This is a genomic window from Flagellimonas sp. (genome assembly GCF_965215805.1).
Lineage (GTDB): Bacteria > Bacteroidota > Bacteroidia > Flavobacteriales > Flavobacteriaceae > Flagellimonas.
The window spans coordinates 1,449,161-1,564,503 of sequence record NZ_OZ244124.1 but is presented as its reverse complement, the minus strand read 5'-3'; the positions used below and the strand labels follow the sequence as shown (position 1 = coordinate 1,564,503).

104 protein-coding genes and 2 tRNA genes (2 of these 106 running past the window's edge) are annotated in these 115,343 nt (G+C 42.0%); 36 read left to right on the top strand and 70 right to left on the bottom strand.

All coding sequences use genetic code 11. The features are described 5' to 3' along the window. From ACOOE0_RS07125 to ACOOE0_RS07105, 5 genes are all read left to right on the top strand, one after another. Positions 1-717 carry the 3' portion of a histone deacetylase gene (locus ACOOE0_RS07125; protein WP_420401778.1) on the top strand. Its footprint begins 186 nt before the window's first position, so the window shows 717 of its 903 coding nt (coding positions 187-903); the start codon falls outside the window, past its left edge; its stop codon occupies positions 715-717. Between the two features lie 53 nt (positions 718-770). Next, positions 771-2,237 (top strand): hypothetical protein, encoded by a 1,467-nt coding sequence (locus ACOOE0_RS07120; RefSeq protein ID WP_420401777.1) that lies wholly within the window; start codon positions 771-773, stop codon positions 2,235-2,237. A gap of 133 nt (positions 2,238-2,370) precedes the next feature. After that, positions 2,371-4,500, top strand: coding sequence for a Tex family protein (locus ACOOE0_RS07115; protein WP_420401776.1), 2,130 nt, complete (start codon positions 2,371-2,373; stop codon positions 4,498-4,500). 65 nt (positions 4,501-4,565) lie between these two features. Beyond that, on the top strand, positions 4,566-5,405 hold the full coding sequence (locus ACOOE0_RS07110) for a phosphatase PAP2 family protein (RefSeq protein ID WP_420401775.1): 840 nt from the start codon (positions 4,566-4,568) through the stop codon (positions 5,403-5,405). A 50-nt stretch (positions 5,406-5,455) separates the two neighbouring features. After that, positions 5,456-5,977 carry a ferritin gene (locus ACOOE0_RS07105; protein WP_420401774.1) on the top strand — a complete coding sequence of 174 codons (522 nt, stop codon included), beginning with the start codon at positions 5,456-5,458 and terminating at the stop codon, positions 5,975-5,977. 251 nt (positions 5,978-6,228) lie between these two features. On the opposite strand, the gene ACOOE0_RS07100 is transcribed toward ACOOE0_RS07105, so the two are convergent. From ACOOE0_RS07100 to ACOOE0_RS07075, 6 genes are all read right to left on the bottom strand, one after another. After that, positions 6,229-6,651: a hypothetical protein gene (locus ACOOE0_RS07100; RefSeq protein WP_420401773.1), complete on the bottom strand. Its 423-nt coding sequence runs from the start codon at positions 6,649-6,651 to the stop codon at positions 6,229-6,231. Between the two features lie 138 nt (positions 6,652-6,789). Further along, positions 6,790-7,122 carry a single-stranded DNA-binding protein gene (locus ACOOE0_RS07095; protein WP_420401772.1) on the bottom strand — a complete coding sequence of 111 codons (333 nt, stop codon included), beginning with the start codon at positions 7,120-7,122 and terminating at the stop codon, positions 6,790-6,792. Positions 7,123-7,821: 699 nt separating this feature from the next. Beyond that, a complete protein-coding gene (locus ACOOE0_RS07090; protein ID WP_420401771.1) occupies positions 7,822-8,124 on the bottom strand; it encodes a hypothetical protein in 303 nt (100 codons plus the stop codon). 85 nt (positions 8,125-8,209) lie between these two features. Beyond that, positions 8,210-10,402, bottom strand: a complete 2,193-nt coding sequence (locus ACOOE0_RS07085; protein ID WP_420401770.1) for a molybdopterin cofactor-binding domain-containing protein — start codon at positions 10,400-10,402, stop codon at positions 8,210-8,212. Beyond that, positions 10,399-11,859, bottom strand: a complete 1,461-nt coding sequence (locus ACOOE0_RS07080; RefSeq protein ID WP_420401769.1) for a CRTAC1 family protein — start codon at positions 11,857-11,859, stop codon at positions 10,399-10,401. Before ACOOE0_RS07080 ends, ACOOE0_RS07085 begins: the two co-directional genes overlap by 4 nt. A 175-nt stretch (positions 11,860-12,034) precedes the next feature. Continuing rightward, complete coding sequence (locus tag ACOOE0_RS07075) at positions 12,035-12,790, bottom strand: LytTR family DNA-binding domain-containing protein (RefSeq protein ID WP_420401768.1); 756 nt, start codon at positions 12,788-12,790, stop codon at positions 12,035-12,037. Between the two features lie 184 nt (positions 12,791-12,974). On the opposite strand from ACOOE0_RS07075, the gene ACOOE0_RS07070 reads away from it, so the two are divergent. From ACOOE0_RS07070 to ACOOE0_RS07050, 5 genes are all read left to right on the top strand, one after another. Further along, positions 12,975-13,814 (top strand): bifunctional helix-turn-helix domain-containing protein/methylated-DNA--[protein]-cysteine S-methyltransferase, encoded by an 840-nt coding sequence (locus ACOOE0_RS07070; RefSeq protein WP_420401767.1) that lies wholly within the window; start codon positions 12,975-12,977, stop codon positions 13,812-13,814. Between the two features lie 14 nt (positions 13,815-13,828). Continuing rightward, positions 13,829-14,524, top strand: a complete 696-nt coding sequence (locus ACOOE0_RS07065; protein WP_420401766.1) for a 2OG-Fe(II) oxygenase — start codon at positions 13,829-13,831, stop codon at positions 14,522-14,524. Further along, positions 14,524-14,778 (top strand): Ada metal-binding domain-containing protein, encoded by a 255-nt coding sequence (locus ACOOE0_RS07060; protein ID WP_420401765.1) that lies wholly within the window; start codon positions 14,524-14,526, stop codon positions 14,776-14,778. Before ACOOE0_RS07065 ends, ACOOE0_RS07060 begins: the two co-directional genes overlap by 1 nt. A gap of 114 nt (positions 14,779-14,892) precedes the next feature. Next, complete coding sequence (locus tag ACOOE0_RS07055) at positions 14,893-17,070, top strand: DUF5916 domain-containing protein (protein WP_420401764.1); 2,178 nt, start codon at positions 14,893-14,895, stop codon at positions 17,068-17,070. Positions 17,071-17,152: 82 nt separating this feature from the next. Next, complete coding sequence (locus ACOOE0_RS07050) at positions 17,153-17,749, top strand: GNAT family N-acetyltransferase (protein WP_420401763.1); 597 nt, start codon at positions 17,153-17,155, stop codon at positions 17,747-17,749. Between the two features lie 76 nt (positions 17,750-17,825). Here ACOOE0_RS07050 and ACOOE0_RS07045 read toward each other — a convergent pair whose 3' ends face one another. Then, positions 17,826-18,956 carry a glycerate kinase gene (locus tag ACOOE0_RS07045; protein ID WP_420401762.1) on the bottom strand — a complete coding sequence of 377 codons (1,131 nt, stop codon included), beginning with the start codon at positions 18,954-18,956 and terminating at the stop codon, positions 17,826-17,828. A gap of 167 nt (positions 18,957-19,123) precedes the next feature. On the opposite strand from ACOOE0_RS07045, the gene ACOOE0_RS07040 reads away from it, so the two are divergent. Further along, the gene (locus ACOOE0_RS07040) at positions 19,124-19,822 is read left to right on the top strand and encodes an SIMPL domain-containing protein (protein ID WP_420401761.1); all 699 of its coding nucleotides are present in this window, start codon (positions 19,124-19,126) and stop codon (positions 19,820-19,822) included. Positions 19,823-19,856: 34 nt separating this feature from the next. After that, positions 19,857-20,348 (top strand): DUF6265 family protein, encoded by a 492-nt coding sequence (locus ACOOE0_RS07035; RefSeq protein WP_420401760.1) that lies wholly within the window; start codon positions 19,857-19,859, stop codon positions 20,346-20,348. On the opposite strand, the gene ACOOE0_RS07030 is transcribed toward ACOOE0_RS07035, so the two are convergent. Further along, positions 20,342-20,926, bottom strand: a complete 585-nt coding sequence (locus tag ACOOE0_RS07030) for a TetR/AcrR family transcriptional regulator (RefSeq protein ID WP_420401759.1) — start codon at positions 20,924-20,926, stop codon at positions 20,342-20,344. The genes ACOOE0_RS07035 and ACOOE0_RS07030 overlap by 7 nt on opposite strands. Positions 20,927-20,962: 36 nt before the next feature. After that, positions 20,963-21,712: an SDR family NAD(P)-dependent oxidoreductase gene (locus ACOOE0_RS07025; RefSeq protein ID WP_420401758.1), complete on the bottom strand. Its 750-nt coding sequence runs from the start codon at positions 21,710-21,712 to the stop codon at positions 20,963-20,965. A 134-nt stretch (positions 21,713-21,846) separates the two neighbouring features. Between ACOOE0_RS07025 and ACOOE0_RS07020 the strand changes: the two genes are divergently transcribed. After that, on the top strand, positions 21,847-22,419 hold the full coding sequence (locus ACOOE0_RS07020; protein WP_420401757.1) for a pentapeptide repeat-containing protein: 573 nt from the start codon (positions 21,847-21,849) through the stop codon (positions 22,417-22,419). 11 nt (positions 22,420-22,430) lie between these two features. Next, the gene (locus ACOOE0_RS07015; protein ID WP_420401756.1) at positions 22,431-22,784 is read left to right on the top strand and encodes a hypothetical protein; all 354 of its coding nucleotides are present in this window, start codon (positions 22,431-22,433) and stop codon (positions 22,782-22,784) included. 6 nt (positions 22,785-22,790) lie between these two features. On the opposite strand, the gene ACOOE0_RS07010 is transcribed toward ACOOE0_RS07015, so the two are convergent. Continuing rightward, on the bottom strand, positions 22,791-23,264 hold the full coding sequence (locus tag ACOOE0_RS07010; RefSeq protein WP_138836249.1) for a CBS domain-containing protein: 474 nt from the start codon (positions 23,262-23,264) through the stop codon (positions 22,791-22,793). 122 nt (positions 23,265-23,386) lie between these two features. Between ACOOE0_RS07010 and ACOOE0_RS07005 the strand changes: the two genes are divergently transcribed. From ACOOE0_RS07005 to ACOOE0_RS06990, 4 genes are all read left to right on the top strand, one after another. Continuing rightward, on the top strand, positions 23,387-25,666 hold the full coding sequence (locus ACOOE0_RS07005) for a M28 family peptidase (protein ID WP_420401755.1): 2,280 nt from the start codon (positions 23,387-23,389) through the stop codon (positions 25,664-25,666). Next, on the top strand, positions 25,659-26,468 hold the full coding sequence (locus tag ACOOE0_RS07000; protein WP_420401754.1) for an SDR family oxidoreductase: 810 nt from the start codon (positions 25,659-25,661) through the stop codon (positions 26,466-26,468). The genes ACOOE0_RS07005 and ACOOE0_RS07000 overlap by 8 nt, the downstream gene beginning before the upstream one ends. A gap of 122 nt (positions 26,469-26,590) precedes the next feature. Beyond that, positions 26,591-26,965: a hypothetical protein gene (locus ACOOE0_RS06995; RefSeq protein ID WP_138836255.1), complete on the top strand. Its 375-nt coding sequence runs from the start codon at positions 26,591-26,593 to the stop codon at positions 26,963-26,965. 124 nt (positions 26,966-27,089) lie between these two features. After that, positions 27,090-27,785, top strand: coding sequence for a hypothetical protein (locus ACOOE0_RS06990; RefSeq protein WP_420401753.1), 696 nt, complete (start codon positions 27,090-27,092; stop codon positions 27,783-27,785). Positions 27,786-27,788: 3 nt separating this feature from the next. Here ACOOE0_RS06990 and ACOOE0_RS06985 read toward each other — a convergent pair whose 3' ends face one another. Both ACOOE0_RS06985 and ACOOE0_RS06980 read right to left on the bottom strand, forming a co-directional pair. Further along, the gene (locus ACOOE0_RS06985) at positions 27,789-28,286 is read right to left on the bottom strand and encodes a nuclear transport factor 2 family protein (protein WP_420401752.1); all 498 of its coding nucleotides are present in this window, start codon (positions 28,284-28,286) and stop codon (positions 27,789-27,791) included. Further along, positions 28,276-28,779, bottom strand: a complete 504-nt coding sequence (locus ACOOE0_RS06980; RefSeq protein WP_420401751.1) for a hypothetical protein — start codon at positions 28,777-28,779, stop codon at positions 28,276-28,278. Before ACOOE0_RS06980 ends, ACOOE0_RS06985 begins: the two co-directional genes overlap by 11 nt. A 64-nt stretch (positions 28,780-28,843) precedes the next feature. Here ACOOE0_RS06980 and ACOOE0_RS06975 point away from each other — a divergent pair, with 64 nt between their 5' ends. Then, complete coding sequence (locus ACOOE0_RS06975) at positions 28,844-29,788, top strand: NAD-dependent epimerase/dehydratase family protein (RefSeq protein WP_420401750.1); 945 nt, start codon at positions 28,844-28,846, stop codon at positions 29,786-29,788. Between the two features lie 3 nt (positions 29,789-29,791). Here ACOOE0_RS06975 and ACOOE0_RS06970 read toward each other — a convergent pair whose 3' ends face one another. The 13 genes from ACOOE0_RS06970 to ACOOE0_RS06910 form a co-directional block, all read right to left on the bottom strand. Then, positions 29,792-30,082, bottom strand: a complete 291-nt coding sequence (locus ACOOE0_RS06970) for a hypothetical protein (RefSeq protein ID WP_420401749.1) — start codon at positions 30,080-30,082, stop codon at positions 29,792-29,794. A gap of 42 nt (positions 30,083-30,124) precedes the next feature. Further along, positions 30,125-30,553, bottom strand: a complete 429-nt coding sequence (moaC, locus tag ACOOE0_RS06965) for a cyclic pyranopterin monophosphate synthase MoaC (protein WP_420401748.1) — start codon at positions 30,551-30,553, stop codon at positions 30,125-30,127. Between the two features lie 4 nt (positions 30,554-30,557). After that, entirely contained in the window at positions 30,558-30,998 is a 441-nt protein-coding gene (locus ACOOE0_RS06960; RefSeq protein ID WP_420401747.1) for a molybdenum cofactor biosynthesis protein MoaE, read from the bottom strand. A 150-nt stretch (positions 30,999-31,148) separates the two neighbouring features. After that, positions 31,149-31,220, bottom strand: a tRNA-Arg gene (locus tag ACOOE0_RS06955). A gap of 47 nt (positions 31,221-31,267) precedes the next feature. Next, positions 31,268-31,681: a DUF6691 family protein gene (locus ACOOE0_RS06950; RefSeq protein ID WP_420401746.1), complete on the bottom strand. Its 414-nt coding sequence runs from the start codon at positions 31,679-31,681 to the stop codon at positions 31,268-31,270. Then, positions 31,678-32,241: a YeeE/YedE family protein gene (locus ACOOE0_RS06945; RefSeq protein ID WP_420401745.1), complete on the bottom strand. Its 564-nt coding sequence runs from the start codon at positions 32,239-32,241 to the stop codon at positions 31,678-31,680. Before ACOOE0_RS06945 ends, ACOOE0_RS06950 begins: the two co-directional genes overlap by 4 nt. Before the next feature lie 111 nt (positions 32,242-32,352). After that, positions 32,353-32,928, bottom strand: a complete 576-nt coding sequence (locus ACOOE0_RS06940; RefSeq protein WP_420401744.1) for a RidA family protein — start codon at positions 32,926-32,928, stop codon at positions 32,353-32,355. A 36-nt stretch (positions 32,929-32,964) separates the two neighbouring features. Beyond that, a complete protein-coding gene (locus tag ACOOE0_RS06935) occupies positions 32,965-34,179 on the bottom strand; it encodes an aminotransferase class V-fold PLP-dependent enzyme (protein ID WP_420401743.1) in 1,215 nt (404 codons plus the stop codon). A 16-nt stretch (positions 34,180-34,195) separates the two neighbouring features. Then, positions 34,196-34,666 (bottom strand): RidA family protein, encoded by a 471-nt coding sequence (locus ACOOE0_RS06930; RefSeq protein ID WP_420401742.1) that lies wholly within the window; start codon positions 34,664-34,666, stop codon positions 34,196-34,198. Positions 34,667-34,699: 33 nt separating this feature from the next. Further along, entirely contained in the window at positions 34,700-35,638 is a 939-nt protein-coding gene (locus tag ACOOE0_RS06925) for an RraA family protein (RefSeq protein WP_420401741.1), read from the bottom strand. Between the two features lie 10 nt (positions 35,639-35,648). Further along, the gene (locus tag ACOOE0_RS06920; RefSeq protein ID WP_420401740.1) at positions 35,649-36,746 is read right to left on the bottom strand and encodes a bile acid:sodium symporter family protein; all 1,098 of its coding nucleotides are present in this window, start codon (positions 36,744-36,746) and stop codon (positions 35,649-35,651) included. Between the two features lie 10 nt (positions 36,747-36,756). Continuing rightward, the gene (locus ACOOE0_RS06915; protein ID WP_420401739.1) at positions 36,757-38,010 is read right to left on the bottom strand and encodes an amidohydrolase/deacetylase family metallohydrolase; all 1,254 of its coding nucleotides are present in this window, start codon (positions 38,008-38,010) and stop codon (positions 36,757-36,759) included. A 12-nt stretch (positions 38,011-38,022) separates the two neighbouring features. Further along, complete coding sequence (locus ACOOE0_RS06910) at positions 38,023-39,795, bottom strand: PQQ-dependent sugar dehydrogenase (RefSeq protein WP_420401738.1); 1,773 nt, start codon at positions 39,793-39,795, stop codon at positions 38,023-38,025. Between the two features lie 278 nt (positions 39,796-40,073). Here ACOOE0_RS06910 and ACOOE0_RS06905 point away from each other — a divergent pair, with 278 nt between their 5' ends. The 3 genes from ACOOE0_RS06905 to ACOOE0_RS06895 are packed head-to-tail and all read left to right on the top strand — an operon-like array spanning position 40,074 to position 42,638. Further along, positions 40,074-41,294, top strand: coding sequence for a sulfite oxidase (locus ACOOE0_RS06905; RefSeq protein WP_420401737.1), 1,221 nt, complete (start codon positions 40,074-40,076; stop codon positions 41,292-41,294). Position 41,295: 1 nt separating this feature from the next. After that, positions 41,296-41,748 (top strand): monoheme cytochrome C, encoded by a 453-nt coding sequence (locus ACOOE0_RS06900; RefSeq protein ID WP_420401736.1) that lies wholly within the window; start codon positions 41,296-41,298, stop codon positions 41,746-41,748. A gap of 8 nt (positions 41,749-41,756) precedes the next feature. Beyond that, entirely contained in the window at positions 41,757-42,638 is an 882-nt protein-coding gene (locus ACOOE0_RS06895; protein WP_420401735.1) for a sterol desaturase family protein, read from the top strand. Here ACOOE0_RS06895 and ACOOE0_RS06890 read toward each other — a convergent pair. The 18 genes from ACOOE0_RS06890 to ACOOE0_RS06805 form a co-directional block, all read right to left on the bottom strand. Beyond that, positions 42,635-42,904 (bottom strand): heavy-metal-associated domain-containing protein, encoded by a 270-nt coding sequence (locus ACOOE0_RS06890; protein WP_420401734.1) that lies wholly within the window; start codon positions 42,902-42,904, stop codon positions 42,635-42,637. The genes ACOOE0_RS06895 and ACOOE0_RS06890 overlap by 4 nt on opposite strands. Positions 42,905-42,937: 33 nt before the next feature. Next, positions 42,938-43,318 (bottom strand): rhodanese-like domain-containing protein, encoded by a 381-nt coding sequence (locus tag ACOOE0_RS06885; RefSeq protein ID WP_420401733.1) that lies wholly within the window; start codon positions 43,316-43,318, stop codon positions 42,938-42,940. A gap of 6 nt (positions 43,319-43,324) precedes the next feature. Then, positions 43,325-44,734 carry an MBL fold metallo-hydrolase gene (locus ACOOE0_RS06880; RefSeq protein ID WP_420401732.1) on the bottom strand — a complete coding sequence of 470 codons (1,410 nt, stop codon included), beginning with the start codon at positions 44,732-44,734 and terminating at the stop codon, positions 43,325-43,327. 66 nt (positions 44,735-44,800) lie between these two features. Then, on the bottom strand, positions 44,801-46,525 hold the full coding sequence (locus ACOOE0_RS06875; protein WP_420401731.1) for a SulP family inorganic anion transporter: 1,725 nt from the start codon (positions 46,523-46,525) through the stop codon (positions 44,801-44,803). A 62-nt stretch (positions 46,526-46,587) separates the two neighbouring features. Then, positions 46,588-47,220, bottom strand: a complete 633-nt coding sequence (locus tag ACOOE0_RS06870; protein WP_420401730.1) for a Crp/Fnr family transcriptional regulator — start codon at positions 47,218-47,220, stop codon at positions 46,588-46,590. A 51-nt stretch (positions 47,221-47,271) separates the two neighbouring features. Continuing rightward, complete coding sequence (locus tag ACOOE0_RS06865) at positions 47,272-47,685, bottom strand: GNAT family N-acetyltransferase (RefSeq protein ID WP_420401729.1); 414 nt, start codon at positions 47,683-47,685, stop codon at positions 47,272-47,274. Between the two features lie 45 nt (positions 47,686-47,730). Then, on the bottom strand, positions 47,731-48,882 hold the full coding sequence (locus ACOOE0_RS06860; protein ID WP_420401728.1) for a phosphatidylserine decarboxylase: 1,152 nt from the start codon (positions 48,880-48,882) through the stop codon (positions 47,731-47,733). A 40-nt stretch (positions 48,883-48,922) separates the two neighbouring features. Continuing rightward, positions 48,923-49,480, bottom strand: a complete 558-nt coding sequence (locus ACOOE0_RS06855; protein ID WP_420401727.1) for a DinB family protein — start codon at positions 49,478-49,480, stop codon at positions 48,923-48,925. Between the two features lie 6 nt (positions 49,481-49,486). Next, entirely contained in the window at positions 49,487-49,813 is a 327-nt protein-coding gene (locus ACOOE0_RS06850; protein WP_420401726.1) for a winged helix-turn-helix transcriptional regulator, read from the bottom strand. A gap of 91 nt (positions 49,814-49,904) precedes the next feature. Next, positions 49,905-50,579: a hypothetical protein gene (locus ACOOE0_RS06845; RefSeq protein ID WP_420401725.1), complete on the bottom strand. Its 675-nt coding sequence runs from the start codon at positions 50,577-50,579 to the stop codon at positions 49,905-49,907. Continuing rightward, positions 50,576-53,221: a T9SS type A sorting domain-containing protein gene (locus ACOOE0_RS06840; RefSeq protein ID WP_420401724.1), complete on the bottom strand. Its 2,646-nt coding sequence runs from the start codon at positions 53,219-53,221 to the stop codon at positions 50,576-50,578. Before ACOOE0_RS06840 ends, ACOOE0_RS06845 begins: the two co-directional genes overlap by 4 nt. A gap of 126 nt (positions 53,222-53,347) precedes the next feature. Further along, positions 53,348-54,433: a phosphoglyceromutase gene (locus tag ACOOE0_RS06835; RefSeq protein WP_420401723.1), complete on the bottom strand. Its 1,086-nt coding sequence runs from the start codon at positions 54,431-54,433 to the stop codon at positions 53,348-53,350. Positions 54,434-54,534: 101 nt separating this feature from the next. Next, the gene (locus tag ACOOE0_RS06830) at positions 54,535-55,716 is read right to left on the bottom strand and encodes a Gfo/Idh/MocA family protein (protein ID WP_420401722.1); all 1,182 of its coding nucleotides are present in this window, start codon (positions 55,714-55,716) and stop codon (positions 54,535-54,537) included. A 15-nt stretch (positions 55,717-55,731) separates the two neighbouring features. Further along, on the bottom strand, positions 55,732-57,060 hold the full coding sequence (locus ACOOE0_RS06825) for a Gfo/Idh/MocA family oxidoreductase (protein WP_420401721.1): 1,329 nt from the start codon (positions 57,058-57,060) through the stop codon (positions 55,732-55,734). 4 nt (positions 57,061-57,064) lie between these two features. Then, complete coding sequence (locus ACOOE0_RS06820; protein WP_420401720.1) at positions 57,065-58,447, bottom strand: 3-keto-disaccharide hydrolase; 1,383 nt, start codon at positions 58,445-58,447, stop codon at positions 57,065-57,067. Between the two features lie 59 nt (positions 58,448-58,506). Then, the gene (uxaC, locus tag ACOOE0_RS06815; protein WP_420401719.1) at positions 58,507-59,931 is read right to left on the bottom strand and encodes a glucuronate isomerase; all 1,425 of its coding nucleotides are present in this window, start codon (positions 59,929-59,931) and stop codon (positions 58,507-58,509) included. Further along, entirely contained in the window at positions 59,928-61,133 is a 1,206-nt protein-coding gene (gene uxuA / locus ACOOE0_RS06810) for a mannonate dehydratase (protein WP_420401718.1), read from the bottom strand. Before uxuA ends, uxaC begins: the two co-directional genes overlap by 4 nt. 12 nt (positions 61,134-61,145) lie before the next feature. Beyond that, complete coding sequence (locus ACOOE0_RS06805; RefSeq protein ID WP_420401717.1) at positions 61,146-61,997, bottom strand: SDR family oxidoreductase; 852 nt, start codon at positions 61,995-61,997, stop codon at positions 61,146-61,148. Positions 61,998-62,088: 91 nt separating this feature from the next. Between ACOOE0_RS06805 and ACOOE0_RS06800 the strand changes: the two genes are divergently transcribed. The 3 genes from ACOOE0_RS06800 to ACOOE0_RS06790 all read left to right on the top strand — a co-directional run bounded on the left by ACOOE0_RS06800 (position 62,089) and on the right by ACOOE0_RS06790 (position 63,615). Then, positions 62,089-62,763, top strand: coding sequence for an NUDIX hydrolase (locus tag ACOOE0_RS06800; protein ID WP_420401716.1), 675 nt, complete (start codon positions 62,089-62,091; stop codon positions 62,761-62,763). A gap of 109 nt (positions 62,764-62,872) precedes the next feature. Next, on the top strand, positions 62,873-63,085 hold the full coding sequence (locus tag ACOOE0_RS06795) for a hypothetical protein (protein ID WP_420401715.1): 213 nt from the start codon (positions 62,873-62,875) through the stop codon (positions 63,083-63,085). A gap of 62 nt (positions 63,086-63,147) precedes the next feature. Beyond that, a complete protein-coding gene (locus ACOOE0_RS06790; protein ID WP_420401714.1) occupies positions 63,148-63,615 on the top strand; it encodes a GNAT family N-acetyltransferase in 468 nt (155 codons plus the stop codon). Between the two features lie 149 nt (positions 63,616-63,764). Here ACOOE0_RS06790 and ACOOE0_RS06785 read toward each other — a convergent pair whose 3' ends face one another. Further along, positions 63,765-66,011, bottom strand: coding sequence for a DUF5916 domain-containing protein (locus tag ACOOE0_RS06785; protein WP_420401713.1), 2,247 nt, complete (start codon positions 66,009-66,011; stop codon positions 63,765-63,767). Positions 66,012-66,125: 114 nt separating this feature from the next. On the opposite strand from ACOOE0_RS06785, the gene ACOOE0_RS06780 reads away from it, so the two are divergent. After that, a complete protein-coding gene (locus ACOOE0_RS06780) occupies positions 66,126-67,013 on the top strand; it encodes a helix-turn-helix domain-containing protein (RefSeq protein WP_420401712.1) in 888 nt (295 codons plus the stop codon). A gap of 23 nt (positions 67,014-67,036) precedes the next feature. Here the strand turns inward: ACOOE0_RS06780 and ACOOE0_RS06775 are convergent, their stop codons facing one another. The 11 genes from ACOOE0_RS06775 to ACOOE0_RS06725 form a co-directional block, all read right to left on the bottom strand. Then, positions 67,037-68,059 carry a LacI family DNA-binding transcriptional regulator gene (locus ACOOE0_RS06775; protein WP_420401711.1) on the bottom strand — a complete coding sequence of 341 codons (1,023 nt, stop codon included), beginning with the start codon at positions 68,057-68,059 and terminating at the stop codon, positions 67,037-67,039. 6 nt (positions 68,060-68,065) lie between these two features. Next, positions 68,066-69,052, bottom strand: a complete 987-nt coding sequence (locus ACOOE0_RS06770; protein ID WP_420401710.1) for a Gfo/Idh/MocA family protein — start codon at positions 69,050-69,052, stop codon at positions 68,066-68,068. Between the two features lie 9 nt (positions 69,053-69,061). Then, on the bottom strand, positions 69,062-69,763 hold the full coding sequence (locus ACOOE0_RS06765) for a phytanoyl-CoA dioxygenase family protein (RefSeq protein WP_420401709.1): 702 nt from the start codon (positions 69,761-69,763) through the stop codon (positions 69,062-69,064). Positions 69,764-69,773: 10 nt separating this feature from the next. Beyond that, positions 69,774-70,901 carry a glycoside hydrolase family 26 protein gene (locus tag ACOOE0_RS06760; protein ID WP_420401708.1) on the bottom strand — a complete coding sequence of 376 codons (1,128 nt, stop codon included), beginning with the start codon at positions 70,899-70,901 and terminating at the stop codon, positions 69,774-69,776. Beyond that, positions 70,898-72,793: a right-handed parallel beta-helix repeat-containing protein gene (locus ACOOE0_RS06755; RefSeq protein WP_420401707.1), complete on the bottom strand. Its 1,896-nt coding sequence runs from the start codon at positions 72,791-72,793 to the stop codon at positions 70,898-70,900. Before ACOOE0_RS06755 ends, ACOOE0_RS06760 begins: the two co-directional genes overlap by 4 nt. A 2-nt stretch (positions 72,794-72,795) precedes the next feature. After that, a complete protein-coding gene (locus tag ACOOE0_RS06750) occupies positions 72,796-74,388 on the bottom strand; it encodes a glycoside hydrolase family 43 protein (protein WP_420401706.1) in 1,593 nt (530 codons plus the stop codon). Next, the gene (locus ACOOE0_RS06745; RefSeq protein ID WP_420401705.1) at positions 74,385-75,938 is read right to left on the bottom strand and encodes a sugar porter family MFS transporter; all 1,554 of its coding nucleotides are present in this window, start codon (positions 75,936-75,938) and stop codon (positions 74,385-74,387) included. The genes ACOOE0_RS06750 and ACOOE0_RS06745 overlap by 4 nt, the downstream gene beginning before the upstream one ends. Positions 75,939-75,958: 20 nt before the next feature. Then, entirely contained in the window at positions 75,959-76,906 is a 948-nt protein-coding gene (locus ACOOE0_RS06740; protein ID WP_420401704.1) for a glycoside hydrolase family 16 protein, read from the bottom strand. A 136-nt stretch (positions 76,907-77,042) separates the two neighbouring features. Then, positions 77,043-78,506, bottom strand: coding sequence for a hypothetical protein (locus tag ACOOE0_RS06735; RefSeq protein ID WP_420401703.1), 1,464 nt, complete (start codon positions 78,504-78,506; stop codon positions 77,043-77,045). 19 nt (positions 78,507-78,525) lie between these two features. Continuing rightward, a complete protein-coding gene (locus ACOOE0_RS06730; RefSeq protein ID WP_420401702.1) occupies positions 78,526-80,082 on the bottom strand; it encodes a RagB/SusD family nutrient uptake outer membrane protein in 1,557 nt (518 codons plus the stop codon). 12 nt (positions 80,083-80,094) lie between these two features. Beyond that, positions 80,095-83,151 carry a SusC/RagA family TonB-linked outer membrane protein gene (locus ACOOE0_RS06725; protein WP_420401701.1) on the bottom strand — a complete coding sequence of 1,019 codons (3,057 nt, stop codon included), beginning with the start codon at positions 83,149-83,151 and terminating at the stop codon, positions 80,095-80,097. A gap of 539 nt (positions 83,152-83,690) precedes the next feature. Here ACOOE0_RS06725 and ACOOE0_RS06720 point away from each other — a divergent pair. The 4 genes from ACOOE0_RS06720 to ACOOE0_RS06705 all read left to right on the top strand — a co-directional run bounded on the left by ACOOE0_RS06720 (position 83,691) and on the right by ACOOE0_RS06705 (position 87,562). Beyond that, positions 83,691-84,566: an alpha/beta hydrolase family protein gene (locus ACOOE0_RS06720; protein WP_420401700.1), complete on the top strand. Its 876-nt coding sequence runs from the start codon at positions 83,691-83,693 to the stop codon at positions 84,564-84,566. A gap of 2 nt (positions 84,567-84,568) precedes the next feature. Then, the gene (locus ACOOE0_RS06715; protein ID WP_420401699.1) at positions 84,569-85,057 is read left to right on the top strand and encodes an SRPBCC family protein; all 489 of its coding nucleotides are present in this window, start codon (positions 84,569-84,571) and stop codon (positions 85,055-85,057) included. 4 nt (positions 85,058-85,061) lie between these two features. Next, positions 85,062-85,970, top strand: a complete 909-nt coding sequence (locus ACOOE0_RS06710; protein ID WP_420401698.1) for a helix-turn-helix domain-containing protein — start codon at positions 85,062-85,064, stop codon at positions 85,968-85,970. 407 nt (positions 85,971-86,377) lie between these two features. Further along, positions 86,378-87,562 carry a site-specific integrase gene (locus ACOOE0_RS06705; RefSeq protein WP_420401697.1) on the top strand — a complete coding sequence of 395 codons (1,185 nt, stop codon included), beginning with the start codon at positions 86,378-86,380 and terminating at the stop codon, positions 87,560-87,562. A 112-nt stretch (positions 87,563-87,674) separates the two neighbouring features. On the opposite strand, the gene ACOOE0_RS06700 is transcribed toward ACOOE0_RS06705, so the two are convergent. The 3 genes from ACOOE0_RS06700 to ACOOE0_RS06690 form a co-directional block, all read right to left on the bottom strand. Further along, positions 87,675-90,296: a S41 family peptidase gene (locus ACOOE0_RS06700; protein WP_420401696.1), complete on the bottom strand. Its 2,622-nt coding sequence runs from the start codon at positions 90,294-90,296 to the stop codon at positions 87,675-87,677. A gap of 240 nt (positions 90,297-90,536) precedes the next feature. After that, a complete protein-coding gene (locus ACOOE0_RS06695) occupies positions 90,537-92,903 on the bottom strand; it encodes an ABC transporter permease (protein ID WP_420401695.1) in 2,367 nt (788 codons plus the stop codon). A gap of 621 nt (positions 92,904-93,524) precedes the next feature. Continuing rightward, complete coding sequence (locus ACOOE0_RS06690) at positions 93,525-97,922, bottom strand: BspA family leucine-rich repeat surface protein (protein ID WP_420401694.1); 4,398 nt, start codon at positions 97,920-97,922, stop codon at positions 93,525-93,527. A 619-nt stretch (positions 97,923-98,541) separates the two neighbouring features. Between ACOOE0_RS06690 and ACOOE0_RS06685 the strand changes: the two genes are divergently transcribed. Continuing rightward, a complete protein-coding gene (locus ACOOE0_RS06685) occupies positions 98,542-99,669 on the top strand; it encodes a family 10 glycosylhydrolase (protein WP_420401693.1) in 1,128 nt (375 codons plus the stop codon). Between the two features lie 210 nt (positions 99,670-99,879). Here the strand turns inward: ACOOE0_RS06685 and ACOOE0_RS06680 are convergent, their stop codons facing one another. The 6 genes from ACOOE0_RS06680 to ACOOE0_RS06655 form a co-directional block, all read right to left on the bottom strand. Further along, the gene (locus ACOOE0_RS06680; RefSeq protein WP_420401692.1) at positions 99,880-100,449 is read right to left on the bottom strand and encodes a helix-turn-helix domain-containing protein; all 570 of its coding nucleotides are present in this window, start codon (positions 100,447-100,449) and stop codon (positions 99,880-99,882) included. A gap of 274 nt (positions 100,450-100,723) precedes the next feature. Continuing rightward, a complete protein-coding gene (locus ACOOE0_RS06675; RefSeq protein ID WP_420401691.1) occupies positions 100,724-101,488 on the bottom strand; it encodes a hypothetical protein in 765 nt (254 codons plus the stop codon). A 194-nt stretch (positions 101,489-101,682) separates the two neighbouring features. Next, complete coding sequence (locus ACOOE0_RS06670) at positions 101,683-103,320, bottom strand: S41 family peptidase (RefSeq protein ID WP_420401690.1); 1,638 nt, start codon at positions 103,318-103,320, stop codon at positions 101,683-101,685. A gap of 394 nt (positions 103,321-103,714) precedes the next feature. After that, a complete protein-coding gene (locus tag ACOOE0_RS06665) occupies positions 103,715-105,088 on the bottom strand; it encodes a TlpA family protein disulfide reductase (protein ID WP_420401689.1) in 1,374 nt (457 codons plus the stop codon). A gap of 196 nt (positions 105,089-105,284) precedes the next feature. Beyond that, positions 105,285-106,217 (bottom strand): alpha/beta hydrolase family protein, encoded by a 933-nt coding sequence (locus ACOOE0_RS06660; RefSeq protein WP_420401688.1) that lies wholly within the window; start codon positions 106,215-106,217, stop codon positions 105,285-105,287. A 167-nt stretch (positions 106,218-106,384) separates the two neighbouring features. Then, positions 106,385-107,608, bottom strand: a complete 1,224-nt coding sequence (locus ACOOE0_RS06655) for a helix-turn-helix domain-containing protein (protein WP_420401687.1) — start codon at positions 107,606-107,608, stop codon at positions 106,385-106,387. A gap of 328 nt (positions 107,609-107,936) precedes the next feature. On the opposite strand from ACOOE0_RS06655, the gene ACOOE0_RS06650 reads away from it, so the two are divergent. From ACOOE0_RS06650 to ACOOE0_RS06635, 4 genes are all read left to right on the top strand, one after another. After that, positions 107,937-108,806: a type II CAAX prenyl endopeptidase Rce1 family protein gene (locus tag ACOOE0_RS06650; protein WP_420401686.1), complete on the top strand. Its 870-nt coding sequence runs from the start codon at positions 107,937-107,939 to the stop codon at positions 108,804-108,806. Between the two features lie 24 nt (positions 108,807-108,830). Beyond that, positions 108,831-109,448, top strand: coding sequence for a DUF2975 domain-containing protein (locus ACOOE0_RS06645; protein WP_420401685.1), 618 nt, complete (start codon positions 108,831-108,833; stop codon positions 109,446-109,448). 3 nt (positions 109,449-109,451) lie between these two features. Beyond that, entirely contained in the window at positions 109,452-109,664 is a 213-nt protein-coding gene (locus tag ACOOE0_RS06640) for a helix-turn-helix domain-containing protein (RefSeq protein ID WP_420401684.1), read from the top strand. A 103-nt stretch (positions 109,665-109,767) separates the two neighbouring features. Then, positions 109,768-110,289: a recombinase family protein gene (locus ACOOE0_RS06635; protein ID WP_420401683.1), complete on the top strand. Its 522-nt coding sequence runs from the start codon at positions 109,768-109,770 to the stop codon at positions 110,287-110,289. A 37-nt stretch (positions 110,290-110,326) separates the two neighbouring features. Here the strand turns inward: ACOOE0_RS06635 and ACOOE0_RS06630 are convergent, their stop codons facing one another. The 6 genes from ACOOE0_RS06630 to rseP form a co-directional block, all read right to left on the bottom strand. Further along, positions 110,327-110,734 carry a hypothetical protein gene (locus tag ACOOE0_RS06630; protein ID WP_420401682.1) on the bottom strand — a complete coding sequence of 136 codons (408 nt, stop codon included), beginning with the start codon at positions 110,732-110,734 and terminating at the stop codon, positions 110,327-110,329. Next, positions 110,731-111,315: an RNA polymerase sigma factor gene (locus tag ACOOE0_RS06625; RefSeq protein WP_420401681.1), complete on the bottom strand. Its 585-nt coding sequence runs from the start codon at positions 111,313-111,315 to the stop codon at positions 110,731-110,733. The genes ACOOE0_RS06630 and ACOOE0_RS06625 overlap by 4 nt, the downstream gene beginning before the upstream one ends. A gap of 18 nt (positions 111,316-111,333) precedes the next feature. Further along, complete coding sequence (locus ACOOE0_RS06620; protein ID WP_420401680.1) at positions 111,334-111,699, bottom strand: DUF6249 domain-containing protein; 366 nt, start codon at positions 111,697-111,699, stop codon at positions 111,334-111,336. Between the two features lie 95 nt (positions 111,700-111,794). Continuing rightward, positions 111,795-112,616, bottom strand: a complete 822-nt coding sequence (locus ACOOE0_RS06615) for a trypsin-like serine protease (protein WP_420401679.1) — start codon at positions 112,614-112,616, stop codon at positions 111,795-111,797. A gap of 1,028 nt (positions 112,617-113,644) precedes the next feature. Further along, positions 113,645-113,718, bottom strand: a tRNA-Asn gene (locus tag ACOOE0_RS06610). A 64-nt stretch (positions 113,719-113,782) separates the two neighbouring features. After that, a complete protein-coding gene (rseP, locus tag ACOOE0_RS06605; RefSeq protein ID WP_420401678.1) occupies positions 113,783-115,117 on the bottom strand; it encodes an RIP metalloprotease RseP in 1,335 nt (444 codons plus the stop codon). 152 nt (positions 115,118-115,269) lie between these two features. Between rseP and ACOOE0_RS06600 the strand changes: the two genes are divergently transcribed. Beyond that, positions 115,270-115,343, top strand: partial view of an SCO family protein gene (locus tag ACOOE0_RS06600; protein ID WP_420401677.1) — the beginning only. Its footprint extends 601 nt past the window's final position; only the first 74 of its 675 coding nucleotides appear in the window; its start codon is at positions 115,270-115,272; the stop codon falls past the right edge of the window.

Genomic DNA, 115,343 nt, shown 5'->3' with positions numbered 1-115,343 from the left:
TACCATAATCTGGTCAACCTCAGGTTAAAGCCCAGTGAAATTAGAAAAATTGGGTTTCCATTGAGTAAGGAATTGGTAGAACGGGAACAAATCATAGCCCAAGGAACCATCCAAGGTTGTCGGTTTGCGATGAAATATGGAATTGCCATGAACATTGCCGGGGGCACACATCACGCATACACTGGCCATGGGGAAGCTTTTTGCATGCTCAATGATCAAGCCATAGGGGCGAGATATCTTCTGGACAAAGGTTTGGCAACAAAAATCCTGATTGTGGATTTGGACGTGCATCAAGGTAATGGGACCGCAGAAATTTTTAAGGATGAGGATCAAGTTTTTACTTTTTCCATGCACGGTCAGGGCAACTATCCCTTCAAAAAGGAAGTTTCAGATTTGGATATCCCTTTGGAAAAGGGCATCAAGGACAAGGAATATTTGGACATACTTAATAGAACATTGCCCGAGCTGATGCAACAGCTACAGCCCGATTTCATTTTTTATCTTAGCGGAGTGGATATTTTGGAATCAGATAAGTTGGGCACCTTGGGAATGACCCAGGAAGGTTGTAGGGAAAGGGACCGTTTTGTTTTGCAATCCTGTTTTGATGCAAAAATCCCCGTTCAATGTAGTATGGGAGGCGGGTATACCCCAAATATTAAGACTATAGTGGAATCGCATGCCAACACCTATCGCTTAGCCCAAGAAATCTACTTTTAATCTTTGCTTGATTATTATACACTCTTATGCATGAAACGAATAACCCCTTATCAATGAAGCATATATTCTTTTTAGTTTTTCTTGCATTCTATACCAGTCTTTTTTCCCAGGTCAACTTAGTTGAGACCCATATTCCCAATAATTTAAAGGGAAATCAAATTCTGCCTATAGAGAATGAAAAAACAAATCAACTGGGGGTTTTCTCCTTGCTATCCCAAAGAAGTGTCTGTTATCTATATGATGAAAATTTAGTTTTAAAAGATTCGGTTCAAACTGCCGAGATTCCTTCTAAATATAAATCTTTACTAGGCGCTCAAGTTGGCAAAAATGGTACATATCAGTTGTTTCTCTCTTCAAAAGGGCAACAATCCGTTTTGGGAGTCGCTCCTCGCATTAAATATGGTTTTGCAAAATTTGACTTTAGCACAAAAAAAACGAGCTGGAACGAACTTGAGTTAGACTTGAAGAAAGAATACGTCATTGAATCTTTCAATCTAAATAGCAGGTTTGTATTAATGACCATCAATGCCAAATCCAGTGTGCTGAATTTTTATCGTTTTGATGACAACGGTATTTCGGAAAAAATAGTTGTTGATTGTAGCGATATTCTGTTTAGAGATTGGGATGGTTCAAAGGTGTTGCTCTCTAAATTGTTAATCACGAAAACATCTCTCGGCAATTCTTATTTGGAACATTTGGTGCGGGTAAATCTGGAAACTCAAAATTCAATAAGATTAACGGTAAATTCTAATAAGTTATACCTCGAAAAAGGCAGGTTGCTTATTTCTCTGGATATTAACAAGAACTTTACTCAAATATTGTCAATCGATACAGCTGATTGGTCAAAAAAGCTAATGGGTTTTGTCAAGCCAACAGTGATGTCTTCTGCCACTGGTTATTCTACAAAATCCAATAGTCTAATTTATGATGGGAAGTACTTTGGAATCAAATTGTTTGGGAATAAATTAAAGCTGGAGGTTACAGATTTCAATACAAAAGAGGCAATCAAAACATATTTGATAGAAAATAACAAGCCCATTTCTTTGAAAAATTCGCCGATAATAATCAAAGACGGTCAGTTCGTTAAACATAGGGAAGTTGAAAAAACTAGCCAGTTTTTCAAGAAACTCAGAGATGGAAATATTGCATTAAGCATTACAAAAGATAAAAATGAAAATTATGAGATTACTGTTGGTGCTTCAATTCCCATTCAATATGTAACAACCACAAATTCTACTTTTTCAAACACCCATTTCCCTGTTCACTCCAATGGTTTAAATCCAGTTCATTTTTCTTACACTGGTTTTATTGGTGGTAGGACGGTCTATATTAAATGCTTGGTAGACAAAAATTTTGACAACCTTGATGGCAATATTAGAGCTAATGTTTTTGAGAAAATTCGAAAGTTTGTTGACCAAGAAAATGTGAACTATAAAACCGTTTTCAAATTTGACGACAAGGTAGTTTTATGTTTTTACGACGATAGCAACAAAGTCTTTTTTCAATCTTTCGAGAAATAGAACTTAACTTTCTTCCCTCTATAAGATTGTATAATCGACATGTAATTCAAACAAAAGCATACAAGTCCATTTAATCTGTCGTTAAACACCACAATGTTTGGAACTTAATCGTTTTCTAAATCCTGAACCTGAGATGCAACTCATCCCTTATATCCTCAAATACACTCAACTTTCAGAAAAAAGCGTGGCCAATACCATTGCGCTTTTAAATGAAGACTGCACCATTCCCTTTATAGCACGATATCGCAAAGAGCGTACTGGAAATCTGGACGAAGTCCAGATTGGCTCCATAGTGCAGTACAAAACGGCCTTTGAGGCTTTGGAAAAAAGAAAAGCTGCCATTATAAAGGCAGTTGAGGAGCAGGGATTACTTTCCCAAGAACTCGAATCCAGGTTTCAGCATTGCGCTGAACTTACCAGTTTGGAGGATCTATATCTTCCATTCAAAAAGAGCAAAAAGACCAAAGCAGAGACCGCCCGTAAAAATGGATTGGAGCCTTTGGCCAAAATCATCATGGTGCAACGCAGCGATGAAATCGAATACATTGCCTCCCAATACGTCAGCGATCAAGTGCAAATCGAAGATGAGGCTTTGGAAGGTGCTCGTCATATCATAGCCGAGTGGATCAATGAACGCACCGATGTTCGTAACCAATTGCGAAACCAATTGGAACGCCATGCCTTGATCACCACTAAAGTGGTAAAAGCCAAAAAAGAGGATGAAAAGGCACAAAAGTTTCGGGATTATTTTGATTGGAGCGAATCTTTGTCCCGTTGCCCCTCCCATCGTTTTCTGGCCATCCAAAGAGCTGAAAAGGAAGGTTTTATCCGTATTAAAATTGAAATTGATGACGAAAGGGCGATACAAAACATGGAGCGTAGGATCATCAAATCCCACAACGCTTGCTCAACCCAGATTGAAATGGCCATTGCGGACGCCTACAAACGATTGCTCTTCCCCTCCCTCAGCAATGAATTGCTAAAGCATGCCAAGGACAAAGCGGATGAAGCGGCCATCAAAGTATTTTCCAAAAATCTAAAGCAACTGCTCTTGGGGGCTCCTTTGGGAGAAAAACGGATATTGGCCATTGACCCAGGATTCCTAACAGGTTGCAAAGTAGTCTGCTTGGATGCCAGGGGTGAATTGAAACACAACGAGACCATTTATCCCCACGCTCCTCAAAATGATAGTTCGGGGGCTATAAAAAAAATCAGCTCACTGGTGGATGCCTATAAAATTGAAGCCATAGCCATTGGCAATGGAACTGCATCAAGGGAAACGGAGCGTTTGGTAAAACGGATTTCCTTCAAGAACCCAATAGAAGTCTTTGTGGTCAGCGAAGCAGGAGCTTCCATCTATTCAGCCTCTAAAATAGCAAGGGAGGAATTCCCCAATTATGACGTAACGGTACGCGGGGCCGTATCCATCGGTAGGCGATTGGCCGATCCCTTGGCTGAATTGGTAAAAATTGATGCAAAGTCCATTGGGGTTGGCCAGTATCAACATGATGTGGATCAAACCAAACTTAAATCCTCCTTGGACGCCGTTGTGGAAAGCTGTGTAAACGCGGTTGGAGTGAACATCAATACAGCTAGTGTTTCGCTGCTGGGTTATGTTTCGGGAATAGGACCCAAACTTGCAGAAAACATTGTGGCCTATCGCAATGATCATGGTGGATTCAAAAGCCGAAAAGAGATTAAAAAGGTTCCTCGCCTTGGCGGAAAGGCCTTTGAACAAGGAGCAGGATTCCTTCGCGTTAAAGAAGGTGATAATCCTTTGGACGACTCTGCAGTCCATCCGGAAAGCTATCCTATTGTTGAGCAAATGGCACAAGATCATGGCGTAGCTCTACAGGAGATCGTAAGTAACACTTCCATATTGCAACAAATAGATCTTCAACGCTATTGCACTGAAACTATAGGAATGCCCACTTTGGAAGATATTCTTCAGGAACTGGAAAAACCTGGATTGGACCGACGGGAAAAGGCCAAGGTGTTCACTTTTGATCAAAATATTAAGCAAATCACGGATTTGCGCAAAGACCAATTGCTTCCGGGCATTGTCAATAACATCACCAATTTTGGCTGCTTTGTAGACATCGGAATCAAAGAAAGTGGCCTAATCCATATTTCCAACTTGGCAGATACCTTTGTCAAGGATGTAAACGAACATGTGAGTCTCCATCAACAAGTAGTGGTGAGAGTACTGGAGGTTGATGAGGTCCGTAAGCGCATTCAGCTAGCATTGCACAAGTCCCAATAAATTGAAAAAAAACCTTTTCGGAAATATTAGTTAACTTTTAGTCCCTAACCTCAACCCTTATCCCTATGAAACGCATCTTTTTTTGTTTTCTGCTACTAGTTGGCAGCCACTATCAATCCTTGGGGCAGATCCAATCCCAAAAAGAAAATAATTGGAAAAACTTCACCTATGATATGGGCAATGTGTTCGGTGGAATCGGTTATTCCTATTCGCGACCATTTCACTGGGAAGGAGATGACTGGGCCAACTTTGGCTATTTGGCAGCAGGAACGGCAGCTTTGTTTTTGGTTGACGATGAGCTAAACAACTGGACCAATGGCTTTAGTGAGGATGTACCCGGGTTTATAACGGATTACGGCCATCAGTATGGCAACCCCAATAACAACTATATGCTCACTGGAGGAGTCTATTTGGCAGGCCTTTTCACCAAAAACGAAAAACTGAGACGTACCGGGGTACTTCTAATTTCAACAGCCACGGCGGGTGGGTTCTTGCAACAGGTGAGCAAGCGTATCGTGGGTCGGGCCAGACCCCGAAGTGGAGCTAGTTCCGGCACCTATGATCCTTTGCACCTGGACAGGGTCTTCAATTACGATTCCTTCCCATCTGGCCACGCCATGCTGGCATTTTCCAACGCCTATGCCATCGCCAAACAATTTAAAAGCCCCTGGATCAAGGCCGGACTGTATACTGTTGGTTTTATTCCGGGATTTGTACGTATCATGGATGATTTCCATTGGGTTTCGGATGTGGCATTTAGTACCGTCCTCAGTATTTTTATCGTGGAATCCATAGATCGTTACTTGGATTCCAAATACAATGAGAAGTACAATGCACAAGCCAAAAAAATAAGCTGGAACCTAAACTTTGGTCCTGGCACCATGGGTGTATCCGCACGCTTCTGACAGAAAACCCGCTTGGTTTTGTACTTTTATATTCGATAAAATAAAGACATATGCTATCCAAAAAATTAGAAAAAGCACTAAATGAGCAAATACGTATAGAAGCTGAATCTTCCCAGGTCTATTTATCCATGGCCTGCTGGGCCGAGGTACAAGGCATGGAGGGTGTTGCAGGATTCATGTACGGACACTCGGATGAAGAGCGTATGCACATGCTCAAACTGGTCAAATACGTAAATGAACGCGGGGGGCATGCCCATGTTTCTGCCCTAAAAGCACCAAAAACCGAATTTGGCACGCTACAGGAAATGTTCCAAGAACTATACGATCACGAAATTTTTGTCTCCAAGAGTATCAATGAACTGGTACATGTTACCCTAGAAGAAAAAGACTATGCTACCCATAACTTTTTGCAGTGGTATGTTGCAGAACAATTGGAGGAAGAAGCTTTGGCAAGGACCGTCTTGGACAAGATAAACCTAATTGGAAACGACAAGGGCGGTCTATATCTTTTTGATAGGGATATACAGCAGCTCACGGTGGAAAGTGCCGCCTCGGACACTGCTGGGGAATAATTGTTGATAATTTCTTTATTTAGATTAATTTAAAATAGTTATTTTTGGCCCATCTATTCCATGTGATGGGAAAAAAGAAGAAGGAATTAACTAAAAAGCACAAGGCCAGGTTACGGGAACTCCCGGTAACCAATTGCAAGACCAAGTGCTGTAAAAAGTATAAAAAGGGAGAAAACAAACGCTGTAAGCGTTGCCCATGTTTTGACCTACTAAAAAAAGTAGCATAAAAAAACCGCCTATTGGCGGTTTTTTTATTTTAATTTCTTTTTCTTGGGTTGATTGTGCACCATTTCTTCCCTTTTCATTCCTTTCCAAAAATCATCATCTGATAACGACAAATAATCCTTGGCTTTTTGGAAGAACAGTTCACTGTTTTCACATTGGGTGTCACACTCGGCCAAATGTGTTTGATAGGCTTCCTTCTTTCCTTTCATATAGGCCAAGTAAGCTGGAAAATTGACTTTGCCCAATTGTCTTTCAAAGTTTCCTTGATCTATCCAATAGTCCATCTGATCTTGACTATCCAATGAATAAAGTGCAATTTCATACTTCGTATCCCGTTGTGCCAACTGCTCATAAAACCGCAGTCCTTGCACGCGCGCATCCACTTGAGCCCAAGCCGGAAAGGCCAAGACACAAGCAAAAATCACCATTAAGAATCTGACAGTTTTCATAGCTCCTTCATCTGTTGTATTAGACGTACAACCACCCCCATTGTTACGCAGTCTATTATTAAGTTATAGTTAAAAATGGGCAAAAACAAAGAAAGGGGGCAATCGCCCCCTTTTCTCGATTATCTGTATTCTGGCCAATTATTTGCCAAGCATTAGCAGCTCATTACACTTTACCTCCGTGATATAGCGTTTTTCGCCCTCTTTGGTCTCATAGCTGCGGTGTACCAGCTTGCCCTCAATCATTACCTCCTTGCCTTTTTCCAAATAGCTCTCGGCGATTTCCGCGGTCTTGCCCCAGGCCACAATATTGTGCCATTGCGTATCTGTGACTTTTTCGCCCTCTGAATTTTTGTAGGTCTCATTGGTAGCCAAGGAAAATTTGGCCAATTTGCTCCCACTTTCCATCAATACGATTTCAGGGTCGTTTCCTAAGTTTCCAATCAACTGTACTTTGTTTTTTAGTGAATTCATGATTTAAATTTTACGTGTTAAACAGTTAATACTATCGAGCTGTTCGGCATCGACAGGGCAAACTTAGGGGTGAAAAAAAACAAGAAACGGTTATTAATCGTTTGTTTTCGTTTGTAAACGGATGTAGTCGGTTACAAGTAATTGGATTAAGGGCATTTAAAAGTCAACCCCTAGATTCTTTTTCAGGTTCAGGAGGGTTTTTTATCTTCGAAGTAATGAACCCAAAGGACTTGATTATAGGCGTGATCATTGGAGTAGGTGCTGCAATATGGTTGCGGCTTTTGATAAAATCCAATAGAGAAAACAAAGATTACAGCCATTCTCTGCTGTCGTATGACATTAAAATTGTCTTCGGTTTGGTCGTCATCATTATTATAGGACTTCTTTTAATACTCAGAGGGGTAGGCATCCATGTAATTTGAACCGATACTATACCAACCAAGATTAACCAGTAATATACAATCTCTTCAAATCCGTTTGTCCCATATTGTATATAGGTGCCAAAGTGGTTGTAAGTAAGGGGCTTAATCGGACTAATCCTCAATCCTTTTTTTAGATTGGTAACGTCTGTACAACCAAATTGCCACCAAACTCAAAGCGGTCAAAATTGCACTTGTAAGTACTGCAGTGATTTCGTTTTGGGCTTCCATAGTAGGGTTTTATAGGCTATAAGTTAGCACATTTATTACAACCCTGTTGTTATTCCTTGACAATCACGATGTTCCCAGATTTCTTATTCACTGAAAATGGCAAGTGAATCTGTTGTACCCTGTTTTGCCAATAAGTCATTTCATATTGGCCTGGTTCCATTTTTTTAGCAAAGGGAAATTCCACCCGTTCCATGGTAAATTCTGTAGGTCCAGAGACCTCAAACTTATTATTGATCTTGCAACTTTCACACTTGAACGTGACCAGAATCAAATCTTGTTCTCTCAAATTATCGGGCTCAAATTGAGGAATCAACAAAAGAAACAATATGAGTAGGCCTCCAATAATTTTCATGACGTTTTAAGTTTTATGGGATTCGCTTTCATTATAATAGACGACTCAACCAAGGAAATGGTTGTCTAAAATATTTGGGCTCACATCATACCTTAAAACTCCTGGACAATGGCAACTTCCTTATTCGCTTCCCTGTTGCAGCAAATATGGCGTTGGCCAAAGCGGGAATGGCTGGTGGCAATGGGGGCTCACCCAAGCCTCTAGGTGGCAAATCGTTTTGAATGAACTCCACATGGATTTCAGGCACATCCCGCATCCGAATCCAAGGATAATCATGAAAATTGGACTGCTCCGTTTCTCCTCCCTTAAAGGTTACTGCGCCGTACATGGCCGCCGAGAGCCCTTCCAATATCCCACCTTCCACCTGTGCTTCCGCTCCCGAAGGATTCACCACAATACCACAATCCACCACGGCATGCACTTCCAATATCTTGATGCTATCTTCCACTGCTTCTACCGTAATCACTTCGGCAATAAAGGATCCTGCACCTTTTCGAGCCGCAAAGCCCCTTCCTTGCCCTTTGGGCAGTGGACTATCCCAATTGCTGTTCTGTCGTACCTTTTCAATCACATGGATAAAACGTCCATTATCAAATTCATACTCGCCTACCACGGGCACCATTCGGGCAGGGCCCAAAAATTTTAGAAAGTAATCAATGGGGTCCATCCCATTTTCAAAGGCCAACTCATCCAAAAAACAGCAAATACTAAAAGCATTGGCAGAGGCGGATACTGCACGCCATTGCCCCAAGGGAATATCGCTCAGTACATGTCCATATTCCAATTGTAAATTGGGAACGAAACCCGCCGGAAACTCATATTCGTCTATTTCCGTACCGGCCACCCTTCCTTCCCGCCCCAATGAAGTCATGCGGGATGCATTGGCCAACACATGTCGCCAAGCCTTTACCATTCCATCTTTGTCCAAGGCAGCAGACAATTTTTGAATGCTTCCAGGTCTATACCAATCGTGTTTCACATCTTCTTCCCGGGTCCAGGTCAACTTAACCGGTAGTCCCATTTTCTGGGAAAGGATGGCAGCATCCATGGCATAATCCACATAATACCTTCTTCCAAAGGCTCCTCCAATCCTCGGAATATGAATTTTGATCTGCTCAGCTTCCAAGCCAAACAACTTGATCAAGCCATTTTGTAGTGCCTCTGGATTTTGGGTAGGCGCCCAGACCTCACAGACATCATCCCGAAAATCTACAGTACAATTCATGGGCTCCATGGGCACATGCGCCCAAAAGGGGAGTTCATAAATGGCTTCATAGACCTTTGCCGCATTTCCCTTAGCCTTGTCCACGTCCCCATCCTTTCGCTCTATGGTCGTATTGGAAAGTTGGTCATGGAAACGCTGAAACAGTTCTTCAGAGTTCTCCAACCTACAGCCTGAATTATCCCATTCCACTTTCAATTTTTCTGCACCTTTAAAAGCTGCCCAAGTGGAATTGGCCACCACCGCAACTCCATTCACGAAATTAGGACTGTTGGAACCTAAAAGTCGCCCCCCATAATCTTTGTTGTTGAGCTCATGTACAGCAATCACCCCTTGGATAGCTTTGGTTTCCGAAGCATCAAAACTAGATACACCACCTTCGTGGACGGGGCTTTTCCGAACGGTGGCATATACCATATGGGGCAATTTTATGTCTATCCCAAAGGTGCTAGACCCTGTGATCATCTCGTCCAAATCGGTTTGAGGCGTGTTTTTCTTGACAATGTTATAGGCTTCCAAAGGTTTATACTCCACTTCTTCAGGAAGTGCCACCTCTGAAGCTTCTTGCAGTAAAACTTCGAAAGGCAGGGAATTGCCAGATTCCTGATGGATTACCTTGTTGTCTTTAGTCATTAGTTCTTCTATCGGCAACTGCATTTGCTTGGATGCCGCAGTTTGCAATGCATACCGCACCTGGGCACCAGCTTTGCGCATCAAATCCCAATTGAGGATGATGGCATAACTGCCCCCAGCCCATTGTTCATCGTACTTTTTATCAAAATCGGCCTGCTCAATCTTGACTTTGTTCCAATCGGCACCCAATTCCTCGGCCAAAATCATGGGTAAGGCCGTCTTTACACCCTGACCTATTTCTGGATTTTTGGCCATCAGGGTCACCCATCGATCCGTACCAATTTTAATCAGCGGCGAAAATTGGTGGGTAATGACAGGTGATTTTTCCGTTAGACAGGATTGCAGTTGTACTCCAACCACCAATGCGCCACTGGCCGTGGCCGTAAGTTTGATAAAATTCCTGCGGTCTATAGTGTTCTTCATTTTTCTATGGGTTTGATTTCCTTTCCCTCAATGGCTATATACTCGGTGTTTACGGAAATGTTTGTGCTGGATTGTTGTATTCCTGATGGCCATTCAATGTTAATTTTTTCGATTTGATTTTCGGATGGTATTCCAAAGTGGACTTCCGGGGCATTTTCACTGCCGTAGCCTGTTTCGCGAATAAAATAGCGGGTCAATTGGGTACCATTGCTGAGCGTAAGGGTAACCCAACTTCCAACTCCATAACTATTGGATTCGGCACCTTGAAGTCTCAACTTTAGCCATTGCCCAGATGTGTTTTGATTGAGATATAGATCATCGGCCTCCGCCTCCCCACCCCAATTGCACACATAGAGATCCAAATCCCCATCATTGTCCAAATCCCCTGAAGCGGTACCTGCCGAAATATGCCCTTGATTGGCAGGAAGGGAATTGTAAACTCGCTTGAAACTACCATCTTGTTTTCCAGAAAAGAGAAAATTCTGGATTTCGGGATATCCTTCCGTACCATTGGCCACATACAGATCTAAAAAACCATCCGTATTGAAATCACCCCAAGTCTGACCTTTTGAAGGTCTTCTTGCTTCGTAAGCAGCTCCACTTTCCGATAACTTTTGGAACTTACCATTACCTATGTTCTCATAGAGGGCATTTTCATCCGAACGGGCCACATTGGTCACATAGATGTCCAAGTCCTTATCGTAGTCAAAGTCAATAAAGGTGAGGCCGTAGGTGGCTTGTAATTCTTCCACCAGAACACCCTCCTTTTGCTCTGTAAAACCAACATCAGAAGTGCTCAGATAAAGATAGTTTCTATGCTTCCCAGTGACTTTTCCATCCTGTTTTACCACAAAATTGGCCACAAATAAGTCTGGTTTGCCGTTCCCATTCAAATCACCCCATCCGCAGGATCTGCCGTCTCCTTTGTTCCCAATCCATGGGCCATTTTTTGCCCTATTAAAAGTTCCTTTTCCGTCATTCACATATAAGATATCGTCCTCTCCATCCCTATTCACCACAAAAACATCCATATCCCCATCCAAATCAAAATCGCACCAACAAGCTCCAGGGGAATTGGTCAAATCGGTGGTTAGATCTCCTGCATGGGTCGGGTTGAAATTGCCCTTGCCATCATTTTCAAAGAGTAGATTGGGGACACCAAATTGGGTAGTAAAAAAGATATCCAGGTCATGATCGTTATCTACATCCACTGTGTGTACCGATTCGCTCCAGGCTTCCAACTTGTTATTTGCAATAGCCTTTTGATTGAATCCTTCGCCGTTATTGAAAAGAATCCTATTACCAAGCTTTAACAAGGAATCCACCTGATTGGCGACTACAATGTCCAAATATCCATTCCCGTCCAAATCGGCAATGGAAACCCCTCTTGAACCCTGAGGTTTAACATTAAGATCCAATCGTGTAAACTCCCATTCCTGGGCACTAAGTTGTAGCATTGGCAGTATAAGCAATACCCAGAATTGTGGAAGACGACATATACAATTGGAACCCATAGCGAAGATTTGATTGATGATTGAATGCTTGGCTTGGTCGGTTCCTTAAACTTACCCAATAGCATGGCAGCGGCAACCATGTTGCAGTAAAATGACTGAATTTTGATAGCGAACGGTCTTAATAGGTTCGCTCCCTAAACAATTGTGTGATTTCCTTAACGAAGCTTTTGCTTACCCTTCTTCGAGTACCGTCCTTCATGATCACTTCCAGGGTGCTTCCATTGCCGCGGGCAAGTTCCGAGACGTAATCAAGGTTGATGATGGTAGATCGGTGAATTTTTCGAAATGTATCCATGGGCAAAACTTCCAAAAATGTTTTTAATGGCCTACGCATCACAAAAACTCCTTGGGTGGTAAACAATTTGGTATAATAATTCTCTGCAGCCAACAACTGAATCTGGGAGGGTTCGCAAAAATAGGTGCTGCCACCTCGGGTAAGTTCCAGCTTTATGGAAGGTTCGGTTTCTTGGGGTTTTGGATTCCGCAACTTGTCAACAACAAACCAAACCAGGCCAATATCTATCAGCGTCCAAAAAATAAAGAAGTATCGATATACCCCAAATTTGGATCCTTCCAAATCCAAATAGGGGCTAACCGTTGAACTAAGTCCAAAAAACCAACCAAAGTGAAGGCAAATCAATAGCAATCCTCCTGCCAAGAGCAAGGGAAGGCCCCATTTTGTATTTCTGCCGCGCTTTTCAATTTTGTCCAAAGCTAAAAACCCAAGAATCCAAGGAATCCAAATGCCAAGTTGCCAAAGCAACACTTGAATCAGGGTTACCTGATCTCTTGTTGCATATTCGCGCCAATATATCAGCGCACCCAGCAAGAGCGCTATCGAAAAAATAAGAATTGTGAAGTTTTTAAGTTTCATTTGTGCTATCCAAGCTATTGGGAATTCATAAAGTTACTAAACCCTAAGCAGCTGTACCCAACCAAAATTATTTCATTTTAGGAAACCCTTGCTAAATTTATGGGTGCAAAGACAAGTCCGCAAGAAACGGGTTTTCAACCCTCTTTAACCGCTTTACTTTTGGGTCAAACAAAATGCGAATATCATGAGTGAACAGGAAAATTTGAACTACGACCGAATAGCTAAAGCGATTCAGCACATTAGCAGCAACTTTAAGGAGCAACCCAGTTTGGATGAAATTGCAGAACAAGTGCACCTGAGTCCATACCATTTTCAGCGAATTTTTAAGGAATGGGCAGGTGTTACCCCCAAACAATTCCTAAAATATACAAGCGTACAACATGCAAAGACACTGTTGAAAGAAGGAGGAGCCACCTTGTTTGATACCGCCATGGAAACCGGACTTTCGGGTACCAGCAGGCTACATGATCTTTTTGTCTCTTTGGAAGGTATGACTCCCGGGGAATACAAAAACGACGGAGAAAACCTCGTCATAAATTATAGTTACGCCCAAAGTCCATTCGGCTTGGTGACCATAGCCTCTACCCAAAAAGGGCTGTGCCATGTGGCTTTTATTGAAGATGAAGAAAAGGGCCTTTATGAACTAAAACAGCAATTTCCGAAAGCGACCTATCACCAACGCGTGGATCAAACCCAGGTGAATGCCTTGATGATCTTCGCCAACGACTGGAGTCAGATATCCGAAATAAAACTCCATCTCAAGGGCACCGATTTTCAGCTCAAAGTATGGGAATCCCTATTAAAAATCCCAAAGGGAAGACTGGCTACCTATGGCAGTATTGCGGAGGACATTGGAAAGCCCAAAGCTTCAAGAGCGGTAGGTTCGGCCATTGGCAGTAATCCCATCGCCTATTTGATTCCATGCCATCGAGTAATACAATCCTCCGGGCAATTAGGGGGTTACCGATGGACCCCTACCAGAAAAACGGCCATCATTGGCTGGGAAGCAGCACAAGTTCAATAGTAAATCATAGAACCATGCAATTGAAAATCAATAGGGGTTTCGTTCAAAACGAAATCTCCCAAAAAGGCTATGCCGTCATCGAAGAAGTTCTAAATGATGAGGAATGCCAACAGCTCATTTCCAATTTTGAAACAGCCCATTTGTATCGAAAGACCGTGGACATGGAACGCTACCGATTTGGAGCTGGCACCTACAAGTACTTTAAATATCCTCTTCCCGACATCATCCAAAGACTTCGGGAATTGGTGTATCCCGAATTGGTTCCCATTGCCAATGAATGGATGTCCCAATTAAAACTGGATATGGTCTATCCGCAAGATTTGTGGAAACTTCATCAACACTGTGCCAATCAAGGGCAACATTTGGCCACTCCCTTGATTCTTAAGTATCAAGAAGGTGGCTTTAACACGCTCCATCAGGATTTATATGGTGAAGTATACTTCCCCATGCAGGCCGTGCTGTTTCTAAACGATTATGGCGCCGATTATTCTGGAGGGGAATTTGTGCTCACGCAGCAGGTTCCCAGAGCGCAGTCAAAAGCCATGGTTTTGCATCCCAAAAAAGGATCTATGCTCATTTTTTCCACCAATTTTAGGCCAGTCCAAGGAAAAAAAGGTTTTTACCGAGTGACCATGAAACATGGGGTGAGCGAAGTGCATTCTGGGGAACGGTACACCTTGGGCATCATCTTTCACGATGCGGCGCAATAATGAAAAAGCACGATAAACTCTCCAAATCGGAGCTCTTTCATGCACTAAGGCATCAAAGGCTCCAATGGGCGGGAAACCGCAGGCTTAAAATTTATGGCACTTTCCACTGCAAATCCGGAATGCGGATGAAAGCGGAAAACCGAGTCTTTTTCCACACGGAACAAGAAGCCAAGGAAGCGGGATATCGCCCTTGCGGGCATTGCATGCAACATGCCTACAAGGTTTGGAAAAGCAAGACAACAGACCTCCCGTAACACCTCAATTTACTAGAAAACAATACTACTCCATTTACCTGAAAGTAGCAAGAATCGGGTTTTGTACGGCAGTGGTGTGGGCTTCATTTGTATCAAAATTTAAACCAAAATCCAATGAAAAAAGTGATTCTATCCTGCCTGTTGTTATCAGGATTATCCATAAAGGCCCAAACTGAATTTGCCCCAGCCAAGGACAAACTGCAGGTCCCTGCCAAGTCCATTGCAACGTATCTCAACATAGATGGCAATCTTGATGAAACCGAGTGGGCAAGCGTCCCAGTACTCACTGATTTTATACAAGTAGAACCCAATCAAGGGGAGCCATCCAAGTTTAAGACCACGGTACGGGTGCTATACAATGAAAAGTACCTTTATGTTGGGGCGTTTTGCCAAGATCCGGACGGGAAAAAAGGAATTCGTGTTCCCGACTTGGCCCGGGACTTTTCCTTTCTATCCAATGATACCTTTGCCGTGGGGATTGATGGTTTTCTTGATGAGCGTAACAGCGTCACCCTCGCGGTCAATCCTTATGGGTCCCAAAAAGACTACCTTTCTTTTGACGACACTTTTTTTGATGCCAAATGGAACGGGTTATGGACCGTTCGTACCAAAATCACCACAGAGGGTTGGTTCGCGGAATTCCAAATCCCTTGGAAGACTTTGCGTTACGGAACCACCCAAGGCGCTGACTCCCAATGGGGCATCAACTTTGTAAGACAACGAAGGAAAAGCAACGAGATTTCGGCTTGGTCCCCCTATCCAAGAGCATATGGATTTAACCGATCTGAGTATTTTGGGCTGCTCACCCAAATTAAACCCCCGAAGCCCACAACCAACTTTCGGATAAATCCCTACATACTATCAAAGTACACGGAATCTGGCTCCAATGGAAACACCCAAGCATCCGAAACCGAATATATAATGGGTGGCGAAATTAAGTGGGCCCTTTCCACCAATACCCTTCTGGATATAACTGCCAACACGGACTTTGCTCAGGCAGAAGCGGATAGACAGGTGAACAACATCAGTAGATTTTCAGTTTTTTTCCCTGAAAGAAGGCAGTTTTTTCTTGAGAATGCATCCTTATTCGGGGCCGGATTGTACAGTGATACTGGAGGGTCTGGAAACCTGAGCATAATTCCATTCTTTAGTCGCAGGGTTGGGTTGGATGAAAATGGCACACCTAAAACCATAGAAGCAGGTCTTAGACTTGTACTTCAATCGCCAAAGGAGAGTTTTGGGGTTATGGGCATAAAGGAACAGGATGCCTATAATCTTGTTGGACGATATGTCAAGAATTTTGGAAAACAGAACCGCCTTGGTGCCATTGCAACAACAAAAATTCAGGACAGCAACAACAATGCAGTTACCGGGGTTGATGGTTTTTTCAGAATGGGCAATGCACATAGTCTAGGATTCATGGCGCTTTCTTCTGTGGATATGGATGGGGATAATGCCCATTTTGGCGGCTACTTGCAATACCGATACGATACCAATAAAGTAAATGCATGGTGGACCCAGTCCTATCTAGGCAAAAACTTTAATCCTGAACTCGGTTTTATTTCGCGTTCCGATGTCATCGCTACATCTCCTGGAATCATTGCCAATATTAGAGGGCCAAAATTGCCTTTTAAAAAGTTGTTACGGGCCTATAGACCAAGAATCATTGGCAATCTCTATCATCAAGCATCCACGGGAGCATTTCTGGAAAGGGAATTGACCATTAGTCCATTTTGGTTGGAAGCCCAGAACGGAGGATACCTCAGTTTCAGCACCGCATTTGTGGAACAAAAACTGAACGCACCCCTGCAACTGTTGAATGTGGCAGTTACCTCTGATTCCAACTCTTACAACAGATATAGTTTAGCGTTGGGCACCGACCCTTCCAGTAAATTTTCGACAGAATTGCGTCATACCTTTGGCAAATTTTACGATGGAGAGTTGCGGACCTGGAACGCTTCTCTGACAGCAATTCCAATTCCACATATATTTCTCAAGGGAAGTATCAACAGTGATAAGTTTACCGGTTTGGGCTCAACATCCGCTTCAGGCACAGTAGACCTGCTCACTTTGGAGAGTAGGGTTTATATCAATCCAAGATTAAGTTTGTCCGGCCTGTATCAAAGAAATACGCAAAACAACTCGGATTTTTATAATATCCGCTTCGCTTGGGAATACAACCCTCTATCCTATGTTTATATCGTTTTTAATTCCAATCAAAACAAGCTTGAAAGCGATACTATCTTTGAACGACAAGCCATAATCAAGCTTAGTTTTTTAAAGCAGTTTTAAGGCGTATTTGGACTTGCCGCTTTTGTTAAGTGGAACGTAAAACCCCAAGTTAACCCTATATTTGAGCGATAAAAACGAATCCATGGCAAACTGGTTACAACCAACTACCCTTGAAGGCAAGAGGGCCAAATTGATACCGCTTCAAAAATCCCATAAAGCTGAACTTTTGCAAGCGGCTTCGGACGGTAAATTATGGGAGCTATGGTTTACATCAGTTCCTTCGGAAAAAAACATTGACTCCTACATTGAAACCGCACTACAAAATCAGGAGGAAGGGACGGCCTTGCCTTTTACCATAATTGACAAAATAACCAATCAAATTGTAGGGTCTACCCGATACCTTAATGTTGAGGCCGAGCATAGACGCCTTGAAATTGGCGCCACCTGGTATGCCAAAAGCAACCAACGAAGCGGTCTAAATATAGAATGCAAACATTTATTGCTGCAACATGCCTTTGAGCAATTGAAGTGCATTGCCGTGGAATTCCGAACGCATTACCACAATCTTGCTTCCAGGACAGCTATCTCCAAGCTTGGGGCCAAACAGGAAGGAATCTTACGCAATCACCGTATTGACCCCCAAGGAAATTATAGGGATACCGTAGTGTTTTCCATTTTGGAAAGTGAGTGGGCCACCGTGAAATACGGATTGGAACACAGGATGAATAAAACGTATTGAAATTTCTTGGTGTCTTAGGTCTCGACAGCTCTTTCGACTGCGTTCAAGATTACAGCTCGACCTGACATGAGTATTGCTATCCTACTTCTAGTAGCTTCGCAAAATTGAAACTGGCTTGTTCCAAATTGGAAAAACTGTTGGCCTTGGCGTCCTCCAAACTCCCCACTTGGTTAAGCACGGAAACAGCATAGTCCAAGCCCATTTCCTGAATTTGTTGAATAGAAGCATTAACGGATCCGCATAAAGCCGCCACTGGAATTTGGCGGGTCTTTGCCATCTTGACCACTCCAGCTATGGTCTTTCCTGCAGCAGTCTGATTATCCAATTGTCCTTCTCCGGTAATCACCCAATCTGCATCTTCTAAGGCCAAATCAAAATCTGCCATTTCCAAGACCAAATCCACTCCCGAGACCAATTGGGCATTTAAAAAAGTCATGGCTCCTGCGCCCATTCCCCCGGCGGCACCCGCGCCTGGCACATCCCGAACATCTTTACCAAAATGGGATTGCAGCACATTGGCAAAATTCTCAAGGCCTTGATCCAGTATTTCAATTTCTTCAGGCGAAGCTCCCTTTTGTGCTGCATAAACATGGGCGGCCCCATTTTTCCCATACAACGGATTGTTTACATCACAAGCCACCTTAACTTGAATTTTCTTCAACAACCCTGAAGTTTCATCATCCACAATCTTATTTGCATGGACCAAATTCTTGCCCACAGGTTGCAACCGATTTCCATTGGCATCCAAAAACGCATAGCCCATGGCCGATGCCATTCCCATTCCGCAATCATTGGTAGCACTCCCCCCAATGCCTAAAACAATATGCTGCGCTCCTTTTTGCATGGCATCCAACAGCAATTGCCCTGTTCCCAAAGTGGTGGTATGCATGCAGTTCATTTCCTCTTTCCGTAGCAGTTTGTAGCCAGAGGCTTCAGACATTTCTATGTAGGCGGTTTGTTTGTCTTGGGATAATAAATAACCCGCTTCGATATCCCTAAACAAGGGGTCTTTAACCTTGATTGTTTCCAAAGATGCCTTTAGGTAGTCTTGAACCACCTCCAAAGTACCATCTCCGCCATCTGCCAAGGGTTTTTTAAGTATTTGCGATTGGGGAAACACCCTTTGGATCCCTTTTTCAACAGCCTCACAAAACTGTGACCCTGTCAAGGAACCTTTGTATTTATCGGGTGCTATCACAAACTTCATAGGAAATTCTTAACTGAACAAGCGGGGCAATCCCATGCTCAATATTACGATGAAAGGGCTTAAAACCCAAAGGAATCCATCATAAGCGCGCAACTTTATATAGTGCGTATACATATTAAGTTTACTTTTGGAACAGAAGTTGCATATCCCCCACTAAAATCAGTATCATGAAAAAATTTATAACACTATCCTTATTTATTGCCTTAACCATGACCACGTATTCACAGACCAAAAACTTTTTGGATATTCCATATTTAGAAACCTCAGCCAGGGTGGACACCTTGGTTACACCGGACAAAATTTTCCTGAATATTACCATTCAAGAAAAAGATTCCAAGGGACGCAAATCCGTGGAAGAGCAGGAAAACAAGATGGCCAACAGCCTTAGGGCGTTGGGCATTGATTTGGAAAAACAATTGGTGATCAAAGATTTGAGCAGTAATTTCAAAAAGTACTTTTTACGACAAAAAGAAGTTTTAAAAAGCAAGCAATATTCCCTTTTGGTCCACTCTGGAAAGAAAGCTGCCGAAGCCTTGATGGCCTTGGAAAAATTAGGCATCGCCAATACCTATTTGGAAAAAACCGAGTACTCCAAAATGGAGGAACTGGAGTTGGAGCTCAAGTCCAAAGCGGTGGCAAAGGCCAAGAAAAAAGCTGAGGCGTTAACTGCTCCCCTTGGACAAAAAGTAGGAGCTGCCATTCATATCATGGACACCTCTACTCCCTATTATCCAAGATATAACCAACCCAGAATGGAGATGAAAACCATGTCCATGGATGCGAGCGAAGCCCAACCGCTTGACATCGATTTTGAAAAAATCAAAGTGGAAACTTCTGTGAACATCAAGTTTGAATTGTCCAAATAAACGCGCCTCATTCGTCCTTTAAAAAAAGGACATCATGAGACTTTTAATACCGCTTTTACTTTTGAATTGGGGTTTGACCCATGCTCAAAACACTCTGCAATTGGAAGAAGGGGAATCTTCCCCAAATGCCACTTTGGATGGGGTCGCCTGGATAGAGGGATCATGGCAGGGTGAAGCTTTGGGGGGAAAGGTCGAGGAAATTTGGAGTCCCCCTTTGGGAGGATCCATGATGTTTTCGTTTAAGCTGATTTATGAGGGTAAAATTTCCTTTTACGAGTTTGGGCATATCCAAGAAAAGGACAATACCCTTGTACTGCAACTCAAACATTTTAATGGGGATCTGACCGGCTGGGAAACCCAAAAGGAGACAGTTGATTTTAAGCTGGTAAAACTGGAAAAAGACAAGGTCTATTTTGAAGGTCTTACCATGGAAAAACTGGATGAGGACGAAATGCGGGTATCTGTGGTGATAGGAGAAGAAGGAAAAACGAAAGAGCTGGTTTTCAATTACCGAAAGTACTACTGATCTAAAATGAAAAGCCCCGTATCCAACATCTTTTTAAGCCTGATCGGGTCGGGGTCTACCTTGGCCACTACACGCATGCCACTGTAGAGGGTATAGAGCATTGCGGCCACACTTTCTGCGTCCATATCCTTATGGAATTCCCCTTCTGCAATTCCTTTTTGGATGCATTGGGCAAAAAAATGTTCCATATTGGACTTGTTCTCATTCAAAATTTGAAGCAATTCCCCATCTCCCGGGATAAGTTCTGTAGTGGTATTGACCACAAAACATCCTTTTCGGAATGGATCTTCCATGGATTCCCTAATGGACATATCAAAAAGTTGTTGAAACCCTCCTTTGACACTTGGTGCCTTTTCAAACAGGCTGCGGAGCATATCACTGGTAGCATTCCTATAACGGGAAAATGCCCTGTTGAACAATTCCTCCTTTCCACCAAAAGTGTCATAGAGACTTGCTCGGTTAATACCCAAACGCGAAACCAAATCTTGCATTGATGTGGCATGGAACCCCTTTTCCCAAAAGAGTTCCATGGCCTTGATCAATATTTCCTCTTCATTGAATTGTTTCGTTCTTGGCATATATTTTGGAATATATGTTCCAAATTTATTCAAAAACTAAACCTGCGCCAAACCGCCATCCACCGGGATTTCAGCACCGGTAATATAGCTGCTGTCTTCAGAAGCCAAAAACAAAGCTGTTGTTGCAACTTCTGATGACGTGCCAAACCTTCCAAGCGAGACCATGGACGGTAGACTGGAAGCCATTTGATCCACATTTTCTTGAGGCACATTATGTTTTCCGTAAAGTGGCGTATCAATGGGGCCAGGAGCAATTGCATTGACTCGGATACCCTTAGGTCCAAATTCGGCAGCCAATGTCCTGGTCAAGGACCGAAGTGCTGCCTTACTTGATGCATAAGCAGCCATTCCCGCAAAACCCTTGACATTGACTATGGAGGTGTTGAATATAATGCTGGCTCCCTCATTCAAATGCTCATAGGCGGTCTTCACGGTAAACAAAGGTCCTTTGACATTTATGTCATAAACCTCATCATAAATATCCTCAGTCAGTTCATTGATTCCCTCTAGACGAAATACGCCTGCATTTAGGAACAGAATGTCAATATTTCCATATGTTTCAATGGTTTTTTCAATCAGCCGCTGGCTGTCCGCAGTGCTGGAGGCCTCTGCTCTTACCAAAAGATATTCTCCGGAAAGCTCTGTTTTGAGCGCTTCCAGTTTTTCCTGATTTCTTCCGGTCAACACTACCTTAGCGCCTTGTTCCAGATACTTTTTGGCGGTTGCCAAACCTATTCCGCTTGTGGCTCCTGTTACTACGGCCACCTTGTTTTCGAGTTTTCCCATTTTAAAGTAATTTTTGATTTATATTTTATTTTGGAACGTTCATTCCAATACAAACATATACATTTTGGAATGATTGTTCCAAAATAAATCCAAGCTTTAACATTTATTTATCTTTATACTTCAATTCAAAACCCATGAACCTTCCCTTTATCGCTGACAAGACTTTTAAAAATCAAGATTTTTCCCAAACCCGATTGGATAAGGGAGAATATGAAAATTGCGTTTTTGAAGGTTGTAATTTTTCAGAGGGCTATCTGGACAACCAAAACTTTATGGAATGCCAATTTGTGGATTGCGATATGACCAATGCGAACATAAAGCACACCATTTTTAAGGAAACCGAATTCCATGGCTGTAAGTTGGTAGGGCTACGTTTTGAAGATTGCAATGATCTTTTGTTCAGTGTCCGGTTCCATGGTTGCAATCTAACCTTAAGTTCCTTTTATGGCTTAACCCTGAAGGCCACACCTTTTTTGGATTGTATCCTTGGCGGTGCTGACTTTACGGAGGCCGACCTTAGTCAGGCTGTTTTTTCCCAATGTAATTTGGAAAATGCCATTTTTGAGCTTACCAATCTGAACGGAGCCGACCTGTCCTCTTCTTTCAACTTGAATATAGCTCCAGAACGGAATCAGCTTAAAAAAACAAGATTCAGCAAGGACAATCTGATCGGTTTATTGAAAAAATACGATATTGTTGTGGAGTAAATGCAGTAGATATGTCCGAGAAGAAGTGTTTGGAATGTGGTGATGTGCTCGTTGGGCGAATTGATAAAAAGTACTGTTCCGATCATTGCCGAAATGCCTATAACAACAGGCTAAACAAGGACAGCAAAAACCTGGTCCGAAACATCAACAATCGGTTACGTAAAAACTACCGCATCCTGGATAGTTTTCCTTTAAAAGAAGGAAAAACCAGGACAACAAAAATGCGTCTGATGGACAAAGGTTTCGATTTTGAATACATCACAAACCTTTACACCACCAAAAAAGGAAGCACCTATTATTTTGTGTACGATCTAGGTTATTTGCCATTGGACAATGACAATTACATCATTGTAAAACGGGAGTAGCCAGAATTACTTTTTCCAATTCTGGGCACTAAGCTTCAGCGCTGCGATCACAATATCCTTTCTACTGATCTGTCCCACCAGAATATCATTCTTCATCACAGGAAGCCTGCGGCGATTGTGCTTATCAAAAACACCAGCAGCGTCAAAAATGCTCATATCGTGCGGGATGGTCTGCACATTTTTAGTCATGAATCGCTCCACGCTCTTATCCAAAATGGGTTGATTGAAGTATCGACTTTCGGAAATTTGCTTCATGCAATCCGCCTCGGAAATAATTCCTACCAAAAACCCATTTTTATCCATCACCGGACCACCGGAGATATGATATTTGGCAAACGCCTCCATCACTTCCAAAATAGACTGTTCCGGTGAAAACGTGACCAATTTTTTGGTCATATAGTCCTCCACAAGAATTGGCGCATCATATTCCTTCTTTGAAGCATCTTTAGATCGAACACCTTGAAAACTCTTGATTGCCATATCATTTACTTTTAGGGTTGATTAATAAATATAGGCTTTTTTAACGAATTATTTAAATTATTGGCAATGAACGTGCTAAGGTTTAAGAATTTCATATTTTTGGGAGCCAACTTAATCGAACTATGAAATTTTCTAAAAATCTTGCACTACTTCTGCTGGTTTTCTCTGTGTATTGGAGCTATCGGGCCCTAATGCCGCAATACAGAGGTGATGTTGACAAGGCACCTCAAACTTTCGCTACAGATAGGGCTTTGGAACATGTGAAAAACATATCCAAAGAGCCTCATGGAGTCGGTTTTCCAGGACATGAAAATGTCAAAACCTACATTATCTCCCAACTTAACAAATTAGGGTTGCAAACCACTACCCAAGAGGGGTATACTGCGGGGGATTGGGCCAGTCTTTGCAGGGTGACCAATATTCTGGCCAAAATAGAAGGTTCAGGGAACGGGAAAGCTTTGCTTTTACTCACCCATTACGATAGCAGTCCCCACTCCTCGTTAGGGGCTAGTGATGCGGGCAGTGGTGTGGCCACCATTTTGGAAGGAGTACGGGCCTTTTTATCTGAAAACAAAACGCCCAAAAACGATATTATCATTCTTTTTTCAGATGCAGAGGAATTGGGACTTAATGGTGCCGACCTGTTTGTAAACAAACACCCTTGGGCCAAGGATGTGGGACTTGTCCTAAACTTTGAGGCAAGAGGTAGTGGCGGCCCCAGTTACATGCTCATTGAGACCAATCGGGGCAATGCTAGATTGATTGAGGAATTTACCAAGGCCAGCCCAAAATACCCAGTGGCCAATTCTTTGGCCTATAGCATCTATAAAATGTTGCCGAATGATACGGATCTCACGGTTTTTAGGGAAGATGGGGACATTCAAGGCTTTAATTTTGCCTTTATTGATGACCATTATGATTATCATACTGCCTTGGACACCTACGAACGCCTTGATAGAAATACACTTGCACATCAAGGCAGTTATTTAATGCCTTTATTGGCCCACTTTAGTGAAGCTGATCTTGATCAGCTAAAAGCTGAGAGTGATTATATCTATTTCAATCTTCCATTTTTTAGATTGATTTCCTATCCTTTTTCTTGGATATGGCCTATGCTAATCGCAGCAGTTCTCATTTTTCTATTCCTTTTGGGCTATGGTCTAAAACATCAAAAACTCAACTTCATAGATATAGGGAAAGGATTTGTTCCAGCATTGGTTTCACTTATAATCAATGGAATCCTGGGTTACTTTGCTTGGTCCATGATCACTTGGTGGTACGGGGAATTCAATGATATGCTTCATGGATTCACCTATAACGGGCATCTCTACATTGTGGTTTATGCCATGTTTTCAATAGCTGTTTGTTTTTGGGTATACCATAAATTCCGAAAAATAAAAACGGCCAACCTTTTGGTCGCACCCATTTTTCTATGGCTGATTATTTGCATATTGGTTGGGATGTACCTTAAGGGAGCCAGTTTTTTTATAGTTCCCTTGTTTGGAACCTTAGCGGCCCTAATGGTCCTTATCAATCAAGATAAACCAAATCCATTGTTGCTGGTTTTCCTAGCCTTGCCCGCTATCTTTATCCATGCTCCCTTCATTAAAATGTTTCCTGTTGGACTCGGTCTTAAAATGATGGTAGCGGCAACAGTATTTACCACCTTGTTGTTCTTTTTGGCACTCCCATTTCTAGGTCAACTCAAAAACAAAGAGCGGTTTGCCTATGTATTCCTTTTCCTGTTCTTTGCTTTTGGTATATCAGCCCATATAAATTCCAAATTCTCCGCAGAAAAGCCCAAGCCTAGTAGCTTACTCTATGTGTACAATGCGGATAACGACTCCGCAGTTTGGGCAACCTATGATAAAAGCCTGATTGATTGGAACGCACAGTTTTTGGGAGAGGGAAAAAGGAAAGTAGATTCTGGGGATTACAATGCACTAGCAAGTAAATATGGTACAGGGTTCAGATTGGTCAAAGAGGCTCCCAAAAAGGACATCCCTACCCCTTGGATAGACACACTCCTGGATACCATTATTGGGAACGAGCGCATTCTAGAGCTTTGTGTTACCCCTAAAAGAAAGGTCAACCGATTGGAAGTATTTACCAATGACATCCAACTTAATGCGGTCAAGGTAAATGGGATTATCCTTTCTGATAGTTTTCTCGCCAATCGAAAACAAAGACTCATTACACATTATATCAGTAACAATGACTATACGGAATTGGAGTTGAGTTTTCCGAAAGACAAAAAGTTGGAGTTGACGTTTTATGAGTCCTCCAATGATCTCCTTTCCCATAAAGATTTCACCATTCCGCCACGACCCGACTACAGCATTCCAATGCCCTTTGTTTTGAACGATGCGATCTTGGTAACAAAAACCTTGCGATTTGACTGAAAAAATTGGGATTTTAGGGTGTGGGTGGCTTGGCTTTCCATTGGCCAAGTCGCTAATACAGAAAAATTACGAGGTGCATGGGACCACCACATCTTTGGATAAGTTGGAATTACTTAAAAATGCTGGCATTAATCCATATGTGGTCTCCTTATCAGCGTCTAAAATAGACGGGGAAATCCAAGATTTTTTATCTCAAATTGATACACTCATCATCAACGTTCCGCCAAGATTAAGAGGGACAAACCAAGAGAGTTTTATTGCCAAGATGCAATTGCTTCATAAGGAAATTAAAGGCTCGTCGGTATCAGGGATTATCTTCATCAGTAGTACAGCGGTTTATGGGGATGTAAGTGGTGAGGTCACTGAAGCAACACCTACCATGCCCAATACTGAATCTGGCAAGCAACTGGTACAGGCGGAAAAACTCTTCCAGACCGATGAAGCCATCAGAACCACAGTTATACGTTTTGGAGGACTCATAGGACCAAAAAGAAATCCCGTGACCATGCTATCTGGAAGAACAGGTCTCCGTAATGGGCATGACCCCATAAACCTCATTCACTTGGAAGATTGCATCCATATGATCATTACCATCTTGGAAAAAGGGTACTGGGGAGAGCTGTTCAATGGGGTTTACCCCCATCATCCTGCTAAACAGGATTTTTATACGGAACAGGCCCAAAAACTGGGCATTCCTGCACCCATCTACCTCGAGGATTCCAATAAAAACCCAGGGAAAACTGTCGTTAGTAAGAATTTTCTTGATAAACCCCATATGTTCAATACCTCTATAGCTTTGTAGTTGACCACACAGACAACACATTTCACAACAATTAAGATAAATTTAAGTTAATTAAACTCTTGGTTTCTAATATGTTACGACTGACAGCGTTAACTTTATATAAGCATTAAGTTATACATGTCATGGGAAATTCAAGATTAACAACAAGAATCTTGATGGAGATGGAGAATTTGATTACAAAAAGTAGTACAAGAGAAAACATAACCTCAAGATTTCAAGAATTACATCAGTCCATTTTGAGAAAGCATTACAATGCGGCCGATGTGGAAATTGACTATCACAATCACCGCATAAAAATGGATGTGGTCCTTGATGATGGTGAATATGATCCAAAAACCATCAATATGGTGGTATCTACAATGCCGGTAAATCTCTTTTATAAAAATCTATGCGATTTTCTAAAATCCTGTCTTTCAAAGGATGTTAAGAGTTTGGCATTTTATGCCAGTTTATTAAAACAATACACGGATAAGGACATTGCCATGATGGCTCTGTAAATCAAAAAACTTGCTAGTGAAAAAGATGTCCACAGGGCATCTTTTTGTTTTTGATTCATATAGTATTCTTTAACAGCATCATACCAATAATTTTTTTAGTTTTGGCGCACCTAAACGTGAACAAATGAAAAAGTTAGTTGTGTTGTTGCTCTTGTTCGTAGGCTTCAACGGAATTTCCCAGACACAAAGTGAGCTATTAAAACACTACCAAGACTACTATCAGGAGATGCGCTTGCAAGGTGACATCAATGGAGTTATAGGGGCACTTACCCACTTGAATGTTTTATCCCCTTCCAAACAACGAAAAGATACTTTGGCCTTTGTGTACATGAACAACGGTCAACACATGCAAGCCTTAAATACCATTGGCATAGAAAAAAATGGTGATGACTCTGATTTGGCCGTACAGGTAAAAGCTGTTTCCCTAAAGGCCCTGAATCAACCTAAGCGTGCCTTGGAGCATTTCGAGATTCTTTTTACGAGAACTCCTTCTGCTTATCTCGCCTACGAATTGGCTGATCTAAAAATTCTGACTGGTGATGTAGAGGGTGCAACCGCTAATATTGAGTATGGTATTACCAACGCCCAAGATGATATGAAATATGCCTTTTATGAAAGGCAACAACCCTACGAAGTTCCTTTAAAGGCTGCCTTTTATCACCTACAAGGGTTGGTTATTTACAACAAGGACAAAAGCAAGATAGACGACGCCATTGCCTCTATAGATGAAGCGCTTAAAATAGATGCCAACTTTAACCTGGCAAGTTTGAGCAAACAAGCTTTGGAATCCAGAAAAGAAAAACCGGAAGGAGAAAATTAAGATCTATTGCTTGCGTAGCTCTAGCAAAAGCAAACTGTCTTTTTCTTTTTTGAGCTCGATCAATTCCGACACGTTTTCGTTGGGAACGGCTATGGACAACACATAATGGGCAATCTTCCATTGCCCATTTTCTTTTTTTAGGGCTCCAGAGCCCCTACATAGTTTCATCTGGGTATCCAACAACTCATCAAACCAAGCAAAATCTTTGGACTCGTTGATATAAATATTTCGCTCCACAGCGGTAAAACTCCATGCCTTTCCGCGATCAAAATAGGGTTTGGAAAACTCCCTAAATTCCTTGTTTTGCCAATTTTCAGTGGCATCTGTTCCCAAAAACACCCCATCATCCGTCATTCTGGAAAAATAACCTTCAAAATCGGCATTGGAAGCCGCCAAATGCCATGCATCCAGCAGTTGATCTATCTGTTGCTTATCATCAGTTTGGGCTTGTAAGGATACAGCGCAAATCATCCAAATCAGCATCAAGAAACTACTCTTCATCCAAAATCAGTTTTTTGTCCAATTGACTATTAACAACAACATTGAGTTGCGCCCGCATGGCGTTATAGGCCTTGATCATCTCAATGGTAGGCTCCGTTGTCTCACTATTATTAAGCACGTGGGATTTGGCTTTGAACAAATAGGTCTTTACCACCCTTAACCGACTCTTGATCTCAAAGGCGTCAAACATTGCTGGATACTGCGATTTCTCCAACAGGCTTTGTTTATCGATCAAATCATCCAGTGCCAAAGCAAGATCTTCGTTGTTCCTGGCCTTGTACAAGACATCAAAACTTGAGTTGAATGCCCTAAATTCAGGCCAGTCTTCCAACAGCTCGTTAGCCTTGGTATTCAAAACCGTTCGTTGTGGCATCTTTTGATAGTTGAAAACAAGTTCTTCAAAAGTGGACTCCTCCTGGCTTGCATTCTTATCCTTGCATCCCAATCCCATTAGAACAATTCCTGCTGCCAATAACCCTAACAATTTTCGCATGGACGAATGTACAAATTTTAATAAAGGCTATCTTTACGGGCTAACTCAATTAACTTCATTTTAAATGCAAAAACCAATTCTTATTCTTGGAGCATGCGGTCAAATTGGCACGGAGCTAACCATGGAATTGCGCGCCAAATATGGGAAGGACACCGTAATAGCAAGCGACATTAGGGAGGGAAGTGAATCCCTTATGGATTCAGGTCCCTTTGAGCTTTTGGACGCTACCAATTATGAGGCTATTGAAGATGTGGTGATGCATTATGAGATTGATGAGGTATACCTCATGGCAGCCATGTTGAGCGCCACAGCTGAAAAATTCCCCATGCGGGCCTGGAACCTTAACATGAACTCTTTGTTCAATGTTCTCAACTTGGCAAAAGACAGGAAAATCAGTAAAATCTTTTGGCCCAGCAGCATTGCCGTTTTTGGACCAAATACACCTAAAGAGAACACCCCCCAAAGTACAGTTATGGAACCTAGCACGGTATATGGCATTAGCAAGCAATCTGGGGAACGCTGGTGCGAATATTACTTCAACAAGTTTGGGATTGATGTCCGTAGTGTTCGTTATCCAGGACTTATAAGTTGGAAGACCATGCCGGGCGGTGGTACCACAGATTATGCGGTTGAGATCTATCACAAAGCTTTGGAAACGGGGCAATACAACTGTTTTCTTAGGGAAGACACTAAGCTCCCCATGATGTATATGGATGATGCCATCAGTGCAACCTTGAATTTGATGGAGGCAGATACCGCAAAAATCACTGTGAGATCATCCTATAATTTGGGAAGCATGAGCTTTAGCCCAAATGAAATTGCCCAAAGCATCAAAGAGCATATTCCGGAATTCCAGATGGATTATCAACCTGATTTTAGACAGCAGATTGCTGATTCCTGGCCTTGCAGTATTGATGACAGTTTTGCCAAAAGGGATTGGGGTTGGCAACCCAAATTTGATTTGGACAGCACCACTACTGAAATGTTGCGCAATTTAGGTCAGAAGTGAGAGCTATTCTTCCTCCGAGCTAAATCCATGCGCTGATGAATTGTCCATTCCAAGAACTGTGGCATCCGCTTCATCAAAATTGATGATAGTGCGTTGAAGTTTTGAACTGATTTTGACCAAAAAAATAGTATCAATGGTGGTCACTTCAACCGCTTCAATAGCCTCTCCTTTGATATTCTTAAACTTAATGATATCCCTGTCCCCATATCCATCAGGATACTTTTGAACTAAAAGTTGAAGTACCCCAGGGGTAAGCTTTTTATAATCGATAATGACTCTCTTAGGATTGGACATCGGAGCGAGTTTATCATCAATTGCCTCTTAAAATTATAAAAATTATCCGTTGTGGATATCCGATTTGCCCCCGGTCTTCTTTAAAAGCTTGATGTGATGTATTTCCACACCTTTATCAATAGGCTTGAGCATGTCGTACATATTCAGTGCCACAACGCTTGCTCCGTGCATGGCCTCCACTTCCACTCCTGTTTTATAAAAGGTCTGCACCATCACTTCAACGGCAATTTCCAAACCGTCAATAGTGTAATCAATTGCGCAGTGTTCCACTGGGAGTGGATGGCAATCCGGAAGTAAGTCTGCGGTTTTTTTAACCCCTAAAAATCCTGCGGCCTTGCTCATGGAAAAAACATCGCCCTTGGGAACCGTACCATTTTGAATGGCCATTATGGTTTCTTGTCTGCTAACCTTGACCACTGCTTGTGCAATGGCAGTCCTATGGGTGGATTGTTTTTGGGTAATATCTACCATAGGTTTAAGTGTTTACCTTCCATTGATAGGAATCATCCTCAAAAATCTCTTTTCCAAAAACGGGAACCTGCGCTTTTATCTCCTCCACAACATAACGAATGGCGTCAAAAGCAGTCTTTCGATGCGGGGACGATACAAATACAAACAGACAAAGTTCTCCCACCGGAACTTTGCCCAAACTGTGGTAAATATGCATGCAGGTAAGGTCGTATTGGTCAAACGCGCTTTCCCTGATCAGATGGAACTTTTGGTTGGCCATTTCCTCATAAGCTGTGTACTCTATGGCCTCCACAGTTTTGCCGTCAATTTTATCGGCCCTAACCTGCCCCAAAAAAATATCATGTGCCCCAATCTGGGTCTTATGTTGATGATGCGCTATGGATTCCGCAATAAATGAGGGGTTTATGGCTCCCTCAACAAACACGTTTTTAACCTTCTTTTCCATTTAGGAACTGTTTTTTGCTAAGGTAACCAAGAAATGGGAAAGCTGAAGAAAATTTGTAGCCCCAGCAAGAATTGCCGCAACCAAGTACGGCATAAACATCGATTCCAAAGCCTTGCTTTGGGTGCTGAACACCTTTGCGTGTCTACTTTGTAGCCCCGGCAAGAATCGAACTTGCATCTAAAGTTTAGGAAACTTCTATTCTATCCATTGAACTACGGGGCCATTCCCATAAACGGATAGCAAAAATATGTTTTTTTGGGAATCAAATACTAATGCGGCAGTTTGCTTTTTAGAAGACCGTAGGTAAAAGTGCCCAGTAAAGCTCCAAAAAGGACAATCAGAATGGGAACGAATCCCGCTCCAACCAGCGTATACATGGGTCCAGGACAGGCGCCAGCCAATGCCCAACCCAAACCAAAAAGAACACCCCCAACAGCATTGGCAACGAAGTTCCTTTTCTTATCGGCTATAACAATTTCATTCCCCTGAAATGATTTGGCTTTGGAACGTTTCACCCATTGTACAAACAATACCCCCAAACCTACCGCGGACCCAATAATCCCATACATATGGAAAGCATCGAACTGGAACATCTCGTAGATTCGGAACCAAGAAGCTGCCTCGGATTTGTAGAGCACAATCCCAAAAAAGGTACCGACTATTAAAAAAGCTACATTTCTCATGGACTAAAAATTAAGGGAAACAAGAAGTGGATCATGATAAGGCCGCCAAGGAAAAAGCCCAATACCGCTACCAAGGAGGGAAGTTGAAGATTGCTCAAACCTGAAATAGCATGTCCCGAAGTGCATCCACCCGCATAACGGGCACCGAAGCCTACCAAGAACCCCGCTACTATTAAAATAATCCAAGTGAAAGGACTGGATAGGCTTTCCACTGAAAAAAGCTCTGAAGGTAAGTAAGCACTTCCTGCACTTGAAAAGCCAAGTTCATTCAAAGACGTAATTGAAGATTCAGAAATGGCCACACCCGCTTCGGAAGATAGCAGATTTGCGCCTAAAAAACCTCCAATGACCACCCCAACAACCACCATCAAGCTCCAATTTTTGGATTTAATGTCGGTTTTAAAATAGTCCGCAATTCGACCCGCACCACCTATGGAGCACATCGTTTCCAAATTGGTTGACATGCCAAAACGCTTGCCCATTAATACCAATAGCGCCATAACAAGGACAATCAAGGGTCCAGAAACGTACCACGGCCAGGGTTGTAATATTAGGTCCACCTAGAATAAAATTTTTCCAAAGTAAAACACTTGACCTGAAACCTCAGGTAACCAAAGTTACACAAGGGATTTCCCGGTAGCATAGGAAATAGATTGGTAACCAAAAATTTCTTAGTCCTCTACCTCTACGATCATTTCAATCTCCACGGCAATGTTACGTGGAAGTGAGCCCATTCCAACCGCGGCTCTGGCATGCTTCCCACGGTCACCGAAGACTTCAACCATCAAATCGGAAAAGCCGTTGATGACCTCTGGGTGATCGCCAAATTCGGGTACGGCATTTACCATCCCCAATACTTTTACCACACGTTTTACCTTGTTCAAATTACCCAATTCCGCTTTAAGAACTGTAAGTTGGTTAATTCCGGTAACCCGCGCTGCTTCGTATCCTTGTTCCACAGTCAAGTCACCACCCACTTTCCCGGTAATCAATTCCCCGTTGGCTTGGGTTGGCCCTTTTCCAGCCAAAAACAGCAGGTTGCCCGTCCGCACCACGTTCACATAGTTTGCAACTGGGGAGGAAGGTGTACCAAGAGTTATGTTTAGATCAGCCAATTTGGCTTCTGGATCGTAATCACTTACAGCAACAGGATCAGCTTCAACCGGCTTTTGTTCCTCTTGGGCTTGAGGTGATTCTTTACATGATATAAAGGCAATGGTCAAAACAAATAGAAAGTACTTTTTCATTTTAGTCTGGTTTAAACGTTTTGGTGTTTCCCAAAGTTACGCATTGGCCAGAATTTCCTTAAGTCTCTCTGCAACAATCCTTTCCTGACCAGGGACCATCATCCATGTGGTAATCCCTATGGTTTCCTTATTGCCCACGGTAGCAATGGAAGGATGTCCTTCCTTAAGCTTTTTACGGGCTTCCTCAGGGGTAATCTTGACTTTGTTTTGATCCCATTTTATCCGTAGCGATGGTACATGATTGGCATGGGGTGGTACATGAATCTCAGATTCTACCCCATCAACCGAAGTTGCGCTATCGCTGATCAGTTGAATCTGATTTTCCCACATTTCCCATTCCTTTTTGTGGTCTTTGTTCAGATAAAGTTCAAGGGCTACCAACATCCCAAAAACCTCTTCTTTGTTCACCTTCATTCCTCTTGCAATGGTGGTGCCTCTTGGTGGGGTATGCAATCGTGCCGCTTTAATCAAATCCTTTCTGCCCAGCAATAGTCCAGCACTTTGTGGCCCTCTTATCCCTTTACCTCCTGAAAATGCAACAAGATCAAAACCTAGTTTGGTGAACTTAAATAGATTTTCCACAGGAGGAACATCAGCGGCACAATCTATAAAAGTTGGTATGCCGTGCTTTTTTCCAATGGCCACAAATTCCTCATAGTCCACTTCCCCTTGATCCGTATTGGCATTCAAAAACCAGAGCATCGCCGTTTTATCATTGATTTTCTTCTCCAGTTCTTTGGCGGTTTTGACCTTTACCAATTTGGCGCCTGTATTTAACAGGGCATGGGTATATCCAATATCGTGGGCTTCTTGAAGAATCACTTCATTTTTAAGTCCTGAAGTATCGGGCAATTGGGAAACCTTTTTTTGATCCATCCCGCAAATCACACCTGCCAAACCTATAGTCATGGCACCAAAAGCTCCGGAAGATACGGTGGCATATTCACAGTCCAAAAGTTCCGCAATACGTTCGCCAACCTTGTCGTGTAATTGGTCTAGATCCACATACTCGGTTGTTCCAAATTTGATGGCTTCCACCACCTCTTTGGGCATCATGGAGCCTGTCATGGAAGTGTATGTTCCAGCGGCATTGATAAAAGTCCTTAAGCCCAGTTCTTTAAATAAATTCCTGCCTACAGGTTTAGCCATATTGGCCCCAATAGTTTGAGGGGTCAACAATCCTGCTCCAGCCAAACCTCCAATTACGGGAAGGCTGGACAATGTTTTTAATAATTTTCTTCTGCTGATCATGATTCTGTTCTTAGTGTTAATCCAATGCGGCAATACAGTCTATTTCTACCAGTGAATTTCCTGGCACACCGCCATAGGTTGCCACGGTAGTTCTCACAGGTGGGTTTTTGCCAAATCGACCTCTATATACCTCGTTCATTTTATGATAATCGGCCAAATCTGCGAGGTAAACATTCACTTTCAAAACCTTGTCCATTGAGGTTCCGTTTTTGACCAATTCTTTCTCTACTTCATTAAGCACATGATCTGTATGAGCTTTGATATCCCCATCAAAATGAGCTCCTTTTCCTGCTACATAAAGGGTGTTGCCATGTCTTACCGACCCTGAAAACAAGGGCACATCCTGGTCGTTAACAACATCCCCTACAACTTCCTTTACAGCCTTTTTCTCCTTTGCTAGCGCAGATACAGTGCCCGCTCCAAAAAAAGCGGCCACACCCAATCCTATGCGCTTCAACGATGATCTTCTATTTGTTACTTTTTTCATTTTGTATGCTTTTGATTTTAGTTATTTACTGATTTACCACATGCGTTTTTTGAGCAACTCCTGAATCTGCTCTTTGGGAACGGGAAGCTCATCGATATGATCTTTAAGCCATCCTGAAAAATCCTTTTCAATTTCATCGGTCCATTTATTATCGATTTGCCCAGGAGTGTACTTGCCCTCTTTCAATCGGGAAATACCGAACAAATCACGGAGTCTTACCACTTCGGAGGTAACCACCACTTTTTCAGCTAAATGCGAAGGGACGAAAACTACGCCTTCTTTTTTTGCCAAAACCACATCTCCCGGCAATACGGTTGCAGCTCCCATTCGAATAGGCTGATTGATGCCCAGTAGCATCACCTCGGTCAAAAATGACGGGTGCCAACCACGCACAAAAGCGTTAAAGCCCTCTATTTCCGAGAGTCCTTCCATATCCCTACTGGAAGCATTGAAAACTACCCCGGTCTTAGATTTTGCATAGATGGAATTTCCCAAATTATCACCGATCAAGGTTCCGTCCACTATTTTTCCAAAGGCGTCGGCAACATAGACGTCCCCCTCAGACAACATGTCTATGGGCCAGGAATTGGTATTTCCAATCCTTCCCTGTTTGGTTCCGTTTTCTTTGATCACGGTCGCCACATCCGGGCGATTGGGCATGTATTGAACCGTAAGTGCTCTTCCTACCACCACTACGTCATCATGTAAGGGCTGCCAGCCACCTTCAAACTGGTTGTAATATCCTTCATTTCTCAAAACACCCCAGGCTTCTTCTATGGTTACCTTTTTCATTCGCTCCAAAACGTCATCCGCCACTTTAGGCCGTCCATCATCAAAGCGTTCTCCCTGCCACTGTGGTGTCAGGAAAAGGATTTGTTCCTTGGATGTGGTCTGTCCTTGAACAGAAGCTTGGACAAGAATAAAGGCTACTAAACAGACTGTTTTACAATACTTGAATAGGGTTGGTTTCATTTTTAAATTTTTATTTTTCTTCTTGATTCTCGTTTTTAAAAGGGCTTTTTTCGCGCCACCAGGTGGCCAAAGAGGAACCTGAAATGTTCATCCATGGGCCAAAAATGGCCGGTGCCAATCCAATGGTGGCCACCTTGCCCATTTCCAGGGCAATTCCAGAAGCCAATCCCGCATTTTGCATTCCCACTTCCAAGGCAATGGTCCTGCAATCCTGTTCTTTCATCTTCAAAATCCTGCAGCCCCAATAACCCATAAAATAGCCCGCCATATTGTGCAAGATGGCAGCAACAACCAGGAATAATCCAATAGATAATAGGCTATCCCTACCAGCAGCTGTAATGATTACAATAATAAAGGCGATCCCTGCCATGGAAACAATGGGCATGGCCTTATCCAACCATTTTGCCTTTCCGTGAAAAAAGTGGTTGAACAATAGTCCTACCGCCACAGGCAGAATCACAATTCTTACAATACTCAACATCATGCTCCAGAAATCAATGGGTACAAATTCGCCCGCAAATACCTCCATCAATAATGGGGTCATTAGGGGAGCCAATAAGGTAGAAACCGCCGTTAGGGTAACCGAAAGGGCCAAATTGGCCTTGGCCAAATACGCCATTACGTTGGATGCCAGACCACTTGGTGAAGATCCCACTAAAACTATTCCAGCCGCAATCTCAGGCGGAAAAGCAAACAGGGTGGCTATGCCAAATCCCAAAACCGGCATTATGGTGAACTGACATACCAATCCCACCAATACGCCCTTGGGCATTTTTACCACACCCATAAAATCCTTAAAACTCATGGCCGTCCCCATTCCGAACATGATGATCTGCAACAGCGGCACAATCAAGGTCTTGAACTCAAATCCACCAGCTTCCTGAAAATAGGATGGATAGTACATGGCCAAAGTGACCGCCGCAAAAATTAAAATGGTGTAGGAGAACCCTTTTAAAAAGGAATGCCCTCTTAAGGCCAAGGCCAATAAGAGGAAAAAGAGGACCAAGGCAGGTCCTGAAAGTTGGGTGTTCCCTGTTACCAAAAATGCAATTCCAGCGGCAAGACAGACGAGTCCAATCGCAAGCAGGATCTTATGTTGTTTTTTCATAAATATGTAGTTAGTTAGCTTTCCATTCTTCTTTGGATATTCCATTCATGTCCCAGACCACTTTCCCTTCCCTAAGGGTAAGTTCGCATTCAATACGCTCGGAACCTGTAATCTTTTTTCCTCGGACATCCACAAACCCAAATTCCCCCTTTCTTACACTGATCAGGGTAACATCGGCTACAGCGCCTTCACTAAGATGTCCCAAATCGGGTCTTTTAATAATGGTGGCCGGGTGATGGGTAACGGCATGCACCACTTCCTTTAAGGACATCCCCATCGCCAAAAATTTGGACATGATGTTGCTCAAATCCTTCATACCAGCGTTCATACTGCCCGTATGCAAGTCCGTACTGATCGAATTGGGTTTGAACCCCTGTTCCAAGGCTGGAATAGCTTGATCAAAAAGAAAACTTCCCCCACCGTGGCCCACATCGAAAATTATTCCTTTTTTTCGAGCTTCAAAAACGTAATCTCGCACCTTTCCGTTATCATCAACAATAGCAGTACGGCCCCTTACGTTGGCATAAGCATGGGTAAAGATATCTCCTGTCCTTAGCTTCTCAAGAAAGAGTATGTTCAACGGAAGTTCAGGATCACTTCCACCAAAATCAATCATTACCGGTATATCTGCCAAGGTACCAGCTTCAACGGTACGCTCGGTAGGAAGCCAGTTATATCCACTATAGTGCGCCAATTTTACCCCTACGACATCGTTGGGGTATTGCTTAGCCACCATTGAGGTCAATTTTGGGTCCATATCCGCAAGGTTTTGCTCTACCGCGCCTCCTTTCATTCCCGAACCTATAATGTTCAAAAATGCCAATACTCGGGTTTTGGATCGGTCTATTACCTGTTCCTTGAATACTTTAAAATTTCGCCAGCCTGCCCCTCCTGCATCAGCAACGGTGGTTACTCCGCTCCGAAACGTAAACCCATCTGGAGGCAAGGCCGAAAAGCTATTGCTTAGATAGCCCATGGGTACGGTACCATAAAAATTATGGCTATGGATATCCAGAAATCCAGGGGATACAATCAATCCTTTGGCATCCACAACATTTTTTGCGCTTTTCTTGGGAATGTTTGAGGCCACCTTGGCAATCTTTCCATCGCTTATGGCCACATCCATGGTTTGATCAATGTTGTTTTTTGCATCGATGACATGACCGTTCTTAATCAGAATGTCATAGTCCTGAGCGTGCGTCTGCAATGTGGTAACAGCAAACGCGCAACATAGCAATAGGCTGAGGATTGGATTTGCTTTCATAATATGTTCTATTTAATGGGTATGGTTATTCTCGTCTTCTTCTTCCTGCGTATCCAATTTTGCTCGTACCGCTTGAACCTCTTCTTCGGAAATGGCACTTGCATCATTGCCAAAGTTCGATCGGATGTAGGTAAGGACCTCCGCTATATCTTCATCACTTAAAAAACTGTGCTGGGGCATTACACCGTTATAAACAGTTCCATTGATCTCAATGCTACCGTCCATTCCTTCCAAGGTAACTCCGATAAGACGTTCCTTATCCCCTGTAACCCAATCGGTGTCCACCAGTGGTGGGAACCTTCCTGTAGCACCTTGACCATCTCTTTGATGGCAGGCACTGCAATAGGTATAATAGGTTTGTGCTCCCCCTGAAATGATTTCATCCTTGGTCAGGTCATCTTCAATTTCGTCAGGGGTACGAATATGGGACAACTCCTTTCTTGCTTCCATTGCGGCCAAGTCAGTTTCACCAAAAGTTGCCTTGTCGCCTTCAAAAACAATTTTCCAAATCTTTCCTTTTACGGAATCTGATAAAAACATAGACCCATCAGGGCCAAATGCAATTCCCATCGGTCTGAATTTTGCATCCCTAACACTAACAATGGGGTCTACTTTGGCAAAACCATCCGCAAAAACCTCCCATTCTCCAGAAGGCTCTCCATTCTTAAAAGGTACAAAACCTACAAAATATCCAGATTGCGGATAGGGCGCCCTATTTGTGGATCCGTGGAAAGCAATAAAAGCCCCGTTCTTATAGCGTTCGGGAAATTGATCACCTTGATAAAAAACCAAATCGTTGGGAGCCCAGTGGCCTGGAAAGCCAATTATGGGGTCATCGCACTCCTCGCATCTACCCACTATTTTGCCATCCCCACCATATTCAGGGGCCAGGACCTTTTTCTCTTGTAGTTGATCATAGTAGCAATAGGGCCATCCAAAATCAGAACCTTCCTCAACCCTTATAAATTCTTCAGATGGAAGCAAGGCACTCTGCCAGCCATCGAATTTATTTGGAAACAATCGCAACAAATCATCCCGCCCATGGACAACCACATAGAGGTTCTTATCATCCGGATTCCAATCCATAGCCACTACGCTACGAATCCCAGTCGCAAATTTTTGCCCATCTTCCTGGGTCTGGTTCAGTTTATTGGCATCAAATTTCCAAATGCCTCCATGTTTCTCCAAATCCGGACATGGATCCTGCCCTGGAGCTCCTGGGGTTCTTTTTGGACTCTGGCAGGCATTGGATGGAGCACCAAAGGGCACATACATATTCCCTTGATCATCAAAAGCCAAAGGCTTGCCAATATGCTCATGCTTACCGTGTTCATGGTCATCTGTAAGAACCACTTCCACATCTCCTTCTGGAATCAGGCTTCCAGGAGTTAATTTATAGCGATAAACCACCAGCTCGGAGCTAAAATAAAGGTAGCCGTTATACACATGCATAGCGGTTGCATAGCTCCATTTTTGCTTTTTTCGGTAACCTCCAAACTTGAGGACTTCTTCGGCTTTGCCGTCATTATTTGGATCGTGCAGAACAGCAATAGCCGAATTTTCATTTGAATTGCGCAATTTGGCATACACTTGACCTTCCGGTGCCACTGCCAAATGCCTTACCCGTTCATCTATGCTATCCACCATGACGGTGGCCTTAAATCCTTCAGGTAAGAACAACCCTCCGTTGGGTTCACCTGTATCTTTTTCACATCCTGATGCCATTATACCGAATGCTACACCAAACAGTATAACCTTTAACTGTAGACGAATGCCTTTCCCCATGTTTTTGCTGTAATAATGGTTGATTATTGAGCGAGGTTCTTCAAGAACCTTTTTAAGGTATAACTATATTCCGTACGTAACCAAAAAAGTAGACGAAGGACGTTGTTGCACCTCTTTACGCCGATATTCTACTGATAATATGCATTTTACCCATATTTGACCAAACCAACCCTTTAGAATGTGATGCTCCCACGGCATAAATTGATTCGTTTTTAAGCTTGTCCCTACTGCTATAATCCGTATCTTTTGATGCTTGGATTTGGTAGCTAATTTTGACTATGGACAGAAGAAATTTCTTGGGCAAAAGCATATTGGGAACCCTTGCTGGGACTTTTGGTTTTGAGATTGTTTTTGCCAACAAACTTCCCTCCAATTACCTTCCTCTTTTCTTGCAGGACCAAGACCCGTTCAAGCTTTTTGGCAAGGACAAGGAGATGGTGGTACTCAACAACAAACCTTGGAACATGGAGGCCCAAGCCCATCTTTTGAATGACCGGGTCACTCCAAACCAATACATGTTCATCCGAAACAATGGTATCATCCCCACAAACATAGATGCCTCGCAATGGATCCTGACCATTGATGGGGAATCCGTGCAATCCCAAAAGCAATTTTCGTTACAAGATTTAAAAAGCAAGTTTGGGCAATATACCTACCAATTAACCCTTGAGTGTGGTGGCAACGGGCGTAGTGAGTTTGATCCTCCTGCCAAAGGAAACCAATGGACGATAGGGGCAGTTTCTTCTGCCCAATGGACGGGTGTTCGCTTACGCGATGTTTTGGAATCCGTGGGACTCAAGTCAGATGCAGTTTATGTTGGATACCATGCTGCGGATACCCATTTGAGTGGTGACCCAAACAAGGAACCTATTTCCAGAGGTGTCCCTATTTCCAAGGCATTACAAGATGAGACCTTGCTTGCTTTTCAAATGAACGGGGAGGACATTCCTTTGGCCCATGGTTACCCTTTGCGATTGGTTTGTGGAGGATGGCCTGCTTCGGCCTCTGGAAAATGGATCAACCGCATCAGTGTTCGAAACAAAGTACATGACGGAGCCAAAATGGGAGGTAGTTCGTACAGAGTTCCTTGTGAAACTGTATCCCCAGGGACCAAGGTTGAGGATGAGGATATGTGCATTATAGAATCCATGCCCGTAAAATCCTTGATTACCTACCCCAAAAGTGGAGCCCTGATCAAAGCCGACAGAAAGTTGAATATCAATGGCCATGCGTGGGCAGGTGAGCTTCAAGTGACCCAAGTGGAGTACTCCATTGATTTTGGAAGTACGTGGCTAAAATGCAAGTTGGAGCAGCCTGTCAATAGGTTGGCTTGGCAACATTTTTCAGCCACTATCAGCTTTCCCAAAAAAGGATATTATGAAGTTTGGGCCAAAGCCACAGACCAAAATGGAAAAAGTCAGCCCATGGTATTACCAGGTTGGAATCCCAAGGGTTATTTAAACAATGCCTGTCACCGAATTGCCATTAAAGTAGTATAGCATGAATGGGGATTTTAACCATCAAGTGAAGCAGCTATCGAGACTTCTCTTTTCATTTTTACTCTTATTTATAGTATTGTTTGTCGGCTTGTTCTATTGGGTCAATCGACCACCAAAACCAGCATTAGAGACTGATGAAATTATACCCGTTGTTGCTGTGGATGATAGCATAGAAAATGGTATTCATCTGGCAACGGGATTTGTCGACGATGAGGGCATGCAGGCGACCATTCAAAATTGCACCAATTGCCATTCGGCCAAATTGGTGACGCAGAACCGCATGAGCAGGGAAGGTTGGGAAGCTACCATTCGCTGGATGCAAGAAACCCAAAACTTATGGGATTTAGGGAATAATGAAGACCTTATCCTAACTTATTTGGCCAAAAACTATGCCCCAGTTTCCAAGGGCAGACGGCAAAACATTGACCAAACTGTGTGGTACGAACTTGAGTAGATTTAGTCATGGAATATATTGAAGCTTTTACGAACAGCTTTTTGGGCACCGCACAATGGACATGGAAGTCCATCCTATTTCAGGTGCCATGGAACACCAATTATTTTTGGGGATTGATTATCATTTCCTTGCTCGTATGGGGCTTGGAAATCCTCTTTCCATGGCGAAAAGGTCAATCGATTTTCCGCAAGGACTTCTGGCTGGATGGCTTTTATATGTTTTTCAACTTTTTCATCTTCGCCATTGTGGTAAGCGGGGCGTACAAGGTTTTGGAAATCCTCTTTGGTAAGCTCGGAATTACTGCAAAAAGTCTTGCAGTTGTCGATTTAACGACATGGCCCGTTTGGCTTCAATTATTCATCTTTTTTATAGTGTTGGATTTTGTCCAGTGGTTTACCCATGTCATGCTTCATCGGTTTCCAGTACTATGGAGGTTTCATCAGGTGCACCACAGTGTAAAGGAAATGGGATTTGCTGCCCACTTGCGGTACCATTGGATGGAAAACATTCTGTACAAACCTTTAAAAACCTTTGGGGTAATGCTCTTGGGAGGCTTTGAACCGGAACAGGCTTTTATTGTACACTTTGCGGCCATTGCCATTGGTCACCTGAATCATGCCAATGTCAAAATTACCTATGGGCCATTAAAGTACATTTTCAATAATCCCGTAATGCACTTGTACCATCATTCCTATGTTCTACCCAAAGGGAGTTATGGAATTAATTTTGGGATAAGCCTAAGCCTTTGGGACTATCTTTTTAAAACGAATTACATTCCGGAAGATAGCGGTACCATTGCACTGGGATATCCTGGTGATGAGCATATGCCCAAAGGTTTTTGGGGGCAACTTTTTTACGGTTTCGGAAAAACCAAATCAAAGGATGCTTAGTTTCCAAATCTTCCTATCGCACAACTTACATACGATTTAGCTTTGAGCAAAACCCCATTGTCATCTTCCAAGACAGGATAGCCAAGGGTTCTTAATTTTTCCCTTAGTGCCACAGCTGTAGGCTCAGAACCATAGCTTACCTCAACCATTCCAGATTCCGGATTCACCTGTACCTCCTCAACATCTTCCATGGCTTCCAGTTTGGATACAATGGTATTGGCACAACCCCCGCACTTAAGGTTTTGCACTTGAAATTCAATTTTCATTTTAAAAATATTAGGTCTGGGAGAAATTTCTTTTTATTCCGATGTTGTCCAATCATCATAACCTCCTGAATAGTCATAAACCGTCTGGAAGCCCATGCCAACCAGACGCTTAGCGGCTTGGTTGCTACGCCCCCCTTTTTTACAGTAGAGGTAAATGGGAGCTTCTTTGTCCATTTGCGATATTCGCTCTTCAAAATCAGAGGCTTTTATATGGATGTTTATGGCATCTCCAATGTGGCCCCCTGCATACTCTTCGGGAGTTCTCACATCCACCAACTGGACACCTTGGCCCAAAGCCTCAGCCTGCATGGTAGCTTTGTCAATTTTCTTAATTACCTTTTCCTTCTGTGGTTGACAGGAAAAGCACAATAGACAACAAACAATTGACGCTAGGTACCGCAAGCTATTTTTCATTTGATATTATTTCAAGGTAGTTGGACACACATAGTCGGTCACGGGAATCCCCGCTTCCTTAATGGCTTTAAATCCACCGGCTACGTCCACTAAGTTATGAATTCCCCGACTCTTGAGAATGGATGCCGCAATCATACTTCGGTAACCTCCCGCACAATGCACATAAAAGGTCTCTTCCGAAGGAAATTCAGCCAAATGATCATTCAAATAATCAAGAGGCGCTAAGGCAGCGTCTTCAACATGCTCAGCCAAAAACTCCGGTTCCTTTCGAACGTCAAAAACTGGAACCTTTTGCTCCAATCGTGCTTTAAAGGTGGTTGCGTCAATACTTTCAACGGAATCCAATTCCTTACCGGCATTTTGCCAAGCTTCCACTCCACCTTTTAAGTAACCCAAAGTACCATCAAACCCAACCCTGGACAATCTTGTGATGGTTTCTTCTTCCTTGCCTTCCGGGGCAATTAAAAGAATGGGTTGTTTTACATCAGCAATGAGCGCTCCAACCCAAGGAGCAAAACTACCTCCCAGTCCAATAAAAATTGAACGTGGCACATGTCCTTTGGCAAAGTCGTCTTGATGACGTACGTCCAAGAGCACTGCTCCAGTATCGTTCGCTGCTGTTTCAAAAGCATCCGGGCTTAGCCCTTGGGTTCCGCGTTCCAAAACCACATCTATATCCTCATACCCTTCTTTGTTCATTTTTACATTTAGTGGAAAGTACTGGGGTGGTGGCAATAGCCCATCTGTCACCTCAGCAATAAACTCTTCCCTTGTCATATTGGCTCTTAGGGCATAGTTCATTTTTTTCTGATTCCCTAAGGTATCCACCGTCTCTTTCATCATATTTTTTCCACAGGCAGACCCAGCTCCATGCGCGGGATATACAATGACGTCATCCGCCAAGGGCATAATTTTACTTCGTAAACTATCATAGAGGGTTCCCGCCAGCTCTTCCTTGGTCATGTCCGCAGCTTTCTGTGCCAAATCCGGTCTACCCACATCCCCTAAAAACAGGGTGTCTCCGCTGAATATGGCATGGTCTTTTCCAGTTTCATCCTTGAGCAAAAAGGTGGTGCTCTCCATGGTATGTCCTGGAGTGTGAAGCACTTTTATGGTGAGCTTTCCCAACTTAAATTCCTGACCATCTTTTGCAATAATGGCTTCAAAGGAGGGGTTGGCCATTGGCCCATAAACAATGGGTGCGCCAGTTTCCTTGGATAAGGTAACATGGCCGCTCACAAAATCAGCATGAAAATGCGTCTCTAGAATATACTTGATCTTTGCGTTGTCTTCCTTGGCTCTTTTGGTGTAGGGTTCCACTTCTCTAAGCGGATCTATAATGGCTACTTCCCCTTCGCTTTCAACATAATAAGCCCCTTGGGCCAAGCATCCTGTATATATCTGTTCTATTTTCATGATTTTGAAATTTTGTTCAAAAATAACTTCATTATATCACCCCTACAGTGACCAAAGTTACAAAGCTTAGGTTTTAGATTGCAGGGATATTTTTTCCTGGATTTTACTCCGTTTCTTTTGATTGGAGCAGTATTCCACGGCCTCCAAGATTCTTACAAAAAGGTTTTCTTTCCCAATGATATCGATTAAACCACTGCTCTTAAAGATATCCCTTGTGGGGCCTATAGCTCCTGATATATAAAACTGGATTCCTTTTTTCCTAAGATCTTTGACGATTCGCTCCAACATGGCCGCTCCACTACTATCGATATAATTTATGGCCTCCGCATTGAGAATTACGAATTTTAGTTGGCTTCCCTTCAAGTCAACCTGTTTATAAAGCTGCCTTTTAAAGTAGTCCCTATTTCCAAAATACAATTGCGCATCAAATCTTAAAATCAACTTATCCGGGTCTACCTCCACCTCTTCAGAAAAGCGATCAATATTTTTGAAGTAGTCCGTGTCCTTAATTCTGCCCAAAATGGCAATATGGGGATGCGAAGTCCTGTAGACCAACAAAAACAAGGAAAGTAAAACCCCCAATAAAATACCCTCAATGAGACCTATGAAAAGTGTCATTGCGAATGTTATGAGCAATAAGAAAAATTCATCCTTTCTATTTCTCCAAAGGGCCAAGGGGTATTTCAAATCCACAAGCCCAAACACGGATACCATAATGATGGCGCCCAAGACGGCCGTAGGTAAATTATAAAACAAGGGAGTCAGGAAAAGTAATGTTCCCGCAATAAAGAGGGCACTGAACACCAAGGACATTCCAGTCTTGGCACCCGCATTTTCATTGACCGCTGTTCTTGAAAAGCTTCCAGAGACCGGCAAGGATTGGAAAAAAGAACCCAATACATTGGACAATCCCAAGGCCCTTAATTCTTGATTGGCATCCAGTTCATACTCTGGATGACGTTCTTCCAGAGTCTTTGCTATGGAAATGGCCTCCATAAATCCATAGAGTGCCACAGTGATGGCCAAAGGCAATATTTCTCCAAGCTCAATCAGCTGAACATTGGGAAATTGAAACCCTGGTAGACCTTCGGGAATGTCTCCTACCAAGGGAACTCCCCTATTTTCCAAGCCAAAAAAGGTCACGGCCAAAATCCCTAGAATAACTATGAGCAAAGCTATGGGCAACCTTTTTCCCACTTTTCCCAAAAGCAGGATTATGGCGATGGCCACCAAACCAACAATAAGAGCAAAGGTGTTGATATGCGACAAGCTGCTGAAAATGTTCTGAAGCAACTCATGAATTTTGCTCGATTGTGCGAATTGGGTTCCCAGAATATGTTTCAATTGCCCTAAACCAATTAAAATGGCTGCTGCGGATGTAAACCCACTGATGACCGGTTTGGACAGAAAGTTAACGAAGAACCCCATTCTAAAGATTCCAAGCAAAATCTGCACCCCTCCTACAGCCATGGTCAAAAAAAGTACCGCTGCTATATAGTCTTCCAAGGAAGCCAAATGTAGGGCCCCGATACCAGCGGCCACCAATAGGGAATCCATTGCAACCGGCCCAACTGCCAATTGTCTGGAAGTACCCGTAAGCGCGTAAACAAGTTGTGGTACCAGAGCAGCGTACAATCCATAAATGGGAGGTAATCCAGCAATCATGGCGTAAGCCATGCCCTGGGGCACCAACATAATCCCCAAACTTGTGCCTGCAAATAAATCACTCACAAAAGCCGAACGATCGTACTTTTTTATCCAGGACAAAATGGGAAAATACCGTGCTAACATTTAGTGGCTTTGGGCAAATGTAAGGTAGTTCACTCTGATTTTCGGTAACCTAAGACACAAACCTAAAGGTCTATAAGTTCTATATAGTTTCTATGCAAAATCAGTTTCTGCATCTTTTCCAACTTCTTCAGAAGCCTGGAAACCACTACTCTGGAAGTATGCAGATCGTAAGCAATCTCTTGATGGGTACTCCTAATGCATTTATCATTGGTGACCTCGGATTTCTTTACGAGATAGTCCACTAATCTCTGGTCCAAATTCTTGAATGCTATGCTGTCCACAGTCTGCATCAACTCGTTCAATCGGCTGTGATAACTGTCAAAAACGTAGTTTCTCCATCCCCTATACTTTGCAAGCCATTCTTCCATTTTTTGCACGGGAACCATAATCATTTTGGCTTCGGTTTCCGTAATGGCCCTGATCTCACTTTTGGTCTGTCCCAAACAGCAAGCCATGGTTACGGAGCAGGTCTCACCTTGCTCCAAATAATACAAAAGCAGTTCATCCCCTTCATCATCCTCCCGCAGTATCTTGATTGCTCCAGATAATAGTAAGGGCATGCTCCTTACATAATTGCCAATATCCATCAACATTTCACCTGCCGGATATTCCACAAGCTTGCCCACAGTCATAATTTCTTCCAGCAACGGCTGCTCAAAATGATTCCCGAAGATGTTGTACAGTTCAGTCTCCATGGTACAGAATTACTGCTTAAAAGTAGTCATTTAACTTCTTAAATTCCCGGGCTATTTCTGTACGATTTTGAACATGCCAGGACCTTTCATTGGACGTTTGGAATAGCCAAATTGATGATAGAACGCAGCTACTCCCTGTGCAGCCATAAGCCCCACAAAGGCATATTGGGAGATGGTTTGATTTAGGTACTTTTCGATTTCCTGCATTATCATTCTACCTATACCCTTCCCTTTAAATTTAGGATGAACAATTACATCCTGAACGTAAAAATAGATGGCTCCATCTCCCACTACCCTTCCCATTCCAACTGGCTGATCGTTATAGCACACACAGACCGAGAACAGATCGTTTTGCAATGCCCGTTCCACTTGGGCGTCCTCCAGTTTTTCCCATTCGGTAGTCGCTCTTAAATGCTGATAATCCTCCAGGGTCAATGGTCTAAAGTGTAGCCTTGAGTTGTCCATTTTAATTTGACTTTTTATGAATCAAAATACAACCAAAAGCCTTCCTTAGTTATGCAAATCCCCAATTTTTTGACCCAAGTTGACGCTGACACCTCCGAGTTTCCCTTTTTCGAACAATAGAAGCACCGTGGAGCCACCATAGGCAAAATGGCCCAACTTATCCCCTTTATATACCTGTACAGGGGCTATAGATTTGATGTTTTTAAACCTTTCTTCAAACACCACCGATCCAATGGTTTGGAGTCCGATGGGAATCATGGCAATGTGACCAAATTCCTTGGTGTCAATAATATAATATCCATGCTTAAAATTTTGGAAAACACTGTAATCTTTATTGTAAGCGACATTACCATCATTGATGATGTCCAAAATATCAGGCATTCCAAAAAGTCGATCTCCAACTTCTTCATTGGATTCCACCATAATCCCAGATATGGGCGCATGAAAATGGTGATAATTGGTGGGCAAGAGAAACACGGCCATGGCCTTTCCTCCAACAAATTTGTCAGCAAATTTTGAATTTCCAAGGAGTTCCTTCAAACTTAATGTCATTCCTGCCTTGGTGGGCAGTTTGGAATCCATTTGAACATCATTGTTGATCATGTTGATCACCCCATCTGCAGGGGAAACCAGAACCGAATTATCATCTACCGCGGTAATGGGCCTTGCGCCAGGCTTTAAATCGCGAGTGAAAAAGTGGTTAAAGGAGGTAAATCCGCCTTCTGGATACACAAAATCCTCATGGCCCAAATTGGGGTTGGATAACCATTTATCCACCTTTTTTGTAGAAGCTTCGCTATCCATAAACTTCCCTCGTTCCTCCACAAAATCCAAAGACCAACTTAGGCCTGGCTCTTCCAGAATGAACTGCATCCCATCTGGATTTTTATAGTACAGAAACGAGAATTCTATAATTCGATCCAAACCATCATCCGTCATAGGAAGAAAATAGAACCACTCGTTCAAAAAGGCATATAGGTCTTCCATACCTTTGCCTTCCCACGGATTGGCAGAACCATCGGGTAAGGCGTGGACATTCTTGAACATTTTGTCCACAGTTTGCTTAAAACCCTTGTCGGTTGTATACAGTCGTTTCAACTGACTTACAGGTTTACAGTCTTCTTGGGCCCATAGTCCAGTTTGGAGACCCACAAACAAAAACAGGAATACAAGATTCCGATGCGCTTGCTTTTTCATAGTTGCATTCATTTAGATTACTAATTAAAATTGCGGGGGACTAAAGGCTTTTTTTAAGGTACCTTTCTTTGATAATGTTTATATGCCGGAGTTCGTGACCGGCTATATGATAGGCCAATGCCCTGACTGTTCTCCTGTTGATAATACTTCCGTCATAATCTATTCCAGCGCCTCCTCTTAGGAAGCTATCTTCTGGTAGATTCAAAAAAAGTGAAATCGTTGCTTTTCTTACGGTTTCATATTCTTCAAAGATATCATCCAGACTTCTGGCATTGGCATTGGAACAATTCGCATACGCATCTTGGTCAAAGCCGTGCAGCGGTGTGGAATCGTTACGGGCGTACCTCAATGCCCTATAGGCAAAAATTCGCTCGTCATCAATCAAATGTACCAAGATTTCCTTGATGGTCCATTTACCCTCGGCATATCTATAGTTCAATTGGTCTTCCGTCAAATCCAGTACCAATTTTTTAAGGTCTAGAAAATTGGTCCATAAGTGTTCCAATACTTTTCCATCATCTTTCATCAAATCCATATAGATGCTGGAATAGGCAGGGTATTCTTCGGGCAATGGTTTATCTATACTTCGAGTTGTCATACTATCCTATTTAAAATTCTTGGCCCATTCCTTTGCCCAGCTACCCAAAGGTTCAATGAGTTCATACAATTCCCTTCCCTGTTGGGTCAGTGCATACCCTTCCACCGTTCTAACAAGAAGATGGGAATCCCTTAATTCTTTTAAGCGCTTATTTAATGTGGTTGGGGAAATGGTCTCACAATATTCCTGCAATCTTCTAAAGGTACTGGGGCCTTTGTACAAATGCCAAACGATACCCATGGCCCAGCTGCGACCCAATAAATCCAACAGCGCCATAACAGGTGCTCCTGATTTTGAGCCCCTAACGGGTTTTCCCGGAATTGGTAATGCCATGCTTTTCTATTTTGCTACATTATTTATAGCAAAGCTACATATTGTGTAGCATCTTACCAAACTTTTTGATATCATTCAAAATTTGATTGCGCTAATTGCTTTCGAAAGTCCAGATTGGGCCAAGGGTGACACCTCCATTACTGTCCTTAGCTACAACTTTCCAATAGTATATGGTCGATGGATCAAGACTGACCGTGAAAGAAGAAGTGGAAAGGTCTGTTTCAAATAGTGGTGGGTCTTCTGCTGTTCCAAAATAAAGGTCAAAAACCAGGATGTCTCCAACATCGGGGTCATTTGCCTCCCACTCCAAGTTTATCTCTGAGGTATCCAAATTGCTTCCCAATGACGGATTTAGCAGCTCTGGAACCGTGGGAAGCCCATTTTGCACCAGTTCGGTCTCGGTGTAGAAGCGCCATGAAGCCGAAAATCCACTTTGATTTTGTGCATCATCCTCTGCCAAAACCCTCCAGTAAAAGGTTTGCCCATTTTCCAAAGTGAAAGTTCTACTGGTTTCCTCCAGAAAATCTGTATGGATAATGTTGGTAAACCCTTCATCACTAGAGACCTCAATTCTGTACGTTATCCCATCCCCTTCTGCATCTGATGAGGCGTTCCACCTAAACTCCAAAACATTTTCGATACATAAAAGATCATTGGTCGGATATACCAAGGAAGGTACTGATGGTTCGCTATTGACCCCATCACTTCCCCCACAGGAAATTACCAGAAAACCAATGGCTATGAAAAGGAAGTGGCTGCTCTTCATATTTTGATCATTTTTAAGGTTTTCTCTTCTGCAAGGTGTAATTGGACATAATAAATTCCTGAAGGCAGTCCTGATGTCGACAACTCTAGCTGTTGATTATTTATATCATATATTTTGGATGATACTTTTTGCCCGTGGGCGTTAAAAATATCAACCTCCACACTTGTGACCTGTTCCGCAATCCAAATTCTTGCTGTGTCATTTGTAGGATTTGGGAATAAGATCAAAGGGAGGTTGGAGCCGTTGATTTTTTCAAATAACTTTCCTTCACAGGGCATGCTGGTTTCTATTTCCAATGCATCACCATCCCCTACCGGCACTTCAAATTCACCTAATGCAAATTCTCCAACAAACTGGTCATTTACCCTTACCGTATAGGGTGCCGTTCCTTCGAGGATATGAATCTGCGCCTTGCGGACTCCCCCTGTGTTTTCCACATTGATAAGGCCATCTATTGGAACTGCCGCTTCCACCTCAAACTGAAAACACTGTTCAAAGTTTGGATCACTTTCGATGGTAATGCACAGATTATGGGTACCATTAGCTACATTTTCCACCAAAATTTCATTGGCAAAATTGTATGTATTCCCATCCATGTTGGCCTGATACTGGAAATTACTCTTGGCAACAATTTGAATAGAACCATTGGCTTGTCCGGCACAGGACTCCCCACTCACAACAACTTCAAAATTGTCATTTTCCACAATAGCAGCACCTTCAAAGTATTTTTTCGCTAGGGCAAAGGCATCTTTCCCAATTTTATCCCCAATAATTCTTCCTCGAATATCATCAATAGGTGGGTGAATACCTCCCCAGATTCTAGACAAACTGGTCTGGTCAGAAGCGTCCCTATAGGTAGCCCATTGCAATGTCAAATTCTCACTTGGGCCATTTTCAAACACCAGAAAATTTCCTTGTTCCGCATCAAAAACACCCATCCCGCCTGGGAAAAAGGCATCTCCAGTAAACATAGTCAATACCTCAGCTGCTGCTCGGGAGAAAGTGGAATGACCTGAGACATATCCCGCAAATGGGGGCGTGACAAAAGTAGCTCTTTGATAGGGCCACCATTGGGTTCCCAAAATCCAATCCACTCCAGCAACATCCGTTGTGGGGTCGGTTATAAAATCAGGTCCCTTCCATGCGAATATTTTTATTCTTCCCACATTTTCATTGTTATCTCCCGCCAAGGGATCTCCCACTTCAACAAGCTCAATCAGTCCTGGAATCAATGGAATGCCAAACGGGTCATAACTGGGTAGGGCTGCGTTGGAACTTTGGCCATTACCTGCCATGTGCCGAATGGCGGAAATAGGCCGGATGTAATCATAGTACCCTTTTACACCCCAAGTATTAACCGCTGAATCGTGCATAGCTCCGCCCAGCGCCAGATACGCCTTCACATCCCATTCCAAATCGTCAAGAATGGCTCCTTGGCCTTCAAATTGCTTAATGGTTTCCGGATGGTCGTTTACATAATTCAAAATAGTAAACCAATGTCCCGGCGGTGTTTCCGAGTCTGGACCATCCGCCCAAAACTCAGCAAGAACCCTGGCGTAGTCTGCCCGTTTTACCAGTTGTGGCGTATACGGTGCATTAGTTACAGGATTTAGGGCATGACCTGTTCCTGGATCACCGCCATTTACAAAATCGTAAAAGGCTTGATATTCCTCAAAGGTCTCAGGATAGTCCGATAAATCCACATTCCCAAGGGCTCCTGGAGATATATCAATCAAAGTTGGGTCCGCTGGATCCAAGTGTGACGACCAAGAGGCCACTAGGGCAAAATGCCATTTATAAGGGTCATCTATCCCATCTTCATTGGAAGCTTGCATATAAACGGGATGTCCTGGGTCGTTGTACACATAACTATCAAACCCATTATTGAGCATTTCAAGGTCGCTCTTTACCAAGGAAAAAGGAGTAACCTGTCCCCATTCAGGACTCAAAAAATCCGGTATCTCATCAGGAAAAACATTCCCAGCCTGACCTATAAAAACATCAAATGCCAGTGGTTGCCAGCGATTAGGGTCGGTTAATGGGTAGGTTTCCTCATAGGTCTCCAAAATGAGTGGAGCATTGGTTGGATCATAAAATTGATTCCCATATCCATTCTGCTCATTAGACCCATCCTGCAATCCAAAAGCTATCATCTGGCTTGCCAAATAATTCCCAAGGGCGGCGAAAGATCCGTTGCTGTAATCCACAGAATCAAAGGAAGCATCATAACCATATCCTGCCAACAGGTTGTCAAAGATTTCCAAGGATTCCGTTGCCCCTGGTGAATTGGCAAATCTATGTGTCAACAATCGATACACCCCATAACTAATAATCTCATGTCTTGCTGCTTGTATTTCAGCGGCATCCGTGGGAATGTTAATACCCTCGAAATCGCAAATATATCCACCCAAGGTTTTGCCCAAAAAAACAGTTTCTGCTGTATCATCAAACAAGGCCCAAGCGTCATACATGATCATGGAACTGTGGAAAAGGTTGCGGGCATGTACGGTGGGTCGGGCAATATCCTCGCGAATAGCGGATAATACGGCCTCATTCCATTCCCTAGCAACGGAATGTTGCGCGTTTACATACGTTGTTTGCGCGATTACAGCTAAAAAAAGTAATGCAACAACTTTTTTCATGAGGTGAATTTGGCTGGTCAAGGAAAACTTACCCTTTTGCTAAATATAACAAAAAACCCGTGCCTTGGCACGGGTTTCGAATAAACTAACTCCAACCAATAATCGCTAAGCGGAACTTACTTCAACTTAAAATTTTAGTGGTTTTCCTTGAATTTCTTCTGCGTTGAAAGGTACATTTAATAGCTCCAATATGGAGGGCGCAATCTGATTGGTATACCACTGTTCTTCCCTCTTAACTTCTCCCATAGGTGTTATCCCTTTTCCAAAAACTACCAACCATACCTGATCAGCTCCTTTAATGTTCGACCCATGGCTTCTCCAAGTGTCCAAGGGTTGGGTACCCCGACCATGGTCCGTGGTTACTAGGAAGATGGTTTGGTCTCTATAAAAATCATCCTGTTGGGTGAATTCCCAAATATCTTTAATCAATCCATCCGTATTATGGGCCGATTTCAAATAGGCTTGATAGTCCCCATCATGCGCAAAATCATCGGTCTCCCCATAGGCAATGTATACCAGTTTAGGTTGCTCCTTCTTCATGTATTCCAAGGCAAAATGGTGTGTAAAAGCATCCAATCTGACGGAACCCCATGGGCTGGGAATTTGTTTCTGCAACTTATTCAGAAATTGTTCCCGATCATTTGGGTTTACTTTAGCTGATTCAAAACCAGCGTTAACCGGTACCCCGGAACGCTCTTCATTAACGATAAATGGAAAAACATCCCAACTGCCAAAAGCCGCCACCTTACCTTTTCCTATTTCGGTTTGGTTGTAGCGTTCCAAAACCGTGGTATTGGGATTGTTGAATTTGTCATTGCTGGTAATTCGGGCATCATCCGCGGCCCCCGTCAAAATTTCGTTATAGCCAGGATAGGAGAACCACTTTGTATTGGTCAGGTTCATCTTGCTCCCCAATAAACGGTTACCGTGCAGCTGACCCAAGGAAGTAACCTTTGTCCAGAAAAATGGCATTAAGGCTTCTCTGCGTTCTTTCGCGTGTTCTCGCCAAAAGGTCTTTTTCAACTGAGTGGTATCATGCACATATTCCTTGTTGGCAATCAAAAGGGAATCAGCTCCAGTGAAAAGTTCTTGCCAACGCAAACCATCCAAAGTAATCAAGACTACCTTGGGAGTTTCATTGTTCTGTGCAAATACTCCAATAGAACAAAAAGTAAAAATGATAAGCCATAGGTTGGCAGAAAGCTTTTTCATGATACAAATGGGTTGATTATAGGACACAAGGTATGGAACAAAATCCGTTTCCAGCTTGCCTAATCCTATTTGTTTTGGCCTAAATGTTAGGTGTAGCGGACTTAGGACTTAAAATCCCAGTGTACAATCTTTTGGTCATACATTGCATCCAGACCCATCTGCACACAAACAGAGGTGTTGGCTCCAGTAGTTATGTCCGATATTGGTTTTTTATCGTTAAGGATACTGTCCCTAAAATCTATCAACGCTTGCTTGCTTGGATCTAAGTGTTCTGCCTTGATGGGTATCCCTTTACCTTCTTCCCAGTTTACCGTGGCTCCGGATACACCATCCACTTCACCCAGTTCTCGCTTGTATCCTTTTTCTGGATAGAACCACGCCTTTGTATAGCCCAAAACTATACTTCCTTTATCTCCCATGACCTTAATCTGGTAATCTCCCATCGCGTTGCCCGTCAAACAGGTAAAGGTTGCTTTGACACCACTTGGATAACTATAGATCAATTGGATATTATCGTAGGTTTCCCGACCATCCTTCCAATAATCAATACCTCCTACACCCATTACTTGTTTTGGGGTATCTTCCAGCACCCAATTGACAAAATCTATTTGATGGGAACAAAGTTCGGCTACCAATCCGCCCGAATATTCCCGATACATCCTCCAATTGATAGCGCGTTCCCATTTGGGATCTGGAACCGGACGTCTCCAATCTCCGTTTCGGTTCCACTGACAATCAAAAGCAATGACTTTTCCAATCTTGCCTTGTTTGATCAAATCCACCACATGGGTGTATAATCTTGAACTATGGTATTGATGGCCTGTTTGAAAAATGGCTTTTGAACTGTTTGCTTTGTGAATCAGATTTCGAATACCCTCATATCCCTTGGCCAGTGTCTTTTCACAATAGACGTGTTTTCCGGCATCCAGCGAATCTATGGCAATTTTGGAATGTTCATTGAAGGGAACCGCTACCAAAACAGCATCCACATTCTTGTTGTCCAAAAGCTCTCTATAGTCTGAATATCCTTTGGACTTTCCTCCGGCCTTGGTCAATCCATTTTCCAGTCGAAATGGAAGTATGTCACAACATGCAGTCACCTCCAACCCCTGAATATCTTGAATAATTGGGGCCAATCCTGCCCCTCTATCTCCTGTTCCGATTATTCCTATTCCAATATTCTTTTCCTTCTTCCCAAGTATGTTGGCACCCCAAACAGGGCTAGCTGCGGTAATTGCAGTTGCGGCCAAACCACTTTTTGCGACAAACTCCCTTCGCTTCATTCTATTTTAGATTTCTTATAATTTAGGTTCCCACCCTTTTTCATATTCACGCCCCCAGTGTTTCATAGCGGCTTCACTGTTAAGTACTTTCCCTGTCTTGGTGTCTATTTTTAAGGTATGGCCTACATCTTGGGCCATGTTCCCCAAATGACAGAGCATGGTTGAGATACTTGCATCGGCTATTGGAGCATTCATTGCCTTGTCCTCTCTAATAGCGTCAAAAAAGTTACCCACGTGATCTACATCCAGACCACCAATTCCTTGGGTGTTGGTGGTGGCACTTGCTGTTCTTTCAAACTCTAATTTAATAGGGTTTCCTGCAAGGTCGTACAATTTATAAAAGTTTCTGCTTAATTCAATGCTTCCTTTGCTCCCATAAATGGTAATTCCCCTTCCTGGGCGTTCCGGTTTCATTACTCCTCTACTGTGGCCTGTCCAAGTAATGAACTTGTCACCCTTAAAGCCATAGGTCACTTGTTGGTTGTCCACAAATTCCCAGTCGTCATCATAGGTATATTTCCCACCAAAGGATGTCACTGTTTCTGGGAGGTCCACACCCAATGCCCATCTACAAATATCTATCTCATGGGTTCCATTGTTATGAATTTCCCCAGTACCCCAAGTTCTGAACCAATGCCAGTTGTAAGGATGCACATTGTCTTTGTAGGCTGTTCTGGGTGCAGGCCCTTGCCAAAGGTCCCAATCCAAGGTTTTGGGAACATCTATAACATTTCCTTTACCAATGGACCCCCTATTGTTGGAATAATAGGCTTCTCCTTTATAGACGTCTCCGATAATTCCTTCCCTAATTTCCTTTACAGCCAATTGTGAAGTCTTGGCCGAACGCTGTTGATTCCCCATCTGTACTTTTTTGTTGTACTTCTTTTGGGCAGCTACCAATAAAGTGTTCTCGTGGGCATTGTGGCTACAAGGTTTTTCTACGTACACATGTTTTCCCGCTTGCATGGCCATGATGGACATAGGGGCATGCCAATGTTCCGGGGTTGCAATAAAAACAGCATCCACGTCCTTGTCCTCAAGGATTTTTCTGAAATCTTTCTCCACTTTAGGTACATATCCAATATTTTTCTGGCACCAAGCATTGTGCTCTTCTATGATCAAATCGTCTACATCACAGTTGTAAAGCACTTTGGCATTTGGAAAAGCACTAATGGCCTTTACATGTGCCTTTGCCCTGCTTCTTACCCCAATAACCGCACAATTGATACGATCGTTGGAACCTAATATGTTGGCGTATCCCATTTTGGGAAGAACTAATCCCCCCATGGTCAATGCAGCGGTTCCCGCTGTTGTTTTTTTGATGAAATTTCGTCTTGTTCCCATGGCCTTAATCTTGAATTATTGATTTTATTTTAACGTTCCTGAAGCTAACCAAATCCCCGTGGTCCTGCAGTAAAATGTGCCCCTTGTCTGACTCGCCAAAATTGGGCCACTTTTCATATTTGCTTTCGGATACCAGTTTGCGATAGTCATCGCTCTTTCTTTCGTATTCCAAAACCTTTACCCCATTGAGCCTATGCTCCACTTGATTGTTTTTGGAAATGATATGGGCAGTGTTCCATTCACCAATAGGATTTGCCGGCTTGTTTAGGTCTGCTTGAATCAAATCATAGAGGGAGGCCAGGGTCCGGCTGCCTTCGTGATTCCCCAATTTGGCGTCTGGATGCCGGGCATCGTCCAAAATTTGATACTCCAGACCTATGGATGATCCTGGGCCTTTGTTCAGGTCCGTATCCACATAGTATTTGATGCCACTGTTGGCACCTTCGGTCAATTTAAAATCCACCTTTAGCTCAAAGTCTCCATAGGTGTCTACGGTAACTATGTCTCCTCCTGCCGTTGATTCAGCACCGCCTGATGCCAATACAGAAAGTACCCCATCTTCAATGGTCCAACCCTGCTCTGGGAAGTCATCAAGTCTAGCTCCTCGCCATCCTTTGGTGGATTCTCCATCCCACAATAGCTGCCATCCTCTTTTTTTCTCGTCAAGAGTAAGTTGATTTTTGGTTAGGATTGGCTTTATCGGCGATGGTTTGGCATACTTTGAAAGACTATCGGTCAAAATTTTAATGTTTTTCCATATCACCTCTGTCCCTGCTTCTTTATCCTTTCCAATACTATGCACTTGCAATGCAATGAATCCTTCCGCTGTTTTGTCATCGATTAAATGTGCTGCAGGAACTCCATTGATCCAAGTTTTTAAAGTATCCCCAATGGCCTCAATCCGATAGTGGTTCCAATCATTTTGTTTGAATGCCGCCTGGGCTTCTGGATTATTTTCCAAAGGATTTAGCCATCCTCGTCTTCCTTCATCATAAATTCCTGCACTCCAAGCGCGGTCAGAAGGGTCTATTTCAATTTGATATCCATGGACGCGTCCATCCAAATAGTATGGAAAACTATTGCTCCTAATCTGGATACCTGAGTTCATCGTGGAGTCCACTAAATACTCCAACTCCAAGATAAAGTCCCCATATAACTTGTCCGTAGTCATAAATGAATTAGGGGTATCATGTTTGGTTATTCCCACAATACTGCCATCCCTAACTTCATAAGTGGCAACCCCGCCTTTTTGGTTCCATCCGGTAAGCGTTTCCCCATCAAATAGATAAGTCCAAGGGGTGTCATCCTTGTCCTTGTCCGTGCATCCCGTAAAACAAAGGCCCAGGAGTACAAAAGCCGCAATTAAACTGATTTTTATTTTTCCCATTTCAATAGATTTAAGGTTTTTGATTGTTCTTATTTTTTTATTTCTGATTTGCTATTTATTCAACCACCTGCATTGGTACTGTTCCCATCAAAATCAAAGTAGGATTTTGCATTGTGGTAACTAATATCCTGAATCATTTTGCCAACAAACGGAATGTCTTTGGGGACCAATCCCTTTTTAATATCGTTTCCGAAAATGTTACAGAGCAACCTTCGGAAGTACTCATGCCTTGGAAAGGAAAGGAAGCTTCTGGAGTCCGTCAGCATCCCCACAAAAGTGCTCAACATGCCCATATTGGACAGCGTATTGATTTGCTTTTCCATCCCGTCTAACTGATCCAAATACCACCAAGCCGAACCGTATTGCATCTTTCCTTTTATGGTTCCATCGTTAAAATTCCCGGCCATCGTCACAAACACTTCATTCTGTGCCGGATTTAAGTTATATAGTATGGTCTTTGCCAACTGATCGCTTTTGTCCAGTTCGTTCAAAAATTTGGACATGGACTGAGCCTGCTGGAAATCCCCAATGGAATCAAAGCCTGTATCGGGGCCCAAAGTGCTCAGCATTCGTTCATTATTGTTCCGTAATGCACCCAAATGAAATTGCTGGGTCCATCCGTATTTATGGTATTCCCTGCAAAGGTGAAGTAGCGTTTCAAACTTGAAATAATGGATTTCTTGATGCTCCAGTGCCTTTCCTTTCAGCACTTTTTTAAACAGGGTTTCAATATTAAAATCACCTTGTTCAAAGAAGTAAAGCTGATCCAAGCCGTGATCGGATAAACGGCTTCCCGCTTGATGAAAAAAGGCAATTCTATTTCTTAAAGCATCCAGATAATCCTGATAGTTGGTAATGGAAATCCCTGTGACGTCGGCCAAACGTTCAATATAGTCCATCACAGTTTTCACATCTTCAACCGCATAAGCCTTGTCTGGCCTGAAAGCAGGTAACATTTGTATGCCCAAGTCGATTTGTCCAGCGCTCAGGTGATGTTCCAGACTATCCAAGGGATCATCCGTGGTACAAAGCAGTTCTACATTCCTCTGCTTCAAAAGACCCAAAGTACTATGCGTTTTGTCCTGCAATTTTTCAGAGGTTTTTTGATAGATTTCCAAACCGTTTTTCGGCGTCAATAATTCGTCTATGTCAAAATACCGTAGGAGCTCCAAATGGGTCCAATGATAGAGTGGATTCCGAAGCGTATTGGGAACCGTCTCAGCCCATTTCAGGAATTTGTCCTGGTCGGAAGCGGTCCCGGTAATGTATTTTTCATTAATCCCCAGGGCCCGCATCGCCCTCCATTTGTAATGGTCACCATGTAACCATACTTCTGTAATATTTGCAAACTGATGATTGGAGGCAATCTCCGCAGGAGGTAAATGATTGTGGTAATCAATGATGGGCATCTCCTTGGCATAATCATGGTACAGCTCTTGGGCAATTTCGGTTTCCAACAAAAAATTTTCTGTGATGAATTTCATAGCTCCATGGATTTTTCAATGCCCAACATTAATCCTCGCAATTCTGCCAGCCCTCTAAGTCGACCTATGGCCGAATATCCTGGGTTGGTCTTTTTGGACAAATCGTCCAGCATCTGGTGACCGTGATCGGGCCGCATGGGCATGCGACTATCTTTCCTTTCACTTTTCAATCGCTTTCCTTGTTCCATCAATAAGGATTTCATAACTCCGTACATGTCCACATCCCCATCCAAGTGATCCGCTTCAAAAAAATTTCCATCGGCATCCCTTTTGGTACTCCTCAAATGGATAAAGTTTATCCTATGCCCCAACCTGTCCACCATTCCAGCCAAATCATTATCCGACCGAACCCCATAGGAGCCTGTACAAAAACACAGCCCGTTGTTGGGACTTTCATAGGCTTCCAACAACTGCTTTGCATCTGCTTCCGTGCTTACCACTCGGGGCAGTCCAAAAATGGGAAATGGCGGGTCATCTGGATGAATAGCCAATAACACTCCTGAGGCTTCCGCAACGGGTGCAATGGCCTGTACAAAGGCATAGAGGTTTGCCCTCAATTCCGTATCGCCAATACCTTTATAGGTATCCAAAACCTCTTGAAATTGATCTACGGTATACCCCTCTTCAGCCCCTGGCAAGCCCGCAATGATATTTTGGGTGAGCTTGGTTTTTTGGTCTGCATCCATTTGATCAAATACCTCTTGGGCTTTATTTTTTTCAGCCTCGGAATAAGATTCGTTGGCCCCTGGTCTTTTCAAGATAAAAAGCTCAAAAGCTGCCAATTCAGCTGCATCATATCTCAAGGCTTTGGAACCATCTGGCATTTCAAATGCAAGATCGGTCCGGGTCCAGTCCAAAACGGGCATGAAGTTGTAGCATACCGTATCAACGCTGCATTCACCCAAGTTTCGGATACTTTGCTGATAGTTGGCAATATATTCCTCATAAGCACCTGTACGCTTTTTAATATCCTCATGAACAGGAATGCTTTCTACTACAGACCAAGTTAGGCCTTTGGCCTCAATTTCGTTTTTTCTCTGGGTAATTTCCGCTTTGGACCATACCTCCCCGTTGGGAATATGGTGCAGGGCCGAAACAATTCCCGTAGCTCCCGCCATGGCAATATCATCCAATGAAACAGGGTCGTTGGGACCGTACCAACGCCAAGTCTGTTCTAAACCTATTTGTCTTGTTGCTTCCATAGTTTCCTTTTTTTAAACCCCGCTAAAAGCACTAAATCCACCATCTATAGGTACCGTAATCCCTGTTACAAATTGGGATTGATTGCTGGTCAACCACAAAGTGGTTCCCACCAAATCCTCTGGTTCCCCAAAACGATTCATTGGGGTGTGCTCCAAAATGGTTTGCCCCCTTGGAGTCAGGTTCCCATCGGCTTGGGTCAGTAAGGTTCGGTTCTGTTCCGTTAGGAAAAAACCGGGAGCCAACGCATTTACACGAATACCCACTGGGGCAAAATGTACCGCCAACCACTGGGTGAAATTACTCACCGCCGCCTTGGCCCCGCTATAGGCCGGAATCTTGGTCAACGGTCTATAGGCATTCATGGAGGAAACGTTCAAAATGGAACATCCCTTTCTGTTTACCATGTCCTTGGCAAAAATTTGGGTGGGTAATAGCGTTCCGATGAAGTTTAGGTTGAACACGAACTGGATTCCCTCGGGATCAAGCTTAAAAAAGGTCATTAAATCCTCATCGGCCTGAAGGTCCTCTGGAAACAAATGGGTTTTACTGGTAGTTCCCTTGGGATGGTTTCCACCAGCTCCATTGATCAAGATATCGCAGGGTCCCAATTTCTGATTTACTTCGGCATGGGCCAGCTCCAAACTTTCCTTTTGCAGCACGTTGGCCTTTACGCCAATAGCTTGCCCCCCTTTTTGAATAATGTTATTGGCAATTTGATCGGCTGCATCTTTGTTTAAATCCAACACGGCCACCTTGGCTCCTTGTGCCGCCAGGTAATCTGCCAAGGTACTGCACAGCACGCCCCCACCTCCGGTCACGACTGCTACTTTCCCATTTAAATCTTCGTATTTCGGAATGGTCATTTGCAATTTTATATTATTCTGTGTACTTTTTACACAGATAAAGATATACATTTTTTTATAAGCACAAAAATTCTACTTTAGCATTCCTCCTATGATTAAACAAAAAGACCTCCAAAACATCCAGGTTAGACTGGACTCCTTTGAGTGTTCAATTACTGCGGACATCACCGTTTTTGGGTATGTGGACAATAAGTTGAAGGTCTTGCTACTGAAGAAAACAGTGGGGGATTTTAAAAATCACTGGATGGTTCCCGGAGGGGTCATGGAGTCACACGAGACGGTAGAGGACTGTGCGGCCAAAGTTCTTTTTGCGCTCACTGGTTTCAAGGACATTCACTTTGAGCAGGTAAAAACCTATAGCTCACTGGACAGACACCCTTTAAAAAGGGTAATCACCGTTTGCTATTATGCCTTGGTCAAACCTGAGAACCACCCCTTGACATTGCGCAGCGATGTGCAACAAATCCATTGGTTTGATGTGGACAAGCTTCCCGATGAACTAGGTTTTGACCATGGACAATTGATTAAGGATGCCTATTTGTTTGTACAAACCAATCTTAGGGACCGATTGGTTGTTGGAGAATTGCTGCCCAAGCAATTTACCCTTCCCGAACTTCAGAATCTGTATGAGCATATCCTTAATGTAAAATTGGACAAGCGAAACTTCCGAAAGAAAATGTTCCAGATGGACATTCTTCAAAATACCGGGCAAAAAAAGGCTGGTATTAAAGGTGGCCCATTGCTCTATGAGGTTAAAAAAGCTTGATTATCAGTTCACTATATTCTTTACTCTTATTTTTATTTCCGATTTTGTAATTCCATAGGTGACATCACTACAAAAAAACGTGTCCTATAATTGAACAAACAACTAACTCATGGAAATACGCAAAGTAAAAAAGTACAAGGTGAAAAAACGATTCACCATTGGCATGAAAATGTGCGACAAAAATGAAATCCTCTATATAGAGGACGCCAATGAAGAAACCGATGACGTTCAAAAGGTCTTTGGTGAAAACAAAAACTACCTCAACGACATCTCACTTCAAATGTTCCTGGCTCTCAAGGGTGAATTTATACAGAAAACCTAAGGGCTTTCACTGCTTTTTTTTAGCTGCTTTATTGGATGTACCTTTAATCCAAAGGGCAACCCTTGAAACTGAAAGAGGTAAAAACAGAGCGAGAATACCAACAGGCTGTTGACCTGTTCAAAATGTATGCTACCCAAATTGGGGTGGATCTGGAGTTTCAAAATTTCAGTCAGGAAATAAAAAATCTTCAAGTGCAATATGCACGACCCTCCGGAGTCCTGTATTTGGCCTATGGCGACCCAGAATTTCCCCTTGGTTGTTTTGGTGTTCGTGCGTTAGAGGGATCCATTTGCGAATTAAAAAGAATGTTTATTGTTAAAGAAGTAAGGGGCCAAGGTCTTGGGAAACGGATGTTGGAAAAGTCCATTTCCTGCGCTAAAGAATTGGGCTACTCAAAAATGCGCTTGGATACCTTGCCCAGTATGCTCCCTGCCATTGGATTGTACACCCAAGCTGGTTTTTATGAAATTGAACCCTACCGTTTTAACCCCATTGAGGGTGCCAAATATTTTGAGATTGACTTCAGTTAAATTCCAAATTGAAAATCCCAAATTGCATAATGAGAAGAATCCAACCATCCAATAATCGAGCTGTTCAGAGAAACTATGTTTTGAAAGGATATGCCGTGCTCCTACGAGCTTACTTTCCTTAACTAAGGCGGATATATCATATAGTATGCTCAAAGATTTAACCAGTAATTAATCTTTAGGACGATAGCCCGTTGTCTTGGGAACCTAATATCAGGAAACAACAGCCCTCCATTATCCGATAAGCTTTCAGCAAAATAATTGTCTGTATATACCAAATAGACATCCGAAACCGGCTTAAATCGCCATTGGAGTCGGGTGTTGATATTCAAATTTTCAAGCTGGCTGTTCAATTGCACAAAAGTGGTCAAAAAGAAATTTTTGGTAAAAGTAAAATCAAAGCGGGTTCCCAAAAGCAATAAATCGGAGTCATTAAATCCATCAGGCAATCGGATTCTATTGTAAGAGAAGTTCAGTGAAGTAAAGCCCAGAGGCTGATAGCGATAGGTCAACGTCCCTCCCAAATTGTACAGATTCCCATTAAAATGTTCCCCCAGACGGCTGCTCAAGAAATAAGAAAACTTCTTACGGGCATCGGATCTATAGTCTGCCTGTACATAGGAAAAGACGTAATCTGTTCCCGAAGCCAATGGCAATGTGTTAAGGCCGCTAGGGTCAAATGGGTTTAGCAAACGCACATACTGCCTTCTTCCAGAAAAGTTCAAAATTGCGGTGTTCTTGAAATTTACCCTATAATTCAGGTCAAGACTCCAATCCAAATCCTCAAAATTTCGATTGTCCCCCACCCAATCGCCAGAAACTCCTGGCCCGTGTCGCTGAATCCCTCCTTGTTTTGGATAGGCATTCCACCATAATTGTGGTGTGACCTGAAAAATGTTTCGTCTTCGCACAAAACCTACTTCGGGATTAAATCCTGCCCCGATACTTTGCAGGGTGAAGTTACTTTCCCAACGGTACGAATTGTAATTCACATAACCCCCAGTTGCAAATTCCGAGCTGTTGTTCTGTTCGTCAAGGGATTGGTGGTAAAAGAATTTGGAATTCCAGGTATTGTCGTTGGAAGCCAAGTTCAGATCTAGTCCAAACGTCCTGTTATATTCCTCTGGCGACAGGGTAAAATCCTCTCCAATGGCATTGGTGAATGCTTGTTTATTGATGAAAAAGCCACCGATATAGGATCTTGACAATATCCGTTGCTGCAGGGCCGCCACAAAGTAGTTGGTGGAAGGAAGTTGGATGGCCTCATTTTCCTCGAGCTGGGCATCCAGAATCCCAATCCTAAGGTTTTTGTTGAGCTTTCCATTTAGCCGAAGCCCTCCGTATATCCTGTTTTGAAGATTTTGCCCTGTGGTGGGATCAACACTTACCCCAATACGTCTCGAGAAAAAAGGTCGGGTTCCATCCAGACCAAAATTGGCAAAAAGATCGGCATTCTCTAAAAAGAACTGTCTTCTTTCGGGAAAGAAAATTTCGAACCTGTCCAGGTTGGTCACTTGGGTGTCCACTTCCACTTGGGAGAAATCCGGATTTACAGTTAAGTCCAAGGTCATGGCCGGCCCCAGCCCAATTTTGGTGTCCAATCCAAAATCAAACTTGTTTTGGGTTGGGGAATCCAGCTCAAAGTTTTTGGAATTATTAAATATCCCATAAGGAATCAGGGAAATATTTTTCTTGCTCTGATTTAGGGGTGCGTCCCAAACAAGCTTCTGGGTAAAGGCAAGATTGATGATAAACTGGTTTCTAGGAATTCGCGTCCAAGTGGATTGTTCTGCATATTCACTATCAAACCGATAAAAATTAATGTTCCAGTGAGGTGCTTCCTTTTTATAGCGCAACGTCTTTAAGGGAATGGCCATTTCAACCAACCAAAAGTCATCATAAATTTTGGCTTCAGAATACCAAACATTGTCCCACCCCGTGGAGAAAGTGCTCGGACTTGCGAGGCTCCCGCCGTTGGCTATCAAACCCTCGCGTTGCACCCCAAAGGGATTGACCCCAAACAAAAATGCATTGTTTTTATCAGCATAGGTATCCAGAACAATTGAAAAAACATCATTGGCTTCCCCTCTAAAATCCCGTCTCAAAGAGGGGGTCACGTAGGAGCGGGCGCCCAAGTTGTTCATTTTGGCCAATACATAGAGGTTATTTTCATCATAGGTGAGCCTGACTTCGGTATCGGCGGCAGCCCGTGTGGAATCACTTGGGAAATACTGCCAAAACCTATCGGCAACATCGGCCTTTGCCCAATCGGGTTCGTCCATTATGGCATCAATACTGATTTTACCTGCTGCTTTTTTTATATTTAATCCTTCTTGGGCCAAACAAAGGTTTAGGGAAAAGACCATAATGGTGACAGGAAAATAGAACCAAAATTTCATGGATAAGGTTTTCTGGCAAGCTATGCAGCCTTTATCCAACGTATGTATTATATCGGGAGGAACTGTTATTGTTTCAGCGCAAACTGAAAAATAAGTGGAAAAAGCGTATCCAAAATGGTAAAAACTCTTGAAGGAAAAGGATTTAAGGGTCAACGAACAGAAAAAGAGCTCGAAAATTTTTTGTTGTACAATTCCAGTCTTCGTACTACCGAGCCCGTTGAGTTTGTAGTGGACGGGGCAGATAATTGGCTGCAATTCCACTACCAACTTTCTGGGGATACCAATACCCTAATTGTTGAAAAGGAAATGATAGTTCCCATCACTTCCAATTCATTTGCCATACTTTATCAAAAAAAGGGATGTTGCAAAATCCGATTTCCCAAGGACTGCGTGTACGAGAGTTTTGGTTTTAGGGTAGACCCAAAGTACTTTGTGGATTCTTTTCTGAAGGATTTCAAGGAATTGGTCTCCATTCAACAGGCCATTAACAATGACAGCCTTTTCTTTTTGGATAAAAAATATGCCTCCCTTGATTCCAAAACCAGGGAAATCATCCAAGAAATCTTGAACCATCCATATCAAGGTTCCCTTGGCGATGTTTATGTGAAACATAAATTGGTGGAGCTCATTTTTCATTCCATCCCCGTGTTACGGGAAAACGCTGAAAAGCTCTTACAGGAAAAGCCAGCAAAAAGGGAACATATTGAGGATGCCAAGGCTTTTATTGCTGCCAATTTGGATCAAAAACTCTCCTTAAAGGTCATTGCCCAACATGCGGGGTTGAACGAGTATACCTTAAAACGTGAATTCAAAAAGGAATACGGTCAGAGTGTCATTGATTTTTTTATTGACCTCCGATTGAAACGGGCTTTTGAGGATATTCAAAATACGAACAAAAAAATCACCGCTATAGCCTACGAAGCGGGGTATTCCAGTGCGGGGAATTTTTCCAACGCCTTTTTTAAGCGATATGGATTTAGGCCCAGTGAGCTTCGAAAGTGACTTATTTTATGAAAGAATTAGGACTACAGTTGTATAGTGGAATCCCGAACCACAAGACTGGTTTTTACCACTTTGGTCTCAAATGCCTTATCTGAATTACCATTTTCTATTCTATCAATAAGGATTTTGGAAACACTTTCACCGATATATTTTCCATGCTGACTTACCATGGTCATTGACGGGGTTACATATTTGGATAATTCCCCATTGGTGAAGCCAATAATGGAAACATCATTGGGTACATGATATCCCCTTGATTTTACAATGCTCATCACCTTAACGGCAGTTATTTCGTCCAACACCATAATCCCTTCAATCTTTTTATAGTTCAACAAAAGGGACAAGGTCAAATCCAAATCCTCCTTATCATGGGTGGCAACCACCAATCTTTCATCGTAGGCCATTTCATTTTCTTCAAGGGCTTTTTTATAACCTTCAATCCTAAGTCTGCTGATCAGAGAATCTTCAATAGGTGTTATGATAGCAATGGTGGAGCATCCAGTGTCAAAGAAAAATTTGGTGGCCTTATAGCCTGCTTCAAAGTCATCCACGATTACTTTGTCGCATTGCACCAAATCCGTGACGCGGTCAAACATGACCAGAGGGATCTGGTTTTCGGACAGTTCGTTGAGATGCTCCGCATGCTCCTCCAATTCCGATTCTTCCGCGGCCGAGGAAATGATTACCCCATCCACAGAACCAGCACCCAACATCTCCAAGGTCTTGGTCTCCTTCTCCAAGGACTGGTTGGTAATGCAGGTAATTATGCTATACCCTTTTTCATTGGCCACTTTCTCAATGCCGTATAACACCTGAACAAAAAAATAGTTCAGGATGTTGGGGATGACCACTCCAATGGTTTTGGTACTGTTGTTAAATAGGTTTAGCGCCAATTTATTTGGCCTGTAGTGGTTTTCCTTGGCATATAGCTTGATTCTGTCCTTAAGTTCCGTGCTAATTTCATGGCTGTCCTTTAGGGCTTTTGAAACGGTTGCTATGGATACCTTAAAATGTGATGCTATTTCTTTTAGTGTAAGCTTAGACATGCCATATTATTGACGCTCAAACGTAAATTCAATTCCGGCTTCGGTTCGGACCCTATCCACTACCTGAATTAGTGATAATGAATCTTCATGGCTCCAATTCGTGCTCTCCAATCCATTCTTGGCTATACAACTATGGACTTCCATAATTTCATGGGTGAACCCTTTGCCTGTTGTAGGTAAATCATAGGTTTTCCGCCAGCCGTTTTTAACCAGGGTAAAGCCTTGGGTCTCATGCCAAATGGGATGGATAAATATTTCCCCTTCCTCCCCACAAATTTTAGCTTTCATATCCGTATTGTTAGCAAATCCGCTGTATAAAACTACCTGCGCTTCCGAATAATCAAAAATCATGGAGGTTTGAATTTCTGCTCCTGTATTAAAAAACTTGGATTTTGCCAATACTTGGTCCGGTATTCCCAATAAAAGATAGGACAAAAAAATGGGATAAACCCCCATATCCAAAAGGGACCCTCCAGCAAGGTCTACGTTCAATGAACGCGCCTTGGGATCATCATCCAATTTGTAAAATGTAAACTCGGCATTGATGTATCGTAGTTTTCCAATTTCATCCGCATCCACCAGTTCCTTGATTTTCACAATGGACGGATTAAATCGACTCCAAAACGCCTCCATAAAAAACACTTGATTGGCTTTGGCTGTCGCAATCATTTCCCTCGTTTCCAAGGCATTGATCGCCACTGGTTTTTCACACAATACATGTTTACCATGGTTCATTGCGGCAATGCTCACAGCGGCATGGGTATGATGCAATGTTGCTACGTAAACCACGTCTACAAGCTCATCCTGAAACAAGCTCTCATAGTTGTCATAATAATTTTGGACTTGAAACGTATTGGCAAATGCTTCTGCTCTTTCCAGACTATGGGAAGCCACCGCAACCAATTCGGCATCTTTGACCAACTGAAGATCTTCTGCAAATAGTTTGGCGATCCGTCCCAAACCAACAATACCCCATCTAACCTTGTTCGCCATTTTGGATCTTTAGTTTCGTTCTTCAATAACTTCGGAAGTGGAAAATCGGTATCTCATGTTTCGGTATACACAGACATCCGTAATGTCTTCAGGAGTTCCCATGGGGACTGCCCTAAAATTTGAAGAAATCCGATCTCTTTTCACCGGCATTACTCTGTGAAAACAATGCCCGTGCAGAAATATCACTGTCCCTTTTTTGGGTTGAAACACCAATTGCCCCTCCAAATCATCATGAGGTTTACCAACGGGGAGTACCCCTGCTTTATGGGCCTGTGGCATCACCACAATTTCCCCTCCAGTTTCATCCGTAATATCGTGGGTATACACCAATCTATTTAGGTTGAATTTTTTTTGATCTTCCGGAGGGCAATCTTGATGCCAAGCCTGACCCTTGGATCCAGCCTTGGAAAACATCATCATGCAATAGAGGTTTTGCCATCCATCAGTAAGAAGCGCATCTGTGATTTCATTGAACCGCTTGTCCTTATCAATTCCATCAAAATAAGGTTTGTCCTCCCGATAAGGAAACCAAGGAATCACCTCAACCGCAGATTTGGATATAAACTCATCCGTATGCTCCCAATCTGGATTTACACCGTAGTGCTCCAAAATTAATTGGTTGTATTCATCCATTAGTTGATCATCGAAAAAATTCTCGAGAACTATATATCCCTCTTGCCAAAATTGTTGGGCCAATTGCTGAATATCCATGAAATCCCTTTTAATTGTTGTTGTACAGCTTATCGTATAAATCTGGAGAGGATTTGATGTATTTGGATTGGGAAGTGATTTCCCTCCATCGTTTGCTGATGGAATCACTGAGGTGCAAACGGGCATCAATTCCCTTGAACGTTGGATTATTGACCCACATGGGATGCGAGTCCCAATGGCAATTGATATAATGTACTGCCTTGACCACATCAGGATTGTCATCGATGGCTTTAAAGAAGGGGACAAACCATTTTTCCCAAGCTTCTTCAGCTTGCTCCGAATTGCTCAATTGGGTTTCCTTGGTCAAACCATACAGTTTTCCACCATAATCAGAAATGGTTGGGGTGGCCTCTGCAATAAACACTGGTTTTCCTTTTTTACGGGCAAATTCAAACATTTCAATTTCCTTCCATCTATTAAAAAATGAAACCCCGCACCAATCCACGTAATCATCCCCAGGGTACCAGCCTTCCAAGTGCTCCTGCCCAGAAATAAACCCAGTTGACTGCCATACGTAGGCAGTATTCTCAACACCTTTGGCCCTTAACATATTCACGATACGCTTGTACGCCTTTATGGTCGCTTCACGATCGTAATGGTTCCAAGGATCCCCATCAAACTCATAGGCAATCCGAAGAAAAACAGGTCTCTCTCCCAAAGACAACAGGAAATCTGCCAGTTTGTTGATGTATGCATCATGGGAGCCATCCGCAACTTTTTCCTCATGGTTTACAAATTGAAGTCCTATGGCCATGGCCATATTTTCATAATTGGGACTGTTGTGCTGAAGGGTGGCATTGTAGTCGTTATCACCCCAATCATGGGTGTCAAAAAGCCCGTCCAACCCTTCTTGGGTGCGCCCGAAGGAGTTTTCACCTGGGTTGATATTCGAATAGGTGGTCCAACCTGCGGGGCGGTCAAAATGATCCAAATACCCATCATTGAATTCCTCCAAGCCACCAACGGCTTCCAATTCCTGTCCAACAAACAGCAAAACCTCCCCATCTTTGGGTTCAAATTTTGCAAGTTTCCTTTTTGGGACTTCTTCCTCAGTGGCCTCCAAGGCCACTTCCTTGCTTTGTTGATCTTTGCAGCCAAATGCCAAAATGGCCAAAATCAAAAGGATAATCTTTTTCATCGTGCTTTATGTTTTGTTAGGTTTTCTTTTAAACTTACTCCTTGCTGGTCCAATTCACCAAAGGGGCCAGGTAGTGTTTCTGTTTTTCTTGGATTGTTGTGAAAGTCAACCGAGACTTCCTTTAATGCAGGAACCAATTCTAGAGTTTTGGATTCATCCCAGAACAAATACTGGGCTTCCCTATTGAATCCTACGGAAATCCTTTCAAATGAACTATTGGGATCCAAGTTGTTTTTACCAAAAGCCTTGGAATCGATATAATTGGGTTCTTCCGAACTTACATAGAGGTTGTGATCGGCGGTATTTGTACTGGAGCTGAACCTAAAGGGTCTGGTATTTACAAAAATATTGTTGTAGACCTTATTTTCCTCTGCCGTAAGTTTTCGTCCATTTTGGTAGCGGTCTGTTTGCACTATGGCGTGCACAGCATTCCCGGTGGTATTGGCCACCAAATTGTGATACACCATCAAGTAATCGGTATCATTGGCATAAATGCCATTTCCATCAATATTCCAGACAAAATTGTTGTCCACCAAATTGGGATAGTGACTGGCCTCCACAAATATGCCGCCTTGAATATTTTGCACATCATGAACAACATTCTGTGTGGCCCTTGAATAGCGAATGTCCCAGTCCAACCAAATCCCATTTCCGCCTTGGATGTTATGGATATGGTTCCCTTTAACCAAGGTTCTATGGGTTACCAACATTTTGATGCCTGAACATTCCCAATAATTTTCAGCATCCTGCCATCCAATATGATGGATATGGTTGTCCCTGATTACTCCATCGGTGACTACAAAACTGCGTATTCCAGCAGTACCACAATCATGGATATGATTATTTCTTACGATCATAAATCCTTGGCTGTCCTTTCGGTCCCTTGCAATATTTTCTGGATGGGGATCATTTGCCTCATAGGCCAAATAGCCAAATTCCAAGCCCGAAGAATTAATCTGTCTGATGGTATTGTTTTCAAAAATCCAGTGATGTCCTCCCAAGGCGGTTACGGCTCCCGTACTGGTTCGCAAGAATCCGTTGGCGCAATGTTCAAAGGTGAATCCGCGTAATTGGATATAATTAAGCCCCACCTTTATGGGTTTGAACAAGTGGCTTTGCGTGGCAACCTCAATAACGGATGTGTTTGGATTTTTACTGTCAAATCCATGAACGTGCAGTGTTTTTCCATCCACATCAACCCAAAATGAACCTGGAATTTTGGCCAGGTCACCATAATCTTCCAGTTGTGTCATTCTTTTGCCATTCTGAAATACCAAAGCACGTCTGGATGTGTAAGGAGCAATTTCCTTGACCAAGTTGGCCCATGGCATCAAGGCGTGCTCCTCAGGTAAAATATTGGGCAATTTAAATGGATGATAATCGGAATTGAAGAAGGCATCCGGTACGGTGGTCACCCATATCTTTCTGGACCAGGTATATTGTAATGAGGGGTCGGCCAAAACATCGGTATACACCTTGTTTTGTTTCCATTCGGCCTGCAAAACTTTTGATCCCTTGACTACCACATGTTCCCCAGGAGCGGCTTCATACGAAATCATCTTGCTTTCAGAACTCCCGCCCAGCAGTGGATGAATGGTTTCCCTATAGACTCCACCATAGACCAACACCCTTTCCCCAGGCTTAACCACAGAAGCCGCTTTGTTGATGGTTTGGAAGGGATTCTCTTTGCTTCCATCATTGGAATCTGATGCATTTGGATGCTTTTGGGCCACCACATAGGTCTTGGAGTATTCAGTTTTGTTTTCCCATTCTGTATATCTATCCCAGTCAAAGTTCCGGGTCGCCTCTTGGGCATGGGAATGGAAAGCCATTCCGCTTATAAAAATCAAGATTAGGCCTTGAATTTTGCTATATGTTTTTTGATTGATCATAACTAGTTTTTGATTTCTTGATAGTCGAACCATTTAAAATCGGCGTGGTGGATATTCATGGCCAAATCCTGGCAACAGATTCCCACAAAACTTCCAGTGAAAGCAGGTCGGTAGCGACTTCTCCCATCACGTACATGGTCATCGGATAGGATGCTGGCATCCAAAGGTCGACCAATGTTTTTGAAGTTTGCTCCATCCGTACTGCACGAAAACTGGAGTACGTCCCTATTCATTTCCCCTTTTAGGATGACCGACTCAACACCTGTGACATCCGCCAATTCTTCCTGAAAACTCATTTGATAATTGTCTGATGAAATCACATTCAGCATTTTTTTGGATCCATCGGGATTGGACGTAACACAAGCGTAATGATAGTGGCCTGCATTGTAGTAAAACACCAAGCCGGCCATATGATGCAAGTTTTTGGGTTGAAACTCAAGTTCCGTACTTGCCACAATATGAAAATCCTGAATCCTCCTGGCCAACAAACTTTGCTGGTGCAGGGAGGTCAAAGACTCTTTACCATATAGCCTCAGAAATCCCTTTCTCGCAGTTAGGCTACACCAATCTTCTGTCATGGGAATCCGTAAGGATTGAAACTCTATCGGAATGGCAGTGGCATTAAAATTTACGATGCTGCCGTTATGCGAGAAGGTGTATTCCGGTAATTTAGGCTGGGGTATTTGCTCACGCGGAACACGTCCTCCCCCTTTAAGCCAAGGCCATCCATCTTTCCATTCCAACTCTTCTATGGCGGTTTCGCGACCCAAGGTGCAGTTGCCCCTTGTGGTCAAGGGTCTGCCCACCAAGAAAACAGCATACCAATCACCGTTTTGGGTTTCCACCAAATCTCCATGACCTGATTTCTGTAATACATTATCCTCACTTTCCGCTGCCGATATAAATGGGTGCTTGGGATGAAACTCATAAGGGCCATAAATGGAAGAACTGCGACCGATGCTCATAGCATGCCCATACTCAGTACCCCCTTCTGCAAGGACAATGTAGTAGTATCCATCCCGCTTATATAGATGTGGGCCTTCAGTCAGACCCAATTCTGTTCCTTCGGTAAGGTAATGGACCTCTCCTACCAATTTTTTTTGAACAGGATCGTATTCCTGCATTTCAATGCCTCCAAAAAACCTCCCGTTCCGATGGTCCACCAACATGCTTACATACCATTTTTTGTCTCCATCATGAAAAAGGGAGCCGTCAAATCCTCTTGAGGACAAATAAATGGGCTCACTCCAATCCCCGTGAATGTCCGTTGTTGTAACCATGTAATTGGGAGTGTCCTTCCACACCCCATCAAAGGATTTTACATTGGTATACACCAAGTAGAATACCCCATCATCATAGGTTAGACATGGCGCCCATACCCCACAGGAATCTGGAATGCCTTTCATATGCAACTGGGAAATCCTGTTGAGTGGTCTTGCAATCAACTTCCAATTTTTAAGGTCTTTGGAATGATGTATCTGCACTCCTGGAAACCATTCAAAGGTTGAAGTTGCGATATAATAATCGTCTCCAACCCTACAAATGGATGGATCGGGATTAAAACCTCGCAGTATTGGATTTTGTATATAACTCATTGTTTGATCAAGTCTTTTTCTAGTTGTTCAAGTGATTTTCCTTTGGTCTCGGGCAAGGTTTTTAGAAAGGCAAAGAATCCGATAAGGGCGATGATACCATAGATGTAAAAGGTTACCGCATTGCCCCAATTGGCCAGCTCCCACGGAAAAACCTGGGTAACCAACCAGCTGGACAAACCGTTCAGGAATCCCACAAAGCCAATGGCCAAACCTCTATATCGATTGGGAAACAGTTCCGAGAGCATGACCCACATAACCGGCCCCAATGAAAAGGCAAAACAGGCAATGAAACCCAATATACCCAAGAGAACCAGGGTAGGATTCATTTGGGTGGCGGCCTCCAAAATAGCCCCTTCGTTTGTGGCATATTCTTGAGATCCCAAGGCGGCAATCATCTCGTTTTTGAAGCTTACATCATCATCATAAACTTGGGAGGTAAATTTGCCCAATTTATGCTGAAGTGATGGCTCCAGAGTAGCCAATGCCGTAGCGTCCAAGGTGTATGTTGCTCTTTGAAATCCATAACCACATAATAGCATGCTGATTGCAATACCTCCCACGCCAATCAACAGCAAGGGTCTCCTTCCCATTTTGTCGATGAGAAAAATGGCCACGAACGTAAAAAGCACTGTTGTAAGGCTCAGTAAAATCCCCGAGGCAAAAGCCGCATCCGTACCAATTCCCGTCTGCTTAAAAATTGAGGTGGCGTAATAATATACCGCATTAATACCCGTGACCTGTTGTAAAATTGCCAGTCCAATGCCCACGGTAAGTACAAACCGCAAAGATTTTTTGAAAAGACTTTTTAATTCAACCTTGTCTTTATTTTTTCTTGCCTCACTAAGGCTTTTGACAATGTGTGAAGCTTCCACGGCAGCTATTTCAGGGCCATGAATTGAAGCCAAGACGTTTTCCGCTTCCTGATCCCTTTCTTGAATAAACAACCATCTTGGGCTTCGGGGAACAAAAAACAAGAGGACAAAATATAGTAGCGCCGGAATAAGCTCTACCGCCAGCATAAAACGCCAAACATTGGTCAAGGTCAGGAAGGATGAGGTGCCAGAAGTAAAGGCACTATTGATATAATAATTGCTTAAAAAGGCCGCGAAAAATCCGAGCACAATATTCAATTGTTGAATGGATACCAATTTTCCCCTAGCCTCCGGTGTGGAAACCTCTGCGATGTACACGGGGGCAATAACCAAGGCTGCACCAAAGGCCACTCCTCCAATCATTCGGGCTATCCAAAGCATGTGAAATCCTGTAGCGTAAGCAGATAACAAGGCTGAAAGGGCATAGGTAAATGCAATGATCAAGAGCATCTTCTTTCTTCCCAAAATGTCACTGGCCCTTCCTGAAATCAACATAGCAAACATGGCTGCAAACAAGGGGGAACTTGGAACCCAGCCTTGTTCCGAAGTGTTCAGGTCAAATTCGGGGGTAACGTAGTTCATAACCCCGGAAATGATGGCCGCATCAAAACCGTATAGGAATCCTCCCAAAGAAACCACAAAGGCAATAAACCAGGTTTTTTTCGAGCTACTTTTCATTTTTTAGGAGGTCATCTTAGTTATTCGTTCGGTTTAAAAACCCTTATATAATCCACCAATAAAAATGCTGGAAAATTGGATGGTATTGGGTTCACATTTGGTAGATTTCCACCCACAGACAATGCAAATACAAAATAAAATTGGTCATTGAACGGGTAGGGCTGTCCATTAGCCTGTGTGGTTGCCGGTGTCATGGTATGATATTCAATATCATTGACCAACCACGTTATCTTATCCTCTTCCCAAATTATGGAAAAAACATAATATACTTCATCAAAGGAATTCCCATCCAAAGCATCAAAATGGACAGAATTGAAGCGGTGATTGGCTGGAAAATTGATTCCATAATGAGCCGTTCCCAGGATATCATTCCTATCCTCACCCAAATATTCCATGATATCGATTTCCCCGCCACTGGGCCAAAAGGCTCCAGGATCTTCGATAGTGTACTCCTTGTTCAACATAAAAAGCGCAACCCAAGTACCGGCCACTGAGGGCATACTAGCGCGGATATCTACACGGCCATACTGAAACTCAAACAAATTATCCGTATGGATTCTGGCGGATGAGTACTCCTGACCAAAAATGAACTCGCTTTTGGCCTCCATCACAAGGTTTCCATCAGCAAAGTATAAATTCTGACTTCTGTCTGTAAATGCTTGAAGCTCATTGTTTCCCCATCCACATAAATTGGGACAGCCAGTGCCCACATGATAGTCCCACTTTTCGGTATCCAGACTTTCAGTTTCGAACTCATCCGACCAAACCAAAGAATACCCAGAATATGCTTCAGGGGTACTATAGCCTGATTCAGGGATAACCAGTTCGGTAGGACATTCTTCACAGTTGGAACCTCCACAGTCCACTCCTTCCTCATCCCCATTTCGGATGCCATCCGAGCAACTGGCCTGAGGTACCGGGATTTCGTCATCCACCAATTCTTCTCCATCATTTGAAGAACAAGCCATGAACAAAATCATAAATGATAGTAGTAGAGAACTATAAAACTTGAATCCGTGGGTCATATCAATCAAGGTGAGGTAAAAGTTGGGGAGAACAAATTTCTCCCCAACTAGGCTAATTAATAACTCTATCTATCTAACCTTACTCAAATGGGATAAAATCCTTTATATAGAATTGTCCCGGTTCTGGATGTCCCGAACCGCCAAATCTAAGTGTATAATTATCGTAGGTGGTATTGTTCATTAACAGGGTTGTGCCATCTGCTGCAGAAGTGGCATCGGTACCATCAAACTCAAGCCTAACCCAAGAATCGAAATCAGTTTCCGCAACAGTAGCTGTCAAAACAGTCCATCTCTGCCAGAAATTACCATCCACATTATCATGAAGAATCAGCTCCACCACAGGATCTAAAACTCCTGAAAAGTCATTGGTGGATGGGATGTAGACATCCAAATAAAACTTATGGTAAACTGAAAAATCTATGATTTCTGCTTGTGGTTGGAACTTGAAGTCCTCAAAGCCGCCAAATGGGCCATTTTCAGGTCTATTGATCAAGGTGACCGCATCCGTGCTTCCAGCAGGATCTGATACTCTATATTCAGGAACAACTCCTTGGGACGGAGTGTCCACAGGAACCAAATTCAAGCCTGAACTGGCATCACCAGATTCAAAGGTGAAATATACAGGAAGACCGGAACCTGCCAACGCATCTGCACGTGGGTTTCCAGGAGCAATAAAACTCGTGGTTGGTTTAAAGTCCTTAATGTAAAACTCCCCAGCTTCAGTATGGGCACTGCCCCCAAACCGTAAAGTGATATTATCATAAGTCATATTGTCGACCAGAGGAACACCTGCATCCGCCGACACTGCAGAGGGGGATGTTCCATCGAACCTTAAGGTAACCCAGGAATCAAAATCAGCTGGATCTACGGTTACAGGAAGAATGGTCCAACGTTGCCAAAAATTCCCATCCACATTGTCATGTAACACCACTTCTACCAAGGGCTGTAGATTTCCTGAGAAATCATTGTTGGATGGGATGTAGACGTCCAAGGTGAACTTGTTATAACTGGAGAAATCTATGGGTGCAGGTTGCGGTTGGAACTTGAAATCCTCAAATCCACCAAAGGGACCATTTTCTGGTCTTAATATCTGTCCCACCAATTCATCACTGCCTGCTGGGTCAGAAGCACCCAAATTAAAGGTTACTCCTTGACTGGCCTGCGCCAAAGGAACCAAGTTTCGACCAGAATCCGGGTCATTGGCCTCAAAGGTGTAGTAATAGGGAAGGGAGCCTCCCGCCAATTCATCAGCACGGGGGGTTGGGACACACATTTCACAGGGTCCACCACAATCAATACCTTCTTCGCCTTGGTTTTGGATGCCATCGGTACATGATGGACATACCACTCCACTACCTCCTCCGCAATCAATACCCTCTTCATCCAAGTTTTGAATACCATCGCTATAAGAAGCAATTACGGTATTGAGCTGCTCAAAATACTTTTCTTCATCACAGGAAACAACCGCTCCAAAAAATCCCAGAGCAATTCCTATAGCTGTCAACCTGAGCGATGATTTTTTTATGCTAGATACTTTTTTCATTTTTCTGATTTTTTTTGGATTAATATCCTGGATTTTGTTCCAACATTCCAGCTGGATAGGTGTCTATTTCTTGCTGGGGAATGGGCAATAGCAAATCCCTTGGTGCAGCAAAATCCGTTTTGCCAACAGCAGCTAAGGCAGGTGCAATTACACCCCCTCCATCTGCCGCATCCCAGCGAACCAAATCGGTAAAACGGTTCCAACCTTCCGTGGCCAATTCCCTTCTGCGCTCATCACGTACGCCTTGCACCGTATACGCAGGTGCAGCAGTATTTCCCGGACCATAGGCCCGATCCAAAACTTGCTGGAAAGAGGAAGCTCCATCGCCCCCACCTCCCATGATGGAAGCTTCAGCATGCATCAACAGGACATCTGCGTAACGCAATACTTTTTCGTTAAGCGGAGAACTTGGAGGACCCAAGAGTACCTGAACCTCTTCAAAGGTCAAGAAGTACTTTTTGGCACCTGTATTTACCCCAATGGCATATCCAAAGTTGTCTGGTACGGGATCAAAGTTCAAGGCGGCCAGACCAGGGGAATTCAACACCTGACCCGGCAATAAAAATGTAGCTGCCTTACGCTGATCACTGTCGTCAAAGAAATCCACTAAATCCTGTCTTGGGATAAAGTTGTTGAAAGATGGATACGTCCCCGAAAGGAATGGGAAGGACCATCGCCACATGGCGGAGCCTTCTTGGTTTACCCCAGGACCTGCTGCTGACAGCCCATCTTGATAGTTGATTTCAAAAAGGGATTCAGGTCCAAACTCGGTGGTCTGCAAAAAGTTGTTCCTAAAATCGCTTTCCAAGCTATACACCCCTTGGGCCATAACTTGTTCCGCTGCATTTACCGCTTCAGCCCATTTTTCTTGGTATAGGAATACCTTGGTCAATAGGCCGAGGGCTGCACCAGAAGTTGCAGAACCTTGCACTCTTTCCGACCCTTTCACGGGAAGAATGGCCGCTGCCGCTTGTAAATCAGCCTCAATAAAAGCGTAGACCTCTGCTGCTGATGCCCTTGGCTTAAAAATTTCTTGATCCGTTGAGGTAACTGCCTCTTCGAACAGCGGAACGCCTCCCCAAAGTTTTACCAATTCAAAATAATATAGCCCTCTTAAAAATCGAGCTTCCCCTACAATTTGATCTTGTAGACCAGGCGTGTCATAACCTTCAAAGTTGGATGCCAGTTGAATGGTAAAGTTGGCACGTGAAACGCCCCTATACCACTTGGCCCACAGGGAGGCCACAGCTGGTAAGGAAGGGATAATGGTGCTGAATTGGTCCCATTGTGCCCCAATGGCCCAGAAGCTTGCGGATTGCGAATGGCAATCATCTGCCCTTGTGCCTTGTGCCATCAATGGAAAGGTCTGATTACCCAATATTTGTTGCCATTGCAGAGGGTCATAAGCTGCATTGAGGCTGGAAATCACTGCATTTTCGGTTTCAAAAGCCGTATCCACAGAAATTGAAGTGGCCGGTTGCAGGTCTTCTATATCGCTACAAGCTGTCCCCAGCACTAATAGGGCCACCAATAGCAAGGTTGAAATTTTCTTTGTGATATTTTGTATGTCTTTCATTTTCAAAGCTTATTAAAAGTTTATACTGGCGCCTAGAAGAATCTGACGGGGTTGTGGAAAGAAACCTTGATCGATTCCTATGTTCAATGAGGTGTTTACATTGTTCTGACCAATCTCTGGATCAATGCCGGGATACTCGGTTATAACAAACAGGTTTTGACCTGAGACAAACAACCTAAGTCCTTTCATCCCCAAGGTTTCCAAAACGCTTTCGGGTAAGTTATAACCCAAGGTCACGTTCTTCAGTTTTAAATAGGATCCATCTTTAATGTGAAAATCAGAAATCAGGTTTTCTCCATTTCCAGCGGTGCTTACCACTACATTCCGTGGGGCACCTGGTTCAGTTACATAAGATGCTGGTCTGTTTGTGCCCAAAGCATCATATCGGATGGTCGCATCCAGAATATCGTTCCCAATGGTTCCCGACATAAAAGCTGAGAGGTCAAATCCTTTGTAGTTCAATCCTAGATTGAATCCAACTGTTGCATCTGGATTGGGGTCACCAATAATGGCTTTATCGCCACTATCCGGTACCAGTTGATTGTTTCCACTTCCGTCCAAATCTGCAAAAATCAAGTTGCCATTGGCGTCCCTACCTTCTACAACGAAGCCATAAAAACTAGCCACGGAATTGCCAACACTGGATCGGGAGGCAAAATCATTGAATTGTGGTTGAATCTGTGCACTGTTTATAAAGGAAGTTTCTCCCAAGCTCGTCACTTCATTATCGTTGAAACCTAAATTGGCGCCAACATTCCACCCGAATCCGTTATCGTAGTTTTCCCTGTAGGTCAGTAAGATTTCAAACCCTTTGTTTTCTATGGTTCCTGTATTTTCCGAAGCCGGATTTAGACCTGAGGTCAAGGGCGTGGTTGCGGCAAGAAGGATATCCGAAGTTTCCTTGATGTAATAATCGACGGTAATTCCCAATTTATTACTGAAGGCATTGATATCCAATCCCACATTGAACTGGGTCAATTCTTCCCATCCCAAGGCTGGGTTGGCCAAGCTTATTTGGGCTATACCGGGTTGTCCAGCATAACCAGCTTGGGTTGTTAATTGCGCTAGGTAATCAAATGGCCCCAAGGACTGATCGTTACCGCTGATTCCCCAACCTGCTCTCAATTTTAAAAGATCAATAGCGCCTGAATTGCTCAGAAAGTCTTCTTCAGAAATCACCCAACCAGCAGAAACGGCTGGGAACCAGCCTACACGATTGTCAGAACCAAAACTGGAAGATTTATCCCTTCGGAGCACAGCGCTTAACAAGTACTTTTCCTTGAAGTTGTAATCCACTTTTCCAAAGAAGGATTCCAAGAACCTTTGGATCGTCACCCCAGGGGTAACCGTAGCATCGGTAATGTTGTCCGAGAGTGCAAAATTTACCCGACCAAAATCGTTGGTAAAGAAAGCCCCGGTGTCATTGATCAAATCCCCACCAAAAAAGTTGGTTTTAACCAATTCGTATCCAACAAGGGCACTCAAATTATGGTTAGTGTCCGCTAGCTCATCAAAAGAATATTTGGCTGTTCCACCCCACTGTCTATTTTCCGCAGTGCTTTTTACCTCAGAATAAGATACTCCCGTAGAGGTGTCGTACTCCTGGGTGGGTTGTTGGATCAAGGGCGTAAAAGTCCTATTGAAAATGGAATTGTGGAACGACCCATACCAGCCTCTCAATGTTAAATCGTCCAATACGTCATAGTCCAAGGAGACATTCAAGTTGGTTGCATCCTGGGTAATTTGGTTATTGGTTGCTGCTATTGAAAATAGTGGATTCTGAACTGCACCCAAACTGTTCAAGGGAACTCCATTTGCAGTGGGCACCCCATTGTTCAAGAATGGGTTGGCAAAATTGCCGTCCTCATCAAAAGGCTGATAAATGGCAGGAAGCGCATTGATAAAACTACTAATTCCGACCCCAGCGGCACCTGTATTTTGTGGAATCACAAAACGATCCTGGTTTTGATATTGTGCTGAAGCACTAAACGAAATGCGATCCGTTATATCCGCACTAAGCGATGCCCTAATGTTCCTTCTTTTAAATTCGGCTTTACCTTCCCCGCCAAGAATACCCTCTTGGCCAAAATAGCCTCCAGAAGCGGAATAGGCAATCTTATCAGATCCTCCCACGATGGACCCATAGTAGTTTTCCACTGGGGCATCATTAAACAATACGTCATACCAATCCGTGTCCGGTAGCAAGGCACGTTCCGCATCGGTAAACGCACCTCTAAAGCCTGCGGCCGGTGTTCCTGCTGCCGCTACTCCTTCGTTGTAATATTGCACGTATTGATCGCGATTCATCAGGTCTGGTTTGTTGGCCAGACTTTGGATACCATAAGAAGTGCGAATGGTAATTTCCGGTTTCATAGCTCTTTTTGAACCTTTCAAGGTTTCAACCAGAATTACCCCGTTACCCCCACGTGAACCATAGATCGCTGTAGAAGCAGCATCTTTTAGCACTGTTTGGGAAACAATATCATTCGGATTTAAAAAGCCAAGATTGGGAACCTGGATACCATCAACAATGTACAGCGGATTGGAATTATTCAAAGTTCCAATTCCCCTTACCCGCACGGTTTGTGGTGACCCTGGAGAACCAGAGTTTTGTTGCACCACAACGCCAGGAACTGTGCCCTGAAGCGCAGCTTCAGCTTGGGAGATGGGCAATTCCCTGATTTGGGCAGCTTTCACCGTGGCCACAGCCGTGGTGACCAAGCGTTTGTTTTGTGTTTGGCCATAACCCAAGACCACGACCTCATCCAAGGTTTCGGTATTTTCTGTTAAGACAACAGAAATATTGGTATTGCCATTTAATGCAATCGTTTGCGAATTGTAGCCAATGTAACTGATGACCAATGTAGCGTTCGCATCAGAAACGGTAATGGTAAAATTCCCATCAAAATCTGTCTGTGTTCCGTTGGTTGTCCCCTGTTCAACCACAGTTGCCCCACCCAAGGGGCCCGTGCTGTCCGAGACGTTTCCGGTAATGGTCTGCGCATTGGCATCAAATACCATTCCCGTGAGTAGTAGCATGAATAAAAGAACAACATAGTTTGTACTCATGAGCTTCGAGTGTTTAGTTAGTAATTAAGTTGTTTACGAAGTGATTTGCCCCTCGCTCTTGCGGGCGCATCTTCAGGTCAAAACTATTTGAAGGGAGACTGAATTTTTGCTTTTTTAACAGCGTTGCGGACGGATTACTAAATTTTTCAGCGCAAAATATCAGAACGAAAATTTGAATCTAATCTTTTGATTATCAATATTTTAAAATGTATAAATTTTGTTTACGAAAATTTAACTTAACCGTTTACGTAGATTTTTCGCAAAATTCCTGTCGGGATTGCCTAATTGCTAGAATTGCTGCCAAAAAATTGACTATTTACAATTTGAAACATGGAGAAAATGTGATATCCGTGAAATTTTAGTATTTCCTTTTGAAATTGGGATGGTTCCCATTTAGCAATCTCAACATCCAACACAGAACGTCAAGAAAAACTTTCAATGCTCACTATCAGTGTTTTGGTTTAATATTTCGGTAAAACGAATAAGGAGATTACTACTATGGGGCGGTAATTTTGACCTAAACTTTAAATCACTTTGATATGTTCGGAAAAATGGTTTCAGATATGATGGTCAAACCTGGTAAATCTCCTGTGTTTGAAACACCCACCAAATTCGGTCTTGACTATGAGGACGTCTCATTTAAAGCCTCAGATGGCGTTACCTTATCAGGATGGCTGGTAAAAGGAGGATCGGATAAAGTCATTGTCCAATCACATTTCGGGGTACAATGTTCACGTTGTGGATTCACTCAAGAAGGAAAAGGAATAATGAAAAATGCGCTTTGGACGAGTGATATCCATTTTTTGAATCACGCCAAATATTTGGTGGATGCTGGGTATTCCGTTTTAATGTACGACATGCGGAACCATGGGGATAGTGAGCACAATGGTTGGGTAAGTTGGGGATTGGAGGAGCGAAAGGATGTGGTAGCAGCCTTAAAGTTTGTGTCTGAGCATCCTGTCTATGTCAGTGCCAATATCGGTTTACTATCCATTTGTATGGGGCAAGGGGCCAGTACTTTTGCATTTGGCATGGAGGACATGGCGCAGTTCAAGAATTTAAAAACCATGATCTCCGTGCAGCCTCTTACTTACGATTATTTTGTAAAGGCCCTGGGATTACCTAATTTTTTGATTGAAGCTGGCAATAGATACAATAAAAGCAAAAGAAATATCACCTTAAATGGAGATTCCTTTTTACCTTACGTAAAGGATATAACGGTTCCGACTTTGGTTATTCAGAACAGCAATGACCCAATGACCAATTTGGATATGGTACAGCAGTATTATGATGCACTCCAAGTGGACAAGGAGCTGTTAATGTTAGAATTGGAAAAGAAAAGGGGAGCTACCTATTCATGGGTGGGAACTAATCCCACCCCGATTTTGGGTTGGTTAAACAAATACATGGATTGAATATGATACCTAAGTGGGCGATACTTATTTTGGCGATTCTGGCCATACTGGCAGTTCTATATTTTACAGGAAACAAATCGGTGCATCAGGAAATAACTATATATGCCAGCCAAGAGAAAGTATGGGAGGTATTGACCCATACCGATAAATACCCAGAATGGAATCCGGTAATGCAATTACTCGAAGGAGAAATCCAACAAGGGAACAACGTAACCTATCGCTTCACCCAAGATGAAGTCAACAGCAGTGAAATTTCCGCTACTGTGGAACAAATGGAACCTAACAAATTGCTCAACCATAAAGGGGGGATTCCTTTTATTCTTACTTATGATCACCAATATATTTTGAAATCAAACCATGGGAGCACAACCCTTGTAATTCATGAAAATTATAGGGGAATTGGTGTTAACTTCTGGAACCCCAGAGCTGTTGATCGAGCCTATGCCTTATTGATCAAAGCCATTAAGCAAAGAGTAGAATCCTTAAATTAGAAACATGGGCGACATTATTAAAATCGATTCCATCAGTCAGGTTCACGATTTTTTCCAACTCCCAAAGCCAAAACATCCCTTGGTATCAGTACTCCCCATAACGGACGAAATGACCAATTACAATTATGGCGATCATTCCTATATTTTTGGTTTTTATCAAATTAGTTTAAAATCTGGTATTTCAGGATATCTCACTTATGGAAGAAGTTCCTATGATTTTCAAGAGGGAACCATGGTTTTTATGAAACCGAATCAAATTGTTAAGGTTGAAAACAACCAAGCCTATAAGGGTGCTTCCGGTTGGACTTTGCTTTTTCATCCCGATTTGATACAGCGCTCCGAGTTGGGCAAGTTGATAAATTCGTATTCCTTCTTTAACTATGAAACCAATGAAGCCCTACATATCTCAGAAGAAGAAAAAAACGCACTTACGGACTTGGTGCACAAGTTAGAGCAGGAATACAGTCTAAATTTGGATAAACACAGTCAGGAACTCATCATTTCCAATATCGATTTGTTGTTAAAATACTGCAAGAGATATTATGACAGACAATTTTTTACCAGAACCAATTTAAACAAGGATCTTATATCCCAATTTGAGCAAATAATAGCAACTTATTACAATTCGGATAAAGCGCGGGGTTTGGGTGTCTTAACTGTGAATTTTTGCGCGAATAAAATGCATATGTCGCCCAATTATCTGGGGGACTTAATCAAAAATGAAACGGGAATCAGCGCAAAAGAACATATCCAGGAATATTTAATTCAAAATGCCAAGACCAAAATTTTGTCAACCAACAAATCCATAAGTGAAATTGCCTACGATTTTGGTTTTGAATACCCCCAAAGCTTTAATAAACTATTTAAGTCCAGAACAGGATTTACTCCTACTCAATATCGGGAGTTGAACTAAAAGAATGTATTCGGAATCTTGCTCCACTCAAAAGAAAAAGAGCTACACTTTTTCGTGTAGCTCTTTTTCTTTTTGCTCCCCCTCTTGGGCTCCCTTCGACTTCGCTCAAGGTAAACTTCTCGCCCAACTTTCCAAACAAAAAAACCACCCACTTCCGTGGATGGTTTTGTCTCGCTCTGCTCCCCCTCTTGGGCTCGAACCAAGGACCCTCTGATTAACAGCGTTGCCGAATGGGGCACAAGCAAATTTTAAAAATCACATATTTTATTGAATATCAATGCTTTAATAATTTTTGTTATTAAACAAAGTCAATTGAAACCAACTTTTTGCGTGCAAATTGCGTGCAAATTTTTTTATAACTTATGTTCATGAACACGAGTATAAAACTAAGTTTGGACACCCGAAGAATGACCCAAAATGGATGTTTTCCCATCATTTTGAGGCTGACCCATTTTAGAAAAACTACTTCAATCAAAACAGGTTATTATGTCCCAGAAGAGTATTGGGATCATCAACGATGTAAAATCAAAAGAAATTTCCCGGATGTTGATTCTGTTCATCTAATGAACACCCTTATATTAAAAAAACAAATCAAGGCTCAAGAGGTAATCAATAAGTTGGCAGATAACGACCAATTGGATGGGCTTACGGCAAAAGACGTTGCTGATAAAATTGTCAACAGGAAACGTTTAAACTCCTTCTATGAATTTGGTCTTAAAAAAGCTGAGGAACTTAAAAAAGAAAAACGAATCGGAACATCCAGAAATTACACTGGAATAATTGGCAGACTAAAGGTATTTACAAAAAATAGGGATTTAAAATTCAATGAGCTCAACCTTGAATTCTTAAGACGGTTTGAAAGACATCATTTATCTAAGCCAGGAAATACTATTAATGGAATTGCATCTTATATGAGAACAATAAAGGCCATCTACAATAAAGGAATCAAGGAAGGCATGGTGGATGAATCCTTGTATCCTTTTAAATACTACACCATAAAAACGAAACCAACCCAAAAAAGAGCTATAAAACTGGAAAGCATTAAAAAAATACTTGAGATGGAAACCGAGATTGGTTCTAACCATTTCCACTATCGCAATTATTTTATACTTTCTTATCTGATGCTGGGTATGTCCTTTATTGATATGGCATTTCTAAAAAGAGATAATATTATTGATGGCCGTGTCAAATTTCAAAGACGAAAAACAGGAAAACGATATGATATAATTATAACGAATCAGATTGAACCAATCATTGATTATTATCTAGGCAATCCTAATCCCTCTGGTTTTTTATTGCCTATAATCTATCGAGACACTTTGGAATTACAGTACAAAGATGCCCAATGGGAGCTTAGACGTTACAACATTGGTTTGAAAGAGATTGCAAGAAAATGTGGGATTGAAGAACGTTTGACCTCTTATGTTTCAAGACATAGTTTTGCAACTCATGCTATGTTCAAAAAAGTTCCTTTGGAAGCTATATCTGCAATGATGGGCCATAATAAACTCAGTACTACCCAAATTTACCTTAAGTCCTTACCAAGCAACATACTTGATAACTATCAGTTAGAATTGAACTCATTGTGTTGATTATAAATCTTACTTCTAAAGAACGGTCAGCACATACAAAAAATAACATCTAATTTTTTTAAGCCCCATAAAACGTTCGTTTAATTGACCTCTTTATCTTTAATCGAAGAGTTCATTTATTGCTTGAACCTTTCTCAATCAGGTCCAATACAATTTCCAATTCCTTGTTCCTGTTTACGATAATATCCTTGGGCGTATATATCACTTTATACTCAGGAGTAACCCCTCTTCCATTCTCTTCTGTGTAAATGGCATTGACAATTTTGAACAAAGGTATTTTTACCCTGATACCGGTATTAGGCAAGGTCAAGATCAATTCCCCGTTACTTGTGTTTCCAATGGCCGTACCACCAGTCTCTTCGCCTATAAAAACCCCTCTTTTGTTTTGTCTGGCCACACCTGCAAGGTCGGCCGCGGCAGAGAAAGTGTTTCCGTTTATAAGAAAAAACACCTTTCCAAGAAATGTAGGAGAATTATTCTTATGTATTCCTAATGTAGGATGTGTTTTATTTAGAATGAACCGTCCAAGCGAGTCCTTTTGTACTATTCTTTTCATTTGCTCATTTAGTGAACTGTCCTGATCGGTATGCGAAAGAAAAGAGTAAGTGTCCTTGGCACATTCTAGATATTTATGATATTCAAAAGAGGTTTCTGTTAAAAACGAATACAGGTAAAGTGCATAGTCATCCCTTCCACCACCATTATCCCTCAAATCAATGATTAGATTTTCAATATCATTTTCATTAATTTTTGTAAAAGAGTTTTTGACCCATTGTTTAAAGTCATCATCCTGATTATCGGTAAAGCGTCTTATCTTGATAATGGCAGTTTCCTTATTGATTGTGGTATATCGGTTTGATTGATCATGCCTTTCTTTTTTAGCGTGGTATTTTGACCATGAAATACCGGGAAGGTCCAAATCCACAAGGGTGCCATTTGGTCTTTTTATTTCCAAGGCAAAATGGTCCTTTTGACCATAGTAGATGCTGTACAAACTGGAAAAACTTTGTCCGAATGTTTTATCCTTAAAGGTTTGGATGTATCCATCGGAGGATAAGTTTTCATCCAATTTTTTTTTGATGGACAATATCGTTTCGCCATTAACAGAAAGTATTTGGTCCCCCTTTCTTAATGTGTCGTAGGAAATATGGTCCTCCAACACATACAGCTTTCCATCTGTAAATGTGGTGTGAACAGGAAAATAAAACTCACGGTTGGCGTAAAACTTATAATGGTCTTCGGACAGTAAGCTTTGGGTATGTCCACAATTTATTCGCGCCACCAAGGGTGTCAACAGCCTGTAAAATTCGACTTCGGTGAGAGGTTTGGAAATACTTTGATAAACGGTGTCAAAGTACCTTGAGAAATTGGATTCTCTGGTATAACGATATAGCGACGGATGGGCCTCGGTCAAACTTCTTTGGAATAAAAGGAAATCCTCTTTGAGTACCTTTGGCCTGTATTTTTTTTCAGGATCATATATCTCGTATTTTGCCTTACTTGTGAGAAACTGTTCATGTAAATCCTGTTTTTCTTCCAGCTCCTTACTTACGTCCTTGAACAATTGTGTGTTCGAAATCGGATAATTTTCCCAAAACCTTTCATTGTACGGAATGTCCATTCCGTAAATGTCCTTGTCCCAAACAATAGGTTCTTTTTCCGACTTTTCCAAAGAAACACTGTGGATGTTCAATTCTTCGTTGCGTTCAAATTTTGTGATCATCTCATCACTTTTAGAATCCACAACAGTGCCCTTCAGCTTCCATAGGAAGTAATTTAAATAGAGCTTTCCATCAATTTCCTTGTATTTTAAGATCAATTGGTCCTTGGTAATGTTTGTTGTGGCGTTTGGTGCCTTGGCCCAATTGGGGCGGCCGATACTGTAGGTCCTGTCCACCCTCAAAATCGCCAGATCGTCTACCCTTACATAAAAGGTGGCATCATAGTTGGGCCATGTATAGACCGGGTTTTTTGTGGCAGAAATAACATATACTTCCTCATCGTCCAATAGGGCATATTTTTCAAGCTTGTAGAAAAACCCTTTCTCAAATCCGTTCGAATGTGTGGCCCTTGTCGGTCTTTTGATCAGATCGGGCTTTAAGAGCTCGTCAACATTTCGCGCATTGAGCCTGTCGATTTTCCATTTGAACGTACGGAAATCCCTGCTTTGGCGTAAGGCAAGGTAATCTACGACTCTACTATTTTTTTTCAGGTAGTCTGGATCATAGATATCCACGGCTGCTTCAAGGAGCCGTACGTAAGCGCCATCCTCTTGGTCGGTGATCCGGTAGATTCCCGAAAGTTTATGGGGAGAAACCATATAATTATTTTTCCTTGCCCTCATTGCCCTTTTGACAATATCAACTGCAGGAATCGCCTCTACCGTAACTTCATCAAGGGACATGACGTCCACTTCCATAAAAAACGTTTGGGATGGACGGTTTATGACTTCCTTGACCGATAGCTTTAAAAGTTTATATCCAATGGCCGAGAATACCAGCGTGTCGGACAAATTTTGTCGGCTTATTTGAATGCTGAAATTGCCCCCGCCATTGGAGGAAGTGCCCGCATTGGATTTTTGAAAGTAGATGTTTACATAGGGTATTTCTGCCCTTGTCAGGGAATCCCTTGTTTTGCCCTCGATAATCACCTTATCCCCGATCGATTGGCCCGCCATATTCCCATAAAGCCCGATAACAAGGACAAGTGAAGAAAGAATAAGTTTTTGATTCATGATGTTCTTTTTACCCGTAACATGATAAACACCTAGAAGGATTGGCCATGTACTTGATAAGATAGCCATGAAATTTAATGATCTACCCCAAGACACTGATATAAGTTCATGTTAAATTAAATCCGAAGTCGTTTATTAGTCGCGTATTTTGTTTAAAACCGCTGCCCACCCGGAACCCAAAAGTTTATTGCCAACTTTTTTGACTTAAGGTTTAACAGCCATCGAAGGGATTTTAGGTCATCATTCATCACGTAATGCTTTGACCGGATCCATATTCGCTGCTTTGATGGCCTGAAGGCTTACTGTAAGCAACGCAACAAAAATCGCCCCTAATCCCGCCATTACAAAGTAGCTTGAATGCAGATCTGTCCGGTAAGCAAATCGGGCAAGCCAATCCTTGGCGAGCAAAAAGGAAATAGGCAGACCTATGCATATGGACACAAGGACCAGTTTTACAAATTCGGATGAGATTAAAACGGCAATGGATGCGCTGCTCTGTCCAAGGGTCTTTCTGATACCTATTTCCCTTCTTCTTCTTGACGTCGTAAAAGTGGTCAATCCAAAGAGTCCCAGACAAGAGATCAAAATGGCCAGTCCTGCAAAGTATTTGGAGAGAATTGACACCCTGTGTTCAGACATGTACTGAGCTTTGTAATTGTCGCTCAAGAACTTAAAATCAAGAGAAAATCCGGGATTAAAAGAAGTGTAAAGATCTTGGAGATCGGCAAGGACCCGCTGTTCTTTTTGCCGTTCGATCTTCACCATAACATTATTGGTCCATGAAGGGGCAAATCTTAACAAGGTGGGCTTAATGGGCTCATGCATCGATTCAAAATTAAAATTCTCGACTACCCCGATTATTTTCATGTTCCCGCCCCAAAACCTTATTGTTTTCCCGATAGGGTCCTCTATGCCCATGTGCTCGATGGCTTCCTCATTGAATATTATCGATTCGGAATCAGATTCAATATCGTTTGAAAAGAACCTTCCTTCTTTTAGTTCCATATCAAGGGTTTCCATCATGTCCGCATTGACCGCGATGTTCTCAAACTGGGTCTTGTTGTCATTATCCTTGCCTTCCCAATACAGATCATAAGTACCCATGTTGTGTCCTTTCAAATCATGCCCTATACTCGATGCGTTCAAGACCCCCGGCAATCTTTTGACCTCCGAAAGAAAGGTGGAAAGACTTTCATCGGAAGAAAGCTTTCCCTCCCTACCGAACCAAATAATGTTCTCAGAATCGTACCCGAGATCTTTGGATTGGATAAAATCTATCTGCTTATATACTACCAGAACGGACAATATCAATATGGTCGAAATTGCGAACTGGAAGATGACCAGTCCTCTTCTGATCCATGACCCGCCAGAGGAATTGTTAGATATGCCCTTGATTCCAGAAGATGGAGAGATTTTGGACAAATATAGGGCTGGGTATATCCCGGATAAAAGGGTGGTCAAAATAGAAAAGCCAAACAAAACACACAGCAGTGGCCAATTCAATTCGATGATCAGTTGTTTTCCCGTTATCCTGTTAAATTCTGGGAGAAACATGGAAACCAGTAGAAATGCGGTAATTGATGCTATTACGATAACACCGGCCGACTCCAAAAAGAATTGCAGGCTCAGAGCCTTTCTACCGGAGCCCATCACTTTCTTGATGCCTATCTCCTTGAACCTTATTGACGAATTAGCGGTTGTCAGATTGATAAAATTAATGCAGGCAATGACCATAATTAATACTGCAATAATGGAAAAAAGCTTCACGTAGTCCATTCTCCCGCCAGACTGTACGCCGTTTATATATTTACCCAATAGATAGTTATCTGAATATTTTTTGATAAATGGCACTCGGTGGAGGATGGTACCATTTGATTTGTCCTTGATATAGCCCGAAAGCTTTTCATTGAGCGCATCTATGTTAGCTTTGTCCCTTAAAAGAATGTATGTGTAGGTAATCGAGTTCTGCCATTCCAAAACCCACGGGTTTTTGTTCTTGAACCACTCATAGCTCAGCAAAAAATCGAACTGTTCCGTAGAATTTGCAGGTAGGTTTTCAAATATTCCAGAGATGGTAAACTCTTCCTCTCTCTGAAATTCAATGCTCTTCCCGACTATACCTTCGATGGTACCAAACATTTTTCGCGCTACATCTGTGGAAATTACAATTGAGTTCTTGTCATTTAGCACCAAGTCCTTAGACCCTTCGACCAACCTGTAGGAGAATATTTGGAAGTAGTCCTTTCCAACATATTGGCCAACGGCTTTTAAGGCTGATCTATCCGTCGATAGTGTCACATCGTTGGGCATTTTTTTTGATGTCGTTGCATATTCTATTTCTGGAATTTCCTTCAACATGGATGCTGCCATCGGTCCAGAGGAATATCCAGAGGTGATGATGGAATTTCCTTGCTGGACATTTTCCATTACTTGATAGATGCGGTCATCGTTCTCGTGAAACTTATCCACCTTTAATTCGTCAAGTACCCAAAGAGAGATTAAGAGAACACATGTCAAAGACGACGAAAGTCCAACTAGGTTTATCGAGTAGGTTTTCTTATGTTTTTTGATATTCCTAAAAAATATGGTAAAATAGTGTTTGAACATTGGACCAGTTTTAGTGCCAAGCCAAAAGCAAATTCCGCACCATATTTATATTTGACTAAAAATGAGATACTTACAAATAATTTATTTTAATTAGTGGCCTGAACATGTCTAAAATTTTTACAAGGAATGTATAATTCGTTGACAATAAGTCTAACATGTTAAATCCCCTTGACTAGAAAAGGTCTTATATAAAGAACATTTTTTGGGACCGACAAGATCGGCGGTTAAACTTAGGGTTATTCGGGTTATTCACGCTCAAATTCATTTATCGGTCACCCATTAATCGTCCCAGTGTTATATCTACATAATAATCGACTATTGAAATCTGAAAAACTAGCCCAAATTTTCCTATTTTGGGGTATTAAAACCGTACACGATACCGTACACGTTTTTGGACAAAATTGGCGGAAAAAGACCAGGTTTTGTGCCCCATTGGGGAGCTCATAACCCGAAGGTCACAGGTTCGAGTCCTGTTCCCGCTACTAGGAAAGTCATGATCTGTTGAAGGTTGTGACTTTTTTTATGGACCAAAACAGACAGGAGAAGCGTAAAGGTTTACCAAAAAAAAAGTCCTTCAATCTATCTGTGATCGAAGGACTTCTATTTTAAGTTGGTTTTGGGTTAATTTCCAATAACCATTTGCTTACGAAATTGCTTCCCTTTGGCATCTTCCATAATAATAAAGTAAGTGCCACTTGGTAGTTCATTCACATTCATTGAATAATTCACTTTCATTTTTTGATCCGCTACCTTATGAACTTTAACTAGGCGGCCTGTCATGTCAAACACCTTAATGTCTATTAGTTCAACAGCCTCATCAAAAGTTGTGGTTACCTGTGTTGTTGCCGGATTCGGATATAATTTAATCTCAAAAGGACTCCTACTTTTAGGGGTATTACTTTCTGCATTATCTCCAATCCGCGCAGTTAAGTTTGTTGAAAAACCAGATACTGCTATATTATCGATATAGTAATTTTCAGGTGAACCACTGACTTTTGACTCTACAATAATCTGAATGGTACTGCCCGAAAGATTCTCTGCTGTGATGGTTTGTGGGTCTATATCGTCTGAAACCGAACCAAACATTACCGGTGTTCCACCATCCAATACATAATAGGCCCGAAGGTAGTCGGCCCGCTCTTTCTTCTGGTCCGAATCGTCAACGTCCATGGAAATTGATACTGCACCACTTATTGAAATCACTTCAGAAGTCCAGGTGCCTGGGCCAGAACTCGAACCATTTGTGCGGAACCTGCCATTTAGGACTTCGAATACCCCATTATCGCGTGTGGAGTTCCAAGCCGTTGAGCCATTGTCCACTGTTGCACCATTTACGAGGTCCTCGAAATCCTCTAGCCATATGGTTCCGCCTGAGGGAATGGTGCTGTAGGTGGCGGTAATCTCTGCATTAGCAGAGGGCATTGTTAAAGTTGTAGTTGCACTGTTGATATCAGAGACAGCTCCAATATCCCCGGTCCATGCCTCGAACTGCTGGCCCGAAGGAGCAGCATCCGCCACAATGTTGACTACCTCACCTGCCTCATAGGTACCATCACCACTTCCACTGTTCACAGTTAGCGTATAGGAAGACCCACTGGTAGGTTCTCCTAGGACCACAACGTTATCTATATAATAATTCTCAGGGGAACCACTGACCTCGGACTCTACAACAATCTGTAAAGTACTACCTGTAAGATTGTCAACGGTGAAGGTCTGTGGTTCTATGTCGTCAGAAACAAAACCAAATTCCACGGGGGTTCCACCGTCCAATATGTAAAGGGCTCGAAGGTAATCCGCCCGCTCTTTCTTTTGATCGGAATCGTCGACATCCAATGAGACCGACACGGTACCACTTATCGGAATAATCTCCGAAGTCCAAGTACCTGGGCCTGAGCCCGAACCATTGACCCGGAACCTGCCATCAAAGACCTCGAACACTCCTCCATCCCGTATAGCACTCCAAGCCGTGGAACCGTTGTCAACTGCTGTACCATTGGAAAGTTCATTGAAATCCTCAAGCCATAATGGAGCTACTACCATTACTTGTGCGTCACAGCTGGCTGTATTCCCATTGGCATCGGTCACGGTCAAGGTAACGGTATTTTCACCTATATTCTCGGATGTAAAATTGGAAGAACTTATCGATAGACCCTCAATACCACAGTTATCATTGGAACCATTATCAATATCAGCGGCCGTTATCGTGGCAAACCCTTCACCGTTAAGCTGTACGGTAATGTCCTGACAAATGGCAATTGGCAGTTCTGTGTCCGCACCACCGTCATTGATGACCCAACCATACGCATCGATGATACCTTGGCGGGCATCTGCCGCCTCACAATACTGATTTTGGAGGGCGTCCAATTGGACTCCGTTCTGGAGCGTTGGCAATTGACTCCAACCCATTAAAATCTTATCATAATTTTCATCTGAAAAACTAGAGTTGTTGAACATGTATTTCATACTATTCGTCATAGAGATGTTCCAAGAAGAAATATCTTGATTGAAGACTGAGGCCTGGAACAACGCATCCATATTTTGTACATTGGCTACGTTCCAATTGCTAATATCCTGGTTGAAAACACTATTGAAACTAAACATAAAACTCAAATCAACCACACTACTAATATCCCAATCATTTAGATCCTGATCAAACGAGTTGGCATAAGAGAACATATTGCTCATATTTTCAACCTGCCCAACATTCCAGTTGCCAATAGGTTGGTTAAAAGCAGTAGCCCCATAAAACATGCCTAACATGTTTTTTACATTTGACACATCCCAACTCGATATATCTTGATTAAATGAGGCACATGTAACAAATAGGTTGACCATATTGGTTACATTACTTACATCCCAACCGGATAAATCTTCATTGAAATTAGAACATACATAGAATGTTTGGGTAAGATCCGTAATGGTGGAAACATCCCAATTACGGAGTGAATTTTCTCCGGTCATGCTGGAACAATAGCTGAAAGTTCCAAACAAAGAATTGACATTTGTCAAATCAGGGACATCAGTTGCTACAACTTCCAAATTGGAACAACCAGCAAATGAGGCTAACATGGATTGCCATTGAATATCGCCCCATTGATTTATTTCAATGAGTTTGGTGGCATCACTATTTGCCTCATTACCAGGATAACTATTGAATCGGATATGTCCAAAAACCCCTGAAATGGCGACAGTATAGGTACCAGGGTTTTCATATGTATGACTTATATCCCCTGCAACATTAAAATCAAAATTGCCGTCACCCCAGTCTACAGTATAGTCATAATCAAATCCAGGAGCTGTAGGAATGGAAATGGTATGGTTGTCTGACACACCTTGATTAGTTGTGGTCCAAGTAGTAACAAATGGTTGTGGGCAAACTTCTGCCTCACCGGCATCATTTATCGTCCAACCATACGCATCAATAATATTCTGGCGAACTTCCCGTGAAAGACAGTATTGATTTTGAGGAGCATCCAATTGAACATTACCTTGTAAAGAAGGTAATTGGTTCCAGCCAATAAGCGTTTTGTCATAATTTTCGTTAGAGAGGCCAGCGTCTATGAACATCTCGGCCATGCTCTGCACTTTTGTCACATCCCAATTGCCAAGGTCTTTGTCAAAACTCGGTGTTGATCTAAACAATCTAGACATGTCAATTACATTTGACACATTCCAGCCACCAATTTCTTGATTAAAGGATTCTGCCGCCGCGAGCATAAAACTCATATTTGTTACCTTGCCGACATCCCAATTACTTATGTCTTGGTTGAAAGTGCGGGCAGCTTGAAACATAGAGCGCATATCCGTAACGTTGGATACATCCCAGTCACCAATATCTTGATTAAAGGATTCTGCCCCCGAGAGCATAAAACCCATATTTGTTACCTTGCTGACATCCCAATTACCAATGTATTGGTTGAAAGTGTGGGCAAGTTGAAACATAGCGCGCATATCCGTAACGTTCGATACATCCCAGTCGCCAATATCTTGATTGAATAAACTTGCTCCGCTAAACATGGAACTCATGTTAACCGCATTTTCTACGTTCCATTCTCCAATATATTGATTAAACAATCTTGCGTAACTGAACATAAGCCTCATATCTTGAACCTTGTCCACCTGCCATTCGCCAACGTTTCCATTAAAACTGGTTGCCTCACTGAACATAAATGACATATCCACTACATTGGAAACATCCCAGTTGTTCAAATCTTTGTCAAAGGCTACAGCATCTTGAAACATTGCTTTCATGGATTGTACATTGCCCACATTCCATTGATTTAGTTCCTCGTTAAAACTAGTCGCGCCATTGAACATGAACGACATATCAACAACGTTCGAAACATCCCAGCCATTAAGATTCTGGTTAAAGGAAGACGCAAATTCAAACATAGAGGAGACATCTCTAGCACTAGCCATGTTCCAATTTCCAATATCTTGATTGAAGGAAGAGGCTCCATAAAACATAAACTCCATTACTATAACATTGCTCACATCCCAATTGTTGAAACTTTCATTTCCAACCAAAGATTTGCAGCCATTAAACATACTCTTCAAGCTTGTAACATTCGATAAATCTGGGACATCCGTTGCAACCACATCAAGATTTTCGCAACCGGCAAATGCAAATGAGCCACTTCCCATAAATGGCCATTCAATATCTCCCCACTGATTAACTTCAATTATTTTGTTCCTGTCCCCAGCATTGAAATTAAAGTATATCCTAGGGAAATCTCCAGTAATGGAAACACTGTATACCCCTGGTTCACTATAGTTATGTGTAATGCTAGTCCTAACTCCCGTGCTAAATGTTCCATCTCCCCAGTCTACATTATAATTATAATTATGAGGAGAATCACCAGGATTGACCGGTATAGTAATTTGGTTATCATTGGAGAATCCAGGGTTGTCCGTTTTCCATGTGGTGATAAAGGGTCGCTGAGTCTCATCTGTTTGTGCAACTATTGTATTAGCTGCCAGTAGAACAAAGAATAAAGAGAGTAAAGTAATTTTTTTCAATTGTTAAATGATTTCAGGGGTTAATGATTAGGAAAATATCGGTTTAGGCAAAAACCAAGCAATCCAAGTTGGTTTTGGATAACTAGATCTTTGGAATTAGTACATGTGATTGAAACTCTTTTGCAAGATGTTTTTAATGCAAAAGGGGTGAAAAAATTCTTATGCATGGACCAAAAAGGGTCCATGAAAAAAGAAACGATCTGGGACGGTTTCATTTTGGTTAACTGGTCGCTTATTCGTATTTGATGACCTAGCTAAGCTATCAAGTTTAAGGTAGTTAAGATTGGGGTTCTTTCGATGAAAATAAACAATGCATCACAACAACTAACCTATCCATTTTTAAATTGGGTGAAGTGCTAGTTAATTTCGTTCAACTACGAGGATGACCAAATTGAGCGGAAAATTTGAAAATCACCTACATAAATTGTAGTAGGGTCTTACAACTAAAAAGTCAATAGATCAGGTCCTGTTACCTATACTGGAAAGGCCAAGTAAATGCTCGGCTTTTTTGTTGCCAAAAACAAGGTGTTGGCAGTTCTTCCAATGGCATTCATATAAAAAAATGGGAGCTAAAATCGAAAAGAACTATTTTCCGCCCCATTATCAAAAACCAATTTCAATGAAGATTATTTCCAGCTTAATTTTTACCGTTTTGTTCATCTCTTGTCTAGCGGTTGAAGCCCAAAATGTGGATAACGGTTTCTCTGACCAAACATTTTACTTTACTGCCTGGGGCGATGTCAACAAAGGTGCTAACAATGGCAAGGCCAGCGAAGAGGAACAAAGAGCAAGGCTAAAAAGATTGGCAGATGCCGGTATAACGGATTTGCTTCCCAATGCCAGTACAGAACGATTAAAAGAACTGATTCCTTTGGCCAAGGAATATGGTATTCGAGTACATGCTTGGTTATGGATGATGAATATTGGTGGCCTGGAAGAGGCGCAAAAGCACCCCGAATGGTATTCGGTAAATGCACTGGGACAGAATTGTAGGGATTATGACCCCTATGTGAGCTACTATAACTTCTTAAGCCCCTTTTCTGAAGGCGCTCGGGAATTCATTAAAAGTAGGGTAAAACAAAAAGCTGAGATACCTGGAATAGCCTCCGTGCATTTCGACTACATTCGCTATGTGGACGTGATTCTAGGCGCGGACCTTCAAAAAAAATACAAGCATAAAGGTGGCCCATTGGTACAAGACCGCATTCTTGATGAATATGATTTTGGATATCATCCCAATGCCCGTAAAAAGTACAAGGAGATCTTTGGCATTGACCCAATGGAACTTGAGGACCGAAAAGAGAACCCGGCTTGGCAACAGTTCCGTATGAATGCCATAACCTCATTGGTCAACGAATGCGTGGATCTGTGCCATGAAAAGGGGGTAGCAACTTCGGCTGCGGTTTTCCCCTTCCCACAGTTGGCACGGGAATATGTGCGTCAAGATTGGGGACATTGGAACTTGGATACCTTTTTCCCAATGGCTTATAAAAAAGACCATCAAGGAAACGTGGGTTGGGTTGGATTTACCACTCAAGAGGGTGTTCGTGATTTGGAGGAAGGACAAGATTTGATCACTGGAATTCTAACAGGTCATTATGGAGATAACTATGATGACTTTGAAAATGCCATAATCAAAGCCCATGATAACGGCGCAAAGGGCATTTCATTTTTCACGGCAGGTTCTTTGGATGACAGACATATTGCTATTATTAAAAAATACCACAAAAAATACAATGGCAAATAAGATTTGAATTTATTTAGGAGTAACAAAAAGGCTTCCCTTTACCGCGCTGCAAAAAAATACCCTAACGGTTTTGTGAATGGTTCGTTGCAGAAAATGTCCAAAGGCCCTTTCAGCCGCAATGAGCCATACACGTTGTTAGCGAAGCGGATTCTTATTTTAAACAGCCTTCTTGAATGTCATTATAAGTTTCATGTAAGATTTTCATATTGATTACAATTGTTTTGGGACAATATCAATATGGTATCCTAAGGCGGATGCTAGCTTTGAAAGAATGTCAAGTCCGACGGAATATTTACCTTTTTCAATTCTACTAAGATTCGCAGCATCTATATTCGTTAATCTTGCTAAGTCTTTTGCTTCTATTCCCTTTTTTTCGCGAATTTCGCGAATTTTTGATCCAATTCGAGTTCTTTCTCCTTGTTTGTCTCCTGGACTCATTCCCATAAAGGACACACCATTAAACAACATACCATTCCAAATTTTTTGGGTCATTAACTCTTTATCTTGAGAGAAACTTAGGTCAAAAATCCACTCAATTATGTGTAATTCATAATGACGATATTTTTCATCAATGTACTTCCCAGTAGTAACTAAAACTGAAAAAACTTCTCCATCTGGCGCAATTACCTCGACTATTTTATCATCAATAATTCTTGCTTTGGATTTAAATTCATAGGCTAAAAATTCTTTTTCACTCGCGAAAAATTCTTTACTTACTTTTTTCATTTTATTAAATGCCGCATTTATCGTGTTGCCGCCACTTTTTAAGTTATAAAGCAAAGATAAAGAAATTAACCGTAATTGGCAAATATGCCAATTGATAGAAATTAAGATATTTGGGTTATTCTTCTATCAATGTGTTAAACTGGTTAATTTGTCTGTTGACCGCTAACGATCCGGCTATGATTCCTGCCTCCGACGAGCAATCTTTGATTGCGAGAGGAAGGCATAAAAGGGGAAAAATCGAGCCGTTGTTTCTTTTGTTCTAATGTAGGAATTTATTTAAATGGAGATATCGGGTAGGCATGAATTATAGCCATTGTTGGCATTAGTTTTATGTTTTACCTATAGATGAAATAGGAATAGTCTTTATTTCATAAATGTCATAAACTACTTTTGCCTTATTTCGTGTTCGTTTATCATCTGAGATGAAATAATCAAAAAAAGTAGCGTAATATGCATGATTGGAGTCCCAAAGTCTTGCGTAATTAGATTTTTCCGTCGCCTTATCTTTCCAATATCCAACACTATCAAGAAACTCAAAAAGTGCGGCTATTCTATTATGAAGGCCACCATAACCTTCAGGAAATAAACTAATACAATAGTCTAACATGCCCAAAAGTGACATCCCACCCCAAACATCCATTTTTTGGTTTATATGAGAGACTATTTCTTTAGAATTATAGTTATTAATTCTAATTGGGTCAAACCTTATGCTTTTTCTGAATTCTTCTTTTTGTGTTTCCGAAACAAAATTTGTCATTGCCTTCATCATTGTCTGAGCAAAACCTACAAAAGTTATTGTTCTATATACCTCAGAAGGGGTTTCTTTGTATCGTATAATCCGATTGGATGGTAATTCGTGAAGTACATAGTTGTTGTCTGTCAAATCAGTTATAGTCTTGAATCTTCTTAACAGCGAGCGTTTCTTTTCTTCTGAGGAGTTACTTTTTATTTCATAAGCTTCCTCCAAGTGTGCAGCTGAATAGAAAAACTCAGAAATGTTTTGATCAACAGTATTCAGAAGATTTTGTTTGTTAATAACTCCATCTTCTAAATCCACAATTATGTTGTTGTCTATGTAAGCAGTCTTTTCCAAATTAATGCCAACAATTGAATATGATCATTATTCATATTCACACTATGTGTGCAATAAAAGTATAAATTTTAGTGCAGCGAATCCCGTAAGCAGCAAAGTCTCTTAAAATGGCGAGTTGATGACACAGAATGGAAAGAAATAGTAGAATCCCAGAAAATGTTGGTTTTCTCGAACAAAGGCTTTTAATAAGATACCTATCTTGAGGAAGTCGTTTTCATATTGATAATTTCAATAGCTTTCTCCAAATACTCATCCTTGCCACTAACCACACCATTAATAGTTTTTTCCACATAAATATCTGGTAAAAACCCTATTGCATGTAGCGGTGTTCCGTCAAGCTTTAAAACTTTCATTCCAGTCCAATTGATTTCAATATTTCCCGGTAACCTAAAGGTATTATAATTTCCATTTGTGCCAGCCGTAGGTTGTCCTACAAGGGTAGCTAGATTATAACCTTTTACAAAACCGATGATGCTTTCAGCGTAGCTTATTGCACTTCCATTCGTAATGAAAACGATATTCTTATCACCTAGAAAAGGTTGTTTAGGTACCATCATTTCATTCCAGTTACCTTCCACATAGTTGGTAATGTTTTTCTGGTTGGGAAAGACAATTTTTGGTATTCTTAACCAGCCTTTTGCAGTATCCGCATTTTTAAGCAGATGATTTATCAATTTTTGCTGTCCATTGGGGTAACCCCTTAAATCGCAAATAATCCCACTTGATTTCTCCAATTCAGGTAAGAGATATTCTATGGTCTCCCAATCTAATAATGTGAGATTTAAATAATGGATATTATTCTTAAATTTTTCATAGGGATTAAAGCCTTTGTTTTGGTCATAAACATCCATATTTCTAGTTAACTCAATTTCTTTTCCATTAACTTCAATGGCAATCTTGGAATTTTTTTGTCCTAGCAAAGACTCAATTTCTGACCTATAGCGCAACCAACCCGTTGTGCCCGCCGATATCCTTGACTCTATCTCATCGAAATAGTCATTAGAATCTTGACCGTTTATTTTTAAGACCCTGTCTCCTATGTTGAGATTTAGGTCTTTGCTCCAAACTTTTGTTATTACCAGAGTGTTTTGTATCCATTCCCAGGAAATAGGTGGGTAAAAGTTTTTTGGCTCTTCTCCAATAGCGTTAATCGAAATGTGGCCATCTTTTAATGGAGCTGTAAATTTCTGTAGAGTAGTAATGTGTTCAGATTTTGAGGAATCTGTAAAAGATTTAACGATGGCATCTTTTAACTCTTGTTCCCAATCGATACTTAAAACCTCAAAATATGGAAAGAAGTGCTGGAATACGTTATAGGCATTTATAACATTGCCAAGCCGAAACGCCAGTCCATTTTTATCCACCTTAAAATTATCCAGCTTTTGGTTTAGGATTTCTAGTTTTTTAGAGTCGGATTTTGGAAGTGTTCCGTTTTCACCATGTAAAAGGACAATTGGAACTGAGAATACTTCGCCCTTTCCAAGTTCAATATTCACCCTGTCCCCAAAATGAGGGCGGTAAGCTATAGTATCATTGGTTTGGTTTATTTTAAGACGTTCACTGGAGTAAGGACCATTCTTGTTTTTCATTCCAAAACCAACTCCTTGGTGGTGCCAAAATATTTCCGAAAGTGCCTCATTATCCGGGAGGCTGTCAGATTTTAGTGCTGGCATTATTGGTAAAAAAAGTAAATCCAATGTTTGAGTAAACTGTTCTTGAGTGCTGCATTTTAATATTTCTTCAGCCGAATAAATGGCAAATTTGTCCCAGTCCAAATTGTAGGCCTCGTCACTTGGGTGAAAATATTTGACTATTCCATAAACCTTCGCCAAAGCTGTTAAATTTTGAACTTTCCGTAAGTCAACCCGTTTCTCGGACTTAGGTGAACAGCCAATTATCGATAGAGAAATAATTGAAGACAGTATTATGAATTTGGGTGTCATATTTGGGGCCAACTTCAGTTTATAATCATGGTAATATAACTATTAGCTACTTATAAAATACGCATTTTAATTATTGGTTCTGTCAAACTAAAGAATCTCGGGAGACGACAAATTAATTGGACGGATTAGGAAGAAAGAGTGGATTCCCATGAATTGTTGGTTTTGCTACACTATCAAAAACAGAAATTTTAAATTGTGTTTTTCACGATCACCTTTAAACAGTTGCATTATTAGGAAACGGATCTTTCAAAATATTTAGAGATCCATTTAAGAGCATGACTATCTATGTCTTCAGATTACTTAACAACTCCATGAGAGCTGGTTCAGAGGGCCTAGGAGCGTCGGAACTGATAATTTTACCCTCGGGATCGATCAATATAAAACGTGGGATACCATTAATAAGGTAATCTTTTATGAAACTGGAATTCCAACTTTGATCGGAAAACAATTGGATACCCTGCATTTTCTTTAGCTCAATCATTTTCTCCCATTTGTCATGATCTTTGGCATTATCTATCGAAATGCTAACAAATGCAATATTTCTTCCCTGATATTCTTTTTCCAGCTCTTTCAAATGGGGAATTTCCACAATGCATGGAGCGCACCAAGTCGCCCAGATGTCAATGTAAACATATTTGCCCTCCAGGTCGTCCAATGATGTGGTCGTTCCGTCATAGTTTTCGTAATCAGTGAATTTGGGTGAGTACCGGCCACTATCAAGGGATTTTAGCTTTTCGTATGTTTCAGTGACTTTTGACTTGTAGATCTCATTGCTGATCGCGGAAAGGTGAGTCTTATAAAAACTCTCCACATCCTTTGTGTAGGTGATTTCGTTTATGGCATTGTCCAATAGCAATTTGTTTCGAATAATCTCACTGGGAATAGTTTCCACGGTCTTGATCCAGGATAAATAATCAGGAATGGAATCCTTGTTCATTAGTTCTCTCGCGTATGTTCTATAATGTGATTTTATAAGATATTGGTAATTTTTCGAGAAAACGAAGTCCTCCTCCCTGTTATAGTCAATATCCTTTAGTTCTTGTGAAAAACCATCGGAAACCTGAAAATCTGGATCCTTGTTTATAGCTGCGTGCGATGGACCATAACTGATATACCGACTTAGGATATAATATTCAATGTTCCTTGACTCAAGCTCCCTAAACCTAGTGGATAGGCCATCAAACGAGTACAGGGTATCCAATAAGACGGTTTTTATATTGTCAAATTTGTTTTTAAAGCTTGCTTCGTCCAATTGGTAAAGCTGCTTTAGGTTACGGATAAGTTCTTTTAGCTTTTTGTTCTTTGCTATTAGATATTCAGTTTTTTCAACACCGTTCCCACTCAGGTGCACCGTGTTATGGTGATCACTTCCGTTATATGTGATCTCAATATTGTCCCCAGGTTCCAAAACTAGAAAAGTAGTGTTCTTGCCATCATTAAGTTCGTAATGTCCCAGTTGCAGTTTTATGGTATCTGCAAAATGCCCATTTTTGGTCACTGATATCACTTTTTCAAATTCACTTTCCCTGCTCATCAGTATAAGTTCATGTACCTTTTGCTGATGGATTCTGCCGGATACGATAGCATATTTTTCTCGATTTTCTTGATTGCAGCCGAAGCATGTCAGAATGGATAACAAAACAACTATTTTCTTCATCGTTCAAATATTTTTGGATGTACATTAAATTTGCATTCTGTATCAATCGTTAAACAATTCATTTATACCCTACCTCAAAAAAACAGGCTCAAAATAAGCACTTGAAAAATTGTGTCATCAGGAATTGGTACAGGTGTGCAGCCCGGTTTTTCCATAGATAACCATGGTGTTTTCTCGATACGGAGGTTATTGCCGGTTATTTGACCATTTTCTTGACAAAATCCTGTACCCTGTACCAGTACCTAGAATCACTCCAAAACCCATGAATGCCCTCATGGTAGAAATAGGACTGGACAATTTGGTCGTTTTCGATCATCCCGCATGCCAGGTCCTTGGCAAATTGGATCGGCACAAATGGATCACCTATATCATGGTGCAACTGGACCAAGGGGAGTTCCCTGATAAAATGGATGGGGGAACTGGCTATAAACCTTCGCCTAGCCTCGCTTTCGGAAATTTTTCCTGCTAACAGATCATTAAAGAACAACAATTTGAATTGATCTGGGTACAATGCTTGAAGTGCCTTCATATCCGTGGGTGCGGCGACGGCGATGGCCCTCTTTATTCGTTTGTCCCGTATGCTGGCAAGAAGAGCTACGGTACCGCCTCTACTGCCACCAAAGATGGCAATACGCTTTTCATCTGAACGGTCAAATGTTTTAAGAACCACGTTTAAGAATCCAAGTGCATCGGTAGTAGCGCCGTCAAAGGAATCACCTACATTTCCTTCTGAAAGATATTTTTTATTGCCAATAATAAGTTGTTGTCCTCTAAAGGATGGAATTGCAACGATAAACTCCTTATCCAGTCCTCCGCCTAAAAAGTTGGGAAATTGAACCGCTCTATGGTTGAAATCCATACTGATGTCAAATTCCGAATGCATACCATCACCACCTGTCGCAAAAACGATTATGGGCAATTTGTGGTGCGACATTGTCATAGGGAGGATAACGGCACCATAATGCCTGTTCCCTTCCACACTATGGGAGAGAACATACAGTTTGTTTCCGTTTGAAATAACTATGGAATCATGGACCGTCACGTTTTTAGGGGATATGTCCTTTTGTCTCAGGCCAAAGAGTATGTTATCAATTTCTTGCCGATTAGGTTCCGATAATGCCTTTTGCAAAAGAATATCATGGTTAGCTATCTCAACCTTTTTTTGACCTTGGCCAATTATTGGATTGAGTAATATCAAAGCGAGCACAATTTTATACATAGTCTTGTTGTTATGGATCAATGGCCCAAAACAACAATGTTATTCAACAATGTGCGCCCCATAATGAGGGATGGTACTTATTCAGTAGAATCTTGTTTCCCCATTTTTTGGAACTCAGTAGGGGTAATCCCTGTTATTTTCTTGAAAACCCGATTAAAAGTGGTCTTGGAATTGAAACCAGAATCAAGAGCTATTCCAAGTAAAGTAATGTTATCGTATGCAGGATCGGTCAATCTTTTTTTTACCTCCTTGATTCGGTATTGGTTCACAAAATCGTGAAAATTGCTTTTTAAATGGTTGTTTAGAATGTAGGAAACAAGGTTGGAGTCCAAATTTAGAAGCGATGCGAACTCAGTGAGGCTCAAATTTTCATCCAGATAAGCTTTGTCCCTTGACATGAGAGCTTCGAAACCTTTTACATAAGCTTGAATTTGGGATTGCGACAAATGACCAAAGTTTTTATTGTCCCTTGGTCTAGTGTTTCGTTTCAAGGTAATGGCATTGGCGTGCACCAAGCCTTGCAAACCTATCCAAAAGGTCAGGTAGGTCATTGCAAGTAATAGGAGGTAAAGTGTAAGAACTATTCCAAGATATTGTAGTTGAAACCTAAAGAACAACAGGAATATGGTCACAAATGGAACCCAGATCATCCATAACAACCGATAGTGCACTATTAGTTTATGAAGCCATACCAATGTTATCTCCTTCAGATTGGAAAAATTCTCCAACGCCCAGTTCTCATGTGACTTGATAACACCAAGGGAAAGATTTAGATAGTATAGGAGGGAACCGGCCGTCCAAACATATAACATTGGCGCCATATAAAAATAAAAAGGAGTATTGTAGAAAAGTTGATCATGCTTGATGCAGTAGACAATGTTAAATATTTGAAGCGCTGTCTCTATTGTAACGGGAATGAAGTGCCAAAAACTTTTTTTTGACCAACCAAAACTGATATTGGTGAGTGCCTTGGCATAAAAATAGATGAGAGGACCCAAAGCTGTCAGATACGAGAAGGGAATCCAAAGTAGATAGGGACTCATGTTGTCAAGGTTGGTGTCCAAGATCATCAGGTATGCCAAATGCAGGCTTACGATCATTAAGGTCAAGGATAGCATCCTATTGGCAATAGGTCTATTCCCATGTCTGAAAAACAAAATTCCAGACAGGATCAAATTCTGGACAAGCCCTGAGATGATAAAAAAATTGACAGGATTTAAATTGAAAAACAGTTCTTCTTGGTTCAATGGCTTTAATATTAGGATTCCTCCAACTTTGAATAAAGGTACTTGATAATCCAATCCTTCAAGGATTGGACCGAAGACAGCCCATTTCTGTAAAATTATGGGATTTGTCACTTTTTATTTGATAAGACTCGAAAAAGGGATTGAATCCGGCTCAATGGCAATTAAAGGGGAAAAAAAGAAGATCGATGCGAGATTCCCAAGAATCGTTGGTTTTTACGAACCAATAAATAATCAATACCTCGTTTTCAAATTAGACTTCCCATCTATGTAATTTCAGAATGCTGGTCGTGTATTTAATTATAAAATTTGTTTTTATTCATTAAATATTTATTGTTTATCAATAAAAATTAATATATTTGACTATCAAAGCTCAGATAGTATCATGCAAACTAGCACAGTAAGCAAAAAGCCTTTGGGCCCATTCAAGTCCCACCCCAATGGATCCCGCCTAGTCCTGGGAGCCCTATTGATGCTTGCCGCTCTTTTGGTCAGTTCATTGATCCGTTTACCCGGCATTCTAAATTATATTATACCTGTCGGACTGATCCTGTTCATAATGGTCAACTGGTTGATGTACCGGAGCGAGAACAAGGATTTGGGCGCTTTGGGATTCGATCTTAAAGGAAGAAATCTGTGGTTTTTGCCCCTGGGCCTTTTACTTGGTCTTATTGCTGAGTCCTTCAACTTCCTTGCCCGATCAATATTGAAGGGTGATATGCTACATCTCAATGCCAGTATCGATATCCTCGCCTTGGCCGAACCCATTCTGATCCTGCTGCCCATGGCGGCTGCACAGCAGTTCCTCATTCGATCCTACTGCTTCAAAAAGACCATTGAAATAAGCAGTGTCACCGTGGCGAACATCATTTTTGGGCTGATTTTCATCGCCATGCACAATGTGTTCAACATGGGATTATTTGAGGCTCTGTTCTACAGTATCGCCCTGTTCATTTCGCACCTGCTGTTTTCCACTGCGTTGCTAAGTTCCGGGACGATTTACTTTGCCATCGGGATCCATTGGGGTTGCAATGTAGGAAACGACCATCTGTTGGTTTCTGGACCGAGCGATACGGCCCTGGTCTACGCCACGGAACAGCTTGTCCAAAATGGCCAAGATCCTGGGCCAGGTCTGCCAGTGTTATTACTCTTTTTGATTGCCTCCAACATCGGCTATGTCCTGTTCGGGGTTCTGATATGGAAATGGAAGCGCATAAGGTCCTGGAACACTGACAAAACGGGACAAACCGATTGAGCAACGACAAAAATTATCTGAGATATGAAAAAAATAAATTACCTGGGCAAAAAATCACTTTCGGTCTGGCTCCTGTATTTGGTCAATTTTCTATGGTATTCGCAACTGGTTATTCTTGGTTTGGTCCTGCTGAAGTTCATAGCCAATAGTTTCAGTCCCCAGAATACCTTTTCCTGGCCCGTTTCGTTTGTGACCAAGGTTCAGGAAGACATTTCTGCAATAGATGATGGTATAATTGTCAATGGTCTAGAACTAACCAAAGGAAGATTGCTTTTCGATACAACGGACGATTGGCATGCCAATGTCCTCATGTTGTTGGGCGTACTGATCATCGCCTTGCCCTTTTTGGTGATTACCTTACTGATTCGAAAAATCCTGACGAGTTTTGCATCCAACGATCCTTTTCTAAAGTCCAACTTAAAGAGGATCCGTTCAATAGGGACAATTTTACTGGTCTACCCAATTGTGGCCTATTTCTTTGGGATAGGCTATACCTGGTTTTTGAATGCCCATTTTAGGGGATACGAATTTGTGAACAGTGTTGAATTGTGGCCGCTGTTTTTCGGTTTTTTGATGCTTGTTCTCTCGGAGATCTTTAGAATAGGTATCGAGTACAGGGAGGACAACAACCTAACCATTTAGAATATGGCCATAGTAGTAAACCTGGATGTGATGATGGCCAAGAGGAAAATGTCCCTGAACAGATTGTCCGAAGAGGTGGGGATTACCCTCTCCAATCTTTCCATCCTGAAGCAGGGGAAGGCAAGGGCGGTACGCTTCAGTACTCTGGAACTTTTGTGTAAGGTTTTGGATTGCCAACCAGGGGATTTACTTGAGTTCCGGCCTGATTTGGACTAGTGTTGGCTCATTTCAACTTGCTTTATAACCATGTTAATAGGGTATTTTAGGTAACTCAACAATGACTTTCGGATATGCCAGGGTATCAACCCCAGACCAAAAATTGGAAATCCAAATAGACCTACTGAAAAAGGCAGGTTGTGAAAAGATCTACACCGATATAGCAAGCGGAGCCCGAAGCGATAGGAAAGGTCTCAACGAATTGTTGAAGTATATGAGAGCAGGGGATACTGTGATTGCGTATAAAAATGACCGGGTTTTTCGCTCATTGAAAAATATGGTAGAACTCATAGACAAGTTCAACGAAGCCGGAGTTTATTTTAAAAGCTTGAGCGAACCGGAATTTGATACCAAGTCTGCGAATGGTAAATTTTTGTTACAAATATTTGCAGCGGTTGCAGAGTTTGAGAGAAATCTGATTAGTGAAAGGACCAAAGTTGGCCTTGAAAATGCCAGACGGAGGAACAAACTACTGGGTCGACCGAAAGGCTCTAAAAAGGAAACAATTGAAAAATATTATTATGCAAAGTATCTATATGATAAAAGAAATCTACAAATAAAGCTCGCCTGTAAAAAAGCTGGGATTTCTAAATCTTCTTTCTATCGCGTTGAAAAAGGCCTTTAAACGTTGGTTTTACGGGCTTCTTTTACTTTGAAAACGATTATACAAAAGGATTTTGAAATTTGACTAGGCCTAACTCAATCCAAACGACAGACATTAAAACCAATGCTAACAGCAACGGGGTTAGTGTATACCAAGAATCCAGTTGAAACAACATGTTTTCAATGAAATTCCCCAACTCAAGCCCAAAATCGGAAGGGGATACCTGAGAGTTCAACATAATAAGGACAGGTGCCGAAAGAATCAACCCTATAACCATCATCAAGTACAACGGCAATTTTAAAGGTTTGTAGAGTTTCTTTCTGTTTACTTTTAGAGTCAAGAACTTCTGTAAAGTGTTATCTACAAATTGTTCGGAGGCTTCCCGACTTATAGATGTCCTAAGAAGGCATATCAACTTTTCGTCGTCTTCATCAACCTGGTTGTTCAAATTCAATTTTTTCATCATATTTCTTTAGCTTCATTTCCCAATAGCTTGGAAAGTTCTAAGTATAAATTTTGCCTTCCCCTGTAAAGCCTTGTTTTGATTGTAGATGTATTCCATCCCGTAATCTGTGAAATCTCAGTAATCGAGCACTCATTCGTATAGTAGAGTATAATCGCTAGGTTTTCAGCTTCCGAAAGCCTCGCTATAGCCTTATTTACGAATTTGACTTTATCGCCTTTCATCAGATCATCGAATCCGTTCGAATAGTTGTCGGGAATTTCTAGGTCATAATTTTCTGGCTCGTTCAATGAAAGAAAATCTATTTTTCTTTTCCTCCTTAAGCTGGTTAGTGAGGTATTGTATACTATACGATACAACCAAGTAGAAAACTTACCCGACTTGTTGAACTTGGAAATATGTTTGAAAATCCTAATAAATGAATCCTGCACAACCTCTTCCGCATTTTCTTCATTTCTAACAATCCCAATGGCAATCGAGAACGCATACCTCTGGTATTTTGTAAGCAAGTACCTATACCCATCCTCTTGACCAACCATTGCCGATTCAATAGCATCCTCTTCTGAATAGTTGGAATTGTCCATTATAGCTGATAAATACTCTTACCTACTGATTTTGCTTTTCATCTTCCGATTTATAAAATATGCAACCAGCATTGCCATACCCATGAACAAAGTAACCATGCTTAAATATGCCTGTGGGTAGTTGCGATAATCTTTAGGGTTATAATTTTCTAACAGGTATTTTTCAAAAAAGAACCCACTTAGGATACCTATGGCGAAACCGATGAATATCAAACCAGAACTTAACAGCATAATATTCTGTCTTTGGGTTTTAAGTCTGAAATATTCAATATCAATTCCCGATTCAATTAGGGCCATACGTTCTTTATTGCGATATGTAAAGAAGGTATAGGCAATCCCGAAGACCGATAACGCTATTGCGATTATAACGAAGTATGCATACATATTTTTAAGTTTTGTTTTCTATAATATAAGACTACGGATTTTGAAAATGGGTTTCAAATTAGTCAAGAGATAATTTTAGATTAGAGGAAACTATATCAATCGATAACCGAATCTATCCATTCATTGGCTTTTGAAACCCTAGCCAAAGCCATTACAGCTCCGTATTTGATTTGACGGTTCAAAGCACCTGAAACGATTCCCACTAAAACGGGGGTACCATTGTTATCCATAAAAACGCCACCTCCACTGTCCCCTTTTGACCCTCCTATTTCCATTTCAAGCGGAATAGGAGAGCCAAAATGGTTGGACTCTGGATTTTCTGGATTGTCGAAATCACATATCATTACGCTGGTACTGAATTCTCTATCTTCGAATATGCCCCCTATGGCATCAACAATGTTTTGGCCACCAAGTTTCTCTTGCGTTCTTGGTGTAGATAATCCCGCTTTTCCATCTCCGATAAATCCGTAACCCAACTTGGTAATTGTTCTACCCAGTTCTTCATTACCACGATAGCGCTCCGCAGGTTTTATATTCAAAACAGGCGTTTCAAGTTCTACTAAAGCCATATCCCATCCATCCCATTGTGTTTCTTCGGCGTTAGGCTTTAGTTTTGGGTGCTTGACTATCCTTTTTGTTCGATAAAAGTTGTCCCCGAACCTCCATACTGAGGAATCCTGAACAAAGTGTGCTGCGGTCAAAACCCATTGAGGCGATATTAAGACTCCTACTGCATAGTCTTCCTTTGTTTCTGAAATTGAATATCTCCCCACGCAATTATACTCGGGTTGTCTACCAATTTCTTTATATTTTTCAATATCTACATCATGACGAATCATACCAAAGAAACTTGTGACATTAAAACTTAGGAGTATCGGGCTGGTTGCCAAAAGCAGCAAAATCAGTACTCTTTTCATACTTTATGTTTTTTAGATGAATGATTTGCAATGAGGATTGAAAGTTCATCAATCCCCTATCTAAAGTATAAGACTACTGATTTTAAAATTAGGTTTCAAATGGGTTTAGTTTTTCAATTTCTCATTGTGGAGTAGATAATTCAATTAGTTGAATTGAGTTACCTCGAAATCGAAATTGGTAAAACATTAATTACTCTAGAATCCTATAAAAAGGCCATTTTAAAAGACATTTTTGCTATTGGCAGGAACCTTTGATTATGAAGTCCTATTTCTGGTCTTTTTTAGTATTCTCGTTAACTCACCTTTTATGAAACAGTTCGATACCCATATTCAGTTTCTTATAGCATTTTGATTTCAATTAATGCTAAACAGATTTATATTTTATTTCTAATGATCTGATTTTCTTTAGATTTTATGAATCAGTGAAATTTGGAGTGTTTTGCCTAAATATGATTGAGACGAAAGGCACTTCGTGTTTACATTTTTTGTCCTGCCAGCAGGACGAGGAATGTAAAGCAAGAGGGTAACACGCTAACGCGATGTTACATTGCTTAGTCAATTGATTTTCAGTTAATTATGTAGGATTGAATTTTGACCAAAAAAAGTTTTTGCTGTAAAAACCTTAGTAGGCCCAGTAAACATTAGAATTTTTTACTGTAAAAAATATTATTTGCCTCGGTTTGTAGGCGTTTGGGAAACTATTTTGGTCAAATTAAATTTGATATTGTTTAGCTCCGTTTAAAAGTCTCACTTTTAGATTGAAAAAAGGGTATTAAGGGGAATGGTAGGTGCGCCCTATTTCAATTTTACTTAACGCTTATCGTTCCGAACACTATAAAATCAAAACAGGATCCATGCGCAAAGTTTTCGGGTAAGTATTTGGGACAAATCTCAAGTTATTCTAGAAAAATTTAGCCTGAAATGTTAAAGTTTGACTCTAAATAAAATTTTTCTCAATCTGCGTGCAAATTGCGTGCAAATAAAAAAGGCTCCAGAGTATGAATTTCTCTAAAGCCTTACTATTGCTGCTCCCCCTCTTGGGCTCGAACCAAGGACCCTCTGATTAACAGTCAGATGCTCTAACCAACTGAGCTAAGGAGGAATATTTTTACCTTAAGCGGGTGCAAATATAGCAGTTTCTTTATAAGACCACAAACAAAATTAGGCTAAATAAATCTTTTGATAATATTCCAGATATCATTACCAAAAATAACCGCCATCAATCCCATCAAAATCACAAATCCTACTATCTGACCCCGTTCCAAAACCTTTTGGCTTGGAGGTCTTCCACTAATCATTTCGTACAACAAGAACATCACATGTCCTCCATCCAATGCTGGAATAGGTAATACATTGATAAACGCCAACCAAACCGAGAACATGGCCATAAAGCTCCAGAAAAAGCCCCAATCCCAGCTCGTTGGCATCAATTCCACAATACCAATGGGTCCTTTTACCTGTTTATATCCTTGAATGATAGGGTTAAAAATTAGCTTAAACTGTTTTACCTGCCTTACCAACACATTGATGGTCTCCATAAACCCACGTGGAATGGCAGAAGCCACACTGAATTCCTTGGTTATGGACAGCTGCTCTGTAGCCAAATTTCTATCTGGTGCAATCCCAACCGGCAAACTATCGGGAACTTGAACTTGTAGATTCACCAGCCTTCCATCCCTGGTCAAATCCACATTCAAGGTTTGGCCCCTATTCCCATTTATTTGGGTGGTAACCTCATCCCAAAAACTAAGGGTTTGACCATTGATTCTTTCCAAACGGTCCCCAATTTGGATTCCCGCTTCTTTGGCTTGGGAGCTATCGGACACGTGGCCTATCACCAAGGTTGGGTATCTAGGTACAATAAATTGACGCCCTCTACTTTCCAGGGCCGCTTTCTTTCCTTCATCGCTAAGTGGCACCGTCATTTCCTGTCCATCACGCAGCACCTTGATCTCATCCCCGAACAGAATATCCATGGATAGGTACCTATCTAGTTTTTCAACCTTTTTCCCATCAATCTCCAGAATTTTATCTCCTGTTTTGAGTCCGATCTTTTCACTTACAGGATCTACGTGCAGTCCATGTTCAATCTTGTTTACTGGGATAAAAGTCTCCCCATTGCTGGCAAACATGGCGGTGTAAATCACCCAGGCCAAAAGAAAGTTTACCGTAACCCCGCCCAACATAATAATCAATCGTTGCCAAGCCGGTTTGCTACGGAATTCCCATGGTTTGGGCTCCTCCTTCATTTGTTCGGTGTCCATGCTCTCATCAATCATTCCGGCAATTTTCACATAGCCTCCAAGTGGTAGCCACCCAACACCATAGACCGTTTCTCCTATTTTCTTTTTGAACAAGGAAAATTTGACATCAAAAAAGAGATAGAACTTCTCCACTTTGGTCTTGAAATATTTTGCAGGAAGAAAATGTCCCAATTCGTGCAAAATCACCAAAACAGAGATGATCACTATAAACATTACGATCTGTGTAAAAAGATCCATTAGCTTCTATACTTATATTAAACCCCGCAAAAGTACGCTTTTAGCCCTGTTATAAAAAGATGATTTTGGGCAATGGACGTATTTAAGAAAGTTTTAGGAACAAAAACTCGATTTCACTTGAAGATTCTTTGAGCCGAATGTAATTTTGCAACATGAGGAATTTCTTTTCCAAGTTCAAGTTTTTTGGAGCCGTTCTTTTGGCCCTTTCAGTAGTGATCATTTACCT

Bases quoted from the DNA above. Each gene is read 5' to 3' on its own strand.
- ACOOE0_RS07025 (WP_420401758.1), bottom strand. From the start codon at position 21,712: ATGGGAAAACTCGAAAACAAGGTGGCCGTAGTAACAGGAGCCACAAGC.
- ACOOE0_RS06700 (WP_420401696.1), bottom strand. From the start codon at position 90,296: ATGAATCAAAAACTTATTCTTTCTTCACTTGTCCTTGTTATCGGGCTT.
- ACOOE0_RS06615 (WP_420401679.1), bottom strand. From the start codon at position 112,616: ATGAAAAGAGTACTGATTTTGCTGCTTTTGGCAACCAGCCCGATACTC.
- ACOOE0_RS06705 (WP_420401697.1), top strand. From the start codon at position 86,378: ATGACCCAAAATGGATGTTTTCCCATCATTTTGAGGCTGACCCATTTT.
- ACOOE0_RS06775 (WP_420401711.1), bottom strand. From the start codon at position 68,059: ATGTCTAAGCTTACACTAAAAGAAATAGCATCACATTTTAAGGTATCC.
- ACOOE0_RS06735 (WP_420401703.1), bottom strand. From the start codon at position 78,506: ATGAAAAAAGTATCTAGCATAAAAAAATCATCGCTCAGGTTGACAGCT.
- uxaC (WP_420401719.1), bottom strand. From the start codon at position 59,931: ATGAAATTCATCACAGAAAATTTTTTGTTGGAAACCGAAATTGCCCAA.
- ACOOE0_RS06865 (WP_420401729.1), bottom strand. From the start codon at position 47,685: ATGGACAACTCAAGGCTACACTTTAGACCATTGACCCTGGAGGATTAT.
- ACOOE0_RS06870 (WP_420401730.1), bottom strand. From the start codon at position 47,220: ATGGAGACTGAACTGTACAACATCTTCGGGAATCATTTTGAGCAGCCG.
- ACOOE0_RS06785 (WP_420401713.1), bottom strand. From the start codon at position 66,011: ATGAAATTTTGGTTCTATTTTCCTGTCACCATTATGGTCTTTTCCCTA.
- ACOOE0_RS07100 (WP_420401773.1), bottom strand. From the start codon at position 6,651: ATGAAAACTGTCAGATTCTTAATGGTGATTTTTGCTTGTGTCTTGGCC.
- ACOOE0_RS06950 (WP_420401746.1), bottom strand. From the start codon at position 31,681: ATGAGAAATGTAGCTTTTTTAATAGTCGGTACCTTTTTTGGGATTGTG.
- ACOOE0_RS06665 (WP_420401689.1), bottom strand. From the start codon at position 105,088: ATGAAGAAAATAGTTGTTTTGTTATCCATTCTGACATGCTTCGGCTGC.
- ACOOE0_RS06745 (WP_420401705.1), bottom strand. From the start codon at position 75,938: ATGAAAAGTAGCTCGAAAAAAACCTGGTTTATTGCCTTTGTGGTTTCT.
- ACOOE0_RS06825 (WP_420401721.1), bottom strand. From the start codon at position 57,060: ATGGGAACAAGACGAAATTTCATCAAAAAAACAACAGCGGGAACCGCT.
- ACOOE0_RS06780 (WP_420401712.1), top strand. From the start codon at position 66,126: ATGGTAAAAACTCTTGAAGGAAAAGGATTTAAGGGTCAACGAACAGAA.
- uxuA (WP_420401718.1), bottom strand. From the start codon at position 61,133: ATGGAAGCAACAAGACAAATAGGTTTAGAACAGACTTGGCGTTGGTAC.
- ACOOE0_RS06685 (WP_420401693.1), top strand. From the start codon at position 98,542: ATGAAGATTATTTCCAGCTTAATTTTTACCGTTTTGTTCATCTCTTGT.
- ACOOE0_RS07085 (WP_420401770.1), bottom strand. From the start codon at position 10,402: ATGAAGAACACTATAGACCGCAGGAATTTTATCAAACTTACGGCCACG.
- ACOOE0_RS06755 (WP_420401707.1), bottom strand. From the start codon at position 72,793: ATGATCAATCAAAAAACATATAGCAAAATTCAAGGCCTAATCTTGATT.
- ACOOE0_RS06840 (WP_420401724.1), bottom strand. From the start codon at position 53,221: ATGAAAAAAGTTGTTGCATTACTTTTTTTAGCTGTAATCGCGCAAACA.
- ACOOE0_RS06880 (WP_420401732.1), bottom strand. From the start codon at position 44,734: ATGAAAATAGAACAGATATATACAGGATGCTTGGCCCAAGGGGCTTAT.
- ACOOE0_RS06845 (WP_420401725.1), bottom strand. From the start codon at position 50,579: ATGAAGAGCAGCCACTTCCTTTTCATAGCCATTGGTTTTCTGGTAATT.
- ACOOE0_RS06995 (WP_138836255.1), top strand. From the start codon at position 26,591: ATGGGAAATTCAAGATTAACAACAAGAATCTTGATGGAGATGGAGAAT.
- ACOOE0_RS06650 (WP_420401686.1), top strand. From the start codon at position 107,937: ATGCAAACTAGCACAGTAAGCAAAAAGCCTTTGGGCCCATTCAAGTCC.
- ACOOE0_RS07040 (WP_420401761.1), top strand. From the start codon at position 19,124: ATGAAAAAATTTATAACACTATCCTTATTTATTGCCTTAACCATGACC.
- ACOOE0_RS06640 (WP_420401684.1), top strand. From the start codon at position 109,452: ATGGCCATAGTAGTAAACCTGGATGTGATGATGGCCAAGAGGAAAATG.
- ACOOE0_RS06980 (WP_420401751.1), bottom strand. From the start codon at position 28,779: ATGCGAAAATTGTTAGGGTTATTGGCAGCAGGAATTGTTCTAATGGGA.
- ACOOE0_RS06910 (WP_420401738.1), bottom strand. From the start codon at position 39,795: ATGGGGAAAGGCATTCGTCTACAGTTAAAGGTTATACTGTTTGGTGTA.
- ACOOE0_RS06915 (WP_420401739.1), bottom strand. From the start codon at position 38,010: ATGAAAGCAAATCCAATCCTCAGCCTATTGCTATGTTGCGCGTTTGCT.
- ACOOE0_RS07020 (WP_420401757.1), top strand. From the start codon at position 21,847: ATGAACCTTCCCTTTATCGCTGACAAGACTTTTAAAAATCAAGATTTT.
- ACOOE0_RS07115 (WP_420401776.1), top strand. From the start codon at position 2,371: ATGCAACTCATCCCTTATATCCTCAAATACACTCAACTTTCAGAAAAA.
- ACOOE0_RS07055 (WP_420401764.1), top strand. From the start codon at position 14,893: ATGAAAAAAGTGATTCTATCCTGCCTGTTGTTATCAGGATTATCCATA.
- ACOOE0_RS07095 (WP_420401772.1), bottom strand. From the start codon at position 7,122: ATGAATTCACTAAAAAACAAAGTACAGTTGATTGGAAACTTAGGAAAC.
- ACOOE0_RS06730 (WP_420401702.1), bottom strand. From the start codon at position 80,082: ATGAAAGACATACAAAATATCACAAAGAAAATTTCAACCTTGCTATTG.
- ACOOE0_RS06975 (WP_420401750.1), top strand. From the start codon at position 28,844: ATGCAAAAACCAATTCTTATTCTTGGAGCATGCGGTCAAATTGGCACG.
- ACOOE0_RS06970 (WP_420401749.1), bottom strand. From the start codon at position 30,082: ATGTCCAATCCTAAGAGAGTCATTATCGATTATAAAAAGCTTACCCCT.
- ACOOE0_RS06715 (WP_420401699.1), top strand. From the start codon at position 84,569: ATGATACCTAAGTGGGCGATACTTATTTTGGCGATTCTGGCCATACTG.
- ACOOE0_RS06930 (WP_420401742.1), bottom strand. From the start codon at position 34,666: ATGAAAAAAGTAACAAATAGAAGATCATCGTTGAAGCGCATAGGATTG.
- ACOOE0_RS06820 (WP_420401720.1), bottom strand. From the start codon at position 58,447: ATGGGAAAAATAAAAATCAGTTTAATTGCGGCTTTTGTACTCCTGGGC.
- ACOOE0_RS06920 (WP_420401740.1), bottom strand. From the start codon at position 36,746: ATGAAAAAACAACATAAGATCCTGCTTGCGATTGGACTCGTCTGTCTT.
- ACOOE0_RS06795 (WP_420401715.1), top strand. From the start codon at position 62,873: ATGGAAATACGCAAAGTAAAAAAGTACAAGGTGAAAAAACGATTCACC.
- ACOOE0_RS06750 (WP_420401706.1), bottom strand. From the start codon at position 74,388: ATGAGTTATATACAAAATCCAATACTGCGAGGTTTTAATCCCGATCCA.
- ACOOE0_RS07075 (WP_420401768.1), bottom strand. From the start codon at position 12,790: ATGAAACTTAAAAACTTCACAATTCTTATTTTTTCGATAGCGCTCTTG.
- ACOOE0_RS06850 (WP_420401726.1), bottom strand. From the start codon at position 49,813: ATGGCATTACCAATTCCGGGAAAACCCGTTAGGGGCTCAAAATCAGGA.
- ACOOE0_RS06695 (WP_420401695.1), bottom strand. From the start codon at position 92,903: ATGTTCAAACACTATTTTACCATATTTTTTAGGAATATCAAAAAACAT.
- ACOOE0_RS07105 (WP_420401774.1), top strand. From the start codon at position 5,456: ATGCTATCCAAAAAATTAGAAAAAGCACTAAATGAGCAAATACGTATA.
- ACOOE0_RS07110 (WP_420401775.1), top strand. From the start codon at position 4,566: ATGAAACGCATCTTTTTTTGTTTTCTGCTACTAGTTGGCAGCCACTAT.
- ACOOE0_RS07050 (WP_420401763.1), top strand. From the start codon at position 17,153: ATGGCAAACTGGTTACAACCAACTACCCTTGAAGGCAAGAGGGCCAAA.
- ACOOE0_RS07070 (WP_420401767.1), top strand. From the start codon at position 12,975: ATGAGTGAACAGGAAAATTTGAACTACGACCGAATAGCTAAAGCGATT.
- ACOOE0_RS06620 (WP_420401680.1), bottom strand. From the start codon at position 111,699: ATGTATGCATACTTCGTTATAATCGCAATAGCGTTATCGGTCTTCGGG.
- ACOOE0_RS06830 (WP_420401722.1), bottom strand. From the start codon at position 55,716: ATGAAGCGAAGGGAGTTTGTCGCAAAAAGTGGTTTGGCCGCAACTGCA.
- ACOOE0_RS06710 (WP_420401698.1), top strand. From the start codon at position 85,062: ATGGGCGACATTATTAAAATCGATTCCATCAGTCAGGTTCACGATTTT.
- ACOOE0_RS07045 (WP_420401762.1), bottom strand. From the start codon at position 18,956: ATGAAGTTTGTGATAGCACCCGATAAATACAAAGGTTCCTTGACAGGG.
- ACOOE0_RS06740 (WP_420401704.1), bottom strand. From the start codon at position 76,906: ATGGCTTGTTCTTCAAATGATGGAGAAGAATTGGTGGATGACGAAATC.
- ACOOE0_RS06630 (WP_420401682.1), bottom strand. From the start codon at position 110,734: ATGATGAAAAAATTGAATTTGAACAACCAGGTTGATGAAGACGACGAA.
- ACOOE0_RS06720 (WP_420401700.1), top strand. From the start codon at position 83,691: ATGTTCGGAAAAATGGTTTCAGATATGATGGTCAAACCTGGTAAATCT.
- ACOOE0_RS06925 (WP_420401741.1), bottom strand. From the start codon at position 35,638: ATGAAACCAACCCTATTCAAGTATTGTAAAACAGTCTGTTTAGTAGCC.
- ACOOE0_RS07080 (WP_420401769.1), bottom strand. From the start codon at position 11,859: ATGCTACAACTTAGTGCCCAGGAATGGGAGTTTACACGATTGGATCTT.
- ACOOE0_RS06770 (WP_420401710.1), bottom strand. From the start codon at position 69,052: ATGGCGAACAAGGTTAGATGGGGTATTGTTGGTTTGGGACGGATCGCC.
- ACOOE0_RS06890 (WP_420401734.1), bottom strand. From the start codon at position 42,904: ATGAAAATTGAATTTCAAGTGCAAAACCTTAAGTGCGGGGGTTGTGCC.
- ACOOE0_RS07030 (WP_420401759.1), bottom strand. From the start codon at position 20,926: ATGCCAAGAACGAAACAATTCAATGAAGAGGAAATATTGATCAAGGCC.
- ACOOE0_RS06960 (WP_420401747.1), bottom strand. From the start codon at position 30,998: ATGGAAAAGAAGGTTAAAAACGTGTTTGTTGAGGGAGCCATAAACCCC.
- ACOOE0_RS06860 (WP_420401728.1), bottom strand. From the start codon at position 48,882: ATGAAAAAGCAAGCGCATCGGAATCTTGTATTCCTGTTTTTGTTTGTG.
- ACOOE0_RS07065 (WP_420401766.1), top strand. From the start codon at position 13,829: ATGCAATTGAAAATCAATAGGGGTTTCGTTCAAAACGAAATCTCCCAA.
- ACOOE0_RS06885 (WP_420401733.1), bottom strand. From the start codon at position 43,318: ATGAAAAATAGCTTGCGGTACCTAGCGTCAATTGTTTGTTGTCTATTG.
- ACOOE0_RS06990 (WP_420401753.1), top strand. From the start codon at position 27,090: ATGAAAAAGTTAGTTGTGTTGTTGCTCTTGTTCGTAGGCTTCAACGGA.
- ACOOE0_RS06765 (WP_420401709.1), bottom strand. From the start codon at position 69,763: ATGGATATTCAGCAATTGGCCCAACAATTTTGGCAAGAGGGATATATA.
- ACOOE0_RS06800 (WP_420401716.1), top strand. From the start codon at position 62,089: ATGATTAAACAAAAAGACCTCCAAAACATCCAGGTTAGACTGGACTCC.
- ACOOE0_RS07060 (WP_420401765.1), top strand. From the start codon at position 14,524: ATGAAAAAGCACGATAAACTCTCCAAATCGGAGCTCTTTCATGCACTA.
- ACOOE0_RS06895 (WP_420401735.1), top strand. From the start codon at position 41,757: ATGGAATATATTGAAGCTTTTACGAACAGCTTTTTGGGCACCGCACAA.
- ACOOE0_RS06940 (WP_420401744.1), bottom strand. From the start codon at position 32,928: ATGAAAAAGTACTTTCTATTTGTTTTGACCATTGCCTTTATATCATGT.
- rseP (WP_420401678.1), bottom strand. From the start codon at position 115,117: ATGGATCTTTTTACACAGATCGTAATGTTTATAGTGATCATCTCTGTT.
- ACOOE0_RS06835 (WP_420401723.1), bottom strand. From the start codon at position 54,433: ATGAAAAAGCTTTCTGCCAACCTATGGCTTATCATTTTTACTTTTTGT.
- ACOOE0_RS06805 (WP_420401717.1), bottom strand. From the start codon at position 61,997: ATGACCATTCCGAAATACGAAGATTTAAATGGGAAAGTAGCAGTCGTG.
- ACOOE0_RS06935 (WP_420401743.1), bottom strand. From the start codon at position 34,179: ATGATCAGCAGAAGAAAATTATTAAAAACATTGTCCAGCCTTCCCGTA.
- ACOOE0_RS07010 (WP_138836249.1), bottom strand. From the start codon at position 23,264: ATGGCAATCAAGAGTTTTCAAGGTGTTCGATCTAAAGATGCTTCAAAG.
- ACOOE0_RS06985 (WP_420401752.1), bottom strand. From the start codon at position 28,286: ATGAAGAGTAGTTTCTTGATGCTGATTTGGATGATTTGCGCTGTATCC.
- ACOOE0_RS06855 (WP_420401727.1), bottom strand. From the start codon at position 49,480: ATGACAACTCGAAGTATAGATAAACCATTGCCCGAAGAATACCCTGCC.
- ACOOE0_RS06905 (WP_420401737.1), top strand. From the start codon at position 40,074: ATGGACAGAAGAAATTTCTTGGGCAAAAGCATATTGGGAACCCTTGCT.
- ACOOE0_RS06875 (WP_420401731.1), bottom strand. From the start codon at position 46,525: ATGTTAGCACGGTATTTTCCCATTTTGTCCTGGATAAAAAAGTACGAT.
- ACOOE0_RS07120 (WP_420401777.1), top strand. From the start codon at position 771: ATGAAGCATATATTCTTTTTAGTTTTTCTTGCATTCTATACCAGTCTT.
- ACOOE0_RS06725 (WP_420401701.1), bottom strand. From the start codon at position 83,151: ATGAGTACAAACTATGTTGTTCTTTTATTCATGCTACTACTCACGGGA.
- ACOOE0_RS06645 (WP_420401685.1), top strand. From the start codon at position 108,831: ATGAAAAAAATAAATTACCTGGGCAAAAAATCACTTTCGGTCTGGCTC.
- ACOOE0_RS07015 (WP_420401756.1), top strand. From the start codon at position 22,431: ATGTCCGAGAAGAAGTGTTTGGAATGTGGTGATGTGCTCGTTGGGCGA.
- ACOOE0_RS06900 (WP_420401736.1), top strand. From the start codon at position 41,296: ATGAATGGGGATTTTAACCATCAAGTGAAGCAGCTATCGAGACTTCTC.
- ACOOE0_RS07035 (WP_420401760.1), top strand. From the start codon at position 19,857: ATGAGACTTTTAATACCGCTTTTACTTTTGAATTGGGGTTTGACCCAT.
- moaC (WP_420401748.1), bottom strand. From the start codon at position 30,553: ATGGTAGATATTACCCAAAAACAATCCACCCATAGGACTGCCATTGCA.
- ACOOE0_RS07090 (WP_420401771.1), bottom strand. From the start codon at position 8,124: ATGAAAATTATTGGAGGCCTACTCATATTGTTTCTTTTGTTGATTCCT.
- ACOOE0_RS06625 (WP_420401681.1), bottom strand. From the start codon at position 111,315: ATGGACAATTCCAACTATTCAGAAGAGGATGCTATTGAATCGGCAATG.
- ACOOE0_RS07005 (WP_420401755.1), top strand. From the start codon at position 23,387: ATGAAATTTTCTAAAAATCTTGCACTACTTCTGCTGGTTTTCTCTGTG.
- ACOOE0_RS06760 (WP_420401708.1), bottom strand. From the start codon at position 70,901: ATGAAAAAGATTATCCTTTTGATTTTGGCCATTTTGGCATTTGGCTGC.